Here is a 113,985-nt window from a genome sequence, read left to right on the forward strand (position 1 = left end):
CGGCTGTTTTTATCGTTGGTGGGGCGGGGCGTGGGGGGGACGGCCGGCGCCGGGGCGGGCGCCGGCGAAGGGCTTACCAGCCGAGTTGCTTGTTGAAACCGAGGGCGTCGTAGTAGTCGCCCTGGTAGGTGATCTTGCCGTTCTTCACGCGGATGAAACTCACGCCTTCGAACTTCAGCGGCTTGTTGGTGGCCGGGGTTTCGGCACTCCAGGCGCCGCTGTTGGTGCCGGCGAATTCCCATTGGAAGGCAATGCCGTCAGCACTGACGATGGGCTCGCTGGTCATCTTCCAGGTGAGGTTCGGCACGGCGGTGATGAACACCTTGATCACGTTGTCGCGGGCGGCGGCACGGCCTTGTTGCGGCGTACCGACGGTGGCGTCGAAGTACGCCGCGTCTTCGGCCAGGAAGCTGGCGGCCTTGTCGGCGTCGTGAGCGTTCCAGGCAGCCATGTAGCCGGCGACTATGGCCTTGGCATCGTCGGCCGCCTGGGCCATCCCGGCCATGGCGCAAAGCAGGATGAAGCTGAAATTACGCAAGGTATTACGCATTGCTCGTTCTCCTGGTGGTTATCGCGGGTACTACCTGTGGAGCATTTTTCTGTAGGGGCGATTGCCATCGCCAGGCAGGCCGAAGGCCTGCCCTCGGGTCTCCATGGGGGCAGCGGCGCTGCCCTTGGCGAATGAATTCGCTCCTACAACAGCTGGCGCGAATCTGGGCGTGCGGCGGCCAGATCAGTGCTTGAACATCACATGGCGAATGGCGGTGTAGTCCTCCAGCCCATACATGGACATGTCCTTGCCGTAGCCGGAGTGCTTGACGCCGCCGTGCGGCATTTCGCTGACCAGCATGAAATGAGTGTTGACCCAGGTGCAGCCGTACTGCAGGCGCGCGGACAGGCGGTGGGCGCGGCCGACGTCGGACGTCCAGAGGGAGGAGGCCAGGCCGTAGTCGGAATCGTTGGCCCAGGCCAGCACCTGTTCTTCGCTGTCGAATGCGGTGACCGAAACCACCGGGCCGAACACTTCGCGGCGGACGATTTCGTCGTCCTGGCGAGCGCCGGCGAGCACGGTGGGCTGGAAGAAGAAGCCCGGGCCTTCGACGCGCGCACCGCCGGTGACCACCTGGATGTGCGGCAGGGCGCTGGCGCGCTGGACGAAACCTTCGACGCGTTCCAGGTGCTGCTCGGTGATCAGCGGGCCGAGCTCGGTGGCCGGGTCGTCCTGCAGGCCGGTCTGGATGCTGCCCACCGCTTCGCCCAGTTTGGCCACGAAGCGCTCGTAGATGCCCTTCTGCGCGTAGATGCGGCAGGCGGCAGTGCAGTCTTGCCCGGCGTTGTAGAAGCCGAAGGTGCGGATGCCTTCCACGGCGGCGTCGATGTCGGCGTCGTCGAAGATAATCACCGGCGCCTTGCCACCCAACTCCATGTGCATGCGTTTCACGCTGTCGGCGGTGCCGGCGATGATGCGGCTACCGGTGGCGACCGAGCCGGTCAGCGAGACCATGCGGACTTTCGGATGGGTCACCAGCGGCTCACCGACACTCGGGCCACGGCCGAAGACCAGGTTCACCACGCCAGCGGGGAAGATCTCATTGATGAATTCGGCGAGCTTCAGTGCGGTCAGCGGGGTCTGCTCGGAGGGCTTCAGCACCACGGTGTTGCCGGCGGCGAGCGCCGGACCGAGCTTCCAGGCGGCCATCATCAGCGGGTAGTTCCACGGCGCGATGGAGGCCACTACGCCGACCGGGTCGCGGCGGATCATCGAGGTGTGGCCGGGCAAGTATTCGCCCGCGGCGGAGCCGCTCATGCAGCGGCTGGCGCCAGCGAAGAAGCGGAATACATCGGCGACGGCCGGCAGTTCGTCGTTCAGCGCGGCGGCGTAGGGTTTGCCGCAGTTCTGTGATTCCAGGCGGGCCAGTTCCTCGGCGTGAGCGTCGATGGTGTCGGCGAGTTTCAGCAGCAGGGTGGCGCGGTCCTTCGGCGGGGTTTGCGACCAGGCCGGGAAAGCGGCGTCGGCGGCCCGCACGGCGGCGTCCACCTGGGCCGGGGTGGACTCGGCGATTTCCACCAGGGCGGTGCCCAGGGACGGGTTGAGCACGGCGAGGCTGGGGCCTTCGCCGGCGACGAGCTGGCCATTGATCAGGAGCTTGGTTTGCATGGGTTAGGTCCTCGTTCGGTCTAGCCCCTCTCCCCCTGGGAGAGGGGTTGGGGTGAGGGAAATTCGGTGTGGCTCGGACTGCCCTCTCCCCCGGCCCCTCTCCCGCAAGCGGGCGAGGGGAGACAAGAAGGGGAGAGGGTGCATACAGGGCTTTACTTCCCGCTACCCGCCACGCCCTCGCCGCCCTTGGTCAGGTAGTAGGCACCGAGGATGGGCAGCATGGTCACCAGCATCACCAGCATCGCCACCACGTTGGTCACGGGGACGTCGCGCGGGCGGCTGAGCTGGTTGAGCAGCCAGATCGGCAGCGTGCGTTCGTGGCCGGCGGTGAAGGTGGTGACGATGATCTCGTCGAACGACAGCGCGAAGGCCAGCATGCCGCCTGCCAGCAGGGCCGAGCCCAGGTTCGGCAGGATGATGTGGCGGAAGGTCTGCCAGCCGTCGGCACCCAGGTCCATCGAGGCTTCGATGAGGCTGTGGGAGGTGCGGCGGAACCGCGCGATCACGTTGTTGTGGACGATCACCACGCAGAAGGTGGCGTGGCCGATGACGATGGTCAGAAGGCCTGGCTCGATGCCCAGTCCCTTGAAGGCCGAGAGCAGCGCGATGCCGGTGATGATGCCGGGCAGGGCGATTGGCAGGATCAGCATCAGTGAGATGCCTTCCTTGCCGAAGAAGCTGCGGCGGTAGAGCGCAGCCGCTGCCAGGGTACCGAGCACCACGGCGATCAGAGTGGCAATGGCAGCCACCTGCGCCGACAGCTTGATCGCTTCCAGCACGTCGGCACGGCCGAAGGCAACGCTGAACCAGTGCAGGGTGAAGCCCTGCGGCGGGAAGCTGAACGCGGCGTCTTCGGTATTGAAGGCGTACAGGAAGATAATCAGGATCGGGATGTGCAGGAATGCCAGCCCGCCCCAGGCGGCCGCTTTCAGGCCCATAGAGGCTTTGTCAGAGTGCATCGAAGGCCCCCAGGCGTTTGACGATGGACAGGTACACGGCGATCAGCACGATCGGCACCAGGGTGAAGGCAGCAGCCATGGGCATGTTGCCGATGGCGCCCTGCTGGGCGTAGACCATGCTGCCGATGAAGTAGCCCGGCGGGCCCACCAGCTGCGGCACGATGAAGTCGCCCAGGGTCAGGCTGAAGGTGAAGATCGAACCGGCGGCGATACCCGGCACCGACAGCGGCAGGATCACCTGCATGAAGGTCTGGCGCGGGTGTGCGCCGAGGTCGGCCGAAGCTTGCAGCAGCGAGGGCGGCAGGCGCTCCAGGGAAGCCTGGATCGGCAGGATCATGAACGGCAGCCAGATGTAGACGAACACCAGGAAGCGCCCCAGGTGCGAGGTCGACAGGGTGCTGCCACCCACGCCGGGCACGCCCAGCAGCAGTTCCAGCAGCGGCTGCAGGTGCAGCGCCTGGACGAACCACATCACCACGCCGCCCTTGGCCAGCAGCAGGGTCCAGGCGTAGGCCTTGACGATGTAGCTGGCCCACATGGGCATCATCACCGCGATGTAGAAGAACGCCTTGGTCTTGCCCGTGGTGTAGCGCGCCATGTAGTAGGCGATGGGGAAGGCCAGGGCGGCGCTGGCGATGGACACCGCCATGGCCATGCTCAGCGTGCGCACGATGATGTCGAAGTTGGCGGCCTGGAACAGTGCGCCAAAGTTGACCAGAGTCAGGTCCGTCGACACCGTCATGGTGAAGTCGTCGAAGGTGTAGAAACCCTGCCAGAGCAGCGTCAGCAGCGAACCCAGGTAGATGGCGCCAAACCACAGCAGCGGCGGCACCAGCAGCAGCGAGAGATACAAGGTCGGACGGCGGTAGAGCAGGCTCGACAACCTGCGCATCAGGCCATTGGCGGCGCTCGGCCGCTCGGCGTTGAGGGTCAGTTCCATGTCACGCGCCCTCGGTCAGCTGGACCATGGCATCGCGCGCCCAGCGGGCGGTAACCACCTGGCCCTGCTGGTGCAGCGGCGCGGCGTCCTGCCACTGGCTGTTGGCCAGGCTGACGCAGAGGTTCTGGCCGTTATCCAGACGGATCTCATAGCGGGTGGCAGCGCCCTGGTACTGGATGTCGTGAAGCAGGCCGCTGATCTCCACATCGCTGCCGTTGTGCTCGCCGCTGGCGAAGCGGATGTGCTCGGGGCGGATGGAGAAGGGCTGGTCGGTGCCGGTGAGCTGGCGGGCCAGGTCGCCACGCAGGACGTTGGAGGTGCCCACGAATTCCGCAACGAAGGGTGTGGCCGGCTTCATGTACAGGTTGCGTGGGGTGTCCACCTGTTCGATGCGGCCCTTGTTGAATACGGCCACGCGATCGGACATGGACAGTGCCTCGCCCTGGTCGTGGGTGACGAAGATGAAGGTGATGCCGAGCTGGCGCTGCAGCTTTTTCAGCTCGCTCTGCATCTGTTCGCGCAGCTTGAGGTCCAGCGCGCCCAGCGGCTCGTCCAGCAGCAGCACGCGCGGACGGTTGACCAGGGCGCGAGCCAGGGCCACGCGCTGGCGCTGGCCACCAGACAGCTGCGCGGGCTTGCGGTCGCCGTAACCGGCCAGGGCGACCATCCCCAGGGCTTCCTCAGCGCGGGCCAGGCGCTCGGCGCGGGCCACGCCTTTTACCTTCAGACCATAGGCGACGTTGTCGCGCACGTTCATGTGCGGGAACAGGGCGTAGTCCTGGAACACGGTGTTCACATCGCGCTCGTACGGTGGCAGGCCGGCGGCCTCTTCACCGTGGATGCGGATGGAGCCCGAGGTGGGTTGCTCGAAGCCGGCGATCAGGCGCAGGCAGGTGGTCTTGCCCGAGCCCGAGGGGCCGAGCATGGAGAAGAACTCGCCGTCCTTGATATCGATGGATACCCGGTCGACGGCCTTGACCTCGCCGAACTGGCGGGAAACCTGGGTGAACTGGACAGCAAGAGTCATGGTGCGGTGCTCCAGTGACGCGAAAAAAGACAAGACTTGGGCGGGGCTTCGCGGTGGAAGCCCTGCGGGAATTTCAGATGGTGTGGACAAACGCCCTCTCCCAGAGGGAGAGGGGAGGTTTCATCGTGCTAGGGGCTGGACTGAGCGAGCGGCCTGAGGGCAAGGCGCCCCGCAGCGAGGCGCGAGACATACCTTCTGGTAGGCGAAGCGCCGAGTGAGGACGCAACGCCGCCATCAGGTCGCGCAGCCAGTTCAGCGACCGCCCATGATCGCGATGTAGTCCTGCGTCCAACGGCTATAGGGCACGAACTTGCCGCCCTCGGCCTGCGGGGTCTTCCAGAAGGCGATCTTGTCGAACTGGTCATAGCCGTTGGTGGCACAACCCTCGGCACCGAGCAGGGCGCTGGCCTTGCAGCCGGCGGGCACGGCCGGCAGGGCGCCGAACCAGGCGGAGACGTCGCCCTGGACTTTGGGTTCGAGCGACCAGTTCATCCACTTGTAGGCGCAGCTCGGGTGCTTGGCCTCGGCGTGCAGCATGGTGGTGTCGGCCCAACCGGTGACGCCTTCCTTCGGGAACACGGTGGCGACTGGCTGGCCTTCGGCTTTCAGGGTGTTGGCCATGTAGCCCCAGGTGCTGGAGGCGGCCACGCCTTCGTTCTTGAAGTCGCTCATCTGCACGGTCGCGTCGTGCCAATAACGGTGCACCAGGCCGTGTTGCTTGCGCAGCAGGTCGAGCACGGCGGCGTACTGCGCTTCGGTCAGTTGGTAAGGGTCCTGGATGCCCAGTTCCGGTTTGGCGGATTTCAGGTAGAGGGCGGCGTCGGCAATGTAGATCGGGCCGTCGTAGGCCTGCACGCGGCCCTTGTTGGCTTTGCCGTCGGCCAGTTGCTGGGGCTCGAACACCGCGCTCCAGCTGTCCGGCGCCTGCTTGAAGGCCTTGGTGCTGTACATGAGCAGGTTCGGGCCCCACTGGTAGGGCGTACCGTAGGATTTACCCTCGACGGTGAACCAGGGCGCGTCCTTCAGGCGTGGGTCGAGGTTCTTCAGATTGGGAATCAGGTCCGGATTGATCGGCTGTACGCGCTTGCCGTAGATCAGGCGCAGCGAGGCGTCGCCGGAGGCGGTGACCAGGTCATAGCCGCCCTTGGTCATCAGGCTGACCATCTCGTCGGAGGTGGCGGCGGTCTTCACGTTGACCTTGCAGCCGGTGTCTTTCTCGAACTGGGTGACCCAGTCGTAGTTCTTGTCCGACTCGCCGCGCTCGATGTAGCCGGGCCAGGCGATGATGTCGAGCTGGCCTTCGCCGGCGCCGACTTGTTTCAGGGCTTCGGCGGCCTGCAGGCTGCCGCTGGCGAGGATGGCGGTGGCCACTGCGCTGAGCAGGGCGGTTTTGCGCACGGACATGTTGTTCCCTCTTTTTCGTTATTGGTCGGGGCAGATGAAGCAGGCTGGTGCGTTCTTGTTCTCTTAAAAATCAGTGCCGTGACGGGCCATGATGTGTCGCACCACGCTGTAGTCCTGCAACGAATCGCTGGACAGGTCCTTGCCGTAGCCGGAGCGCTTGAGCCCGCCGTGGGGCATTTCGCTCGCCAGCATGAAATGGGTGTTGATCCAGGTGCAGCCGTACTGCAGGCGTGCGGCGACCTGCATGGCCTTGTCCAGGTTCTGGGTCCAGACGGAGGAGGCCAGGCCGTACTCGGAGTCGTTGGCCCAGTCCACGGCCTGGGCAAGGTCGTCGAACCGGGTGACGGTGACCACCGGGCCGAAGACTTCGCGCTGGACGATCTCGTCCTGCTGCTTGCAGCCGGCCAGGAGGGTTGGCTGGTAGTAGAAACCCGCGCCTGAATGCACGGCGGCGCCGGTGACCCGTTCGATGTGCGGTTGGCCCAGGGCGCGCTCGACGAAGCTGGCCACGCGGTCGCGCTGGCGCGCGCTGATCAGTGGGCCGATTTCATTGTCCTGATCGCGCTTGCGGGCGAAGCGCAGGCTGGCCACGGCCTCGCCCAGTTCGCTCACCAGACGGTCGTGGATGCCGGCCTGGGCGTAGAGGCGGCAGGCGGCGGTGCAGTCCTGGCCGGCGTTGTAGTAGCCGTGGGTACGCACACCCTGGACCACGGCATCGATGTCGGCGTCGTTGCAGACGATCACCGGCGCCTTGCCGCCCAGTTCCAGATGGGTGCGCTTCAGGGTGCGGGCGGCGCTCTGCAGGATCTTCTGGCCGGTGACGATATCGCCGGTGAGCGACACCATGCGCACGCGCGGGTGGCTCACCAACTGGCTGCCAACACTGTCGCCACCGCCGCAGAGGATATTGATCACCCCCGGCGGGAGGATTTCCGCGAGGGCCGGTGCCAGCGCCAGAATGGACAGCGGAGTGTGTTCGGAAGGCTTGAAGATCAGGGTATTACCGGCGGCCAGCGCCGGCGCGATCTTCCAGGCCGCCATCATCAGTGGGTAGTTCCAGGGCGCGATGGAGGCGACCACGCCCACGGGATCGCGGCGCACTAGACTGGTGTGGCCAGGCACGTACTCGCCAGCGAGCTGGCCCTGCTGGCAGCGCACCGCGCCGGCGAAGAAGCGGAACACGTCGGCGGTGGCGGGGATGTCGTCCTGGCGCGCCAGGTGCAGCGGCTTGCCACAGTTCAGGGCTTCCAGGTGGGACAGTTGGTCGGCGCGTTTTTCGATGGCATCGGCGATGGCCAGCAGGGCGGCGGCACGTTGCGCGGGGGTGGTGCGCGACCAACGGGGGAAGGCGCGGTTAGCGGCGGCGACGGCGGCTTCCACCTGCTCGATGGACGCTTCGGCAATGGCTACCAGGGTTTCGCCGCTGGCGGGGTTGATGATCGGCTCGGCCAGCCCTTCGCCGGTGACGAGCTGGCCGTCGATCAGCAGTTCGGTGTGCAGGGTCGGTGTGCTGGCGGCGCCGGTCATCTTGCTGGCTCGTTTCTTCTCGGGTTTTTGTTCTTCAGTCATCCCGGTGCTCCCTGGGTGGGCCCGGCATGCCTCTGCTTATGGGGAGCAGAGACTAGAGGTCGGGCCTGGGGTCGACAAATTCTAAATATTGAAAGTTGCATTCGATTAAATCGAAGGCCTGCGGTTGTTCGGCTGTTCCCGCGCCACGGTGAGGAAAGGGTCTACCAGGGGCGGGCGGGCGGTACCGCGCCGCCAGGCCAGGCCCACGTCCAGCGGCGCACCCAGGTCCACCAGCGGGCGGGCCTCGATGATGTCGCCCTCCAGCGACCACGGGCGGTAGGTCATGTCCGGCTGGATCGATAGGCCGAGGCCCGCTGCCACCAGGCTTCGCACCGCTTCCACCGAAGCGGTGCGCAAGGTCACCTGGGGCGTGAGCCCGGCGCGGGACCAGATGCGCTGGGTGTGCAGCCCCATCTCGTCGGCGTTGAGCTGGATCAGCGGCTCGCCGGACACGTCCGCCAGGCTGATGCTGTCGCGCTCCAGCAGCGGGTGCTGGGCAGGCAGCCAGAGGCGGTGCGGCGAATGGGTCAGTACCTCGGTCTGCAGGGCGTGGCGGTCTTCCAGGTTGGAGAGAATCAGCACGCCTACATCGATCTCGCCGCTGACCAGCAAATGCTCGATGTAGGGACGCTCGTCTTCGACCACCCGGGTTTTCACGTTGGGATAGGCGCGCTGGAAACGGGTGATGAGGTCGGCCAGGTAGTAACCGGCCACCAGGCTGGTCACACCGATGGTGAGGCTGCCCGCCACCTGGTCGGTGCTTTGCTGCAGGCTGCGCTTGGCGTTTTCCACCGTCGCCAGGATCAGGTGCGCCTGACGCAGGAACTGATGCCCCTGATGGGTCAGGGACATGCCCTTGGCGTGGCGATTGAACAGGCTGACGCCGATCTCTTCCTCCAGTTGCTGGATGGCCAGGGTCAGGGTTGATTGGGAAATGAACACCGCCTGGGCCGCGGCGGAGATGGACCCGGTCTCGGCAACGGCGATGAAGTGGCGGATCTGGCGAAGGGTCATCATGGGCGGGGTTCGCGTCTGGATGGCGGCTGATGGATAGGGAATATCGAAATCTTAACGAGCGTTTCGCTTTTTTAGATGGAATCCGTCAATCCCGCCACCTTTCGGACCCGCAGCAATATCTCGAAGCACACTGCGAACTGCCGCGGGGAATCCCAACGGCTAGAGTCGGTCGATCTTTGGGTTCGGACTTATTTGGAGGCTTCGATGAATACCCGCGGACTGCTCGACCAACTGCTCAAATCCGGCCAGGACCTGCTGCAACAGAAAGCCGGCGGCAAATCGGGAGGCTTCTCGGGCGGTAAGTCCGGCAACGGAGACCTCGGAAGTCTGCTCAAGGGGGCGGGCGGTGGCGCCCTGGCGGCAGGCGCCCTGGGCCTTCTGCTGGGCAACAAAAGTGCGCGCAAACTGGGCGGCAAGGCGCTGACCTATGGTGGCCTGGCTGCGCTTGGCGTGCTGGCGTACAAGGCTTATGGCAACTGGCAGGCCCAGCAGGCGAACGCGCCAACAACCGAACCGCAGACCCTCGATCGCCTGCCTGCGCCTCAGGCCGAGCAGCACAGCCAGGCCATCCTCAAGGCGCTGGTGGCGGCGGCCAAGGCCGATGGCCATGTGGATGCCCGTGAACGCCAGCTAATAGAAGAAGAACTGGGCAAGCTGACCCAGGACGCGGAACTCCACCGCTGGCTGGACGCCGAACTGAACAAGCCACTGGACCCGGCCGACGTGGCTCGTGCGGCCACCACCCCGGAAATGGCCGCCGAGATGTACCTGGCCAGCGTGCTGATGGTGGACGAAGAGCACTTCATGGAGCGTGCCTACCTGGAAGAACTGGCTCGTCAGCTGCGGCTCGAACCGGGGCTCAAGATCGAGCTGGAGCGGCAGGTTCGACAAGAGCTGGCCTGACGGGTACTCGGTAGTGGGGGCGAACCGATCCGTGATCGAAATCGCTCCCATGGCGACTGTCCATCAACGCATACCCTGCAAACCGGAAACTTTCTGCCAAACTCCCCAAAGCTGCGCGCCGCCGGCTTTCTGGCGACGTAAATCTACGTCCTTTTGGAGCTTGCGGGCGCCCTGGCTTGTTCACTAGAGTCGCGGCCAATGGCCCGGCGACACTGAGAATTCGGGCACTGGTAACGGGGAAGATTTGTGAAGAACTGGACTGTTCGCTTGCGTATCCAGGCAAGTTTCGCGGTGATCATCGCCATCATGTTGCTGATGGCCGGCATGTCCTACCTGCAGCTGAGGAACATCGAGCTCGAAGGCGAGCGGGTGCTGAAGGACTCCGTGCCGGGCATGTACTACATCAGCAAGATCCGCAGCGGCTGGACCGACAATCTTCTGCGTACCCAGGCGCTGCTTCAAAGCGATGGCGTTTCGGGCGGCACCATCTATCACACCGACCGCAAGGACCTGGACGAGAGTAATACCGCGCTGGATGAGCTGATCAAGGGCTACGAGAGCACCATCAGCGACGAGGGCGATCGCGAGGACTTCGAGGCCTTCGAGGCAATCCGCAAGGCGTACGCGACGCACCAGGCCACGGTGCTGGAAGCGTTGAAGGAAAGCCGGCCGGATGAGGCCCGCGTCACGTTCGAAACTGCACTTGTGGAGCAGTGGAGCGAAGGACGCACGCAGCTCAATGACCTGATCGAAGGCAACCGCAACAGGAGCGAGCAATCGATCACCGAGATCGTCGCCTCGGTGCGCAATGCCGAGCGCAGCATGCTCCTGGCCATGATGCTGGCGGTTGCGGCCGCCGTCGTCTGCGGCTTGCTGCTGCTGCGGGCTATCACCCGCCCGGTCAGCGGGATCGTCGAAACGCTCCGGGTCATGGGCGGCGGCGACTTGTCGACGCGCCTCGACCTCAAGCGCAAGGACGAATTCAATGCCATCGAGACCGGCTTCAACAGCATGGCCGACGAGCTCAAGGCCCTGGTAGCCCAGGCTCAGCGTTCCGCTGTGCAGGTCACCACTTCGGTGACCGAGATCGCTGCCACGTCCAAGCAGCAGCAGGCGACCGCCACCGAAACCGCCGCCACCACCACCGAGATCGGCGCCACGTCGCGGGAAATCGCCGCGACCTCCCGCGATCTGGTCCGTACCATGACCGAGGTATCCGGTACCGCCGAGCAGACGTCCATCCTCGCCGGCTCCGGCCAACTGGGCCTGGCGCGCATGGAGGACACCATGCACCAGGTGATGGGCGCCGCCGAGCTGGTGAACGCCAAGCTGGCGATCCTCAATGAGAAGGCCGGCAACATCAACCAGGTGGTTACCACCATCGTCAAGGTGGCTGACCAGACCAACCTGCTGTCCCTCAATGCCGCCATCGAGGCGGAGAAGGCCGGCGAATATGGCCGTGGATTCGCCGTGGTGGCCACCGAGGTGCGCCGCCTGGCTGACCAGACTGCCGTGGCGACCTACGACATCGAACAGATGGTGCGCGAAATCCAGTCGGCGGTGTCCGCCGGGGTCATGGGCATGGACAAGTTCTCCGAGGAAGTGCGCCGCGGCATTGCCGAAGTGGGGCAGGTGGGTGAGCAGCTGTCGCAGATCATCCAGCAGGTGCAGGCCCTGGCGCCGCGGGTGCAGATGGTCAACGAGGGCATGCAGGCCCAGGCCACTGGCGCCGAGCAGATCAACCAGGCCCTGGTGCAATTGGGCGAGGCTACGGGGCAGACGGTGGAATCGCTGCGCCAGGCCAGTTCTGCCATTGACGAACTGAATCTCGTGGCCAACGGCCTGCGAACCGGCGTCAGCCGCTTCAAGGTCTGAGTCGGCGCCATGTGTCCAAGCCTAACCCGCGCCCCGGTTCGTACGGCCAGGGGCAGGCTCTACCTGCAGTTCCGCATGGGCGGCGACCGCTATGCACTGGATGTTCATGAGGTGGTCGAGGTGCTACCCCTGCGGCAGTTGAAGCAACTGCCTGAGGCGCCGGCCTGGGTTGCCGGGGTGTTTTCTCACCGCGGTGTGCTGGTTCCCGTGCTCGACCTCGGTGTACTCGCCTTCGGCCAGCCGGCGCAGTTGCGAACCAGCACTCGCCTGGTGCTGGTGCAGTACCCCCTGGCGGGCCAACCGCGATGGCTCGGGCTGATCCTCGAACAGGCCACCGATACCCTGCGCTGCCGTCCTGACGAGTTCTGCGATTACGGTTTGGAGCCGCGCGATGCACGCTACCTGGGGCCGGTCTACCAAGGCCCTGATGGCCTGGTGCAGCACATCCGCGTGGCCGATCTGCTGTCGGACGAAGTCCGCGCGCTGCTCTTCCCAGCGGCGGAGGGGGCGGCATGATCGAGCGCTTCGAAACCCTGTTGAAGGTCCGCATCGGCCTGGAGGCGGAGTCCGTCGGCCGGGTGGTCATCGAGCGTGCGGTACGCCAGCGCATGGGCGCCTGCGGCAGCCGCGACGAAGATGCCTACTGGACCACCCTAAACGCTTCGCCAGGTGAGCAGCAGGCGCTGGTCGAGGCCGTGGTGGTGCCGGAAACCTGGTTTTTCCGCTATCCCGAATCCTTCGCCGCCCTCGGCCGCCTGGCCTTCGAGCGGCTGCCGGAGCTGGCGGGGGGGCGTCCCTTGCGCATCCTCAGCCTGCCCTGTTCCACGGGGGAGGAGCCGTTTTCCATCGTCATGGCGCTGCTGGATGCCGGGCTCGCGCCGGGGTTGTTCCAGGTGGACGCGGTGGACGTCAGCGAGCGGGTGCTGGAACGGGCGCGCCAGGGTATCTATGGACGCAACTCGTTCCGTGGCGACGACCTGGGCTTTCGCGAGCGCTATTTCCTGCCCACCGGGGAGGGCTACGCCCTGACCCGGCAGGTGGGGGCCAAGGTTCGCTTCATGCGTGGCAACCTGCTGGACCCCGGCCTGCTCGCCGGGGAGGCACCCTACGATTTCGTCTTCTGCCGCAACCTGCTGATCTACTTCGACCGCCCGACCCAGAGTGCTGTGCTGGAGGTGCTCAAGCGACTGATGCAGCGTGACGGCGCCATGTTCATCGGCCCGGCCGAGGCTAGCCTGCTGAGCCAGCAGGGTATGCAACCGCTGGCTTATCCACAGGCCTTCGTGTTTCGTCATGCGCCGCCCCAGGCGATTGCCAGGCCGGCCAAGGCCCGTGTCCCGGTAGCTGCACCGACGGTGGTGGCGCCGTTACCCAGCCGTGCTCCGGCCCGACCGCGCCCGCCACTGCCGAAACCCGAGCAGCTCAAGGACGCGTCCGAAGGGGCTGGGCGCGACGCGGACCTGGCGAACATCGCCAGCCTGGCCAACAGCGGTCGCAGCGAAGACGCGCGCGCCGCCTGCGAGGCCTTTCTGAACGCCCACGGCCCCTCTGCCGACGCCTTCTACTGGCTCGGCCTGCTCAGCGATGTAGCCGGCAAGGTCGATGAAGCCCAGGACAATTACCGCAAGGCGCTTTACTTGCAGCCGCAGCATGCCGAGGCGCTGGCCCACCTGGCGGCGCTGCTCGCTGCCCGCGGCGACCGGGCCGGCGCACAACGCCTGCAGCAGCGCGCCAATCGGGGACTGAACAACCATGGCTGATAACCGACTGCCTCTGATCGCCAGCGACCAGTTGCCGGCGGTGGACGACTGCTGGAATCGCATCGGAGTGCATGGCGACAAGTCTTGCGAACGTCTGGCCATCCATGTGCATTGCCGTAATTGCGAGGTGCATGCGGTGGCCGCCACCTTGCTGCTCGACCGCTACGCACTGATCCGTGAGGACGCTGCTGCGGTTCCCGCTGACCAGCCCGAGGAGGATGCACGCGAGCGTCGCTCAACGCTGGTATTCCGTCTGGGAGAGGAGTGGCTGGGCCTGGCGACCCGCTGCCTGGTGGAGGTGGCGGCCATCAATCCTATCCACTCGCTGCCGCACCAGCGCTCCCTGGCCTTGCTGGGCGTGACCAATGTGCGCGGTGCCCTGGTGGCGTGCCTGTCCTTGAGCGAACTGCTGGGGCTGGAGAAGGGCAGTGAAGTGAGCGGTGAGCGCCGCGTGGTACCCCGGTTGCTGATCTTCGCCAGCCAGGGCGGTCCGCTGGTGGCGCCGGTGGATGAAGTGGATGGTATCCACGGCATTCCCCTGGACGCGATGGTTGATCCCGGACGTACCCCGGATCTGGCCGCACGCCAGTTCGCCTCGGGTGTGGTGCAGTGGCGAGGCCGCAGCATCACGCTGCTGGATGAAGGTCTGCTGCTGCAGGCCATGGCAAGGAGCCTGGCATGACCCCGGACCAGATGCGCGACGCATCCCTGCTGGAGCTGTTCCGCCTGGAGGCGGAGGCCCAGACCCAGGTACTCAATATCGGATTGCTGGTACTGGAGCGCAATCCGACGCAAGCCGACCAACTGGAAGCCTGCATGCGCGCGGCCCATTCCCTGAAGGGGGCAGCACGCATCGTCGGGCTCGATGCCGGGGTGCGGGTCGCCCATGTGATGGAAGACCTGCTGGAAGCCGCGCGCCAGGGCCACGTGCGGCTTCAACCGGACAGTATCGACGCGCTGCTGCAGGGCTCCGACCTTCTGCTGCGCATCGGCAGTGAGGCGGACTGGGCGGAGAATGCCGGCCGCGAGAGCATCGAGGCGCTGATCGCCCGATTGCAAGGCGGCCCCGGTGAGACACCGTCGCCACCGCCCCAGGCGCTTATCGAGCCGGTCCTGCTCGAGTCAGTCGCCCCTGAGGCGCCGATGCCGGAGCCCGCGCGTCGCGAGGTCGAAACGCCCGGCCCCGTGGACAATGGCACCGAGGCCCGCGACCGGGTGCTGCGGGTTAGCGCCGAGCGCCTCGATCACTTGCTGGATATCTCCAGCAAGTCGCTGGTGGAGTTCCAGCGCATCAAGCCGCTGAATGACGCGCTGCACCGCCTCAAACGCCTCCAGGCCAGCGCCAGTCGTGCCCTGGATGTGGCCCGGGAGTCGGTACTGGACGGCACCCTCGACCCGCAGGCCCAGGTGATGCTCGGTGAGGCTCGGCAACTGCTCGGTGAGTGCCAACAGGTGCTCGCCAGCCATATGGCTGATTTCGACGAATTCGGTTGGCAAGGTGGCCAGCGCGCCCAGTTGCTCTACGACGCCGCCCTGGCCTCGCGCATGCGGCCCTTTGCCGACGTGCTGTCCGGCCAGGCGAGGATGGTCCGTGACCTGGGGCGCTCGCTGGGCAAGCCGGTACGGCTTGAGGTGAGCGGTGAAACCACCCAGGTCGACCGCGATGTGCTGGAGCGCCTGGAGGCGCCGCTCACCCACCTGCTGCGCAACGCGGTGGATCACGGTATCGAGAGCCCGCAGGTTCGCCAGCGGCTGGGCAAGCCGGAAGAGGGCGTGATCCGTCTGCATGCCCGTCACCATGCCGGCATGCTGCTGCTGGAGCTGGCCGACGATGGCGCCGGCGTGGATCTGGAGCGCCTGCGTGATGCGGTGGTTGCCCGCCAGTTCGCCAGCCTCGAGACCGCCACGCGGATGACCGAGGAGGAGTTGCTCGCCTTCCTCTTCCTGCCCGGCTTCAGCATGCGTGAACAGGTGACCGAGGTGTCCGGACGCGGTGTCGGCCTGGATGCGGTGCAGCACATGGTGCGCCAGTTGCGCGGCGGCGTACGCATGGAGCAGCGCAGCGGGCAGGGCGCGACCTTCCACATCGAAGTGCCACTGACCCTGTCCGTGGTGCGCAGCCTGGTGGTGGAGGTGGGCGGCGAGGCCTATGCCTTCCCGTTGGCCCATATCGAACGCATGACCCGGCTGCAGCACGAAGACATCGTCCAGCTCGAAGGCCGCCAGCATTTCTGGCACGAGGGCCGGCACGTGGGGCTGATCTCGGCCAGCCAGATTCTCCAGTGCGCCGAGGGCAAGCGTGACGAGGCCGGCATCCCGGTGGTGCTGATCAGCGAGCGCGATACCCGCTACGGCGTGGCCGTGGAACGTTTCATCGGCGAGCGCACGCTGGTGGTGATGCCGCTGGACCCGCGCCTGGGCAAGGTCCAGGACCTGTCCGCCGGGGCGTTGCTGGACGATGGCCGGCCGGTGCTGATTCTCGATGTCGAGGACCTGCTGAAATCCGTCGGCAAACTGCTCGGCAGTGGCCGCCTGGAAAAGGTCGATCGCACCGGCCGCCAGGGAGCCGGTGCCCAGCGCAAGCGCGTGCTGGTGGTGGACGATTCCCTCACTGTGCGCGAACTGGAGCGCAAGCTGCTGGCCGGCCGCGGATACGACGTGGCGGTGGCCGTAGACGGCATGGATGGATGGAACGCCCTGCGTTCCGAGCATTTCGACCTGTTGATCACCGATATCGACATGCCGCGCATGGACGGTATCGAGTTGGTCACCCTGGTGCGCCGTGATAATCGTCTGCAGTCCCTGCCGGTGATGGTGGTGTCCTACAAGGACCGTGAAGAGGACCGACGTCGCGGCCTGGATGCCGGCGCCGACTATTATCTGGCGAAGGCCAGCTTCCATGACGAAGCGTTGCTGGATGCGGTCGTCATGCTGATTGGGGAGGCGCAAGGGTGAGGATAGGGATAGTCAACGACATGCCCCTGGCCGTGGAAGCGCTGCGCCGGGCCCTGGCCCTGGAGCCGGCGCACCAGATTGCCTGGGTGGCGGGCAATGGTGCGGAAGCGGTGGAGTGCTGCCGTCGGGATGTGCCGGATGTGGTGCTGATGGACCTGTTGATGCCGGTGATGGATGGGGTCGAGGCGACGCGGCAGATCATGGCCCGCAGCCCATGCGCCATCCTCATCGTGACGGTGGATATCGAACAGAACGTGCACCGGGTGTTCGAGGCCATGGGCCATGGCGCTGTGGATGCGGTGAACACGCCCGGGCTCGGCAGCGGCCAGGCCCGGGAAGCGGCCCAGTTGCTGCGCAAGATCCAGAATATCGGCTGGCTCATGGGCCAGCGTGACAACCGCGGCCGTGGCGCCACCGAACCACGGGCCCAACGCAGCGGCAGCCAGCGCCTGGTGGCTATCGGCGCATCCGCGGGTGGCCCGGCCTCCCTGGCGCAGTTGCTCAAGCAGTTGCCGGAAAACTTCTCGGCGTCGGTGGTGCTGGTGCAGCATGTGGATGAAGTCTTCGCCGCTGGCATGGCCGACTGGCTGGCCAGCGAATCCCGCCTGCCGGTGCGCCTGGCGCGGGAAGGTGAGCCACCGCAGCCGGGAACCATCCTCCTGGCCGGCACCAACAATCACTTACGGCTGATGCGCAATGGCGAGTTGGCCTACACCGCCGAACCCACCAGCCATGTATACCGGCCGTCCATTGACGTGTTCTTTGACAGCCTGGTGGAGCACTGGAAGGCCGACGCCATCGGTGTGCTGCTCACTGGCATGGGGCGGGACGGTGCCGAGGGACTCAAGCGCATGCGCGGCCGGGGGTTCCTGACCATCGCCCAGGACCAGGCCAGCTGCGCCGTCTATGGCATGCCCAAGGCCGCCGCCGCGATTGGTGCGGCGGTGGAAATACTAGCCCTGGAGCGCATCGCGCCCCGGTTGGTCGAAGCGTTCGGATGAAATTCACCTCAGGCCCGTGTGCCCGGAGAGCGTTATGCAATACCCCTATCGCAGCCATATGGACATGACCCCGGTGGAGCCTTCGGCAATGGTGCTGCTGGTCGATGACCAGGCCATGGTCGGTGAAACGGTGCGTCGGGCACTGATGGCCGAGGCAGGCATCGATTTTCATTTTTGCGCCGACCCGCTTCAGGCGGTTGCCGTCGCCTTGCAGATCAAGCCCACGGTCATCCTCCAGGACCTCGTGATGCCCGGCGTCGACGGCCTGAGCCTGCTTTCCGAGTACCGCGCCGTGCCGGCCCTGCGCGACGTACCGATCATCGTCCTGTCGACCAAGGAAGAACCCACGGTGAAGAGTGCTGCCTTCGCCGCCGGTGCCAACGACTATCTGGTCAAGCTGCCCGATGCCATCGAACTGGTGGCGCGTATCCGTTACCACTCCCGCTCCTACATCGCCTTGCAGCAACGCGACGAGGCCTACCGTGCCCTGCGGGAAAGCCAGCAGCAGCTACTGGAAGCCAACCTGGTGCTGCAGCGCCTGATGAACTCCGATGGCCTGACCGGCCTGTCCAACCGTCGCCACTTCGACGAGTACCTGGACATGGAATGGCGCCGTGCCCTGCGCGAGCAGAGCGAGCTGTCGCTGCTGATGATCGATGTCGACCACTTCAAGAGCTACAACGACAACTTTGGTCATGTGGCCGGTGACGAGGCCCTGCGCCGGGTAGCCGATGCGATTCGCGCGTGCTGCAGTCGCGCCACCGACCTTGCCGCACGCTACGGCGGAGAGGAGTTCACCATGGTCCTGCCAGGCACGGCCGCTGGCGGTGCGCGCCTGCTGGCCGAGAAGGTGCGACGCACGGTGGAGGCACTGGGCATCCGCCACGAATTGCCGACGCCGGGTTCGGTGCTGAGCATCAGCATCGGTGTAGCCACCCTCATCCCCAAGGCCGGCCAGCCTTCCCTGGTGCTGGTGGACATGGCTGACCAGGGGCTCTACCAGGCGAAGCACAATGGCCGCAATCAGGTAGCGATGGTGGTGGCGGAGGCGAAACCCTGACCGCTAACGATAGCGTGAGCAGGTTCTGGCGAGGGGAGGGTGGCGTATGGGCTCCGCGCGTCGCCAGATCGGGGCAAATCGCGGCTGGCATGCTGCCGGCCTCCAGTGACTCGGGTATACTCGCCGGCTTTTCCGAAAGTTTTGCCAGCGAGAGCTTCCGCCATGGAAATCAACCCGATTCTGAACAGCATCAAGGACCTCTCCGATCGCACCCTGTCTATTCGGGGGTATCTTTGACTACGATCAGAAGCATGATCGTCTCGTCGAAGTAAACCGCGAACTCGAAGATTCCAACGTCTGGAACAACCCCGAATACGCCCAGAATCTCGGCCGCGAACGCGCCCAGCTGGCGCAGATCGTCGAAACCCTGGACGACCTGACCGGCGGCCTCGCCGATTCCCGCGACCTGCTGGACATGGCGGTCGAGGAGAACGACGAAAGTGCAGTGAACGACGTTGCTGCCGAAGTCGAGCGCCTGCGCGAGATCCTCGAGAAGCTGGAATTCCGCCGCATGTTCAGCGGCGAGATGGACATGAACAACGCCTACCTGGACATCCAGGCCGGCTCCGGCGGCACCGAAGCCCAGGACTGGGCCAACATGCTGCTGCGCATGTACCTGCGCTGGGCCGACAAGCGCGGCTTCGACGCCACCATCATCGAACTGTCCGAAGGCGAAGTCGCCGGCATCAAGGGCGCCACCGTCCATGTGAAGGGCGAGTATGCCTTTGGCTGGCTGCGCACCGAGATCGGCGTGCATCGCCTGGTGCGCAAGAGCCCCTTCGACTCCGGCAACCGCCGCCACACCTCGTTCACCGCGGTGTTCGTCTCGCCGGAAATCGATGACAACATCGAAATCGAGATCAACCCGTCCGACCTGCGCATCGACACCTACCGCTCCTCCGGCGCGGGCGGTCAGCACGTGAACACCACCGACTCTGCGGTGCGTATCACCCACGTACCGACCAACACCGTGGTGGCGTGCCAGAACGAGCGCTCCCAGCACGCCAACAAGGACACCGCCATGAAGATGCTGCGGGCCAAGTTGTACGAGCAGGAGATGCAGAAGCGCACCGCCGCCTCGCAGGCGCTGGAAGACACCAAGTCCGATATCGGCTGGGGCCACCAGATCCGTTCCTATGTACTCGACCAGTCGCGGATCAAGGATCTGCGTACCGGCGTCGAGCGCAGCGACTGCGACAAGGTGCTGGACGGCGATATCGACGAATACCTCGAGGCCAGCCTTAAACAAGGCCTGTAAACAGCATCCTGTAGGAGCGAGCTTGCTCGTGACCCCGTCGAAGAGCTTCGCGAGCAAGCTCGCTCCTACCAGTAACTCATTTAAATTTGACGCCAGGCAGATAGAACGACCATGAGCGACCAACAACTCGACCAGCACGAACTGCAACAGGAAGAAAACAAGCTGATCGCCCAACGCAAGGAAAAACTTGCTGCCGTGCGTGAAGCCAAGGCCATCGCCTTCCCCAATGACTTCCGCCGCGACAACTACTTCGCGGACCTGCAGAAAGAGTACGCCGACAAGACCAAGGAAGAGCTGGAAGCAGCCGCTATCCCGGTCAAGGTCGCCGGTCGCATCATGCTCAACCGTGGTTCCTTCATCGTCCTGCAGGACAGCAGCGGCCGTCTGCAGGTCTACGTCAACCGCAAGACCCTGCCCGAAGAGACCCTGGCCGAGATCAAGACTTGGGACCTGGGCGACATCATCGGCGCCGAAGGCACCCTGGCCCGTTCCGGCAAGGGCGACCTGTACGTCGAGATGACCAGCGTGCGCCTGCTGACCAAGTCGCTGCGCCCGCTGCCGGACAAGCACCACGGCCTGACCGACACCGAGCAGCGCTATCGCCAGCGTTACGTCGACCTGATCGTCAACGAGGAAACCCGCAACACCTTCCGCGTGCGTTCCCAGGTGATCGCCCACATCCGCCGCTTCCTCAGTGACCGCGGTTTCCTCGAAGTGGAAACCCCGATGCTGCAGACCATCCCCGGTGGCGCGGCGGCCAAGCCGTTTGCGACCCATCACAATGCGCTGGACATGGCCATGTTCCTGCGTATCGCGCCGGAGCTGTACCTCAAGCGTCTGGTGGTCGGTGGTTTCGAGAAGGTCTTCGAGATCAACCGCAACTTCCGTAACGAAGGCGTTTCGACCCGGCACAACCCCGAGTTCACCATGCTCGAGTTCTACCAGGCTTACGCTGACTACGAAGACAACATGGACCTGACCGAGGAGCTGTTCCGCGAGCTGGCCCAGGCGGTGCTCGGCAGCACCGACGTGCCCTACGGCGACAAGGTCTTCCACTTCGGCGAGCCGTTTGTCCGTCTGTCCGTGTTCGACGCCATCCTCAAGTACAACCCGGAAATCACCGCCGCCGACCTCAACGATGTCGAGAAGGCCCGCGAGATCGCCAGGAAGGCCGGTGCCAAGGTCCTCGGCCACGAAGGCCTGGGCAAGCTGCAGGTGATGATTTTCGAGGAACTGGTCGAGCACAAGCTGGAGCAGCCGCACTTCATCACCCAGTACCCCTTCGAAGTGTCGCCGCTGGCGCGCCGCAACGACCAGGACCCGAGCGTCACCGACCGCTTTGAGCTGTTCATCGGTGGCCGCGAGATCGCCAACGCCTACTCCGAGCTGAACGACGCCGAAGACCAGGCCGAGCGCTTCATGCTGCAGGTCAAGGAGAAAGATGCTGGTGACGACGAGGCCATGCACTACGACGCTGACTTCGTCAACGCCCTGGAGTACGGCATGCCGCCCACCGCAGGTGAAGGCATCGGTATCGACCGACTTGTGATGTTGCTCACCAATTCGCCGTCTATTCGAGACGTCATCCTGTTCCCGCACATGCGGCCGCAGGCTTGATGCAGGAGCAAGAAAATAACCGCCTTCGGGCGGTTTTTTCTTGGCTGCCGTGCGGCGCGCGAACCTTTTGCCCCGGCGCCGCTCCTAGTTGGCGCTCGTCAGGGTCGACAGAGCCTTAATCTTGCCCATCCCAGCATTGAATAGCCGGATAAATGGTCAACACTTTCACCTTGAGTGAGATCGGAGGGTTTCCTGTCTTGAACCAGTCGTCCCGCAGTGACAGTGCTGCCCGCGTGGCCAGCGCGGTAGCCGAAAGCGTGAAGTACCAGGGCCGCAAGGCCAGCCGCCAGGGCAGCGAACAGCGCCGCCAGGCGATCCTCGATGCCGCCATGCGCATCATCGTCCGCGACGGCGTGCGTGCCGTACGCCATCGCGCCGTGGCCGCCGAGGCCCAGGTGCCGCTATCGGCCACCACCTATTACTTCAAGGACATCAACGACCTTATCACCGACACCTTCGCCCAGTTCGTGGAGCGCAGTTCGGCGGTGATGGCGGCCTTCTGGGCCAGCGTGGAGGATGACCTCCAGGCCATGGCTGCGGTGCTCAGCCGCGACGGTGACTCGCGCCGGGCGATGACCGACCAGATCGTCGAGCTGGCCATCCAGTACGTGCGCAGCCAGTTGGAGGAAAACCGCGACCAGTTGCTCGCCGAACACGCCTTCCGCCAGGAAGCGCTGCTCAACGCCGGTCTGCGTAATCTTGCTGACGCACATCGCAGGATACTCTCGCAGGGCGCGGAGCATTTCTTCCAGGTGCTGGGCTCGGCCGAGCCAACTCAAGACGCCAAGGTGTTGACGGCCGTCATTCTGCGGATGGAATATCAGGGCCTCCTCGACGGGGTGGAAAACCTCGACATCGACGAGATGCGAGCCGTCCTGAAACGCTACCTTTACCTGGTGATGGGACTGTAAGCGCATAGATCGAACCCCGCCGAGGCGGGGTTTTTCGTTATCACAAGGAGAGCGAAATGAAAGTCTGGCGTGCCGTGGTTGCCCTGTCCTTCCTGCTGTTGGGCGGCTGCCTGGTCACCTTCAAGGATCCGATCCCGGCCAACGAGCCGGCACCCATGCCACTTCTCGGGGACTGGACCCGCAAGGACGAGTGGGGCGAGCGACAGTACCTTGAGGTCAGCCGCGCCGGCTCCAACCTGTACAAGGCACGCAGCTTCGAGGGCAGCAAGGACAACCTGGAGGGCATGGAAGAGTTCGGCTTCACCGTCGCCCACCATGGACGCCGCTGGTACCTTTCGGCCGGTCTGCCGAAGAAGCTCGGTGCCAACTTCGCCATCGCCGGATTCGAGCTGACCACCGACAACGAGTTGGTGGTCTACAACCTGGATGTCGAACGTTTCGAGCAGGAAATGCAGGACGGCAAATTCCAGGGGCAGGTCGTGGAAATGCCGGAAGGCGACGGCGTGCTCATCACCAGCCCGCTGGATGTGGTCTTCGGCTGGCTGGACGACCCCGCCAACTCCGACGTTTTCGTCGAAGTGGCGCGGTACCAGCGCGCGACCGAGGAGTGAGCCACCGATGACCCGCCGCAAGCTGCCAGACGATTACCAGAAGACCATTCGCGCGCTATCGGACCGTATCGTCCAGGCGCAGACGCCGATCCGCGTGCTGGACGCCGTAAAGTGGGACGACAGCGTCCGCCAGGGCTTCCTCAAGCACAAGGGCAAGGCCATGCCCCCAGTGGACCGTGCCTACTACGACAGCCGTCCGCTGGCCTTCGACTCGGTCGAGAAGAAGCTGGAATTCCAGAACATCGAGCGCGATATCACCCGTCACCTGGGCCAGTTCAACCCGGTGGGGCAGATCATGCGGCGCATGTGCAAGGAGTACCGCATGGTGATCCGCATGCTCGAAGCACGCGGCACCGCGGATTTCGGCCTGATCTCCCAGGAGCTCTATGGTGCCGCTTCCGACGCCTTCCACGCCGGCGACCCGACCCTGGCCGACCTCGGCCTGATGCTCTCGGACTACCTGAACAACATCGCCCATCGCGGCGACCTCAAGGACGAGGCCAAGACACTCACCGCCAAGGATGCCGTGGGCCTGCTGCAGAGCCGGCTGGCGGCAGTGTTCGGCGACGACACCATCCGCGTGTTCGAGTCTGACGGCATAGTCGCGGATGCTGCGGCCGGGGCGGACTACATCAAGGTCCGTGCCGACGCCATGTTCAACGAGCGCGACGTGCGTGCCCTGGAAGTCCACGAAGGGCTGGTACACGTGGGCACTACCCTGAACGGCCAGAATCAGCCGATCTGCACCTTCCTCTCCAAAGGCCCGCCGTCGTCGACCGTGACCCAGGAAGGCCTGGCGATCCTGATGGAGGTCATCGCCTTCGCCTCCTACCCGACTCGCTTGCGCCGGCTGACCAACCGCACCCGCGCCATCCACATGGCGGAGGAAGGCGCGGATTTCCTCGAGATCTACCATTTCTACCGCGAGCAGGGTTACAGCATGGAAGAGAGCTACGGCAGCGCCAGCCGCGCTTTCCGTGGTTCGCTGCCGGGCGGTCTGCCTTTCACCAAGGACCTGTCCTACCTGAAGGGCTTCATCCTGATCTACAACTACATCCAGCTCGCCGTGCGCAAAGGCAAGCTGGAGCAGATCCCTCTTCTGTTCTGCGGCAAGACCACCCTGGAAGACACTCGCACCCTGCGCCAACTGGTGGACGAGGGGCTGGTGGTGCCACCGAAGTACCTGCCGCCGCAGTTCCGCGACCTCAACGCGCTGTCGGCCTGGATGTGCTTCTCCAACTTCCTCAACCACCTGAGCCTGGACCGTATCGAGGCGGACTACGCCAACATCCTCTGACCTGCCTGCCGGGGCGAAGGCACTCCCCCAGCAAGGCGGCACGAACCCTGTGGGGGAGAATTCATTCGCCAACCAGCCCGCAGGGCTGGCCTGTGATGTTTCAGGAAGGAATTGCACATGCCCGCTTCCCGCCCCTTGCTGATCCTCTTCATCCTGCTCCTGCAAGGCTGCAGTGCGCTGCTGTTCTACCCGGACCAGCACCTGCCCTTCACCCCGGAGAAGGCCAAGCTGGAGTACCGCGACATTAGCCTGACCGCCGCTGACGGTACGCGCCTGCATGCCTGGTGGCTTCCAGCCAAGCCCGGTGTGGAAGTGAAGGGCACGGTGCTGCACCTGCATGGCAACGGCGGCAATGTTGCCAGCCACCTGGGTGGCAGTTGGTGGTTACCGGCCCAGGGCTACCAGGTGTTGCTGCTGGATTACCGTGGCTACGGCCGCTCCGAGGGTTCTCCGAGCCTGCCGGCGATCTACCAGGACATCGAGGCCGCCTTCGCCTGGCTCGATCGGGCGCCCGAGGTTCAGGGCAAGCCGGTCGTGCTGCTGGGGCAGAGCATCGGCGGCGCGCTGGCGGTGCATTATCTTGCCGAACACCCTGCGCGGCGCGAGCAACTCAGGGCGCTGGTGCTGGACGGCGTGCCCGCTAGCTACCGCGAAGTGGCTCAATACAGCCTCTCCAACGCCTTGATCACCTGGCCGCTGCAGATCCCGCTGTCCTTCCTGATTCCGGATAGTGACAGCGCCATCCGCGCAATCGGCGAGCTGAAAGGCTTGCCCATGCTGATCTACCACAGCATCGACGATCCGGTGGTGCCTCTTTCCAACGGCGTGCGCTTGTATCAAGCTGCGCCCCCGCCGCGGGTGTTCCAGCCGGTCCGCGGCGGCCATGTGCAGACCTTCGCCGATCCCACCTGGCGGCAGGTCATGCTGCTTTACCTCGAAGACCCGAAAGGCTTCGTCGGACTGCGCCGGCTGGCTGAAGTCCCGAATACAGAGAGTCCCCAATGAGCGAACGCAACCCCATTCCGCTGATCCTCACCGGCATCGGCAGCATTGTCGGCACCGTGATGGTGCTCTGGTACTACGGCTACCTTCACTTCGCCAAGCCGGAGGACGCCCTGTTGCTGTCCGACTTCACCATGCTCAAGACCATCCCGGGCGAGGATTACAAGGTTTCCCTGGAAGCTGCCCCGCAGGTCGCCCAGTGCATCGACGGCGTGCTGGTGCTGTTCGATACCCAGCAGAAGGGCCTGACCGGCGTGCTGGTGGACAACAAGCGCAAGGCCGTGCGCTGCATGGGGCAGGAGACCCCGCAAGAGGTCAAATAAGGGGCTAGCCTCCGTTTGGAGGTACCCGTCATGGACATTCGAATCTGGCAGGGCGATATCACCCCCCTGAGCGTCGACGCCATCGTCAATGCTGCCAACAGTTCACTGCTTGGCGGCGCTGGCGTCGACGGCGCCATCCACCGGGCCGCCGGCCCCGAGCTCCTCGCCCACTGCCGCACGCTAGGTGGCTGCCCCACCGGCGAGGCACGTATTACCCCGGGCTTCCGCCTGCCGGCGCGCTTCGTGATCCACACTGTCGGACCGTTCTGGCACGGCGGCACTCGCCGCGAACCCGAACTCCTCGCCAATTGCTACCGCAACAGCCTGGCCCTGGCCGAAGCCGAAGGGCTGGCCAGCATCGCCTTTCCGGCGATCAGTTGCGGGGTGTACGGCTATCCGCTGGAGGAGGCGGCGCGAATTGCTGTGGCCGAGCTGCAGCGGCCGAGGCCGGTGGGCAGCAGCCTGAAGGAAGCGCTGCTGGTGGCCTTCGGGGCGGACATGGTGCGGATTTATCGTGAGGTGCTGGGAGAAGGGTAGGACCAGTCAGGCCGACCTCCCCTCACCCCGGCCCTCTCCCAGAGGGAGAGGGGGCTGTCCGTGCGTTCGTTGGAATTTGGCATTTCGTTGCCGGCGCGAGTCACCCCTCTACCTCCGAGAGAGGGGCTGGGGGTGAGGGGAGCATCCACCGCTCGGTCGCACTATCACGTCAACGACTTCGCCGACAACAACCGCAACCCGTTGAACACCACCAGCAGGCTGGCGCCCATGTCGGCGAACACCGCCATCCACAGGGTGCCTTGGCCCATCAGAGTCAGCGCGAGGAACACTGCCTTGATGCCCAGGGCCAGGGTGATGTTCTGCATCAGCACCGCGTGGGTCCGGCGCGACAGGCGTATGAACTGTGGCAGCTTGCGCAGGTCATCGTCCATCAAGGCAACGCCGGCGGTTTCGATGGCGGTATCGGTACCGGCGGCGCCCATGGCGAAGCCGATGTCGGCTCGCGCCAGGGCCGGGGCGTCGTTGATGCCGTCACCCACCATGCCCACCGGCACCCCTGCGGATTGGCGCAGGCCGATTTCCGCTAGCTTGTCTTCCGGCAGCAGGTTGCCACGGGCATCGTCCACACCTACCTGGCTGGCGATGGCCTGCACGGTGTGCGGGTTGTCGCCTGAAAGCATCAGGGTCTTCACCCCCAGTTCATGAAGCTGGCCGATGGCTTCGCGGCTGCTGTCACGCACCGTATCGGCGACGGCGAACAGGGCCAGCACGGTGTCCTCGCCGCACAGCGCCACCACCGTTTTGCCTTGGGTTTCCAGGGCGTCCAGGCGCGCTTCCAGCGCCGATGAACAGAGCCCGAGCTCCTCCACCAGGCGGTGATTGCCCAGGTGATAGACGCGGCCCTCGATCTGGCCGGTGACGCCGCGGCCGGGCAGGGCGGCCAGGTTATCCACAGCGTAGAGCGCTATACCGTCGTCTTCGGCGGCACGGGCTACGGCCTGGGACACGGGGTGGTCCGAGCGCGCCGCCAGGCTGGCGGCCACGGCTCGGGGATCGCGTTCATCAGCCTGCAGCAATTGCATGTCGGTCTGGCGAGGGCGGCCTTCGGTCAGCGTGCCGGTCTTGTCCAGGGCGATCCAGGCCAGCTTGCGGCCAAGCTCCAGGAATACGCCACCCTTGATCAGGATGCCGACACGGGCCGCTGCCGCCAGGCCGCTGACGATGGTCACCGGGGTGGAGATCACCAAGGCGCAGGGACAGGCGATTACCAGCAGCACCAGGGCGCGGTACAGCCAGTCCAGCCAGGCGCCTTCGAACAGCAGGGGCGGCAGCAGGGCGGTGAGTATGGCGATGAGGATCACCACCGGCGTATAGATGCGCGAAAACTGGTCGACGAAGCGCTGGGTCGGCGCCCGCGAGCCCTGGGCGGCTTCCACGGCGTGGATAATGCGCGCCAGGGTGCTGTCGTCGGCGTCACGGGTCGCGCGGTATTCCAGTTCGCCCTCGCCGTTGATGGTGCCGGCGAACAGCGGGTCGCCCAGGTCTTTTTCCACCGGCAGGCTCTCGCCGGTAATCGGGGCCTGGTTGACGCTGGAACGGCCGCTCAGTACTTCGCCGTCGAGGGCGATGCGTTCACCAGGACGTACCCGCACGCGGGCGCCGGGCTTTACGTCGCGCACCGGGCGTTCACACCACTGGCCGGCCTCGAATACCGTGGCCTGCTCGGGGGCCAGTTGCAGCAGGCCGCGAATCGCGTCCCTCGCTCGCTCCAGAGAGCGTGCCTCGATCAGTTCGGCGATGGCGAACAGCACGCTGACCATGGCCGCTTCCGGCCACTGACCGATCAGCAACGCACCGGTGACGGCGATGCTCATCAGGGCATTGATGTTCAGGTTGCGGTTCTTCAAGGCGATCCAGCCTTTGCGGTAGGTGGGCAGGCCGGCGCCGAGGATGGCGAGGATGGCCAGGGCCGCCACCACCCACTCGGGAGTGAGTGTGAACCACTCGCAGACTTCCGCCGCCAGTGCGGCCAGACCGGCCAGGGCCAGCGGCCACCAGGGCTTCTTCGCTTCTTTAGGGGCGCTGGAGGGAGCGCCTTCGCGCAGCGGCACGGCCTGCATGCCGAGGCTCTCGATCAGGCGCTGCAGCGGTTCCACATCGTCGAAGCGGTGACGTACGCGCAGCAGGCGCTGCATCAGGTTGAACTCCAGTTCTTCGATGGCCGGGACCTTGCCCAGGGCATCGCGGATCAGGCGCTCTTCGGTGGGGCAGTCCATGGCATCGATGCGCAGGCTGCTCCAGCGCGGCTCGGCGGTAGCGGCGACGGCGGCCAGTTCCGGTGCGGCGGAGCGGGGCGCATGCTCATGGTCGTGGCAGCAATGGTGGCTCATGGGTCAATTCCTGTTTGACGCTTCGGTGGCCATTGCACACCCTGTAGCAACTACAGAGTCAAGCGGAGTCCGGCAATGAAGATCGGCGAACTGGCCACCCTCACCGGCTGCCCGGTGGAAACCATCCGTTACTACGAGCGCGAAGGCCTGTTACCGGCGCCCTCGCGCAGCGCGGGCAACTACCGGCAGTACGACACCGTCCACGTGGAGCGGCTGTCGTTCATCCGCCACTGTCGCTCGCTGGACATGACCCAGGAGGAAATCCGCGCGCTGCTGGCCTTACGTGATCGTCCCGAGGCCGATTGCGGGACTGCCAACCGGCTCATCGAGGAGCACCTGCACCATGTGGAGGTCCGCATCGCTGAGCTGCAGTCACTGCGCGACCAGCTCCATGACCTGCGCGCGCGCTGCAGTGGGGAGGGCGCAAGCGAGGCCTGCGGCATTCTCCGCGAACTGGAGCAACCGGGGCCGCCGCCGGTGACCAGCGAGGAATGCGCGCACGCCGGCCACCTGCACGTACCGGGCGTGCATCGACGGGGGTGACGGACCCCAGTGCTCGATCAGTGGTTGGTGCTGTCGCGCTGATCGCTGAGTTGCTGCAGGTAACGGCGTGAAAGGGCCAGGAAGCGGGGCGTCGGCCCGATGTCCTCATAGAGCGGGTCGCCCTGTTCATCGGTAGCGACCACCTGGCTGCCCCTGACGTAGGGGAAGCTGGCTTCCAACTCTTCCAGGGCGGCGCCTACCAGTTCGCCGATCAGTTCCTCGACGCTGCGCTTGGGATACATCTCGGACAGCGCGGCAAGGCGTGCGGCGGACTCCAGGTCCAGGTGAATGCTGTACTCGCTGCGGGTCAGGCGACCCTTGGCGTTCTGCTCCCAATGGCGGGCCAGTTCTCGGATCTTCATAGACACCTCATCCTTTACCCACGTGGTGGTGGGTGACTGCGAAGCACCAGGCGATCTCTGCCGCCCGGGAGTCGTCATTCGTGATGACGGCTAATCTTCAGACTAGCTTGCGGAGGCGTCTGGATACGCCGTTCGTCGCGCCCTTGTATCTGTATGGCGCGCTCGGCAATCTGGAGGCCGCATACAGAACGGAGAGACGGTAATGGCCGAAATCGACGCGCGCCTGCGTGAGGATGTCCACCTGCTCGGTGAATTGCTCGGAGATACCATCCGCACTCAGCTGGGTAAGGCCTTTTTCGACAAGATCGAGCGTATCCGCAAGGGTGCCAAGGCTGCGCGCAAAGGCTCGGCCCAAGGTGAGCGCCAGCTCATCGAGACCCTCGACGGGCTTACAGACGATGAACTGCTTCCGGTGGCTCGTGCCTTCAACCAGTTCCTCAATCTGGCCAATATTGCCGAGCAGTACCACCGCATCCGCCGGCGCGGCCCGGATGAACCGCAACCTTTCGAAGATCGTGTGCTGGGCGATCTGCTGCAGCGCCTGCTCGCTGCCGGTCATGGCCCGGAACAGTTGGCCCGGCAACTGGGGCGCCTGGATATCGAACTGGTGCTGACTGCCCATCCCACCGAGGTCGCCCGCCGCACGCTGATCCAGAAATACGACGCCATGGCTGCGCAACTGGCCGCCCAGGACCATGCCGACTTGAGCGACGCCGAGCACGAGCGGGCGCGCCTGCGCCTCCTGCGCCTGATTGCCGAGGCCTGGCACACCGAGGAGATCCGCCGCATCCGGCCGACACCGGTGGACGAGGCGAAATGGGGCTTCGCGGTGATCGAACATTCCTTGTGGCATGCATTGCCCAATGTGCTTCGGCATGTCGACCGGGTGCTGCATGAGGCCACCGGGTTGCGTCTGCCACTGACGGCGGCGCCTCTGCGCTTCGCTTCCTGGATGGGCGGCGACCGCGACGGCAACCCCAATGTCACGGCCGCCATCAGCCGCCAGGTGCTGCTGCTGGCCCGCTGGATGGCAGCCGACCTCTATCTGCGTGACATCGACCATCTGGCCGCCGAGCTGTCCATGCAGCAGGCCAGCGATGAGCTGCGGGTGCGGGTGGGCGTTCATCCAGAACCCTATCGCGCGGTGCTCAAGCAATTGCGTGATCGCCTTCGCGCCACCCGCGCCTGGGCCGAAGCGGCGCTGGACAGGGATGTACCACCGAGCGCTGACGTGCTTCATGAGAACAGCCAACTGCTGGAGCCCCTGGAGCTTTGCTACCACTCGTTGCATACCTGTGGCATGGGCGTTATTGCTGACGGCGCGCTGCTCGATTGCTTGCGTCGGGCGGCCACCTTCGGCCTGTTCCTGGTGCGCCTCGACATCCGTCAGGACGCCGGGCGTCACGCCGCCGCGCTGGATGAAATCACCGATTACCTGGGGCTGGGCAATTACGCGCAGTGGGATGAAGAGGACCGCCTGACTTTCCTCCAGCGCGAACTGGACAACCGACGTCCGCTGCTGCCATCGCACTACCGTCCTTCGGCCGACACCGCCGAAGTGCTCGCCACATGCAGGGTGGTGGCTAATGCGCCGGCCGCGTCCCTCGGCTCCTACGTGATCTCCATGGCCGGGGCGCCTTCGGACGTGCTGGCGGTGCAATTGTTACTCAAGGAAGCCGGGTTGCAACGGCCGATCCGTGTGGTGCCACTCTTTGAAACCCTGGCTGACCTGGACAACGCCGGCCCGGCCATCGATCGCCTGCTGGGCCTGCCTGGCTACCGCGCCCGGTTGCATGGCCCACAGGAGGTGATGATCGGCTACTCCGACTCGGCCAAGGATGCCGGGACCGTGGCCGCCGCCTGGGCTCAATACCGTGCCCAGGAACGGTTGGTGGAGATATGCCGCGAACATCAGGTGGAGTTGCTGCTGTTTCACGGTCGTGGTGGCACCGTGGGGCGCGGCGGTGGCCCTGCCCACGCAGCCATCCTGTCGCAACCGCCGGGTTCGGTCGCAGGGCGATTCCGTACCACCGAGCAGGGCGAGATGATCCGTTTCAAGTTCGGCCTGCCCGGTATCGCCGAGCAGAACTTGAACACCTACCTGGCCGCTGTGCTGGAGGCGACCCTGATGCCGCCGCCGGAGCCCGAGCCGGCCTGGCGCGCCGCCATGGACCGCCTGGCCGCCGATGGCGTGGCCGCCTACCGCGCGGTCGTGCGTGAGCATCCGCAGTTCGTCGAGTATTTCCGTCAGGCCACGCCTGAGCAGGAGCTGGGCCGACTCCCCCTGGGAAGCCGCCCGGCCAAGCGTCGCGCGGGTGGCGTGGAGAGCCTGCGGGCGATTCCGTGGATCTTCGCCTGGACCCAGACACGCCTGATGCTGCCGGCCTGGCTGGGCTGGGAGGCCGCCTTGGCCAACGCCCAGCAACGCGGCGAAACCGCACTGTTGGCGCGAATGCGTGAGCGCTGGCCGTTCTTCGCCACCCGAATCGACATGCTGGAAATGGTCCTGGCCAAGGCCGACGCCAATATCGCCGCCCTTTACGACGAGCGGCTGGTGCCTGGGGAGCTGAAATCCCTGGGTGCGCAGTTGCGCGACCTATTGTCGCAGGCGTGCGCTTCAGTACTGGCTCTGACCGGTCAGTCCGAGCTTCTGGCACAGAGCCCGGAGACCCGCGAAGCCATCAGTGTGCGCAATACCTACCTTGACCCTCTACACCTGCTCCAGACCGAGCTCCTGGCCCGTTCCAGGCGCTGTGAGCAACATGTCGAAGGCCCTCTGGAACAGGCCCTTCTGGTGAGTGTGGCGGGTATCGCAGCCGGGTTGCGCAACACCGGTTGAGGCGGTTCCAGCCCCTACTTCCGGCGTCTTGTGCGCTATAGGGGCGCTGTGTATCTTGAACGTCCTTTTGGCCCGACAGCGACGCCGAAATCCTATTCTGAGATTGGCCCCATGAGGCGAATCCGACCGATCTGAAAATAAAATCTTTGAGGAGCACATCGATGCGCGTGATTCTGCTGGGGGCCCCTGGTGCCGGCAAAGGTACTCAAGCCGGTTTCATCACCAAGAAGTTCGGCATTCCGCAAATTTCCACCGGCGACATGCTGCGCGCAGCGGTCAAGGCTGGTACCGAGCTCGGCCTGAAGGCCAAGAGCGTAATGGATTCCGGTGGCCTGGTTTCTGATGACCTGATCATCAACCTGGTCAAGGAACGCATCGCCCAGCCCGACTGCGCCAACGGCTTCCTCTTCGACGGTTTCCCGCGCACCATTCCCCAGGCTGAAGCCATGAAGGAAGCGGGCGTGAGCATTGACCACGTGGTCGAGATTGCCGTGGACGACGAGGAAATCGTCAGCCGCATCGCCGGCCGCCGTGTGCACCCGGCCTCCGGTCGCGTCTACCACACCGAGCACAACCCGCCGAAGGTTGCCGGTAAAGACGACGAAACCGGTGAAGACCTGATCCAGCGCGACGACGACAAGGAAGAAACCGTGCGTCATCGCCTGTCCGTCTACCACTCCCAGACCAAACCGCTGGTGAATTTCTACCAGAAGCTCTCTGCCGCTGAAGGCACCCCGAAGTACAGCGCCATCGCTGGCGTTGGTTCGGTGGAAGAGATCACTGGCAAGGTACTGGCCGCGCTCAGCTGAGACGTAGATCGTATCTGACCAACGGCCCGCTTGCGGGCCGTTGGCGATTATAATGCCCGCCTTTTTTTCTGCGTCTGGACTGATCGATGACCACTCTGCTGGCCCTGGATACCGCCACCGAAGCCTGCTCCGTTGCCCTGCTGCATGACGGCAAGGTGCTCAGCCACTACGAGGTGATCCCGCGCCTGCACGCCCAGCGTCTGCTGCCGATGATCCAGACCCTGCTGGCCGAAGCCGGATTGCCACTGGCGGCGCTGGATGCCATCGCTTTCGGTCGCGGGCCGGGGGCCTTCACCGGTGTGCGTATCGCCATCGGCGTCGTCCAGGGGCTGGCCTTCGCCCTGGATCGTCCGGTGTTGCCGGTCTCTGACCTGGCCGTGCTGGCTCAGCGTTCCCACCGTGAGCAGGGCGTCGACCAGGTGGCTGCGGCCATCGACGCGCGCATGGACGAGGTCTACTGGGGCTGCTATCGCCTGGAGGCCGGCGAAATGCGCCTGACTGGTGCGGAAGCCGTGTTGCCGCCGGAGCAGGCCCAGCTGCCGCGCGATGCCAGCGGTGACTGGTACGGCGCGGGCACCGGCTGGGGCACCTTTGCCGCGCGGATTCCGGTTCAGGTCAGCGGTCAGTCACCGGCCTTGTTGCCCCATGCCGAAGACCTGCTGACCTTGGCCCGCTTCGCTTGGGCGCGGGGTGAAGGCCTGCCCGCCGATCAGGCGCAGCCGGTCTATCTGCGCGACAACGTCGCCACGCCCAAGGCGCCGCGCTAGAATTGCGTCTGTCGGTCCTCCGTCCCGGATTGCCAACGTCGGGGCGGGTGGCTAGAGTCCACCGACACTCATTTCGAAACGCCAGCACTGCCGAGCAGTAACCGATGCGCATCGATGGCTTCACCTCTTCCTATCCGCTGGAGCGCAGCCCCCGTCAGGGCAGTGCGGTCACGCCTTTCCGCGAGATCCAGCGTGAAGCGGAGGCCCGCCGCGAGCAGCCGAGCACACCATCTTCTACCCAGGGCTACGAGCAGACCGCCCAGCCCCGTCGTGTCCAGGCCAGCAATAGCTCCGGCGACAGCTTGCCGCTGCGCCCGCAGGACCTGATCCAACAGCAGCGCACTATCAGTAACCGTGCTGCGCAGGCCATCGCCAGCTACAGCGCCACCGCCAGTTTCTCCGCCGAATACGACGCCCCCGAGGTGCTCGGGCTCGACCTCTACGCCTGATGTTGCCCTATCACCTGGGCTGCCCGTCGTGGAACGAGCCAGCCTGGCGCGGCAGCTTCTATCCCACCGACCTGCGTCCCGCCGACACCCTGGGGCACTACTGCCAGGTGTTCAACGCCGTGGAGGGCAACACGACCTTCTATGCGCGGCCTTCCGCCGACACCTTGCAGCGCTGGGCGCAGACCATGCCGGAGCAGTTCCGCTTCTGCGCCAAGATGCCTCGTGACATCAGTCATGAAGGCGATCTGCGCGACCAGTTCGCTGCCACTGATACTTTCCTCCAGCTCCTTTCGCCACTGGGCCCGCGCCTCATGCCGCTCTGGCTTCAGCTGCCAGCGGCTTTCGGACCCACACGCCTGGGGGAGCTGGCGGCCTGGCTGGACGAATTCAGTCACCAGCCCATTGCCGTGGAGGTACGCAACCCGGCGTTCTTCGACAAGGGCGACGCCGAGCGAATGCTCAATCGCCTGCTGCAAGAACGCGGTGTTGAGCGTATTTGCCTGGACTCACGGGCCTTGTTCAGCGTCCGTTCCCAGGACCCGGCGGTGCTTCATGCGCAGGCGAAGAAGCCCCGGGTACCCGTGCGGCCCACGGCCTTCAGTACCCGTCCTCAAGTGCGCTTCATCGGCGGGCCGGACCTGGACGCCAACCAGCCGTTCCTCGAACCCTGGCTGGACAAGGTCGCCGGCTGGATCGAACAGGGGCTCACGCCCAACATCTTCCTGCACACGCCGGACAACCACCTGGCTGCAGCCCAGGCCCTGCGCTTCCATGCCGCCCTGTGCAAGCGCCTGCCCGGACTGCCGGCCCTGGTGCTGCCGCAACCGCCGGCCGAACAACTCGGCCTCCTCTGAACCTTGGGCTAGGCTATCGGCCTCTGCCCCTGATTCCGGAGCCTGCCATGACCACCCAAACGCAACGCGGTGAAGCCTTCGCCGCTCTGCACCGCGCTCCCGGCCTGTTCGTCCTGCCCAATCCCTGGGATGCCGGTTCGGCGAAGATGCTCGCCCATCTGGGGTTCGCCGCCCTGGCCACCACCAGCGCCGGACTGGCATTCGCCCTCGGCCGGCGTGATGCAGAGGGCAATGTCAGTCGGGAGGAAGCCCTGGCGAATGCCCGCGCCATAGTCGAGGCCACGCCCCTGCCGGTGGCGGCGGACCTGGAGAATGGCTATGGCGATCGTCCCGAAGACTGCGCCGCGACCATTCGTGCGGCTGCTTCAGTCGGATTGGTGGGCGGCTCGATCGAAGATGCCAGCGGTCACAGTGACGATCCCATCTACCCGCTGGAGTTGGCGGTCGAGCGCATTCGCGCCGCAGTGGAGTCCGCCCGCATCCTTGGATTCCCCTTCACCCTGGCGGCCAGGGCGGAGAACTACCTGCACGGACGTCCAGACCTGGACGACACCCTGCGTCGCCTGGTGGCTTATGCCGAGGCGGGGGCTGACGTGCTTTATGCACCGGGCTTGACCACTCGCCAACAGATCCATGAAGTGGTGCATGCCGTGGCGCCACGGCCGGTGAATGTGCTGTTGGGGTCACCTGGCCTGAAGCTGAGCCTGGAGGAACTGGCCGAACTTGGGGTCAAGCGGGTGAGCGTAGGTTCCAATCTGGTGCGGGTGGCGTACGGGGCGTTTTTTCGTGCTGCCGAAGAACTGCACCAGGGCAACCTGGCGGCAATGGGGCAGGCCATTCCATTCGATCGCATCAACGACCTGTTTGGGCCCTGAGCCGAGGCTCCTCTCCCGCTTGGGCTGATGGGGACGCTGGCTGCCGGCTCTGGCAGAATGCGCGGGTTTTCCGGTCAGGCGTGTAGGTCCATGAGTGAAGATTCCGTCAGGGTAAGGGCAGAAGCCCTTGAACCAACCTATGCCGAAGCGCTGGAAACCTGGGCTGCGCGCCTGGGGCTGGCGCAGGAAGGCGAGGCAGATTTTGCCCTTCAGCTCGGTGGTGACGGTCTGCAACTGCTGCAGCTGGGGCCTGATTCGCCAGGCCCGGTGCGGGTGGATTTCGTCGAAGGGGCGGCAGCGCACCGGCGCAAGTTCGGGGGTGGCAGTGGGCAGATGATCGCCAAGGCCGTCGGCGTGCAGCCGGGGGTTCGGCCGAAGGTGCTGGACGCCACCGCGGGCCTGGGCCGCGATGCTTTCGTCCTGGCCACCCTGGGTTGCGAGATGACCCTGATCGAGCGCCAGCCGTTGATCGGCGCACTGCTGGAAGACGGTCTGGCTCGCGCCGGACGGGACCTGGAGACAGCCTCTATCGTCGCGCGCATGCGCCTGCTGCAGGGCAACGCCATTGAGTTGATGCGGGGGTGGCAGGGGGAGGCGCCCCAGGTGATCTACCTGGACCCGATGTTCCCCCACCGCGACAAGAGCGCCCTGGTGAAAAAGGAAATGCGCCTGTTCCGTCCACTGGTGGGCGATGACCAGGATGCGCCGGCGCTGCTGGAGGCTGCCCTGGCCCTGGCCAGCCACCGGGTGGTGGTGAAGCGCCCGCGCAAGGCGCCAATCATCGATGGCGCCAAGCCGAGCTATGCGCTGGAGGGCAAATCCAGCCGTTACGACATCTATCCGAAGAAAAAGCTCGAAGCCTGAGGCCAGCTAAGGGCCTCGCAATCCCGTGCTATTTCAGTCAGGGCCGGTAGGCCCTGATGAACAGCTCGACCACTTCCCGTACGTGCAACTCGGCCTCTTCCCCCTCCAGTGCTGCCCCGCAGCCGATCAGCAGGCGGAAGTTGTGCCCGCCCTTGATCAGGCAGAAGAAATGCTCCGCGGCGTTCAGTGGACGGTCGATGTGCAGCTTGCCGGCCTCGTTGGCGTGGGCCAGCAGCCCGGTCATCTCTTGCAGGATTTGCAGCGGTCCCGCCTCGTAGAACATCCGTGACAGCTTCGGGTCCTGGTTAGCCATGGCCACCATCACCCGGTGCAGTTCGAGGGATTCGCGGCTGTTGATCAACTGATGGAAGCTACGGCCGATGTTCAGCAGCACGCTCTCGATGCTGGCGTCGGCCGGTAGCTCGAACAGCAGCTCTGGCAACTGCTCCTCGCATTTGGCCTTCACCGCGGCAGAGAACAGCCTCTCCTTGTCCGTGAAGTGGCTATACACGGTCAGCTTGGACACGCCGGCTTCGGCGGCGATGGCGTCCATGCTGCTGCCGTCGTAGCCGTTTCTTAGGAAAAGATTCTTCGCGGCTTCGAGAATTGCCTTTCTCTTTGCCGGATCTTTCGGACGGCCTGGGCCGCTGGTTGGAAATGAATTGTCTGACATTTCTTTATAAATACTGGACTGGTGAGTTTGCTATTTTTACTATACCCAGCAGTATAAATATTCCAGATGCTCTTCGCGAAAGGTCATTCATCATGTTTCGCCATGCCTTGCCCCTCGCTCTGCCCCTGTCCCTCTCCCTTCTGATCACGGCCTGCGGCAATGGGGAGCCTGTTGAACAGGTGGTTCGTCCGGCCATGGTGGTGCAGCCCGAACCGGCGGCAGATGCGGTGGATACCTTCCCGGGGGAAGTGCGCTCGCGCTATGAGCCGGAATTGGCCTTCCGCATCGGTGGAAAGATCGCCAAGCGCCTGGTGGAAGTGGGTCAACGGGTGAAGAAGGATCAGGCCCTGGCCGAGCTGGACCCACAGGACGTGCGCCTGCAACTGGAGGCGAGCCGGGCCCAGGTGGCTGCGGCTGAGGCCAACCTCAAGCTGGTTCGCGCCGAGCGTGATCGCTACCGCACCCTGCTGGATCGCCAGATGATCAGCCGCTCCCAGTACGACAACGTGGAAAACACCTTCCGCGCCGGCGAGGCGCGGGTGAAGCAGATCAAGGCCGAGCACAACGTGGCCAGCAACCAAGCGGCTTACACCGTGCTGCGTGCCTCCCGGGATGGTGTGATCGCCGCCCGCCGCGCGGAAGTCGGGCAGGTGGTGGCCGCCGGTCAGACCGTCTTCACCCTGGCCGTCGATGGTGAGCGCGAAGTGCTGATCAGTCTGCCGGAACACGCGATCGACCGTTTCAAGGTTGGCCAGGATGTGGCAGTTGAGCTTTGGTCGCTGCCTGGTCAGCGTTTCCCGGCACGCATCCGTGAACTGGCGCCGGCCGCTGATTCGCAGTCCCGCACTTTCGCTGCACGGGTCGCCTTCGCCGACAACAAGGTCCCGGCGGAGTTGGGCCAGAGCGCCCGCGTATTCATCCGTAGCAACGGCGCAGTGCCGCTTTCCGTACCGCTGTCGGCACTGACTGCCGAAGCGGGCCAGCCCTATGTCTGGGTTGTCGATCCCAAGGACTCCACGCTGAAACGTCGCCTGGTGCGCGTCGGTCCCTATGGCGAAGACCGCGTACCCGTGCTCGAAGGCTTGCAACCCGATGACTGGGTGGTGGCTGCCGGCGTGCAGGTGCTGCGCGAAGGCCAGCAGGTGCGGCCGGTGGACCGCGCCAACCGTTCGGTGAAGCTGTTGGCCAAGGAGTAAGGCGCCGTGAACTTCAACCTATCCGCCTGGGCGCTGCAGAATCGCCAGATCGTCCTCTACATCATGCTGCTGCTGGGCATTGTCGGGGCCATTTCCTACACCAAGCTGGGGCAGAGCGAAGACCCGCCCTTTACCTTCAAGGCTATGGTCGTGCGCACCAACTGGCCGGGCGCCAGTGCCGAGGAAGTCTCCCGCCAAGTCACCGAACGCATCGAGAAGAAGCTGATGGAGACCGGCGAGTACGACAAGATCATCTCCTTCTCCCGTCCCGGTGAGTCGCAGGTGACCTTCATTGCGCGCGACTCCATGCATTCCAACGAGATTCCCGAGCTCTGGTACCAGGTCCGCAAGAAGATCAGCGATATTCGCCATACCTTGCCGCCGGGCATCCAGGGACCGTTCTTCAACGACGAATTCGGTACCACCTTCGGCAATATCTATGCACTGACCGGTGAAGGTTTCGACTACGCCGTGCTCAAGGACTATGCCGACCGCATCCAGCTGCAGCTGCAGCGCGTCAAGGATGTGGGCAAGGTGGAGCTGCTCGGCCTGCAGGACGAGAAGATCTGGATCGAGCTGTCCAACGTGAAGCTGGCCACTCTGGGGCTACCGCTCGCCGCAGTACAGCAAGCCCTGGAAGAGCAGAACGCGGTCGCTACCGCTGGTTTCTTCGAGACGCCCAGCGATCGTGTACAGCTGCGCGTTTCTGGCCGTTTCGATTCGGTGAAGGAAATCCGCGACTTCCCCATTCGCGTGGGTGACCGAACCTTCCGTATCGGCGATGTGGCAGAGGTTCGTCGCGGCTTCAATGACCCGCCGGCACCGCGCATGCGCTTCATGGGCGAGGACGCCATCGGCCTTGCGGTGTCTATGAAGTCCGGCGGCGACATCCTGGTGCTTGGCCAGGCGCTGGAGGGCGAGTTCGCGCGCCTGCAGGAGAACCTGCCGGCCGGCATGCAGTTGCGTAAGGTGTCGGACCAGCCGGCAGCGGTGAAGACTGGGGTCGGGGAGTTCGTTCGCGTGCTCACCGAGGCGCTGGTCATCGTGCTGCTGGTGAGTTTCTTCTCCCTGGGCCTGCGCACGGGTCTGGTGGTGGCGCTGTCGATCCCGTTGGTACTGGCGATGACCTTTGCCGCGATGTACTACCTCGGCATCGGCCTGCACAAGATTTCGCTCGGCGCCCTGGTGCTGGCACTGGGCTTGTTGGTGGACGACGCGATCATCGCGGTGGAGATGATGGCCATCAAGATGGAGCAGGGCTATGACCGTCTAAAGGCGGCGAGCTTCGCCTGGAGCAGCACGGCCTTCCCCATGCTCACCGGTACCCTGATCACCGCCGCCGGCTTCCTGCCCATCGCCACCGCGCAATCCGGCACCGGCGAGTACACCCGCTCGATCTTCCAGGTGGTGACCATTGCGCTGGTTGTGTCCTGGATCGCTGCGGTGGTGTTTGTGCCTTATCTGGGTGACCGTCTGCTGCCCGACCTGGCCAAGCTGCACGCGAAGAAGCACGGCGGCAGCGACAAGGGCCACGATCCCTACGGCACACCCTTCTACCAGCGCGTCCGTCGCGTGGTGGAATGGTGTGTGCGGCGACGCAAGACTGTGATCCTGCTGACCCTGGCTGCTTTCGTGGCCTCCATCGCCCTGTTCCGTTTCGTTCCCCAGCAGTTCTTCCCATCCTCGGGTCGCCTGGAGCTGATGGTCGATCTCAAACTGGGCGAGGGTTCGTCCCTGGCCAACACCGAGGCTGAGGTCAAGCGTCTGGAACAACTGCTGCGCGAGCATCCGGGTGTGGATAACTACGTGGCCTATGTCGGTACGGGTTCGCCACGCTTCTACCTGCCGCTGGATCAGCAACTGCCGGCGGCCAGCTTTGCCCAGTTCGTGGTGCTGGCCAAATCCATCGAGTCCCGCGAGGAAATCCGCAGCTGGCTGATCCAGGTGCTGAACGACGAGTTCCCCGCCCTGCGCAGCCGCATTTCGCGCCTGGAGAACGGTCCGCCGGTGGGCTACCCAGTGCAGTTCCGCGTGTCTGGCGAACACATCGACGAAGTCCGCGCACTGGCCCGCCAGGTGGCCGACAAGGTGCGTGAGAACCCCCATGTGGTGAATGTGCACCTGGATTGGGAGGAACCGAGCAAGGTGGTGCGGCTGAATATCGACCAGGACCGCGCCCGCGCCATGGGGGTGACTACCGCCGATCTGTCGCGCTTCCTGCAGAGCTCGCTGACCGGCGCGCCGGTGAGCCAGTACCGCGAGGACAACGAGCTGATCGAGATCCTGCTGCGCGGGACCGTGCGTGAACGCCAGGAACTGGCCCTGCTGCCGAGCCTGGCCGTGCCCACCGACAATGGCCAAAGCGTGCCGCTGTCGCAGATCGCCACCCTGGAGTACGGCTTCGAGGAAGGCATCATCTGGCACCGCAATCGCTTGCCGACCGTTACCGTGCGTGCCGATATCTACGACAAGTCCCTGCCGGCCGGTCTGGTCAAGGATATTTCGCCGACGCTGGACCCCATCCGCGCCGAACTGCCGGACGGCTACCTGCTGGAAGTCGGCGGTACGGTGGAAGACTCCGCTCGTGGGCAGAAGTCGGTGAACGCCGGCATGCCGCTGTTCATTGTGGTCGTGCTGACGCTGCTGATGTTGCAACTGAAGAGCTTCTCGCGCTCGGCCATGGTCTTCCTGACGGCGCCGCTGGGGCTCATCGGCGTGACCTTGTTCCTGTTGGTGTTCCGTCAGCCTTTTGGCTTCGTCGCCATGCTCGGCACCATTGCCCTGGCGGGGATGATCATGCGCAACTCGGTCATCCTGGTGGACCAGATCGAGCAGGACATCGCCCAGGGTCTGGATCGTTGGCACGCGATCATCGAAGCCACGGTGCGACGCTTCCGGCCTATCGTCCTTACCGCCCTGGCTGCCGTGTTGGCGATGATCCCGCTGTCGCGCAGCGTGTTCTTCGGTCCCATGGCCGTGGCCATCATGGGCGGCCTGATCGTCGCCACCGCCCTGACCCTGCTGTTCCTGCCCGCGCTCTATGCGGCCTGGTTCCGGGTCAAACCGGCGGAAGCTGAACAGGCAAGGCCGGTGCTGGCACCGGACGTCCAGCCCAGCCATTGACGACAAAGGCCCCTTCGGGGGCCTTTGTCATATGTATTTGGGCTGTTTCTGCCAATCCTGCGGCCACTTCCTCTCCGGCGCTTGGCGTCGTCGCCAGCCAGGCAGAGACTGGCCGGGCTCGCCACCGCCAATAGCCACAAGAAGAGGTGCCCATGCAGCATGCGACCCAGGTGGAATTGCTCAAGCGAACCTTGGCCCTGGTGGAACGGGGCATATCCGAATGCCTCGACGCGCCTTCATCGTTGCCGGTGGATGCCTATCTCGATGAACAGCGATACCGCCGCGAGCGCGACGAGGTTCTGCGCCGCGAACCGCTGTTGGTGGCTCGTTCCAGCGAGGTTCCAGCCGGTCATTTCATCACCCGCGACCTCTTGGCGCCGCTGCTGCTGACCCGCGATGAGCACGGCCAACTGCGCGCGTTTCTCAATGTCTGCAAGCACCGGGGCACTCAGTTGGTGGGTGATGCCAGTGGACGTAACCGGGTATTCGTCTGCCCCTATCACGCCTGGTCCTACAACCCGGACGGCCAACTCCGCGGCATCCCCCATGGCTATGGCTTCGAGGGCATAGACCGGGCTTGCCTGAACCTCACTGAGGTACCGGTCGCCGAGCGCTTCGGCGCTATCTGGGCGCGCCACTCACCCGGGCCGGCACTGGACATGGACGCCTTCTTCGGCGAGCAGATCCTGGCCGACTTCGACAGCTTCGCCCTGGATGAGCATGTGCTCTTCGATCCCCGGGACATTCGCCGGCCGGTGAACTGGAAGCTGACCATCGACACTTTCCTGGAGAATTACCACGTCTCCAGGGCTCACCAGGCCACCATCGATCACCTGTTCTGGCCCAATCTGGGGCTGTTCGAGCGCTTCGGCCGGCATATCCGCAACTACTACGTGAAGCGCAATCTGCGTGAGGTTCTCGATCAGCCTGAACGTGACTGGAACCTGCGGCGCCACGGTAACCTGCTGTATTTCCTCTGGCCCAACACCCTGGTACTGGTGGAGCCGGACCATATCGATTTTTCCACCGTGTTCCCAGACGGCCCCCTCGCCACCCGCGTGCTAGGCCACACTCTGCTGCCGGTAGCTCCGGCGACGGAGAAGGCGCAGCGTTATTTCGAGAAGAACAATGCCATTCTCTACTCGGCGCTGGAGGAGGACTTCGCCATGGCGGCACGGGTGCAGGCCGGGATTCAGGCCGGCGCCAGCGAGCGGCTCTGGCATGGGCGTTTCGAGCAGGCCCTGCGCTGGTTTCACCAGGGGCTGGATGAAGCGTTGGGGGATGAGCGGGTGGCGGTGTTGGCAAAGTGAATTCACATCCGATATGCCGCTCATTCACTGGCGCTTGTTGGTCGTTCAAAGAAAAAGCCCGGCATCACGCCGGGCTCATCAGTACCTGGTTGAGGCTCAAATCGCTCCAAACACCTTCTTCGCCAGACCAGTGGCGGCACCTGCCGGGTTCTGGCGGATGCTGGCCTCCTGCTCGGCAATCATCTTGAACAGGCCGTCCAGGGCTTCCTCGGTCACGTAGCTCTCGATATTGGCGCTCTTGGCATCCACCACGCCAAAGCTCGCAGCCTGGCCTGCAAAGCTGTTGTATTGCTGAGCCAGACCGACCTTGTCGGTGGCCTGCTTGACGATGGGCAGGAACTTGGCGCGAAGCTGGTCGCGGCTGGACTTGTTCAGGTACTGAGTGGCGGCGTCATCCGGGCCGCTGAGGATGCCCTTGGCGTCCTGCACGGTCATCTTCTTCACGGCGTCCACCAGCATTGCCTGGGCCTGGGGTACTGCGGCTTCGGCGGCCTTGTTCATGGTGGCTTCGAGCTGTTCCACCTGGGCGCCCATGCCCATCATCTTCATGGTCTTGGCGGCCTTACCGAGGTTGCCCGGAAGTTCGATGCGGACATCCGGGTTATCGGCGAAGCCTCCCGGTTTGCCCAATTGCTGGACGGCGACCTTGGCGCCCTGGGTCAGCGCGTCCTTCAGGCCGCCAGTGGCATCCGACTGACTGAGATCGGCGATGGAAAGGGCGAAGGCGCTGGCAGACAGGGCGAGGCCGGCGCAGAGGGTGGCAAAGCGGATCATTGCGGCATCCTTGTGGCTAGGGGAGAGGACGGTCTATTTGTACTCAGCGGACCGGGTCGACCTTGATGCGAAGTGGCTGCGGGTCGGAGCCGTCGAGTTTAACCGAGTGCTGCTCGGTACTGATGAACATCAGCCAGCCGTCCAGTTCGATGCGCGCACTCACCGCGTAGCGGTGGTTGGACTGTCCCTTGGCGGGGTCGTATTCGAGCCGGAAGGCCAGCGGCACCTAGCCCTCTATCGGTCCCTGCTGGTGGGCCAATTCCAAGGCCGGGGCAGGCAACCAGCAGACTACCGGCAAGGATCACGGGCAGTGCTTTCATCAGGACCTCGGGGTCATGTGGGATCAACAGATGCCACTATGGAAGGCCAAGCACGATGAGCCATGGTGCCAGGTCAAGACGCCCGAAAATGACATCGCCCCCGAGTGGGGGGCGATGTGGCCGTGGGGTCAGTGCGGATTGTCGTCCAGTGCCGTGCTGGATATGGCGTTGAGGGTGTCGTTGAACTGCACCGTTTCGTTGAAGGATTTGACCAAGGCGCGGAAACGATCCTTGGCGGCGATCAGTTGCTTGAGTTTCTCGGCCAGTTCGTCGTCCTTGCGATTGAGCGCGGCCTCGCGCTCCTCCAGGGCTTCGGCACGGCGCCCCAGGGATTCGGCCAGCTCATCGTTGCGTTGCTTCTCCAGGCGCAGGCTTTCGGCAAGCTTGGCGGTACCGCGGTCGCGCGCTTCGACGCTTTCGGCCAGGGCCTTGAGGGCAGCGCTGCGCTCGGCGAGGGCGCGCGCGTTGTCCTCGGCGCTCCGTTCCAGATTGGAGACTTCGCGCGTAAGGCGTGCTTCCAGCAGCCGCAGTTGTTCGTCCTTGTCCGCGAGGAGGCGCTCCTTCTCCTGCAGCTGCGCCTTGCGTTGCTCCAGGTTCTCCTGATGCTTCAGCGCGTCCAGTTTCTGCTGGGTCAGGCCCTTGGCCATGTCTGCGAGGGAGTCGAGGGTGCTCTGCACGTCGTACAGGACGCTGTCGGTATCGCTGCCGAGGAACGCCGCTGCGGAGCGCTCGATCGCTACTTCGGTCTCGGTGCTGGTCATCGGTGAGGGCGTCCCAGACTGAGGGATGCAATGTCGTATGTCCTCGATTTCGAGGGGGCGTTCAGTCTCGATCCTGGCCTGTGGCTGTGGCTGTGGCTGTGGCTGTGGCTGTGGATCAGGCTGAGGTTCAGGTTCAGGCTGGGACTCAGGTTCAGTCTCGAAAGGAGCTGCCGAGGAAGGCGCGTCATCATCAGCGTCCTCATCACTGGTATGTACGTCAGTTTGCTCGTGCGAGATCACTTCCGGGGCTTCCTCGGCGATCTGGGTGGGCTCCGCAACGGGAGTGTCGGCGATGGCGGGGACGGTCAGGCTGAAGTCCACGCCAAGGGAGCGGCTGTCGATGGGGAAGGGCGGGGTTGCCGTGATGTCGGCTTCGTCCACCAGCGGTGGGCGGGTGGACGGCAGTGGCTCACCGGTGTTGGCACTTTCGCGGGTGGCGATCAGCCTGTTCAACGCTGATCGGTTGATGGCCAGGTTGTGGTGCGAGCCTGTCGTGGCCGGCCTCTGGTCCGCGCCTGTGAGATCACCCTTGAGCTGAACGAAGTGGAATTCCAGCTTTTCAGTCGTGCTCATGATTCATCCCCCTTGGTGATCTGCTTGAGCACCTGCACGGCGTACTGCCATTCCTGTTCGGACTCCAGGCCGGCCAGGCTATAGCCGCTTTCCTGCGGTACGGCGCTCGCCACATAGACCTTGGAGGTGCCTTGGCGACCTTCTTCGTTGAGGGTGTAGACGAGGATGTTGCGGTCAATCAGGGGGATGGCGAAGCTGCACAGGACGGCAGCGTTGACCACCTCTCCGGTCTCTTTCTCGACAGTGATGGTTCTCAGCAGCATGGGGGGCTTCCGTATTCGGGACTGGTGATGCGCTCGGATAGCCGAGGCGGCGCAGAGCCGAATGGTACGGAGGGGATCCCGGCACGCCTGCCGGGAGCGGTCTTATTGTGACGTGGGAACGGTCTTAGTCGGGCAGCGTAACGAAGGCGCCAGGCCCGGAGGCCTGGTATTGCAAGGGTCAGCCAGCTTCTGCCGGGGCTTCCGGCTCGGCCTCGGTCTGGCGATCGAGGGCTACCTGGCGGATGGACAGACGGATCTCCGCCGGCAGCACGCGCTTGGCGGCGCCTTCAGCCAACTCGCCGAGCAACTCGTGGTAGCTCAGCTTGCCGGCTTCGTCGCGACGCAGGACGCGCTGGTCCAGCAGGGTCTGGATGAAGTGCCGGAACAAGCTCTTGTCGAAGAACTCCGGGGCGTTCAATCCATGGAGAATCGACAGGCGCTGCGCCATGACGGTGCAGAGGTCTTCCAGTTCCTCGGCACTCAACTGGTTCTGCCCAGCGTTCAGCAGCAGCGCGATGGCCATGTAGAAGCGTTGAAGAGTCTGGACGATGGCGCGGGCCAGTAGCGTCAGCAGGACGAACTGTCGCGAGCTCGGTGCCGGGCGCACATATACGTCGCCTTCGACTTTGAGCAGGCCTTGTTCGACGAAGGCGGCCAGCCATTGGTCGACCACGCCTTCCACCTCGCTGGCGTCCCAGCGGATGAACAGCTCGGCCTGCAGGTAGGGATAGAGCGCGCGCGTATAACGCAGGATCTGCTCACGGCTCATTCGCGCGCTGCTCTGGAAGAAACACGCCAGCAGTGCCGGCAGCGCGAACACGTGGAGCACGTTGTTGCGGTAGTAGGTCATGAGGACGGCGTTCTGCTCGTCCAGATAGAGGATCTTGCCCAGCGCATCTTTCTGCTCGGCCAGCAGGTTCATGCTCTGCACGTACTGGATCAGCGCCTGGCCATCGCCTTCCGGCAGGGTGGCGTGAGGCGAATAGGGGACGGCGCGGAGCAGCGCCAGGTAGAGATCGAGCACACGGGTCAGGGCGCGTTCGTCCAGGGCCAGGCGACTGGTGGAGAGCAGTGCCAGGGCCACCAGGTTGACCGGGTTGATGGCCGCCGCGTCGTTGAGGTGGCGTGCAATGCGCACGGCCAACTGATTGGTGGTGTCGTTGAGCCAGGCCGGGCGGAACTGCGGGCCCAACTCCTGGGTACGCCAGTCCGGTTGCTGCTGGTCGAGGAACTCGGCCAGCTTGATCGGTTCGCCGAAGTTCACCGCCACGGAGCCGAAGCGCAGCTTCAGGGCACCGATGACTTTGAACAGGTCGAAGATGGATTCCTTCTTCTTGCTCGCACCGCGCAACTCACCCAGGTAAGTGCGACCTTCCAGCACGCGCTCGTAACCGATGTATACCGGCACGAAGACGATGGGCAGACGCGAGGAGCGGAGGAAGCTGCGCAGGGTGATGGCGAGCATGCCGGTCTTCGGATGCAGCATGCGCCCCGTGCGCGAGCGCCCACCTTCGACGAAGTACTCCACCGGGAAGCCGCGGCTGAACAGGGTGTGCAGGTATTCGTTGAAGACAGCCGTGTACAGCGGATTGCCCTTGAAGGTGCGGCGCATGAAGAACGCGCCGCCACGGCGCAACAAGCCGCCGATCACCGGCATGTTGAGGTTGATGCCGGCGGCGATGTGCGGCGGGGTCAGGCCGTTGCGGAACAGCAGGTAGGACAGCAGCAGGTAATCGATATGGCTGCGGTGGCAGGGCACGTAGATGACTTCATGGCCCTGGGCGATGTCTTGCACGCCTTCGATATGGCTGACCTTGATGCCTTCGTACAGCTTGTTCCAGAACCAGGACAGCACGACCTCGAGGAAGCGGATGGCGGTGTAGGCGAAATCGGAGGCGATTTCGTTGCCGTACTTCAGCGCCTGGGCCTCGGCTGTGGGCAGGCTGATCTTCTCGCGCTCGGCTTCCTCGGCCATGGCCTGGCGTACCTGGGGCGCGCGCACCAATCCCTTGACCAGGTTTCGGCGATGGGAAAGGTCGGGGCCGATGACTGCGGTCTTCTGATTGCGGAAGTGCACCCGCAGGATGCGGTTGACCATACGCAGGGTGCGCTCCGGGCCCTTGTCCTGCGCCACCAGTTCGCGCAGGTGGATCGGGGCGGAGAACTGCACGCGGGTCTTGCGGCCGAGGATGAGGATGCTGACCAGCTTGCGCAGGCGTCCGGTTACCGCCCAGCTGTCGGCGAACAGCAGCTTCCATGGGCTCGTTTCGCGATCAGGCGACTGCCCCCAGAACACCGTTACCGGGATGATCTGCGCATCTTCCACCGCATTCTGCTCAATGGCGCCCAACACCCGTACCAGCGTGGGAGAGGCACCGCGCTTGTCCTGGCCGCCAAGCCAGCCCGGCTCCGGCGACAGGTAGAAGAACGCGGCTGGCTCCAGCAGGTCGCCCACCGCCACCGGCAGCACCGGACGAGGTAAGCCGGCCTTGGTGCATTCCCGGTCCACCACCGCCAGGTCGCTGGCCGACGGTTGCTGCAGCACGTAGAGCACCGGCTTGCTGCGGTCGAGCTTCAAGGTAAAGGCGGATTGGTTGATGGTCTCCGAGCGCACCCAGAGGTAGAGCAGGCGGCGCAGGGCACCAAAGGCAAGGCGGCGGAAGGGGGAGCGGGTCATGACGGGGGTAATGCTGTGAAACGAGCGATTGCTCGGGGCGGCTAGTTTGCCGTATTCGCCGCCGGGTCGCAAAAAGCCACTGGCTGTCGCTTCTACCCGAATATTCCTGCAACTTTTCGCACAGGTGGCTGTCTTGCAATGCCTGCGGGGGACTCCTTATAGTCCGCCAGCGTTTTGCAAGGCCCCGGTGGCCAGCATGGCCAGGGGCTGCTCCCTTCGGGACTAGAGGCCATGATCGAGATAACAAATCTGACCAAGCGCTTTGCGCATCATACTGCCGTTGACAATCTGTCCTTCAGCGTCGCACCTGGGGAGGTGCTGGGGTTTCTGGGCCCCAACGGCGCAGGCAAATCCACCACGATGAAGATGCTTACCGGTTTCCTTGCCCCTACCTCCGGTACCGCGAGCATCTTCGGCTTCGATATCCAGACCCAGACACTCAGGGCCCAGCGGGAAATCGGCTATTTGCCAGAAGGTGCCCCGTGCTACGGCGATATGACGGTACGTGGATTCCTCGAGTTCATTGCCGAGGTCCGTGGCTATCGCGGTGCCGAGAAAAGGGAGCGGGTAAGCCGGGCGGTGGGCCAGGTCGAGCTCGAGAATGTCTGTGGCCAGTCCATCGAGACGCTCTCCAAGGGCTTCAAGCGTCGTGTCGGCCTGGCTCAGGCCATACTCCATGACCCGCGCGCGCTGATTCTCGACGAGCCTACCGACGGCCTCGACCCGAACCAGAAGCATCAGGTTCGCCAGCTCATCCAGAGCCTGGCCCGCGACAAGATCGTGATCATCTCCACCCATATCCTCGAAGAGGTCGCGGCGGTCTGCACCCGCGCCCTGGTGATCGCTTCCGGCAAGGTAGTGGCAGACGGCACGCCGTTCGAACTGGAAAGCCGTTCGCGCTATCACCAGGCTGTCACCCTGGTCGCCGAGGAGCCGCTGGACATGCTCGCCCTGGCCGTACTGCCGGGCGTTGCCGGTATCGAGGAGAACGCCATCGAAGGTGGCCTGACCATCCTGGCCAAGCCGGGTGAGGTGATCTTCCCGCAGGTGAATCAGTTGATCCACCAGCGTGGCTGGAAAGTGAAGGAGCTGGACGTGGAGCGCGGCCGTCTCGACGAAGTATTCCGTCGACTGACCCGGGGAGAAGCGGCATGAGGCAGTTGCTGGTGATCTTCAAACGCGAGCTGGCGAGCTACTTCGCCACCCCGCTGGCTTATGTGTTCATCGTGATCTTCCTGGTGCTCTCCGGGGTCTTCACGTTCTATCTGGGCGGCTTCTACGAAAGCGGCCAGGCGAGCCTCGCGCCGTTCTTCAATTTTCACCCCTGGCTCTACCTGTTCCTGGTGCCGGCCATCGCGATGCGCCTTTGGGCCGAGGAGCGCAAGTCCGGCTCCATCGAGTTGCTGATGACCCTTCCCATCACCCGTTTCGAAGCGGTCACCGGCAAGTTCTTCGCTGCTTGGGCCTTCTCCGGGCTGGCGCTGCTGCTGACGTTCCCGATGGTGCTCACGGTCAACTACCTGGGCGAGCCGGACAATGGCGCCATCATTACCGGCTATATCGGCAGCTGGCTGCTGGCTGGGGCCTTCCTTGCCATTGGATCGTGCATGTCGGCGCTGGCCAAGAACCAGGTGATCGCCTTCATCCTCGCCGTCAGCGTGTGCTTCCTGTTCATCGTCAGCGGCTTCCCGCTGGTGCTCGATGCGTTCAGCACCTGGGCGCCTCAGTGGCTGCTGGACGCTGTGGCCTCGCTGAGTTTCCTGACCCGTTTCGATGCCATCAGCAAGGGCGTGATCGACCTGCGTGACCTGCTCTACTTCGTCACCCTGATCGCCGCCTGGCTAGCCGCCACCGCCGTGGTGGTCGATCTGAAGAAGGCCGACTGAACATGAAGAAACTGATGTATTCCAGTGCCGGGCTGCTGCTGATTGCCCTGGCTTTCCTGGCGTTCAACATGCTCGCCGGGCTGACCCTGACCAATGCGCGGGTCGACCTGACCGAACAGAAGCTCTACACCATCTCCGACGGGACGAAGAAGATCCTTGGCGAGATCGACGAGCCCATCAATCTCTACTTCTTCTATTCCGACAAGACAGCCAAGGATCTGGTGGTACTGCGCAACTACGCGCGGCGGGTGGAAGAGATGCTGAAGGCCTATGAGCGGGCCGCCGACGGGAAGATCAAGCTGCACATCGTCGACCCGGAACCCTTCTCCGAGGATGAGGACAAGGCCGCCGAGTTCGGTCTGCAGGCTGTGCCGCTGCAGCAGGGGGGCGACCAGGTCTACTTTGGCCTGGCCGGTACCAACGGCGTCGACGACACCCAGATCATCCCGTTCTTCCCGCTGGACCAGGAGGAGTTTCTCGAGTACGAGATCAGTCGCCTGGTGCAGAGCCTGGCCAAGCCGGAGCGACCGGTGGTGGGTGTGCTCTCCGGGCTGCAGCTCAATGGCGGTTTCGACATGATGAGCCGCCAGCCGACTCCGGCCTGGATGGTGATGGAGGAGATCCGTCAGTTGTTCCAGATCGAGAGCCTGAAGAACGACATCGACCAGATTCCCGAGAAGGTTTCGGTGCTGCTGTTGGTGCATCCGAAGAACCTGCCAGAGCAAACCCAGTACGCCATCGACCAGTTCGTCCTGCGCGGTGGCAAGCTGCTGGCCTTCGTCGACCCCTGGAGTGAGGCCGACACCGGTATGGAGATGCCGGGCGAGCCAGGCGGCGACAAGTCCTCCGATCTGGATTCCCTGTTCAAGGCCTGGGGCCTGCAGATGGTGCCTGGCAAGGTGCTGGGCGACGGCGCCAATGCCATGTCGGTCAGCATGGGCCAGGACAAACCGCCCGCGCGTCATGCTGCGTGGCTCAACCTGCCCAGGCACAGCCTCGACCAGAGCGATGTCAGCACGGCTGGTCTGGAGAGCATCACCGTAGCCACCGCCGGGATTCTGAAACCGCTGGATGGCGCCAAGACCCACTTCGTACCGTTGATTCAGAGCTCCGAGTACTCGATGCCGTTCGACGTGCAGCGCTTCGGCATGCTTGCTGATCCCGAGGAGCTGATCCGCGAACTCAAACCCACGGGTGATCGCTACACGGTGGCCGCACGCATCAGTGGTCCGGCGGAGTCGGCTTTCCCCAACGGTATCGAAGGGCGCAAGGATGGCCTGAAGTCGGCAGCGAACATCAATGTGATCGCCGTCGCCGACACCGATATCCTCAGTGACCGCATGTGGGTGCAGGTGCAGGACTTCTTCGGCCAGCGTGTACCGCAACCCTGGGCCGATAACTCCGGCTTCGCCATCAACGCGCTGGATAACCTGGCCGGTTCCGATGCGTTGATCAGCGTGCGCTCCCGCGGCCGCTTCAGCCGTCCGTTCGACGTCGTGGAGAATCTCCAGCGCGACGCCGAGGTGAAGTTCCGCGAACAGGAGCAGGAACTCCAGCAGCGGCTGGCCGACACTGAGCAGAAGCTGGCATCGCTGCAGCAGAGCCAGGACCCCGCCAAGGCTCTGGAACTGACTCCGGAACAACAGACTGCGTTGCAGCAATTCATCCAGGAGAAGCTGCGCATTCGCAAGGAACTGCGCGATGTGCGCTTCCAGCTCAATGCCAACATCGAAGACCTGGGACGCACCCTGAAATTCATCAATATCGCCCTGGTGCCGCTGGTGTTGACCCTGGGTGTGCTGGTGCTGTGGTTCTGGCGCCGTCGGCGCAAGGCATAAGGGGAGTAGCATGGGACGCAAAGGTCTGATCTTTCTTGCCCTGCTGGCCGCCGGCCTGACGGCAGCCTACGTCATCCAGCAGGACGGCTCGCGGCCTCAACCGCAGCCACCCAGCGCCAGCCGCGAGTTATGGCTGCCCGAGCTGCAAGGCCAGTCGGCAGCGGTGACCGCGCTGGACGTGCGACTGCCCGGGCAGCCCGATCTCCAGTTGGTTCGTAAGGACGGCGTCTGGGTACTACCGGCCAAGGCCGACTACCCGGCAGCGGGACAACCCGTAGCGGCCTTGCTACGGGCGCTGACGGAAGCGCGCAAGGTGGAGGCCAAGACCGCCAATCCCGAATTGCATGGCCGTGTCGGCCTTGCCGACAAGGGCAGCGTCGAGGAGCAGGGTGCGCGGATCACGCTGGAACGCGGCAGCGAAGCCCCTCTGGAGTTGCTGGTCGGCAAGCCCGCACAGCAGGGCAAGGGGCAACTGGTTCGTCGCTACGGTGACAACCAGGTGTGGCTGGTCGACCAGGCCATGCCGATGCCGCAGACTGAACTCAACTGGCTGGATCGCCGAGTGATCGATATTCCGTTCGCCAGTGTCCGGCAGGTGGAGGTTGTCTATCCGAACGGCAGCCGCCTGACTGTCTACCGCGATTCGGTTAAGGAGCCCAATCTCAAGCTCAAGCAACTGCCGAAAGGTCGCCGTCTGGCCTACGAGGCTGCAGCCAATGGTATGGCCACCCTCTTCGCTGGCCTGGAATTCGCCGACAACGCCCCTCTGGCGCAGGTGCAGTTCAAAGGCAAGCCGATGCTGGCGTTCAGCCTTTCCACCTTCGATGGTGGCGAGTTGCGTGGCGAGGTCTACGGACAGGGCGAGCAACCCTGGCTGGTACTCAAGGACAGACAGAAGCTGAGCAACGACCAAGTGCCGGGCAAGCTGGATTGGGCTTATCGACTGGAGCCATTCCAATATCAGGCACTGGCCAAGAGGCTCGAGGATGTACTTGCTGCCAAGTAGTGCAAGTTATTGAGGGACGGCGGTAAATCGGACAATGGACCGTTCATTTCCGCCTCTCCTTATGCCCCATTTTGTACTTCCAAAGAACCAAAAAAGGGCGTCCAGCCCGCGTGGCACGGCCATTCTGCACTGTCATAAAAAAGTGCTTTTCAGCGCGAACTCTTGTCGTATACTCCGGTCGCGGTCATAAAAAGAACGCCATTCGAATACCCGCTCCAAGCTTGATTCCGCCGGGGTTGGATATAACAAGAAGAACGTCTTTACCGCACCGTCGAAACCCCCAATAAAGGGGGAAAACAACAAAATTGCGAGTTGGAGAGAGCAGTAATGGCTGATCGTGAGGTCGGAACCGTCAAGTGGTTCAATGACGCCAAGGGCTATGGTTTCATTCAGCGCGAAAGCGGTCCTGATGTGTTCGTTCACTACCGCGCTATCCGCGGCGAGGGTCACCGCTCTCTGCTGGAAGGCCAGAAAGTGGAGTTTTCCGTGATCCAGGGTCAGAAAGGCCTGCAGGCGGAAGACGTCGCCAAGGTCTGAGACTCAAAAACAAAAGGCCCGTCAGTGACGGGCCTTTTGCTTTCTGTGATTCCTGTATCCGGGCAGCCGGTTTTTCAATCGGTGCGCCAGATGAATTCCTGCTCGCCTTCTGCATTCACCTTGATCCAGCGGTCGGCATCCTCTTCGCCCTGAGTTTCCTGCCAGCCACCTGGCGCGCAGCGGATTTCGATCCCAAGGGCCGCAAAGGCTGCACGGGCGCAACCCAGATCATCGTCCCAAGGCGTGGCTTCGCTCTCCAAGTAGAGGCTGTTCCATTTTCCGACGGCTTTCGGTAGCCAGGTGACCGGGATGCTTCCCGCCAGGCATTTGAAGGTTTGTCCCTTTTGCTGCCAGGGCGTACAGGCACCCAGCGCCTCGTTGAGCCAGGCAGTTACGGCTTCCTGGTCGGTGTCCTTGAGGTAAATCTCGATATCGGGTTGGCGCATGGGGGACTCCCTAAACTTTCTCGATCCAATCGTAGCGAATGGACACCGTCACATCGAAGGCTTCTGCCACCACAGCTGCACGGCGCTCGGCATTGGCGCGCCAGCCGTGCGGGGTCATGGCCAAGAGGTCGGCGCGAGCCTCGGCGTCGGCCAGGTGGAGGCTATAGGTCAACGTCTCGCTGTGGGCCAGGCGCATGCCCGTCGGGATCTGCGCCAGGTGCTTCTGATCGTCGTAGTCGCGGACCTCGTCGTAGAGCTTCTCGCGCAACTCCAGCAGGTGGCCACGGGTTGGCCCCATGCGCAGCAAACCACCGCCGGGCGCCAGCAGGCGCAACGCCTCCTGCCAATCCAGTGGACTGAAGACGCTGGCCAGCAATTGGCAGCTGCCATCAGCCAGGGGCACTCGCGCCATGCTCGCCACCAGCCAGTGCAGCTGCGAGGTGCGGCGGCAGGCGCGTTTCACCGCTTCACGAGAGATATCCAGGGCGTAGCCGTCGGTCGCGGGCAGGGCCATGGCCAACTGGCTGGTGTAATAGCCCTCGCCGCAGCCGATATCCAGCCAGCGTTCGGGATCGTACTTGGCCGCGAGCGCAGCCAGGCGATTGGCCAGCGGTGCGTAGTGGCCGCCATCGAGGAACCGCCTGCGGGCTTCGACCATGGTGGCGTTGTCGCCCGGGTCACGGCTTTTCTTGTGCTGTACCGGCAGCAGGTTGTAGTAGCCCTGGCGCGCGCGGTCGAAGCTGTGGTTGGCCGGGCATACCAGTCCCCGGTCGTGGGCGCTCAGAACGCCCTGGCAGAGGGGGCAGATGAGCATCATTGGGCAAGCAGGCGGACCAAGGTCTGCTGGTAGATGTCGGCCAGCAGGTCCAGGTCGCTGGCCAGCACTCGTTCGTTGACCTGGTGGATTGTCGCGTTCACCGGGCCGAGTTCGACCACCTGGGTACCCATGGTTGCGATGAAACGGCCATCGGAGGTGCCGCCGCTGGTGGACGGGGTGGTATCGCGGCCGGTGATGGCTTTGATGCTGGCGGACACGGCGTCCAGCAACTCACCGGGCTGGGTGAGGAAGGGCAGGCCGGACAGGGCCCATTCCAGGTGGTAGTCCAGGCCGTGCTTGCTGAGGATGGCCTCGACGCGGCGCTGCAGGCCTTCCACGGTGGACTCGGTGGAGAAGCGGAAGTTGAATACCGCCACCAACTCGCCAGGGATCACGTTGGTGGCGCCGGTGCCGGAGTTGAGGTTGGAGACCTGGAAACTGGTCGGCGGGAAGAAGGCGTTACCGTCGTCCCAGTGCTCGGCAGCTAGTTCGGCCAGAGCCGGGGCGACCAGGTGAATGGGGTTCTTCGCCAGGTGCGGGTAAGCCACGTGGCCTTGCACACCGCGTACGGTCAGCTTGCCGCCCAGGGAGCCGCGACGGCCGTTCTTCACCACATCACCTACCAGCGAGGTACTCGACGGTTCACCGACGATGCACCAGTCCAGGCGCTCGCCACGGGCGGCCAGGCGCTCGACCACGGCCTTGGTGCCGTGGTGGGCGGGGCCTTCTTCGTCACTGGTGATGAGGAAGGCGATGGCGCCCTTGTGTTGCGGGTATTCGGCGACGAAACGCTCAACCGCCACCACCATGGCCGCCAGGCTGCCCTTCATGTCCGCCGCGCCACGGCCGCAGAGCATGCCCTGTTCGTCGATCAGGGCCGCGAATGGCTGATGCTGCCAGGCTTGCACCGGGCCAGTCGGCACTACGTCGGTATGACCCGCGAAGCAGAGCACCGGGCCCTCACCGCCACGGATGGCCCAGAAGTTCTCCACGTCCTCGATACGCATGCGCTCGATGCGAAAGCCCGCGGCTTCCAGCCGGCGCATCATCAGGTCCTGGCAGCCTTCGTCGACCGGGGTGACCGAGGGGCGACGGATAAGCTCGCAGGCGAGTTCGAGGGTGGGGGACAGGGCAGGCATGGAAGGCTCCGGAAAGCAGCGCGGAAACTGACAGGGTGAAAAGGCGGTTATCTTAAAGCAAGAACGGCGGCCAATGGCCGCCGTTTAAGGGTTTCGCTTGCTATCAGGCAGTAGCGACTTCTTCTTCCTGCTCCTCCTGGCCCTTTGGCAGGGAGGAGAGCAGGGCCATGATCAGCGCCGCCAGGTAGGGCAGTGACTGTACCAGCAGCATGGCCACCCAGAATTTCACATCCGGACTGGGCATGCCCTGGACGATGGCGATGCCAATGGCCGCGCCCCAGAGCAGCAGCATCACGAAGACCTCCTCGCGGGCTTCGGCCAGGGCCATCAGCAGCCCGTGGTTGGTCCGCATCTTCGGCGTGCGGAAGAACGGAATGCTCTTGGTGAAGAAACCATAGAGCACGGCCTTGGCGATGGTGTGCGAAAGCGCGAGCCCCGCCACCGCGGCGCAGAAGGCGTCCTTCAGGTTGACTCCCACCGCGCGCTGGTAGAGGAACACGATCTTGCCCACCTTGAAGAAGAACAGCGCCAGCGGCGGGATGGCGAAGATCAGCAGTGGCGGGTCGACCCGTTGCGGCACGATGATCATCGCCGCGGACCAGAGCAAGGCACCGATGGTGAAGAAGATGTTCAGGCCATCGGCGACCCAGGGCAGCCAGCCTGCAATGAAGTGGTAGCGCTGTCCTTGCTTGAGCTTGGAGTCCTGGCCCAGGAACAGGCTGCGGGCGTGGCCCTTCATGATCTGGATGGCGCCGTAGGCCCAACGGAAACGCTGCTTCTTGTAGTCGATGAAGGTGTCCGGCATCAGTCCACGGCCAAAGCTCTCGTGCGCGTAGGCCGCGGCATATCCGCTCTTGAACACACGCAGACCCAGTTCGGCGTCTTCGCAAATGGTCCAGTCGGCCCATTTCAGCTCGTCCATCACGCTGCGACGGATCATGGTCATGGTGCCGTGCTGGATGATGGCATTGCGGTCGTTGCGGGTGACCATGCCGATGTGGAAGAAGCCCTTGTACTCCGCGTAGCAGAGCTTCTTGAAGGTGTTCTCGTTACCGTCGCGATAGTCTTGCGGTGACTGCACCACGGCGATATCCGGGTCGGCGAAGTGCGGAACCATGTACTTCAGCCAGTTGCGGTCGACACAGTAGTCGGAGTCGATCACCGCGACGACTTCGGCGTCCGGTGCGGTGTACGGCAGGATGTAGTTCAGCGCACCACCCTTGAAGCCTTCCAGCGGGGCAACGTGGAAGAACTTGAAGCGCGGGCCCAGCTGTTCGCAATAGTCGCGCACCGGCTCCCAGACGGCAGGGTCCTTGGTGTTGTTGTCGATGATCAGGACTTCGTAGTCCGGATAGTCGAGATTGGCCAGGGCGTCGAGGGTCTGTTTGACCATCTCCGGCGGTTCGTTGTAGCAGGGCACATGCACCGAGACTTTCGGGCGGTATGCGCTGTCGGCCAGTACCGGCAGGAACGGACGCCGGCGCTTGCGTACCCAGACGGCTTCGGCCAGCTCGTGGGCCTCGGTCAGCAGCACGATGAACACGCCGAGCGCGCCGACACCGAGTAACAGGCCGACAGTCAGGCTGAACCAGGTGCTGTATTGCTGGCTGTAGTCGTAGGCGATCCAGACCAGTACCGAGCCGCCGGCGAAGGCGACGAAGGTCAGGAAGGTACGGCCGCGCTGGCGCAGGGCACTTCCGTCGATCAGCATCAGGGCCAGGGCCAGTAGTGCCATGACTACCGAGGCCACCGCGAGCATGCGCCATTGGGGGATCGCAATCACCGGGCCTTCGAAGGCGAATTTCGGCTGGCGCTCCAGATTGTAGACGCCCCAATAGGCACCCACCGCCCCCTCGTCACTGGCCTTCCACGGCTGGTCGAAGGCTTCGATCACGAAGTAGTTGTAGCCCTTGGCGTTCAGGGCGTTGACCAGGGTGCGCAAGTAGATGGCCTGGTCGGCCTGGGAGGCATCGGCACCGCCGCGCATGCGGCCGTTGCTCGGCCAACCCACTTCCGAGAGGAGCAGGGGCTTTTTCGGGAAGGCCTTCTTCAGGTCCTTGGCGCGTTCCAGGACGAACTCGGTGGAGTCCTCCATCGGCACGAATTCCCAGTACGGCAGCACGTGGGCCGCAACCAGGTCCACGTGTTTGGCCAGTTCCGGGTATTTCAGCCAGATATGCCACTGTTCGGACGTGGTTACCGGCACTTTAACGGCTGCGCGCACGCGGTCCAGGTAGACCATCAGGTCCTTGCGGCTGATCTCGCGGCGGAACAGGGCTTCGTTGCCTACGACCACGCGAACGACGCTGCGGGAGGAGTTGGCGATTTCGATGGCCTTGGCGATCTCGCGCTCGTTGCGCTCTTCATCCGGGCTGATCCAGACGCCCAGGGTCACCCGCAGGCCGAATTCCTCGGCCAGGCGAGGGATGTCCGCCAGGGTGCCGTCGACCGAGTAGGTCCGGATGTTGTCGGTCTGCTTGCTCAGCAGCTCGAGGTCCTGACGGATTTGCTCGTCGTTGGGGTAACGGTTTTGCTGAGGGTTCTGATCCGCGCGGAAGGGCGAGAAAGAGTAGCCGGAGATCTGTTCCGGCCAATCCGGCGCGGTGACCGGGCGGTTGTAAAGTGCCCAGATACCGGTGAACAACGCGGCAACTGCCACGAAGACCACCAGGTTGAGTCCAAATTTACGCGATGGCATAGAGGTCAAGGGTTCCGAAGCTTGGAACTAGGGTAGGGCCAGCGGGTTGCTGGTCGGCGCGAATCCTACCCCGGCGCCCAACAGCTGTATAGATTGCAACCAGCCGGAGAGCCAGATGGCTGTCTCCGACCGTTCGTTTGTTTGCCAGAGGCCCCAGAAGTTCGGGCGATGTGGCAAAAAGCCGCTTCGGATCGTTCCAGGTCAGCCTCACAGCGCCCTGAGCAGAATGCGTTCGCTGACCTCCAGATCGAGGTCGCGGCGCTCGCTCAGGGCGGTCATGCCGTGGCGCTCCAGTTGTGCCAGCACCTGGGGGATCACATCGGCGTCCAGGCCGTGTTCAGACAGGCGGGTGGGCACGCCCATGCGTTTGAAGAAGTCGCGGGTGGCCTGGATCGCGGCATCGATGCGTTGCTCTTCGTCCCCTTCCTTAAGGCCCCAGACGCGGGTCGCGTATTGCAGCAGCTTTTCGCGCTTGACCTGGCGGCGCTCTGCCAGCAGTGCGGGCAACACCACGGCCAGGGTCTGGGCGTGGTCGATGTGGTAGAGGGCGGTCAGTTCGTGGCCGATCATGTGGGTCGACCAATCCTGCGGCACGCCGCAGCCGAGCAGGCCATTCAGGGCCTGGGTGGCGCACCACATCAGGTTGGCGCGCACGGCATAGTCCTCGGGGTTGGCCAGTGCCTTCGGGCCTTCTTCTATCAGGGTCAGCAGCAGGCCTTCGGCGTAACGGTCCTGCAGGGGGGCGTCGGCGGGGTAGGTCAGGTACTGCTCGATGGTGTGGACGAAGGCATCCACCACGCCATTGCCGATCTGCCGTGCAGGCAAGCTGAAGGTGGTGCGCGGGTCGAGGATGGCGAAGCGCGGGTAGAGCAGGGCACTGGAGAAGGGCAGCTTCTCCTGGCGGGCGACATGGGTGACCACGCCGTGAGGGTTGCTTTCGGAACCCGTGGCGGCCAGCGTCAGGACGCAACCCATGGGCAGGGCGGCGGTGATGCGCTTACCGCTGAGCAGTTCCAGCGGGTCGCCGTCATGGCAGGCAGCGGCGGCGATGAACTTGCTGCCATCGATCACCGAGCCGCCCCCCACGGCGACGATGAAGTCGCACTGCTCGGTCCTGGCCAACTGGGCGGCCTTGACCAGCGTGTCGAACTGCGGATTGGCCTCGATGCCGCCGAATCGGGTCAGTTGATGGCCTGCCAGTGCTTCTTCCACCTGCTGCCAGACGCCGTTCTGGAAGATGCTGCCGCCACCGTGAGTGACCAGCACCCGGCTGCCGGCCGGAACATCGCGCGTCAGTTTGGATATCTGGCCTTCTCCGAAGTGGATGCGGGTGGGGTTGTAGAAGGTGAAATTGCGCATGACCGGCTCCCTTGTCGTTATCGGGCGACTATAGCCCTGGCGGACCGTGACCGAATCTATGGGCCACCATTCAGCGGCGATGGACTTGGGCCGAGGGATCGCGCTTCCTATAATGCGCGCCCGCCCGAAGGTTGGCGATGGGAGTGATTGGCATGAGTACAGACGAGCGTTTCGGCGGTATTGCCCGGCTTTATGGCCTGGAAGGGCTTGCCCGGTTGCAGGCGGCCCATGTGGCCGTGGTCGGCATCGGCGGTGTGGGTTCCTGGGCGGCCGAGGCCCTGGCGCGCTCCGGGGTGGGGGAAATATCCCTGTTCGACCTGGACGACGTCTGCATCACCAATACCAACCGCCAGGTGCATGCCATCGAAGGTGCCGTGGGCAAGGCCAAGGTGGATGTAATGGCCGAGCGCATTCGTGCCATCAACCCGGCTTGCGTGGTTCATGCCGTAGCCGACTTCGTCACCCGCGAGACCATGGCCGAGTCCATCACCTCGGAGATGGACGCGGTGATCGACTGCATTGATAGCGTGGCGGCCAAGGCGGCGCTGATTGCCTGGTGCAAGCGGCGCAAGATCCAGATTGTCACCACCGGCGGTGCCGGCGGCCAGGTCGACCCGACCCAGATCCAGGTCGCTGATCTGAACAAGACCTTCAACGACCCCCTCGCGGCCAAGGTGCGCTCCACACTGCGCCGCGACTACAACTTCTCCCGCACGCCAGGACGCACCTACAGCGTGCCCTGCGTGTTCTCCACCGAGCAGCTGCGTTACCCCAAGCCGGACGGTTCGGTGTGCCAGCAGAAGAGTTTCGTCGGCGAAGGCGTGAAGCTGGACTGCGCCGGAGGGTTTGGCGCGGTGATGATGGTGACCGCCACTTTCGGCATGGTGGCGGCGGCAAGGGCTGTGGATAAGTTGGTGGCCGGAGCGCGTAGGCCGTCGGAACGAAACGCATCCTGATTCTTAGGACGGATCGTGAGTTCCGCGAGCGAAGCGATACCCATCGGCGGGACGGTGTCCCGCTAGGCGAATGAATTCGCCCTTACAGGGCCATCTCGCGCATTTTCTTGAGCACGGCATTCAGGCCGTTGCTACGGGAGGGCGATAGCTGGCGCCCCAGCCCCAGTTGGTTGAACCAGTCCGTCAGGTCGACAGTCGCCAGTTTTTCGGCCGCAAGGCCCTCGACCCGCGCCAGGAGCACCGCCAGCAGGCCTCGGATCAGCCGAGCATCACTGGCAGCGCGGAAGTGCCAATGGCCATCGCGCATCTCTCCCACCAGCCAGACCTGGCTTTCGCAGCCATGCACCCGGTTGGCGTCGCTGCGCTCGGCGTCGGTCAGGGCCTCCAGTCGCTCGCCCCATTGCATGAGCAGGCGCGCGCGCTGTTCCCAGCCACCCGCAGCGGTGAAGGTGTCCAGAGCTTCCTGTGCTTTGGCCGGCAGGCTCATCGCAGCAGTTCCAGGGCTTTGTCCAGGGCGCTGAAGAAGCGCTCCAGATCTTCGCCGTCGTTATAGAGGCCCAGAGAGGCGCGTATGGCGCCCTGCAGGCCGAGGTTCTGCATCAGCGGCATCGCGCAGTGATGGCCAGCACGCACGGCAATGCCCTGCTCGGTCAGCAGGTGGGCCAGGTCGGCGTTATGCACACCCTCGAGGGTGAAACTGGCCAGGGCCAGCTGAGGTTCACCCAGCAGGCGTACGCCGTCTCGGGCGGCCAGTCCGGCCAGCAGTTTGGCGTGCAGGGCAGCCTCGTGGCCGGCGATGGCGGCGGCGTCCAGGCTGTTCAGGTACTCCAGCGCGGCACCCAGGCCGATTACCGAGGCGATGGCCGGGGTGCCGGCCTCGAAGCCCAGGGGGGCGCCGTGAAAGTCGGCCGTCTGGTAGGTGGCGGTATGCACCATTTCGCCACCGAACTGCCAGTGTTTCAGGCGTGCCAGCGCGTCACTTCGGCCGTAGAGCACACCGACGCCGTCCGGGCCATAGAGTTTGTGGCTGGAGAGCGCGTAGAAATCGCACCCGAGCGCCTGGACGTCGTGGCGGCCATGGACTGCGCCCTGGGCACCGTCCACTACGGTCAGGGCACCCTGGCTGCGCGCCAAGGGCAGCAGCTCGGTCAGCGGTTGCCAGCGGCCGAGGACGTTGGAGAGCTGGCTCACCGCCACAAGACGGGTGCGCGGACCGATCAGCGCGCGCGCCTGCTCCAGGTCGATTCGGCCTCGGTCGTCCAGCGGCAGTACAACCAGTTTGAGCTGTTTGCGCAGTGCCAGTTGCTGCCAGGGCAGCAGGTTGGCGTGGTGTTCCAGGGCGCTGACAACGATCTCGTCGCCGGGGTGGAAAAGATGTTCCAGGCCATAGGCCAGAAGATTGATGGCTTCCGTGGTGCCACGGGTGAAGATAATTTCCGCCGGGCTCGCCGCATTCAACCAGTGCGCCACATGGGTGCGGGTGCCTTCGAAGGCTCGGGTGGCGCGCTCGCCTGGCAGATGCTGGGCTCGATGCACATTGGCGGCGCCGCTGGCGTAATAGCCGAGCAGGGCGTCCAGTACAGCCTGGGGCTTTTGTGCGGTCGCGGCGCTGTCGAGGTAGGTCTGTCCCTCGGTCGCGAGGGCCGAAAGGGCAGGGAAGTCGGAACGCCAGGGAGAGGTCAGGGACATGGCACGCTTGGACGCTGGAGGCGGGAAGGGAAGCTGGAAGCCAATCTGCTTCGGGCCTCCAGCTTCAAGCTTAGTTTCAGTTATGAGCGTGGAGGGCTTCGTTCAGCTCGATCGCGGTCTTGTTGGTCTTGCACTCGACCGCGCCGTTCTGCGAGTTGCGGCGGAACAGCAGGTCCGGTTGGCCAGCGAGGTCGCGAGCCTTGACCACCTTCACCAGTTGATTCTGGTCGTCCAGCAGGGCCACTTTGGTGCCGGCTGTGATGTACAGGCCAGCTTCGACGATGTTGCGGTCGCCCAGCGGGATGCCGATGCCGGCGTTGGCGCCGATCAAGCAGCCTTCACCTACGGAGATGACGATGTTGCCGCCGCCGGACAGGGTGCCCATGGTGGAGCAACCGCCGCCAAGGTCCGAGCCCTTGCCGACGAAGACGCCCGCGGAAACGCGGCCTTCGATCATGCCAGGGCCTTCGGTGCCGGCGTTGAAGTTGATGAAGCCTTCGTGCATCACAGTGGTGCCTTCACCCACGTAGGCGCCCAGGCGCACACGGGCGGTATCGGCGATGCGGACGCCGGCCGGAACCACGTAGTCGGTCATTTTCGGGAACTTGTCCACGGAGAAAACTTCCAGCAGTTCGCCCTTCAGGCGGGATTCCAGCTGGCGCCCGGCCAGTTCGGCCAGGTCGACGGCGCCCTGGCTGGTCCAGGCCACGTTTGGCAGCAGCGGGAAGATGCCGGTCAGGTTCAGGCCATGGGGCTTGGCCAGGCGGTGGGACAGCAGGTGCAGCTTGAGGTAGGCCTCAGGCGTGGAAGTCAGTGCGGCGTCTTCGGCCAGCAGGGTGACGACCAGCGGCTTCTGGCTCTCGGCCAGGCGGGTCAGCAGCGCGGCCTGGGTGGCGTCGATGTCCTTCAGGGCGGTGGCCAGCTGGGTGGCCTGGGCATTGCTGATGGCGATGGCCTGGTTACCGGCGTTGTAGCCGATCACTGGGGCGACGGCAGCTACCAATTGCTCCGAGGGCTTGAGCAGGGGCTGGGCATAAAAGACTTCGAGCCAGTTGCCCTGGCGGTTCTGGGTGCCGACGCCGAAGGCGATGCTGAAGAGTGCGTTGGACATGAGGATTCCTCTTGCTGAAGGGGGGTGATCAGGCGTTGCGCATAGCCGTGTACGCAGGTTCCGGCGCACGGCTGGCAAGTGGGATGAACGCCTGGGCGGTAGTCATGGTTACTTGAAGGCGGCGGTGTAGAGGTCCGGCTTGAAGCCGACCAAGGTACGGGTACCCAGGTCGAGCACTGGGCGCTTGATCATCGACGGCTGGGCCAGCATCAGGGCGATGGCCTTGTCCTGGTCCAGGTCGGCCTTCTGGGCGTCATCCAGTTTGCGGAAGGTGGTGCCGGCGCGGTTCAGGACGGTTTCCCAACCGTGCTCGGCGCACCATTTCTCCAGGTTGGCGCGGTCGATGGCCGAGGCCTTGTAGTCATGGAAGCTGTAGCTCACGCCCTGCTCTTCGAGCCAGGTTCGGGCTTTCTTCATGGTGTCGCAAGCCTTGATGCCGTAGAGGGTGATGCTCATGGTGTCTTTCCCTTGAGTCTCACAAGCCCTTGATGAAGTTGCGGATGCGTTCGCCAGCTTCGACGCACTCGGCCAGCGGGGCCACCAGGGCCATGCGCACCCGGCCGGCGCCAGGGTTGAAGCCGTCGACGGCGCGCGACAGGTAGGAACCGGGTACCACGGTGACGTGCTCGCGGGCGAACAGTTCACGGGTAAAGGTTTCGTCGTCGACCGGGGTCTTCGGCCAGAGGTAGAAGCCGCCGTCCGGGCGCTGCACGTCGAGGACCGGACCAAGGATATCCAGCATTGCGTCGAATTTCTCGCGGTACAGGGCACGGTTGGCGCGTACATGAACTTCGTCGTTCCAGGCGGCGACGCTGGCCAACTGGGTCTGCACCGGCATGGCACAGCCGTGGTAGGTGCGGTACAGCAGGAAGGACTTGAGGATGTCGGCGTCGCCGGCGACGAAGCCGGAGCGCAGACCGGGCAGGTTGGAACGCTTGGACAGGCTGTGGAAGACCACGCAGCGCGCAAAATCCGAGCGGCCCAGTTCGGCGCAGGCGGTGAGCAGGCCGGCCGGCGGGTTCTGTTCGTCGAAGTAAAGCTCGCTGTAGCACTCGTCGGCGGCGATCACGAAGTCATGTTCGTCGGCCAGGGCGATCAGCTTCTTCAGGGTATCCAACGGGATCAGCGCGCCAGTGGGGTTGCCCGGAGAGCAGAGGAAGAGGATCTGGCAGCGTTGCCAGATGTCCGCTGGGACGGCATCGAAGTCCGGGTTGAAGCCGTTTTCCGCCAGGCACGGCAGGTAGTGGGGCTCGGCGCCGGCCAGCAGGGCTGCGCCTTCGTAGATTTGATAGAAGGGGTTCGGGCTGACCACCAGGCCGTTGTCGGCGCGGTTCACCACTGCCTGAGTGAAGGCGAACAGCGCTTCGCGGGTACCGTTCACCGGCAGTACGTGGCGGGCGGCGTCGAGCCAGCCGGCCGGGACCTTGAAGCGTCGCTCGCACCAGTGGGCGATGGCCTCGCGCAGGGCCGGGATACCCAGGGTGGTGGGGTAGACCGCCAACTGCTCCAGATTGGCCGACAAGGCCTCGGCGACGAACGCCGGGGAACGGTGCTTGGGCTCGCCGATGGACAGGGCGATGGCCTTCTTCTGGGCCGGTGGCTGGGCGCCGGCCAGCAGGGCGCGGAGTTTCTCGAAGGGGTAGGGCTGCAGGTGGTTCAGGGCTTCGTTCATGGTTGTAGGGCGTCAACAGGGAGGTCGTGGGTGAAACGGTGCAATCCGGCCTACGGCCTTATTGCACCCTACGGGTTCAGATGCTTATCCGCGTCGGGTCCAGGCTCTGTCCGTTGGCTTGGGACAACTGGGAGACGATGGCCTCTTGGAGCCGCAGGCAGAACTCGGGGTCGGAAAGCGGCTGGTTGTTGGCGTCTGTGATGAAGAAGACGTCTTCGACCCGCTCGCCCAGCGTGGCGATCTTGGCGTTCTGCAGCGAAAGGTCGAACTCCAGGAAGATGCGCCCGATACGCGCCAGCAGGCCGGGGCGGTCGGGGGCAGTCAATTCGAGGATGGTTACCGGGCGCTGGGCGTCATTGGAGATGGTCACCTGCGGCGGGAAGGCGAAATGCTTGAGCTGGCGCGGGACGCGGCGCTGGATGATGGCTGGGTACTCGTCCGGATTCTTCAGGGCGTCGATCAGGCCTTCGCGGATTTCGCGGATGCGCGCCGGGTTCTCGCCGATCCGCCCGCCATCGGCATCTAGCACGATGTAGGTGTCGAGGGTGAACTGGCTGGTGGAGGTGATGATCCGCGCGTCGTGAATGTTCAGGTTCAACTGCGACATGGCGGCCACGGTCACAGCGAAGAAGTCGTGCTGGTCCGGTGCGTAGATGAATATCTGAGTGGCGCCCTCGAACTCGCGCTGGGCGGTTTCCTTGATCAATACCAGAGGATCGTTGCCGGCCGGGTGCTGGAGGATGGCCTCGGTGTGCCAGGCCACGTCATTGGCGGTGTGGCGCAGGAAATAGTCATCGCCCAGTTGCGACCAGAGCTGCTCGGCCTCGTCCTGGTCGATACCGTTGCGTACCAGGATGTCGATGGCGGCGGACTGGGTCTGGCGGATCTGCTCTTCGCGCTCCAGCGGATTCTCCAGGCCGCGGCGCAATGCACGCTTGGTCTCGGTGTAGAGCTGACGCAGCAGGCTGGCGCGCCAGGAGTTCCACAGGCTCGGGTTGGTGGCGTTGATGTCGGCCACGGTAAGTACGTAGAGGTAGTCCAGACGGGTCTGGTCGCCCACCAGGCGGGCGAAGTCGTAGATCACCTGCGGGTCGGAGAGATCCTTGCGCTGGGCCGTGGTGGACATCACCAGATGGTGCTGCACCAGCCAGGCCACCAGGCGCGAATCCCATACCGGGAGATGGTGGCGGGCGCAAAAGATCTCGGCATCCACTGCGCCCAGCTCGGAGTGGTCACCGCCGCGGCCCTTGCCGATGTCATGGTAGAGCCCGGCGAGGTAGATCAGCTCAGGCTTGGGGAGCTTGTCGATGAGCTTGCTGGCCAGGGGGAATTTCTCCGCCAGCTCCGGCCACTTCAGCTTGCGCAAGTGCTTGATCAGATTGAGGGTGTGGGCGTCCACCGTATAAATGTGGAAAAGGTCGTGCTGCATCTGCCCGATTATCTGGCCGAACTCCGGCAGGTACAGGCCAAGAATGCCGTAGCGGTTCATCCGCCGCAGGTTGCGGTGGATGCCTTGGACAGACTTGAACAGCTCGATGAACAGGCTGGTGTTGCGGATATCCTTGCGGAAATCGTCGTCGATCAGGTGACGGCTATCCCGCAGCAGGCGGATGGTATCCGCGCGCACGCCCTTTATCTCCGGGTGCTGGGCCATCAGCACGAAGATTTCCAGCATGGCGAAGGGGGTGCGCTTGAAGACGTTGGGATGGGTCACCTCGATGTAGCCGTCGCGCAGTTGGAAGCGGCTGTTCAGCGGCTGCGCCTGGCCGGTTTCGCCAGCGCGGAGTATGACTTCCTCGAAATGCTGGTTGATCAGGTCGCTGAGTTCGGAAACCCCCATCACCACCCGGTAGTACTTCTGCATGAAACGCTCGATGCCGAGCTTGTCGTCACCGTCTTCAAAGCCGAGCAGGGCAGCGATCTTGCGCTGGTGGTCGAACAGCAGACGGTCTTCGGCGCGGCCGGCCAGCATGTGCAGCGCGTAGCGCACCTTCCAGAGGAACTCTTGGCTGGAGGCGAGCATGCTGCATTCGCTTTCCACCAGAAAACCCTGTTGCACCAGGCCGTGCAGGTTGAGGCTACCGAACTGGCGGCGGGCGACCCAGAGAATCGTCTGGATATCGCGCAGGCCGCCTGGGGAGCCCTTCACATTGGGTTCCAGGTTGTATTCGGTGTCGTTGTACTTGGCGTGACGTGCCTTTTGCTCGTTGCGCTTGGCGAGGAAGAAGTGCTTGCTCGGCCACATCTGCTCGGGGCTGGTGACCGCCAGCATGCGCTGGCGAAGATGCTCCGGGCCAGCGATGGTGCGGCTTTCCATCAGGTTGGTGACCACCGTCAGGTCGGCGCGGGCCTCTTCGGCGCACTCGGCTACCGAGCGTACGCTCTGGCCGACTTCCAGGCCGATGTCCCAGAGCAGGGTAAGGAAGCCTTCGATGGGCTCGCGGAAAACTTCGTGGTCAGCGCTGTCCAGCAGGATCAGCAAGTCGATGTCGGAAAAGGGGTGCAGCTCGCCGCGCCCGTAGCCGCCGACCGCCAGCAAGGCGATGTCGGCGTCCTCGCTCCAATCGAAGCGCTCCCATGCCGCCCGCAGGATCTGGTCGACGAACCAGGCACGGTCCTCCACCAGGCGACGGATGTCGCGACCGTGGGTGAAACGGTTGTCGAGCACTTCACGGGCCTGGCGTATGGCTTTCTTGAAGGCAGCGATGGGGCTGGACTTCAAGGCCAGTTCCGCCTGGAACTGCCCGCGGTCGAACAACTCGGGATCCACCTGCGGCATGGGGCGGCTTTCCTTATATAAGTCGGTGATCAGGGCGATGTGCGCGCCAGCGTATCGTCGCTGCGCAGCGTGAGGATCTCGTAGCCATCGGCAGTCACCAGGACGGTGTGCTCCCACTGGGCGGAAAGCTTGCGGTCCTTGGTGATGGCGGTCCAGCCGTCACCCAGCAGGCGGGTTTCCGGGCGGCCCTGGTTGATCATCGGCTCGATGGTGAAGGTCATGCCTTCCTTGAGCTCCATGCCGGTGCCGGCGCGGCCGTAGTGCAGGACCTGAGGCTCTTCGTGGAACACCGCGCCGATGCCATGGCCGCAATATTCACGGACCACCGAGTAACCGAGCTTCTCGGCATGCTTCTGGATCACTTCGCCGATATCCCCCAGACGCGCACCGGGCTTCACCAACTGGATGCCCTTGTACATACATTCCTGGGTTACGCGGCAGAGCTTGTCGGCCCACTCCGGCGCCTTGCCCACCAGGAACATCTTGCTGGTGTCGCCGTGGTAGCCATCCTTGATGACGGTGATGTCGATATTGAGGATGTCGCCATCCTTCAGCGGCTTCTCGTTGGGGATGCCATGGCACACTACATGGTTGACCGAGGTGCAGATCGACTTGGGGAAGCCCTTGTAGTTGAGGGGGGCGGGGATGGCCTGCTGCACATTGACGATGTAGTCGTGGCAGATACGATCCAGTTCCTCGGTGGTCACGCCGGGTTTGACATGCTCGCCGATCATCTCCAGCACTTCGGCGGCCAGGCGGCCGGCAACGCGCATTTTCTCGATTTCTGCGGACGTCTTGATGGTGACGGTCATATTGGGTCTCGGGCGCAAACGGAAAAGGCTTGATATTAACAGCTTCAAGCCGCAAGCCATAAGCGGCTAGCAGGAAGCAGCCTGTTTTGCGGCGTATCGTTCCAGTAGCCTGGGTCTGCTTTTTGTGCTATAAAACGCGCCGCTTTACGGGCGTACTGTCCGAAAGCACAAACCCACACACGTATCGACACGATCTCCTGGGTGCCCGAAAGGGTTGGATATTGGGATACGTGGAGGCCTAACCCGACTTATCGAGGAATAGAAATGTCCCAAGTCAATATGCGCGATATGCTGAAGGCCGGTGTGCACTTCGGCCACCAGACCCGTTACTGGAACCCGAAAATGGGCAAGTACATTTTCGGCGCGCGTAACAAGATCCACATCATCAACCTTGAAAAAACCCTGCCGATGTTCAACGAGGCCCTGTCCTTCGTTGAGAAACTGGCTGCAGGCAAGAACAAGGTTCTGTTCGTCGGCACCAAGCGTTCCGCTGGCAAGATCGTTCGCGAAGAAGCTGCTCGTTGCGGCTCCCCGTACGTCGATCACCGTTGGCTGGGCGGCATGCTGACCAACTACAAGACCATCCGTCAGTCCATCAAGCGCCTGCGCGAGCTGGAAACCCAGTCCCAGGACGGCACCTTCGCCAAGCTGACCAAGAAAGAAGCCCTGATGCGCACCCGCGACCTCGAGAAGCTCGAGCGCAGCCTGGGTGGTATCAAGGAGATGGGTGGCCTGCCGGACGCTCTGTTCGTGATCGACGTTGACCACGAGCGCATCGCCATCAGCGAAGCTAACAAACTGGGCATCCCGGTTATCGGCATTGTCGATACCAACAGCAGCCCGGAAGGCGTTGACTACGTCATCCCGGGTAACGACGACGCCATCCGCGCCGTTCAGCTGTACCTGGCCAGCGTTGCTGATGCTGTAATCCGCGGCCGTCAGAATGCCGTTGGTGGCCCTGACGAGTTCGTCGAAGAAGCTGCTTCCGAGGCCGCAGAAGGCTGAGTTGACAGCCGTCTAGCGTTACCCGGTGCGCAAGAAGGGGGCTAGGCCCCCTTTTTGCCACCTCCGAATTGTGAATGCCCGGATCTCTGGGCTGAATGGTTGAAAACCTATTCAAGAGGATTGCGACATGGCAGAGATTACTGCAGCCCTGGTTAAAGAACTGCGCGAGCGTACCGGCCTGGGCATGATGGATTGCAAGAAGGCCCTGACCGCCGCTGAAGGCGACATCGAGAAGGCCATCGACGACATGCGCGCCGCTGGCGCCATCAAGGCTGCCAAGAAGGCTGGCAACATCGCCGCCGAAGGCGCCATCGCTGTCAAAGTGGCTGACGACAACAAGGTTGCCGTCATCATTGAAGTCAACTCCCAGACCGACTTCCTGGCCCTGCAGGACGACTTCAAGTCCTTCGTCGCCGCTTCCCTGGATCAGGCTTTCAACGAGAAGCTGACCGACGCTGCTCCGCTGGTCGAATCCCGCGAAGAAGCCCGTCTGGCCCTGGTTGCTAAGACCGGTGAGAACGTCAACATCCGTCGCCTGACCCGCGTTGAAGGCGATGTAGTAGGTGCTTACCTGCACGGTCACCGCATCGGTGTAGTCGTGAACCTGAAAGGCGGCAACCCGGAACTGGCCAAGGACATCGCCATGCACGTGGCTGCCAGCAACCCGCAGTTCCTGAACTCGACCCAGGTTTCCGAAGAAGCTGTTGCCAAGGAAAAGGAAATCTTCCTGGCCCTGAACGCCGACAAGATCGCCGGCAAGCCGGAAAACATTGTCGAGAACATGGTCAAGGGTCGTATCGCCAAGTTCCTGGCCGAAGCCAGTCTGGTCGAGCAGCCTTTCGTCAAGGATCCGGAAATCAAGGTCGGCGACCTGGCCAAGAAAGCCGGTGCTGAGATCGTTTCCTTCGTTCGCTACGAAGTGGGCGAAGGCATCGAGAAAGTCGAAGTAGACTTCGCTGCCGAAGTAGCTGCCCAAGTCGCTGCTACCAAGCAGTAAGACGGCCTCGGCTGTCGCCCCGCAAGAGGCTGCCCGCTAACGCGTGCGGCCTCTTCGTCAAACTGGGGAATCATTTCGGGGCGGTTTCCGCGGCGGGCTTCGGTCATCAGGCACCAACCGCCGATTGCGCAGTCTCAGGACTCGCCAGTACACAGGGCCTTTCGAGGTCCGCGAATTCAAATAGCGCCGCAGGAGAGATACGCAATGGCTCAGCAGGTGAGTGGTCGCCAACCTCGCTATAAACGCATTCTGCTCAAACTCAGCGGTGAGGCCCTTATGGGCTCCGAGGAGTTCGGTATCGATCCGAAAGTCCTCGATCGCATGGCGCTGGAAATCGGCCAGTTGGTCGGTATCGGCGTCCAGGTCGGCCTAGTGATCGGCGGCGGCAACCTGTTCCGTGGTGCGGCCCTGAGCGCCGCCGGCATGGATCGGGTAACTGGCGACCACATGGGTATGCTGGCCACCGTGATGAACGCCCTGGCCATGCGCGACGCGCTTGAGCGTTCCAACATCCCCGCCATCGTGATGTCGGCCATTTCCATGGTTGGCGTGACCGATCACTACGATCGCCGCAAGGCCATGCGCCACCTGGCTTCTGGCGAAGTGGTGATTTTCTCCGCCGGTACCGGCAACCCGTTCTTCACCACCGACTCGGCCGCCTGCCTGCGCGCCATCGAAGTGGATGCGGACGTGGTGCTGAAAGCCACCAAGGTCGATGGCGTGTACACTGCCGACCCGTTCAAGGACCCCAATGCCGAGAAATTCGAGCACCTGACCTATGACGAGGTGCTGGATCGCAAGCTGGGTGTCATGGACCTCACGGCCATCTGTCTGTGTCGTGATCAGAAGATGCCGCTGCGGGTCTTCAATATGAATAAACCGGGTGCCCTGCTGAACATCGTGGTTGGCGGCGCCGAAGGAACCCTGATCGAGGAGGGCGAAAAGTGATCAACGAGATCAAGCAAGAAGCGCAGGAGCGCATGAAGAAAACCCTGGAATCGCTGGATCATGCTTTCGCCAAGATCCGCACCGGGCGTGCGCACCCGAGCATTCTGGATAGCGTGATGGTGTCTTACTACGGTACTGACACTCCCCTGCGCCAGGTTGCCAACGTGATCGCGGAGGACTCCCGCACCCTGGCCCTGACCGTGTTCGACAAGAGCATGATCCAGGCTGTGGAAAAGGCCATCATGACCTCTGACCTGGGTCTGAACCCGGCCACCGCAGGTACCACCATTCGCGTGCCGATGCCCGCCCTGACCGAGGAAACTCGCAAGGGCTACACCAAGCAGGCGCGTGCTGAAGCTGAAAACGCCCGTGTTGCCGTGCGCAACATCCGCCGTGATGCGCTTGCGCAGCTGAAGGACCTGGTCAAGGAAAAGGAAATCAGTGAAGACGACGAGCGTCGTGCCGCCGATGACGTCCAGAAGCTGACCGACAAGTTCGTTGGTGATGTCGACAAGGCTCTGGAAAACAAAGAAAAAGACCTGATGGCCGTCTGACGCCCGGAATCGTCATGGACAAATTCCAGCAAGGCGCGCACCCCGCGGTGCCACGGCATGTGGCGATCATCATGGACGGTAACAACCGTTGGGCGAAGAAGCGCCTGCTGCCCGGCGTCGCCGGCCATAAGGCTGGCGTGGATGCAGTCCGGGCGGTGATCGAGGTGTGCGCTGAGGCTGGCGTCGAAGTGCTCACCCTGTTCGCCTTCTCCAGTGAGAACTGGCAGCGCCCGGCTGACGAGGTCGGCGCCTTGATGGAGTTGTTCCTGGGGGCGTTGCGCCGTGAGGCTCGGCGCCTGGACCAGAACGATATTCGTTTGCGCATCATCGGCGATCGTTCGCGCTTCCACCCGGAGCTGCAGGCCGCCATGCGCGAGGTTGAGCAGTTGACCTCCAGCCATCAGAAGTTCGTCCTTCAGGTCGCCGCCAACTACGGCGGACAGTGGGACATCACCCAGGCCGCACAGCGCCTGGCTCGTGAGGTCCAGGCTGGCCACCTGCAGGTCGACGATATTTCCCCTCAGTTGCTGCAAAGTTGCCTGGTTACCGGCGACCTGCCGCTGCCCGATCTGTGCATTCGTACCGGTGGCGAGCATCGCATCAGCAACTTCCTGCTGTGGCAGCTCGCCTATGCCGAGCTGTATTTCTCCGATCTCTTCTGGCCTGACTTCAAGCACGAAGCCATGCGCAAGGCGCTGGCAGACTTTGCCAAGCGACAGCGTCGCTTCGGCAAGACCAGCGAGCAGCTAGAAGCCGAGGCCCGAGCCAAATGCTGAAACAACGCGTCATCACCGCCCTGGTGTTGTTGCCGATCGCCCTTGCAGGCTTCTTCTGGCTGGATGGCGGCGCCTTCGCCCTGTTCATCGGCGCCGTGGTAAGCCTCGGCGGTTGGGAGTGGGCACGCCTGGCGGGCTTTTCGCCTCAACTCCTGCGCATCGCCTACGGCATGCTCGTGGCGGCGCTGCTGTATGGGCTCTATCTCGTGCCGGACCTGGCCCCCCTGGTCCTGGTGTTGGGTGTGCTCTGGTGGGGAGCGGCGACTGTCTTTGTGCTGGGCTATCCCGAAACCAGTCGCTACTGGGGCGGTACGCCTGGAAAGCTGGTGATTGGCCTGCTGATCCTGTTGCCAGCCTGGCAAGGCCTGGTGCTGTTCAAGCAGTGGCCGCTGGCCAATTGGCTGATCCTGGCCGTGATGGTGCTGGTCTGGGCGGCCGATATCGGTGCTTATTTTTCCGGCAAGGCCTTCGGCAAGCGCAAGCTGGCCCCTCAGGTAAGTCCTGGCAAGAGCTGGGAAGGCCTGATAGGAGGGCTGCTGGCCAGCCTGCTGATTACTGCTGGTGTCGGTTTCTACCGCGGCTGGGCGGGTTCAGAGCTGCTGCTCGCCCTGGCGGGGGCGGCCCTGGTGGTACTGATTTCAGTGGTGGGTGACTTGACCGAGAGCATGTTCAAGCGCCAGTCCGGCATCAAGGACAGCAGCAATCTGTTGCCGGGCCACGGCGGTGTGCTGGACCGAATCGATAGTCTGACGGCGGCCATTCCGCTTTTCGCTGCGCTGCTATGGGCCGCCGGCTGGGGTGCGCTGTGAGTCAGCCGCAACGCATTACCGTGCTGGGGGCCACCGGCTCCATCGGTCTCAGCACCCTGGATGTCATCGGTCGTCACCCCGGCCGATACCGGGCTTTCGCCCTCAGTGGCTTCAGCCGTCTGGGTGAGTTGGAAACCTTGTGTCTGCGTCATCGTCCCGAGTTCGCCGTAGTGCCGGATGCTGATGCAGCCCGGCACCTTCAGGGCGGCCTGTTGGCGGCCGGTTTGCAAACTCGCGTTCTAGTGGGCGAAAAAGGGCTTTGCGAAGTTGCCGCGCACCCGCAGGCGGATGCTGTGATGGCCGCCATTGTTGGTGCTGCAGGTCTCAAGCCGACTCTCGCGGCGGTCGAGGCAGGCAAGCGGGTGTTGCTGGCCAACAAGGAGGCGCTGGTGATGTCCGGCGCCTTGTTCATGCAAGCGGTGCGCAAGAGTGGTGCCGTGCTCCTTCCGATCGACAGCGAGCACAACGCGATCTTCCAGTGCCTGCCGCAGGATTATGCGCGTGGGCTCGCACCTGTCGGCGTGCGTCGTATTCTGCTGACTGCATCTGGTGGTCCCTTCCGTGAAATGCCGCTGGAGCGGCTGTCGGACGTTTCGCCGGAGCAGGCCTGTGCTCATCCCAATTGGTCCATGGGGCGCAAGATTTCCGTGGACTCGGCCAGCATGATGAACAAGGGGCTGGAACTGATCGAGGCCTGCTGGCTGTTCGATGCCAGCCCGGCCCAAGTGGAGGTCGTGATTCATCCGCAGAGCGTGATCCACTCCCTGGTGGATTATGTGGACGGCTCGGTGTTGGCGCAGCTCGGTAATCCGGATATGCGCACCCCCATCGCCCACGCCTTGGCTTGGCCGGAGCGCATTGATTCCGGTGTATCGCCGCTCGATCTGTTCTCCGTGGCTCGCCTGGACTTCCAGACCCCGGACGAAGAGCGCTTTCCTTGCTTGCGGCTGGCTCGCCAGGCGGCGGAGGAGGGCGGAAGCGCCCCGGCCATGCTTAACGCTGCGAACGAGGTGGCTGTGGCGGCATTCCTCGATCGTCGCATCCGCTTCACCGAGATCGCGAGTATCATCGACGAAGTGCTGAACCGCGAAGCGGCGACTGCTGTCGAAACGCTGGATTCCGTGCTGCAGGCAGATGCCCGTGCTCGGGCAGTCGCGCAGCACTGGTTGGTCCGTCAAGATCGCTAGCAGGTAGCCCTCAAGCGACCACCTGCTCCAGAGGAAACCGATGAGCGCTCTATATATGATTCTTGGCACCCTGGTCGCTCTGGGGGTGCTGGTCACTTTCCACGAGTTCGGTCACTTCTGGGTGGCGCGGCGCTGCGGGGTCAAGGTCCTGCGCTTCTCCGTAGGGTTCGGCACGGCGCTGTTCCGCTGGCATGATCGCCACGGTACCGAGTTCGTTATCGCCGCCATTCCTCTTGGCGGTTACGTGAAGATGCTGGACGAGCGCGAGGCGGAAGTGCCAGCAGAGTTGCTCGACCAATCCTTCAACCGAAAGCCGGTGGGACAACGCATCGCCATCGTGGCTGCCGGGCCCGTCGCCAACTTCCTCCTGGCACTGTTGTTCTTCTGGGTGCTGGCCATGCTCGGCAGTCAGCAGGTACGGCCTGTCATCGGTAGTGTTGAGTCGGACAGCATTGCCGCCCGGGCTGGCCTGGAAGCCGGCGAGGAAATCGTTTCGGTGGACGGCAAGGCCGTCAGCGGCTGGTCCCAGGTGAATCTGCAACTGGTTCGCCGCCTGGGAGAAAGCGGCACGCTCCAGGTCGGCGTGCGTGAGGCCGGCGCCACAACCGAACAGTTCCGAGAGCTGCAGTTGAACGCCTGGCTCAAGGGCGCCGATGAGCCTGACCCGATTGGCGCACTGGGTATCACGCCCTGGCGTCCCGCGATCCCGCCGGTGCTTGCTGAGCTTGACCCGAAGGGGCCGGCCCAGGCGGCAGGACTCAAAGTCGGTGACCGCCTGCTGGCCCTTGACGGTCAGCCGCTTGATGACTGGCAGCAGTTGGTGGAACGGGTGCGCAAGCGTCCCGCCGAGCGAGTCACTCTTAGCGTCGAGAGCGACAGCCAGGTTCGCGAAGTTCAACTGACCCTGGCAAGTCGTGGCGAAGGCGAAGCCCGCAGTGGTTACCTTGGTGCGGGGGTGAAAGGCATTGAATGGCCGCCGGAAATGCTTCGGGAGGTCAGTTTCGGTCCGCTCGATGCGGTGACTGAGGCAGCGGCCAGGACCTGGTCCATGAGCCTGCTAACTCTGGATTCCCTAAAGAAAATGTTGCTCGGCGAGCTCTCGGTAAAAAACTTGAGCGGGCCGATAACCATTGCTAAAGTGGCGGGCGCTTCGGCCCAGTCCGGGGTGGGGGATTTCCTGAACTTCCTCGCCTATCTGAGCATAAGCCTGGGGGTTCTCAATCTGTTGCCAATCCCTGTCCTGGATGGGGGGCACCTGCTGTTCTATCTGATCGAATTGGCGCGAGGTCGTCCATTGTCAGAACGGGTGCAGGCTTGGGGGGTGCAGATCGGTATCAGTTTAGTCGTGGGGGTGATGTTGCTCGCCCTGGTAAACGATCTGAGCCGTCTGTAACAAGTCACTGAATGCCGAGTCTGCCGCCTTGTGCGGCAGATTCTTTATTACCGGTTGGAATTAAAAAGGACTTCATGAAACGCCTGCTGCTACCTGCGGTGCTTGCCGCACTCATGATCGCCGAGGTTCACGCCGAGTCCTTCAACATCTCCGACATTCGCGTCAATGGCCTGCAGCGGGTATCCGCTGGCAGCGTATTCGGCGCACTGCCACTCAACGTCGGCGACACGGCTGATGACCGCCGCCTGGTCGAGGCCACCCGCGCCCTGTTCAAGACGGGTTTCTTCCAAGATATCCAACTGGGCCGCGAAGGCGACGTGCTGGTTATCACCGTAGTCGAGCGTCCGTCGATCTCCAGCATTGAGATCGAGGGCAACAAGGCCATCAGCACCGAAGACCTGCTCAAGGGCCTGAAACAGTCCGGCCTGGCTGACGGGGAAATCTTCCAGCGCGCGACGCTCGAAGGTGTGCGTAACGAACTGCAGCGCCAGTATGTGGCCCAGGGCCGTTACTCCGCCGAGATCGAGGCTGACGTGATCCCGCAGCCGCGCAACCGCGTAGCGCTTAAGATCAAGATCAACGAAGGCTCGGTCGCAGCTATCCAGCACATCAACATCGTCGGCAACACGGTCTTCTCCGATGAGGATCTGATCGACCTGTTCGAACTGAAGACCACCAACTGGCTGTCCTTCTTCAAAAACGACGACAAGTACGCCCGCGAAAAGCTTTCCGGCGACTTGGAGCGTCTGCGTTCCTACTACCTGGACCGCGGCTACATCAACATGGATATCTCTTCCACGCAGGTATCTATCACCCCGGACAAGAAGCACGTCTACGTCACCGTCAACGTTGACGAGGGCGAGAAGTATACCGTTCGCGACGTGAAGCTCTCCGGCGACCTGAAGGTGCCCGAGGACGAAGTGAAGAAGCTGCTGCTGGTACAGCAGGGGCAAGTTTTCTCGCGCAAGGTGATGACGACTACGTCTGAGTTGATTACCCGCCGCCTGGGTAACGAGGGCTATACCTTCGCCAACGTGAACGGCGTGCCGGAAGCCCATGACGAGGACAACACCGTTTCCATCACCTTCGTGGTGGACCCGGGCAAGCGCGCCTATGTCAATCGCATCAATTTCCGTGGCAACACCAAGACAGAAGACGAAGTGCTGCGTCGCGAAATGCGCCAGATGGAAGGTGGCTGGGCGTCGACCTACCTGATCGACCAGTCCAAGACTCGTCTGGAGCGCCTCGGCTTCTTCAAGGAAGTCAACGTCGAGACCCCGCAGGTGCCGGGTACCGATGACCAGGTCGATGTGAACTACACCGTGGAAGAGCAGCCGTCCGGCTCCATCACCGCCAGCGTGGGCTTCGCCCAGAGCGCCGGTCTGATTCTCGGCGGTTCCATCAGCCAAAACAACTTCCTGGGTACTGGTAACAAGGTCAGCATCGGTCTGACCCGTTCCGAGTACCAGACCCGCTACAACTTCGGCTTTGTCGACCCCTACTGGACTCCGGACGGCGTGAGTCTGGGCTACAACGCCTTCTACCGCAGTACCGACTACGATGACCTCGACACCGACGTATCCAGCTATGCGGTGGACAGCTACGGTGCCGGTGTCAGCATCGGTTACCCAATCAGCGAAACTGCGCGCCTGACCTATGGCCTGACCGTGCAGCAGGACAAGATCAATACCGGCATCTACACGGTCGACGAGATCTTCGATTTCCTTGAGGAAGAAGGCGATAGCTACACCAACTTCAAGGGGTCCATTGGTTGGTCCGAATCGACCCTGAACAAGGGCGTAATGGCTACGCGCGGCCACTCCCAGAGCCTGGTGCTGGAAAGCACCATTCCGGGGAGCGACCTGTCGTTCTACAAACTCGACTACCGTGGCCAGCTGTTCACTCCGCTGACCCAGAACACGGCACTGCGTTGGCACACCGAACTGGGCTATGGCGACAGCTATGGTTCCACCTCTGAGCTGCCGTTCTACGAACATTACTTCGCGGGTGGCTTCAACTCGGTACGCGGCTTCGAAGACAGCAGTCTGGGGCCGCGTAGCACACCTAGTCGTGGACAGGCTGTAACGGGCAACGAAGGCACTGCGGCCGACCCGGACCAAGATCCGCTGCCTTTCGGTGGCAACGTTTTGATCCAGGGTGGTGTGGAATTGCTCTTCCCGCTGCCATTCGTCAAGGATCAGCGCCAGCTTCGTACCGTGCTGTTCTGGGATGTGGGTAACGTGTTCGACACCAGTTGCTCGTCCACTGCGACCAACTGCAGCAGTATCAACGCAGGTGATTTGGCGAGTTCGGTGGGTGTAGGTCTGACTTGGATTACTGCGCTGGGCCCGTTGAGCTTCAGTCTGGGCATGCCGGTCAAGAAGCCGGACAATGCCGATACCCAGGTGTTCCAGTTCTCCCTGGGCCAGACTTTCTAAGTGTTTCATCAAGACAACAGTATGTGTTGCAGGAGTTGCATCGTGCGTAAGTTGACTCAATTCGTTCTGGTTGCCGCTGCCTTGATGGCGACTCCGGCTTTCGCGGAAATGAAGATTGCGGTTCTGAACTATCAAATGGCCCTGCTGGAATCCGACGCCGCCAAGAAGTACGCCGTCGATGCAGAGAAGAAGTTCGGCCCCCAACTGAACAAGCTGAAAACCCTGGAAAGCGACGCCAAGCGCATTCAGGACCGTCTGGTGAAAGACGGCGAGAAGATGCAGCAGGCCGAGCGTGAGCGCCTGGAGCTCGAATTCAAGCAAAAAGCTCGTGACTTCCAGTTCCAGTCCAAGGAGCTGAACGAAGCGAAAGCTGTTGCCGATCGCGACATGCTCAAGCAACTCAAGCCGAAGCTGGACAAGGCTGTTGAAGAAGTCCTGAAGAAGGGCAGCTTTGACCTGGTGCTGGAGCGTGGTGCCGTGGTTGACGTCAAGCCGCAGTACGACATCACCCGCCAAGTCATCGAGCGCATGAACCAGCAGCGTTGATGATGACTGCCCCGGTCTTCACTCTCGGCCAACTGGCCGAACGCCTCGGTGCCACCCTGTGTGGTGCCGAAGGTACAGCGATCAGTGGCCTGGCTACCCTGCAGGAGGCTGGTCCGGGCCAACTCACTTTCCTGGCCAATCCGCAGTATCGCAAGTTCCTCGCCGACACCCGTGCCGCAGCCGTATTGCTGACCCCGGCCGATGCGGAGGGTTACAGCGGCAGCGCTCTGGTGGTAGCCAACCCCTACCTGGCTTACGCCGAGCTTTCCCATCTGTTCGACCCCAAGCCCAAGGCTCAACCTGGCATTCATCCGACTGCTGTGGTTGCCGAAGACGCCAAGGTCGATCCGAGCGCTAGCGTCGGTGCCTATGTGGTGATCGAGTCCGGCGTACAAATTGGCGCCGGGGTGACGTTGGGCGCTCATTGCGTGGTCGGTGCCCGCACCGTGATCGGTGAAGGTGGCTGGCTGGCTCCGCGTGTGACCCTCTATCACGATGTGATCATCGGCAAACGCGTAGTTATTCAGTCTGGCGCCGTGATCGGCGGAGAAGGTTTTGGCTTTGCCAACGAGAAAGGCGTCTGGCAGAAGATTGCGCAGATCGGCGGTGTCGTCTTGGGTGATGACGTCGAGGTGGGTGCCAACACCACCATCGACCGCGGTGCCCTGTCCAATACCCAGATCGGCAATGGCGTGAAGCTGGATAACCAGATCATGATCGCGCACAACGTGCAGATTGGTGACAACACCGCCATGGCCGGCTGTGTTGGCATTTCCGGTAGTACCAAGATTGGCCGCAATTGCATGATTGCCGGTGGTGTGGGGATGGTTGGCCACATCGAGGTTTGCGACAACGTGTTCGTCACCGGTATGACCATGGTGACTCGCAATATCACCGAGCCGGGTGCCTACTCTTCCGGTACCGCGATGCAGCCTGCTGCGGAGTGGAAGAAGAGCGCTGCCCGTATTCGCCAGTTGGACGACATGGCGCGTCGTCTGCAGCAACTGGAAAAACGCCTGGCGGCAGTGACCCCGGGCGGGGATGCTTCATCAGAAGCCTGATTTGCGTAGCGCCGTGCATCCCCAATACTTTGAAAAGGCTCCAGGAACATGATGGACATCAACGAGATTCGCGAATATCTGCCGCACCGCTACCCCTTCCTCCTGGTGGATCGAGTGGTGGAGCTGGATGTTGAAGGCAAGCGCATTCGCGCCTACAAGAATGTCAGCATCAACGAGCCCTTCTTCAACGGCCATTTCCCGCAGCACCCGATCATGCCTGGTGTGCTGATCATCGAAGCCATGGCCCAGGCGGCCGGCATCCTCGGTTTCAAGATGCTCGACGTCAAACCTGCTGACGGCACTCTTTACTACTTCGTGGGTTCTGACAAGCTGCGCTTCCGCCAGCCGGTGCTGCCGGGCGACCAACTGATCCTCAGCGCGCAGTTCCTCAGCGTCAAACGCGGCATCTGGAAGTTTGACTGCCACGCTAGTGTCGATGGCAAGGACGTCTGCTCGGCCGAGATCATCTGTGCGGAACGCAAACTATGAGTTTGATTGACCCTCGCGCCATTATCGATCCGTCGGCAAAGCTGGCGGATGGTGTTCAGGTCGGCCCCTGGTCGATCATTGGACCCGATGTGGAAATTGGCGAGGGGACCGTGGTCGGACCCCATGTGGTCATCAAGGGGCCGACCCGTATCGGCAAGCACAACCGCATCTATCAGTTCTCTTCGGTGGGCGAGGACACGCCCGACCTGAAGTACAAGGGTGAGCCCACCCGCCTGGTGATCGGCGACCACAATGTGATCCGCGAAGGCGTGACCATCCACCGTGGCACCGTGCAGGACCGCTCCGAGACAACCATTGGTGACCACAATCTGCTGATGGCTTATGTTCACATCGGTCACGACAGCGTGATCGCGAATCATTGCATTCTGGTGAACAACACTGCGCTGGCCGGCCATGTACATGTGGACGACTGGGCAATTCTCTCCGGTTACACTCTGGTGCATCAGTTCTGCCGCATCGGCGCCCACAGCTTCTCGGGCATGGGCACGGCCATCGGCAAAGACGTGCCGGCCTACGTCACCGTCTTTGGTAACCCGGCCGAGGCCCGCAGCATGAACTTCGAGGGTATGCGCCGTCGCGGTTTCAGCGCCGAAGCCATTGCTGCCCTGCGTCGTGCCTACAAGGTGGTCTACCGCCAGGGGCTGACCGTCGAGCAGGCACTTGCCGAACTCGCCGAGACCTCTGACCAGTTCCCGGAGGTTGCCGTTTTCCGCGACTCCATCCAGTCCTCGACCCGCGGCATTACCCGCTGAGCCCATGAATCGTCCTTTGCGCATCGCGCTGGTTGCCGGCGAGGCGTCCGGCGACATCCTTGGTTCCACCCTCATGCAGGCGCTCAAGGTGCGCCATCCCGACGCGCAGTTCATCGGCGTTGGCGGCCCGCGCATGCAGGCTGAGGGGCTGAAATCCTATTTCCCCATGGAACGCTTGGCAGTCATGGGCCTGGTGGAGGTGCTTGGGCGTCTTCCCGAGTTGCTGGCGCGCCGTAAGCGTCTGATCCAGACCCTGATCGATGAGCGTCCCGACGTCTTCATCGGCATCGACGCACCGGACTTCAACCTGGGCGTCGAGCTCAAGCTTCGACGCGCCGGTATCAAGACCGTGCACTACGTCAGCCCCTCGGTCTGGGCCTGGCGGCAGAAGCGTGTGTTGAAAATTCGCGAAGGGTGCGACCTGATGCTCACGCTCTTCCCCTTCGAAGCGCGGTTCTATGACGAGCATGGGGTGCCGGTGCGCTTTGTCGGCCACCCACTGGCCGATGCCATTCCGTTGCAGGCCGATCGCGCGACTGCGCGGCTCGCGCTGGACCTGCCCGAGGACTCGCCCGTGGTGGCGTTGTTGCCGGGTAGCCGGGGCGGTGAAGTTGGCAAGTTGGGGGCCTTGTTCCTGGACGCCGCCGAACGCCTGCGTTCCATTCGCCCCGGCATTCGTTTTGTGCTGCCCTGCGCGAGTCCAGAGCGGCGCGCACAGGTCGAGGCGATGGTCGCCGGTCGCGACCTGCCGTTGAAACTGCTCGATGGTCGTTCCCACGAGGCCCTGGCTGCATGCGATGCGGTACTGATCGCCTCCGGCACCGCCACGCTGGAAGCCCTGCTGTACAAGCGTCCGATGGTAGTGGCCTACAAGGTTGCACCGCTGACTTACCGGATTCTCAAGCGCCTGGTGAGGAGCCCCTACGTGTCCCTGCCTAACCTGCTGGCTCAACGTCTGCTGGTACCTGAGCTGCTGCAGGATGCCGCGACGCCCGAGGCCTTGGCCCAGGCTGTTTCGCCCTTGCTGGAAGACGGAGAGGTGCAGACCCATGGCTTCGATGTCATTCACCGTTCCCTGCGTCAGGACGCATCGCGCCAGGCGGCCGATGCCGTCCTGCAACTGATTGGAGTGCCCTGATGCAGCTCGGTCTGGATTTCAGCCTGGTTGAAGAGCTGGTGGCCGGCGTCGACGAAGTCGGTCGTGGCCCTCTCTGCGGTCCGGTGGTTACCGCGGCGGTCATTCTTGATCCGGCGCGGCCGATTATCGGTCTCAATGATTCGAAGAAGCTCTCCGAAGCCCGCCGGGATGCGTTGTTCGACGAGATCCGAGAAAAGGCCCTTGCTTGGTGCATCGCCCGTGCCGAGGTGGAGGAGATCGATCAGCTGAACATCCTCCATGCCACCATGCTGGCGATGCAGCGCGCCGTGGAGGGCCTCAGCGTTACGCCGAAATTGGCCCTGATCGATGGCAATCGTTGCCCCAAGCTCAAGGTTCCCAGCGCGCCTGTGGTCAAGGGCGATAGCCAGGTGCCGGCCATTGCTGCTGCGTCTATCCTGGCCAAGGTCAGTCGCGACCGTGAGATGGCCGAACTGGACGCGTTCTACCCCGGCTACGGCATCGCCGGGCACAAGGGCTATCCCACGCCGGTCCACCTTGAGGCCCTGCGTCGCCTGGGACCGACGCCGATCCATCGACGCTCTTTCGGCCCGGTTCGGGAGCTGATCGAGGGGGGCCGCTGAGGCCTGTTGTCGCTCCAGTCCGCGACCTTGCCCCAAGCCTGTAGCTTTATCCGATGGCCCGGTACAATCCGGGCCTTGTCGTTTTCGCGTTATGCATAGGACTTCCATGACCGCTTCCTTCGTCCATCTGCGTCTGCATTCCGAATACTCCCTGGTAGACGGCCTGGTACGGGTCAAGCCGCTGGTCAAGGCCGTGGCGGGAGCGGGTATGCCGGCGGTGGCGATCACCGACCAGAGCAACATGTGCTCGCTGGTGAAGTTCTACAAAGCCGCCATGGGTGGCGGCATCAAACCCATCTGCGGGGCCGATATCTGGCTGGCCAGCCCCTTCGAGGATGGGCCCTTGAGCCGCATGACACTGCTGGCGATGAGCGCCAAGGGTTACCGCAACCTGACCGAACTCATCTCCCGTGGCTGGTCCGAAGGCCAGAGCAATGGTCTGGTGATCATCCAGCGGGAATGGGTGAAGGAAGCTGCCGAAGGCCTGATTGCCCTGTCCGGCGCCAAGGAAGGGGAGATCGGGATGGCCCTGCTCAATGGCGACCAAGCCGGCGCCGAGGCCTTTCTGGCCGAGTGGCAGATCGTCTTCCCGGATCGCTTCTATCTGGAACTGCAGCGTACCTCCCGCGTCCTCGACGAAGAACATGTGCATGCCGCGGTTGCGCTGGCCGAGCGCTGCGGCGCTCCATTGGTGGCGACCAACGATGTGCGCTTCATCAAGCCCGGCGATTTCGAGGCTCACGAGACTCGCGTCTGCATCGGCGAAGGCCGGGTTCTGGACGATCCGCGTCGGCCGCGTAACTACTCCGATCAGCAGTACCTCAAGTCTCCTGAGGAGATGGCCGAACTGTTCGCCGACATCCCCGAAGCGCTGGAAAACACGGTCGAGATCGCCAAGCGCTGCAATATAGAGGTCCAGCTGGGCAAGCACTTCCTGCCCGACTTCCCCACGCCCAATGGCATGAGCATTGACGACTACCTCCGTCATGCTTCCTTCGAGGGCCTGGAAGAGCGGCTGGCCGTGCTCTTGCCGAAGGACACCACGCCTGACTACGAAGAGAAGCGACAGCTCTACATCGACCGACTGGAGTTCGAACTCGGCACCATCATCCAGATGGGCTTCCCCGGTTACTTCCTGATCGTTGCGGACTTCATCCAGTGGGCCAAGAACAACGGCGTGCCGGTGGGGCCTGGCCGGGGCTCGGGCGCGGGTTCGCTGGTGGCCTACGTACTGAAAATCACCGACCTTGATCCGCTGGCCTACGACCTGCTGTTCGAGCGATTCCTCAATCCCGAGCGGGTCTCCATGCCCGACTTCGACGTCGATTTCTGCATGGACGGCCGCGACCGTGTGATTGACTACGTTGCCGACAAGTACGGGCGCAACGCGGTAAGCCAGATCATCACCTTCGGCTCCATGGCGGCCAAGGCGGTGGTGCGCGACGTGGCGCGGGTACAGGGCAAGTCTTACGGCCTGGCCGATCGCCTGTCGAAGATGATCCCCTTCGAAGTGGGCATGACCCTGGAGGCGGCGTTCAACCAGGAAGAAGCGCTGCGGGACTTCCTCAAGGTGGACGAAGAAGCCCAGGAAATATGGGACATGGCCTTGAAGCTGGAGGGCATTACCCGGGGTACTGGCAAGCACGCCGGTGGCGTAGTGATCGCGCCGACCAAGCTCACCGACTTCTCGCCGATCGCCTGCGACGAAGAGGGCGCTGGCCTGGTGACCCAGTTCGACAAGGACGATGTGGAGGCCGCCGGCCTGGTGAAGTTCGACTTCCTCGGCCTGCGCACCCTGACGATCATCAAGTGGGCCATGGAGATGATCAACCGCGAGCAGGAGAAGCATGGCCTGCCGCTGGTGGACATCGACCGTATCCCGCTCGACGACAAGAAAACCTACGACATGTTGCAGAAGGCGGAGACCACGGCGGTCTTCCAGCTTGAATCGCGCGGCATGAAGGAGCTGATCAAGAAGCTCAAGCCCGACTGCCTGGAAGACATGATCGCACTGGTGGCGTTGTTCCGTCCGGGCCCCCTGCAGTCAGGCATGGTGGACGACTTCATCAACCGTAAGCACGGCCGCGCCGAGCTCTCCTACCCGCACCCTGACTACCAATATGCGGGGTTGGAGCCGGTACTCAAGCCGACCTACGGCATCATCCTGTACCAGGAACAGGTGATGCAGATCGCCCAGGTGATGGCCGGCTATACCCTTGGCGGCGCGGACATGCTGCGACGTGCCATGGGTAAGAAGAAACCCGAGGAAATGGCCAAGCAGCGCGGCGGCTTCATTGAAGGCTGCTCGAACAACGGCATCGACCCGAACCTCTCGGGCAACATCTTCGACCTGGTTGAAAAGTTCGCCGGCTACGGCTTCAACAAGTCCCACTCCGCTGCCTACGGCTGGGTCTCCTACCAGACCGCGTGGCTCAAGGCGCACTTCCCGGCACCCTTCATGGCCGCGGTACTCACTGCGGATATGCACAACACCGACAAGGTGGTGACGCTGATCGAAGAATGCCGGCACATGAAGCTACGCATCGTCGCCCCCGACGTGAACAACTCCGAGTACCGTTTCACCGTCGATGAAGATGGCCAGATCGTCTACGGCCTCGGCGCCATCAAGGGCGTGGGTGAAGGCCCGGTGGAGGCCATCACGGAGTGTCGAGCCGAGGGTGGACCTTTCAAGGACCTGTTCGATTTCTGCAACCGCGTCGACCTCAAGCGCATCAACAAGCGGACCCTCGAGGCGCTGATTCGCGGCGGTGCCCTCGATCGCCTGGGGCCGTTCTTCAGCAACGAGGCCAAGGCCTATCAGGCCGGCATCGACCGCAACCGTGCGGTGTTGCTGGCCGCCATGGAAGAAGCTATCCAGGCCGCCGAGCAGACTGCGCGCAGCCACGACAGCGGCCACATGGACCTCTTCGGGGGGCTGTTCGCCGAGCCCGAGGCGGACGTCTACGCCAACCATCGCAAGGCTAAGGAGCTTTCCCTCAAGGAACGCCTGAAGGGTGAGAAGGACACCCTGGGCCTCTACCTGACCGGTCACCCGATCGACGAGTACGAAGGTGAGGTCCGCCGCTTCGCCCGCCAGCGCATCGTCGAGCTGAAGCCGGCACGGGACACCCAGATCATCGCCGGTCTGATCGTCAACCTGCGGGTGATGAAGAACAAGAAAGGCGACAAGATGGGATTCATCACCCTCGACGATCGTTCCGGCCGCATCGAGGCGTCGCTCTTTGCCGAAGCCTTCAACGCCGCCCATGGCCTGCTGCAGACGGACGCCCTGGTCGTAGTGGAAGGGGAGGTCAGTCACGATGACTTCTCCGGCGGTCTGCGCCTGCGTGCCAAGCGTGTGCTCAGCCTGGAGGAGGCGCGCACCGGCCTGGCCGAAAGCTTGCGCATGAAGGTGGACTTCAGTGCCCTTCAAGGCGATCGCCTGCGCTGGCTGGCGGAACTCTGCGGTCGTCATCGTGGCTCTTGCCCGCTGACCCTGGACTACAGCGGGAACGACGCGAAGGCCCTGCTGCAGTTCGGCGACGACTGGCGAGTAGCGCCGGCCGACGCTTTGATTCAGGCATTGCGTGACCAGTTTGGGCGCGACAACGTCTTCCTGCACTACCGCTGATGCGAACGTGACAGCACGCTCGCAGCGGCCCGATTTCGATTTGATCTCGACCCGAACGCGCCCGATCCCTTAAGGTAGGGCGCCAAATGGAACCAGCCGCCTGGCCCCAAGCGCACGACGGAAGCCTATGAACCCGAACTTTCTGGATTTCGAACAGCCCATCGCCGATCTGCAAGCCAAGATCGAGGAGCTGCGTCTGGTCGGTAACGACAACGCCCTGAACATCACCGACGAGATCTCCCGCCTGCAGGAGAAGAGCAGCGCGCTCACCGAGAGCATCTTCGGCAACCTTTCCAGCTGGCAGATCGCCCAGCTGGCGCGCCACCCGCGTCGGCCCTATACCCTTGACTATATCGAGCACATCTTCACTGAGTTCGACGAACTGCACGGCGACCGTCACTTCTCCGACGACGCAGCCATCGTTGGCGGCGTTGCCCGCCTGAACGACGAACCGGTCATGATCATCGGCCACCAGAAGGGCCGTGAGGTGCGCGAGAAGGTCCGTCGCAACTTCGGCATGCCGCGCCCCGAGGGCTACCGCAAGGCCTGCCGTCTCATGGAAATGGCCGAACGTTTCAAGATGCCGATCCTCACTTTCATTGACACCCCCGGCGCTTACCCGGGCATCGATGCCGAGGAGCGTGGCCAGAGCGAAGCCATTGCCTGGAACCTGCGCGTCATGGCTCGCCTGAAAACCCCGATCATCGCCACCGTGATCGGTGAAGGTGGTTCCGGTGGCGCGCTGGCCATAGGCGTCTGTGATCGCCTGAACATGCTGCAGTACTCCACCTACTCGGTGATTTCGCCGGAAGGTTGCGCTTCCATCCTGTGGAAAACCGCCGAGAAGGCGCCGGATGCGGCGGAGGCCATGGGCATCACCGCCGAGCGCCTGAAAGGCCTGGGCATTGTCGACAAGGTGATCGCCGAGCCCTTGGGCGGTGCCCACCGCGATCCAGTAGCCACTGCAGAGTCCATCCGCGCGGAGCTCTCCGAGCAGTTGAAAATGCTGCAGAAACTCAGCAACGAGGATCTGCTGAAGCGTCGTTATGATCGCCTGATGAGCTACGGCGTAGCCTGACTCCTCGCTTCAGGCTGCGCGTCTCGGGCCCCGGCTTTATGCTTGGGGCCCGAGTCGGTTACCCGAGCCTCCCATGTCCCTCGAATCCTGCCTGTTGTCCGCCCTGGCCCCGTGGCGCCATGCACCGGCTTGGCGCGTCGCCTTCTCCGGCGGGCTCGACTCCACTGTCCTTCTTCATCTGCTGGTGCGCCTCGCCCGCCGCGAAGCCCTGCCGCCGCTTTCTGCCATCCATGTCCATCACGGCCTGCAGGTCGCGGCCGATGCCTGGCCGAGCCATTGCCGGCGGGTTTGCGATGAACTGGGCGTTCCACTCCAGGTGCTGCGGGTAACGGTAGATTCCGGGCCGAGCCTGGAAAGGGCCGCGCGGGATGCGCGTTATGCCGCCTTCATCGATGGGTTGGGTGCCGGGGAAGTGCTGTTCAGCGCCCAGCACCGTGACGACCAGGCCGAGACGCTGCTCTTCCGCCTGCTGCGTGGTGCCGGTGTGCGTGGGTTGGCGGGCATGCCGGAAAGCCGCTCGCTGGGGCAGGGCACCCTGGTCAGGCCATTGCTGCGCGCAGCTCGTGCCGAGCTGGAAACCTACGCTCGCGCCGAAGGGCTCCAGTGGGTGGAAGACCCGAGCAACGCCGACACGTCGCTATCCCGCAATTTCCTCCGCCACAGCATCTTCCCGGTGCTGCAGGCCCGATGGCCAAAGGTAGCGGAAAGCCTGGCGCGTAGCGCCGAACATCTGGCCGAGGCAGAAACCCTGCTGGGCGAGTTGGCACAGGTGGACCTCGAAAGCGCACGAGACTGCGGTGACTTCCCTTGGCTGCTCCTGCCGTCTCTGGAGCTGCAGATGCTGGTCGTCCTGTCGCCAGCCCGGCAACGCAATGCACTACGTTTCTGGCTGACGAAGTTGACGCCACTTCCCGACAGCGGCCATTGGGCGGGATGGGAAAACCTGCGTAATGCCGCCGTCGATTCGGCGCCGGTCTGGCGTCTCGCGCGGGGCGAACTTCAACGTGCCGACGGACGGTTGTGGTGGTTATCCGGGGACTGGCTCGCCGCACCGGTTTCGAATCTTGCCTGGCACGATCCCGCTCAACCGCTCGAGTTGCCCGGTAACGGCCGGCTGGAGTTGCAGGGCGAGGCGCCGACTGGTCGGCTCGAGGTTCGCTATCGGCAAGGAGGTGAAGTGCTGGAAATAGCAGGGCGAGGGCGTCGCGACCTCAAGCGACTGCTCAATGAGTCGCGGCTGCCCGCTTTTGCCCGTGGCCGATTGCCGCTGCTCTTCGTCGACGGAGAACTGCTGGCCGTGGCCAATCTGCCGGGGCTGGACGGTCCGCAAGCGGGCAACTGGCGTCTGCGCTGGACCCCACCGACGAATGACCAAGGTTTGAGCTGATAGGGTCTTTCCGGTAGACTACGCTCCCGTCTTACATAGCATCCGCTGATTCCTTCGGAATCGGCGGTTGTTGCTTTTGAAGCAGCGCCCCAGTGGCGCTCCATGGTTGAAGGCCATAGCCCTTCATCGCTTTCCCCGGCGGCTTTCCGCCTAAACGCAGACTTCTAGGGTTTTTCATGACGCGCTACATCTTCGTCACGGGCGGTGTTGTTTCTTCTTTGGGGAAAGGCATCGCCTCGGCATCCTTGGCCGCCATTCTGGAAGCGCGGGGGCTGAAGGTCACCATGCTCAAGCTCGACCCGTACATCAACGTGGACCCGGGTACCATGAGCCCCTTCCAGCACGGTGAAGTCTTCGTGACCGAGGACGGTGCCGAGACCGACCTCGACCTGGGCCATTACGAGCGCTTCGTAAGCACCACCATGACCCAGAACAACAACTTCACCACCGGCCGCGTCTATGCCGACGTGCTGCGCAAGGAGCGCCGTGGTGACTATCTGGGTGCCACCATCCAGGTAATTCCGCACATCACCGACGAGATCAAGCACCGCATCATCAAGGGCGCCGCTGGTGCGGACGTGGCCCTGGTGGAAATCGGCGGCACCGTCGGCGACATCGAGTCCCAGCCCTTCCTCGAAGCCATCCGCCAGCTGCGCGTGGAAGTGGGCGCCAAGCGCGCCATGCTGATGCACCTGACCTTGGTCCCCTACATCGCCACCGCCGGCGAGACCAAGACCAAGCCGACCCAGCATTCGGTGAAGGAGCTGCGTTCCATCGGCCTGCAGCCGGACGTGCTGATCTGCCGTTCCGACCATGACGTCGACCTGTCCTCTCGCCGCAAGATCGCCCTGTTCACCAACGTGGAAGAGCGCGCGGTGATCTCCCTGCAGGACGTCGACACCATCTACAAGATTCCGTCCGTGCTGCACGCCCAGGGCCTGGACGACATCGTCGTCGAGCGCTTCGGCCTGCAATGCGGCAGTGCCGACCTCTCCGAGTGGGACCGCGTGGTGGATGCCAAGCTGAACCCTGAGAACGAAGTCACCATCGCCATGGTCGGCAAGTACATGGAGCTGCTGGACGCCTACAAGTCGCTGATCGAAGCGATGAGCCACGCCGGTATCCAGAGTCGCACCAAGGTGAACCTGCGCTACATCGATTCCGAAGACATCGAAACCCAGGGCACTGCCTTGCTGGAGGGCGTTGACGCCATCCTGGTTCCGGGCGGATTCGGCCTACGTGGTGTGGAAGGCAAGATCTCCACCGTTCGCTTCGCCCGCGAGAACAAGATTCCCTATCTTGGCATCTGCCTCGGCATGCAGGTTGCGGTCATCGAATACGCCCGTAACGTGCTGGGCTGGACCGACGCCAACTCCACCGAATTCGACAAATCCAGCGGCCACCCGGTCGTGGGCCTGATCACCGAGTGGCAGGACGCTACCGGCGCTACCGAAATCCGTACCGAAGCGTCCGACCTTGGCGGCACCATGCGCCTCGGCGCCCAGGCCTGCCAGCTGGAAAACGGCTCCCTGGTCCATGACTGCTATGGCAAGGACGAGATCGTCGAGCGCCATCGCCACCGTTATGAAGTGAACAACAACCTGCTGCCGCAACTGCGGGAAGCCGGCCTGAAGGTCACTGGCCGCTCTGGCGACGGTGCCTTGGTGGAAGTCGTGGAGGCTCCGGACCACCCTTGGTTCGTGGCTTGCCAGTTCCACCCGGAGTTCACCTCCACCCCGCGTTACGGCCACCCGCTGTTCAGCGGGTTCGTCAACGCCGCCCTGGCGCAGAAAGCGAAGAAGGCCTGACCCATGGCGCAGAAGATTGTTCGCGTCGGCAATATCGATATCGCCAACGACAAGCCGTTCGTGCTCTTCGGTGGCATGAACGTGCTGGAGTCCCGCGACCTGGCCCTGAAGGTTTGCGAAGAATACGTGCGGGTGACCGAGAAGCTCGGTATCCCCTACGTGTTCAAAGCCAGCTTCGACAAGGCCAACCGCTCCTCGATCAACTCCTTCCGTGGCCCGGGCCTGGAAGAAGGCATGAAGATTTTCGAGGAAGTGAAGAAAACCTTCGGCGTACCGGTGATCACCGACGTCCACGAGCCCTACCAGGCAGCCCCAGTGGCCGAGGTATGCGACATCATCCAGCTTCCGGCCTTCCTGTCCCGGCAGACCGATCTGGTGGTGGCCATGGCCAAGACCGGCGCGGTGATCAACATCAAGAAAGCCCAGTTCCTTGCGCCTCAGGAGATGAAACACATCCTGACCAAGTGCGAGGAAGCCGGTAATGATCGCCTGATTCTCTGCGAGCGCGGTTCCTCCTTCGGTTACAACAACCTGGTCGTGGATATGCTCGGCTTCGGCATCATGAAGCAGTTCGAGTACCCGGTATTCTTCGACGTCACCCACGCCTTGCAGATGCCGGGCGGACGCGCCGACTCCGCCGGCGGCCGCCGTGCCCAGGTCACCGACCTGGCGAAGGCCGGCATGAGCCAGGGCCTGGCCGGTCTGTTCCTCGAGGCCCACCCGGACCCGGACAACGCCAAGTGCGATGGCCCTTGCGCGCTGCGCCTGAACAAACTCGAGCCCTTCCTGTCCCAGCTCAAGCAGCTGGACGACCTGGTCAAGAGTTTTCCGCCGATCGAGACTGCCTGAACCGGCCTTTCTCCGGTAAAGTGCCGCGTGGGCACAATCTGACCGATCGGTCAGGACATTCGCCGGGTCAGCCGACCCCGAGGCCCGGCGAATCGCCCCACTTTCTGCTGAGCGTTTTCGTCAACTTTTGGAGTGCTAACAACAATGGCAAAGATCGTCGACATCAAGGGCCGCGAGGTTCTGGACTCCCGTGGCAACCCCACTGTGGAAGCCGATGTGATCCTCGAGAACGGCATCATCGGTAGCGCTTGCGCGCCGTCCGGTGCTTCCACCGGTTCCCGCGAGGCACTGGAACTGCGTGATGGCGACAAGAGCCGTTACCTGGGCAAGGGCGTACTGAAGGCCGTAGCCAACATCAACGGCCCGATCCGCGATCTGTTGCTGGGCAAGGACGCTGTCGATCAGAAAGCCCTGGACCGCGCCATGATCGAACTGGACGGTACCGAGAACAAGGCCAAACTGGGCGCCAACGCCATCCTCGCCGTGTCCCTGGCCGCCGCCAAGGCCGCTGCCCAGGCCAAGGGCGTGCCGCTCTACGCTCATATTGCCGACCTGAATGGCACGCCGGGCCAGTACTCCATGCCCGTCCCGATGATGAACATCATCAACGGCGGCGAGCACGCCGATAACAACGTCGACATCCAGGAGTTCATGGTGCAGCCGGTTGGCGCCAAGAACTTCGCAGACGCCCTGCGCATGGGCACTGAAATCTTCCACCACCTGAAAGCCGTGCTGAAGGCCCGTGGCCTGAATACTGCGGTAGGCGATGAAGGTGGCTTCGCGCCGAACCTGGCTTCCAACGAGGACGCCTTGGCCGCTATCGCCGAAGCCGTCGCCAATGCCGGCTACAAGCTGGGCACTGACGTGACCCTGGCACTGGATTGCGCCTCGAGCGAATTCTTCAAGGACGGCAATTACGACCTGGCCGGCGAAGGCAAGGTGTTCGACGCTGCCGGTTTCGCTGACTACCTGGCCGGCCTGACCCAGCGCTACCCGATCATCTCCATCGAAGACGGCATGGACGAGTCCGACTGGGCCGGCTGGAAAGACCTGACCGACAAGATCGGCGCCAAGGTGCAACTGGTGGGTGACGACCTGTTCGTGACCAACACCAAGATCCTCAAGGAAGGCATCGAGAAGAGCATTGCCAACTCGATCCTGATCAAGTTCAACCAGATCGGCTCCCTGACCGAGACGCTGGAAGCCATCCAGATGGCCAAGGCTGCCGGCTACACCGCGGTGATCTCTCACCGTTCGGGCGAGACTGAAGACAGCACCATCGCCGACCTGGCCGTAGGCACCGCCGCCGGTCAGATCAAGACCGGCTCCCTGTGCCGTTCCGACCGCGTCTCCAAGTACAACCAGCTGCTGCGTATCGAAGAGCAGTTGGGCGGAAAGGCGCCTTACCGCGGCCGTGCCGAGTTCCGCGGCTAAGTCCGCAGCTGCAATCGGTCAGGCCGGGTTGAAATCAGCCGCTGAATGCCTCTTTACTTCATGTAAACTGCGCGTCATCACCTGATTTCAACCTGCCCGGCCGGCAGGGACTGGTAGAAGGGCAGCGCAAGCTGCCCTTTTCGCATGGATACTCCCTGGCAAAATGACTCGCCCTAACACTTACTGGTTGTTCGTTGTCCTGATCCTGATGCTGGCGGGCCTGCAGTATCGCCTTTGGGTGGGCGATGGCAGCCTGGCGCAGGTCCAGGATCTACAGCAGCAGATCGCCGAGCAGCAAGGTGAGAACGAACGCCTGCTGGAGCGCAACCGTATCCTGGAAGCCGAAGTGATGGAGCTGAAAAAGGGTATGGAAACTGTCGAAGAGCGTGCCCGTCATGAACTGGGCATGGTCAAGGAAGGCGAAACTCTCTACCAGATTTCCGAATGAACCAGGCCGATATCCCTTTCTTCTGGGCAGTGATTCCTGCCGCTGGCGTCGGTGCTCGCATGCGTGCCGACCGTCCCAAGCAATACCTTGAGCTTGCCGGGCGAACCATTATCGAGCACAGCCTCGACTGTTTCCTCGATCACCCTCAGCTCAAGGGACTGGTGATCAGCCTTTCGGCGGATGATCCGTATTGGCCTGCGCTGTCCTGCGCCAGCGACGAGCGCATCATCCGTGCCGACGGTGGCAAGGAGCGCGCGGATTCGGTGCTAAGCGCACTGTTGCGCCTGGCCGAGCGCGGCGCCCGTGCGAACGATTGGGTGCTGGTGCATGATGCGGCACGGCCTAACCTGTCACGTTTTGACCTCGATCTGCTGCTGGCCGAGTTGGCCGACGATCCGGTGGGTGGCTTGCTCGCCGTCCCGGCACGGGACACCTTGAAGCGCGCAAGTGCTGATGGCCGGGTAGCGGAAACCGTCGATCGCAGCCTGATCTGGCAGGCCTACACGCCGCAGATGTTTCGCTTCGGCGCCCTGCATCGGGCCCTGGCCGATGCCCTGGTCGCCGGTGTCGCCATCACTGACGAAGCTTCCGCCATGGAATGGGCGGGGAACGCACCCAGGCTGGTGGAGGGGCGCGCCGACAACCTCAAGATCACTCGCCCCGAAGACCTCGACTGGTTACGTCAGCGCTGGTCGACGCGCGGCTGATCCAGCGCGTACTCAGGCCGTTCGGCCAACCCTTCTTTCAGCAGATCCACCAGTTTCCGTACCTTGGGCGAGAGGTGACGTTGCTGTGGATAAAGTGCCCACACCGCCGTGTTTGGCGGTCGATGTTGTTCCAGCAGAGACACCAATGCGCCGCTGCGCAGGTGCTCCAGCACGTAGTAATCAGGTAGTTGGCACAGGCCGAAACCGCGCAAGGCTGCATCCAGCACTGCTTGGCCGCTGTTGCAGCGCCAATTGCCCTGGACACGGATGGCGTGTTCGCGCCCCTGCTGCAGAAAGTCCCAATGGTCGGCACTGCCAATCAGACAATTGTGCCGGGCCAGTTCCGAGAGGCTGTGGGGGCGACCATAGCGTTCAAGGTAGGAAGGCGCCGCGCACAGGTACATGACCCGTGGTGCCAGGCGTGCGGCCACCAGCCGCGAATCCTGCAAGCGGCCCAGTCGTATCGCCAGGTCGAGGCCTTCATGCACCAGGTCCAGGGTACGGTTGCTGAGCTCGATATCCACCCGCAGTTGTGGGTGGCGCGCCATGAATTCGTTGACCAGCGGCACAATGAAGCGCTCGCCGTAGGCCACCGCGCAGGTCAGGCGCAGCAAGCCCTTGGGTTCGCTGGTCAGATCGCTCACCGCGCGCAGGGCTTCCTCGCGCGCATCCATCAGACGTTGGCAATGTTGCAGGAAGGTTTGTCCGGCCTCGGTGAGGGCGACCTTACGGGTGCTTCGATAGAACAACCGCGTCTGCAGGCGTTCTTCCAGGCCGGCGATCTGTCGGCTGACATGGGACGACGAGATGCCCAGGCGCTTGGCAGCAGCAGTGAACTGGCCTGACTCTGCGACCGCAACGAACTCGTCCAGGCCTTCCCACCGACTCATTGATTATCCCTCGGCTGCAATAATGTTTTGCTTTGTGGCTGATTATTTACCATAAGCGGCTCAACTAAACTCTTTGACCATTTCAATCAGCTGGAGAAAGACCATGATCAAGTCCCGTGCCGCTGTGGCGTTTGCGCCCAACCAGCCGTTGCAAATCGTCGAAGTCGACGTGGCACCTCCCAAGGCCGGCGAAGTTCTGGTGCGGATCGTGGCCACCGGCGTCTGCCACACCGATGCCTACACACTGTCCGGCGCTGACTCCGAAGGCGTGTTTCCCTGCATCCTTGGCCATGAGGGCGGCGGCATCGTCGAAGCCGTGGGCGAGGGCGTCACTTCGCTGGCCGTGGGTGACCATGTGATTCCGCTGTACACGGCCGAATGCCGTGAATGCAAATTCTGCAAATCCGGCAAGACCAACCTGTGCCAGAAGGTACGTGCCACCCAGGGCAAGGGCCTGATGCCGGATGGCACCAGTCGCTTCAGCTACAACGGCCAACCGATATACCACTACATGGGCTGCTCCACTTTCTCTGAGTACACCGTGCTACCGGAAATCTCCCTGGCGAAGATTCCGAAGGACGCGCCGCTGGAGAAGGTCTGCCTGCTGGGCTGCGGTGTGACCACGGGTATCGGCGCAGTGCTCAACACCGCCAAGGTGGAAGAGGGCGCCACCGTGGCAATTTTCGGTCTGGGCGGCATCGGTCTGGCCGCGATCATTGGCGCCAAGATGGCCAAGGCCTCGCGCATCATCGCCGTCGACATCAATCCGGAGAAGTTCGACGTGGCCCGTGAACTGGGAGCCACCGACTTCGTCAATCCGAAGGACCACGCCAAGCCGATCCAGGACGTCATCGTCGAAATGACCGATGGCGGTGTGGATTACAGCTTCGAGTGCGTCGGCAACGTCAATCTGATGCGCGCGGCGCTCGAGTGCTGTCACAAGGGGTGGGGCGAGTCCGTCATCATCGGCGTGGCGCCGGCCGGTGCGGAAATCAGTACCCGTCCGTTCCAGTTGGTGACCGGTCGCGTGTGGCGCGGTTCGGCCTTTGGTGGCGTGAAGGGCCGTACCGAACTGCCGAGCTATGTGGACAAGGCGCAGAAGGGCGAAATCCCGCTGGATACCTTCATCACCCACACCATGGGGCTGGACGACATCAATAAGGCCTTCGACCTGATGCACGAAGGCAAGAGCATCCGTTCGGTCGTTCACTACTAATCAGGTTGGCAGCCCGAGGCAGGCAAGGCATCCAGCTTCGGGCCCCGGCTTTGACGGAGATCGCTCCATGACCCTTGAAATCGTTTCCAGCAACAAGAGCTTCGGCGGGTGGCACAAGCGCTACCGTCACCGCTCTACCAGCCTGAACTGCGACATGGTGTTCGCCGTCTACCTGCCGCCCCAGGCGGAGCAGGGTGGAAAGTTGCCGGTGCTCTACTGGCTGTCGGGGCTGACCTGCACCGATGAGAACTTCATGCAGAAGGCCGGCGCGCAGCGCCTGGCCTCGGAGCTGGGACTGATCATCGTTGCGCCGGACACCAGCCCGCGTGGCGCGGATGTACCCGGTGACCCGGACAACGCCTGGGATTTCGGCCTGGGCGCTGGCTTCTATCTAAATGCCACCCAGGAGCCCTATGCGCGCCACTACCGCATGCATGACTACGTGGTGCACGAATTGCCGGCGCTGATCGAGGCCAACTTCCCGGTCTCCGAGAGGCGCGGGATCAGCGGCCATTCCATGGGCGGTCACGGCGCGCTGGTCTGCGCCCTGCGTAATCCGGGGCGCTATCAGTCGTTGTCGGCATTCGCGCCGATCAGCAATCCCATGGCCTGCCCCTGGGGTGAGAAGGCCTTCGGCCGCTATCTGGGCGAGGACCGTGCCCGTTGGCGTGAATGGGATGCCAGTGTGCTGTTGACCGAGGCTTCTGAACGTTTGCCGATTCTGGTGGATCAGGGCGATCGCGATGACTTTCTCGCCAATCAGCTCAAGCCTGAGGCCCTGCAAGCGGCGGCGAAGGCGGCGGGACACCCACTGACCCTGCGCCTGCAGCCGGGTTACGACCACAGCTACTACTTCATCGCCAGCTTCGTCGGCGATCACCTGCGGCACCATGCCGAGGCGTTGAAAGCCTAAGCACAACCAAAGCAGGTAGAATCACGCCCTGACTTTTCAGGGCGTTCTTCCTTATGCGAATTGGCCACGGCTACGACGTACACCGCTTCGGTGAAGGCGACTTCATCACCCTGGGCGGCGTGCGCATCCCCCACAAGTTCGGGCTCGTTGCCCATTCCGACGGCGATGTGCTGCTTCACGCGCTTTGCGATGCCTTGCTTGGCGCAGCGGCGCTGGGGGACATCGGCAAGCATTTCCCGGACACCGATCCACAGTTCAAAGGTGCCGACAGCCGCGCGCTGTTGCGTCACGTGCTGTCGCTGGTGAAAACCAAGGGCTGGAAGGTTGGGAACGTCGACGGAACCATTGTTGCTCAGGCACCTAAGATGGCCCCCCATATCGAGGTCATGCGCGCCAACATCGCCGCCGATCTGGGGGTCGAACTGGATCAGGTCAACGTCAAGGCCACCACTACCGAGAAGCTGGGTTTCACTGGTCGCGAGGAGGGCATTGCCGTGCATGCGGTGGCCCTGTTGCTGCCAGCATGACCGAACTCGAACTATTGGGCCCGCGCGCCCATGGCGAACCTTTGGGGCAGGCACAGCTGAAGGCCGTGGCTGAGGATTTTCAGGTCGATGAAGTGCTGGACATCCCGCTGGAGGGTGCAGGTGAGCATCTCTGGCTCTGGGTGGAAAAGCGCGAGCTGAACACCGAGGAAGCAGCCCGGCGCATTGCCCGTGCTGCTGGCGTACCGCTGAAAGTGGTCAGCTACGCCGGACTAAAGGATCGGCAGGCATTGACCCGACAGTGGTTCAGCCTGCACCTGCCAGGCAAGGCCGATCCTGACCTGTCTGCTGCCGAGAATGCCAACCTGCGAATCCTCAAGATTGCGCGCCACAAGCGCAAGCTGCAGCGCGGCGCCCATTCGGCGAACGGTTTCACCCTTCGTTTGACTCGTCTGGTGGCGGATCGTGAGGCGATCGACGCGCGACTGAAGTGCCTGGCGGAAGTTGGTGTGCCCAACTATTTCGGCCTGCAGCGCTTCGGGCATGGTGGCGGCAATGTGGTCGACGCTCGCGCCTTCGCCGAGCGCAAGGAGCTGCCGGTACAGCGCAACCTGCGTTCGCGGCTGCTCTCGGCCGGACGTAGCTACCTGTTCAACCGGGTGCTGGCCGAGCGTGTCGCCGCGGGCACCTGGGACCAGGCCCAGGTAGGTGACCTGTTGGCCTTCACCGACAGTCGCAGTTTCTTCCCGGCAGGCGAGGCTGAATGCAGCGACCCGCGCTTGGCGCAACTGGATCTGCACCCGACCGGTCCGCAATGGGGAGAAGGACCATCGCCCGCCCAGGGACGGCCGCAATCGCTTGAGGCGGCAGTGGCCGCGGCCGAGCCGGCACTTTGCCACTGGTTGGCGGAAGCGCGAATGGCGCACGAACGGCGCATCCTCCGCCTCCCCATTGGCGGCCTGACGTGGCATTATCCCGAGCCTGACGTTCTGCAACTGGAATTCGTCCTGCCGGCTGGATGCTTCGCCACCGCAGTGGTGCGTGAGCTCGTCGATCTGCTGCCGGCGGGGCAGACGGAAAACCCATGCGCATTCTGATTTCCAACGACGACGGGGTGAATGCCCCGGGTCTCGCCGCTCTACATGGCACGCTCAAGGATTACGCCGACTGCGTGGTCGTTGCGCCAGACCAGGATAAGAGTGGTGCCAGCAGCTCCCTGACGCTGGACCGCCCGCTTCACCCCAGCACGCTGGATAACGGTTTCATCAGTCTCAATGGTACGCCGACCGACTGCGTCCACCTGGGGCTCAACGGTATGCTTGAGCATTTGCCAGACATGGTGGTGTCGGGTATCAACCTCGGAGCCAATCTTGGGGATGACGTGCTCTATTCCGGTACCGTGGCCGCCGCTCTGGAAGGGCGCTTCCTCGGGCTGCCGGCGTTCGCCTTCTCACTGCTGTCGCGTCAGGCGGACAATCTGCCTGCTGCCGCGCATATTGCCCGTCGACTGGTGGCCGCCCATGACCGGCTCGACCTACCGCCGCGCACCGTGCTCAATGTAAATATCCCCAATCTGCCGCTGGAGCGAATCCGCGGTATCCAGCTGACCCGGCTGGGCCATCGCGCGCGGGCAGCAGCCCCCGTGAAGGTGGTCAATCCCCGGGGTAAGGAGGGATACTGGATCTCCGCAGCCGGCGACGCCGAAGATGGTGGGCCGGGGACGGATTTCCATGCGGTGATGCAAGGTTATGTGTCCATCACGCCCCTGCAACTCGATCGGACATTCAACGAGGCTTTCCAGAGCCTCGATAGCTGGTTGGAGGGCCTGCTCTAATGCCCCGGGAACAGGACGACCTGATGCGGCGCGGGATCGGCATGACTTCCCAGCGCACCCGTGAGCGCCTTATCCAGCGTCTGTACGAGGAAGGGCTGTCCAACGCCCGCGTCCTCGAAACTATTCGCCGGACACCGCGTCACCTGTTCGTCGATGAGGCCTTGGCCCATCGCGCCTACGAAGACACCGCGCTGCCGATTGGGCACAACCAGACCATCTCGCAGCCCTACATGGTTGCGCGAATGACCGAACTTTTGCTGGCCGCTGGCCCGCTGGACAAGGTGCTGGAGATCGGTACTGGTTCGGGTTATCAGACTGCGATTCTTGCGCAGTTGGTTGAGCGGGTGTTTTCTGTCGAGCGAATCCAAGTACTGCAGGATAAAGCCAAGGAACGCCTCGCGGTGCTCAACCTGCGCAACGTGGTGTTCCGCTGGGGCGACGGTTGGGAAGGCTGGCCAGCGCTGGCACCCTACAATGGCATCATCGTGACTGCTGCCGCGGCGGACGTCCCGCAGGCGTTGTTCGATCAACTGGCACCGGGCGGACGCCTGGTGATCCCGGTGGGCGCTGGCGACGTCCAGCAACTGATGCTGATCATTCGTGAAGAGCAGGGTTTCACCCGTCATGTGCTCGATGCGGTGCGCTTCGTACCGCTGCTCAGCGGACCCCTGGCCTGAGCCCGCCGTCGGGGGAACCTGCGTCGCAGGTAACTTTCTGATGCATCGCCAAGCTGCCCTCCTGCTGTACTTTGTGCGGCAGGCGGCTGGCTCGTCCGGATATTTCCGGCACAATAATCAAGACCTAGGAACGTTGGGAAAGGGGACAAGAGTGAGCCTGATGGCCATTCGGCAGTGGATTCGCATGGGGAATGGGCTCATCTGGTTGCCCGCTATTGCCGTTGGCGTCTTGCTCGCCGGCTGTACCAGCACCCAGAAGAGCAGCGTCGGCGTGGTCGACCGCAACCACTCGGGGGCGAACTCTGCCGTGCAGCGGCAACCCGTTACCAGTGGCCAGTACCGCGTCCAGCGCGGCGACACCCTCTATTCCATCGCTTTTCGCTTCGGTTGGGATTGGAAAGCCCTTGCCGCGCGCAATGGGATCCCCGCTCCGTACGTGATTCGTCCTGGGCAGATCATCCGTTTCGATGGCCAGCCTGGTCAGACCCGTCCAACTGCAGTTGCCACGGCACCTGTGGTGACCAATCCAAGGACGGGTAGCAGCGTTTCCAGCCGCCCGCCCGCACCGCCCCAGCAACCGCCTGTCCGTCCGCAGTCGCAGCCTCAAAAAACCGTTGCGACTGCGCCAGTATCTGCGCCGAACACCTCTATTCCGCGCTCTGCAGCCGGGTGGGTATGGCCGGCGAACGGCCCTCTGATCGGCCGTTTTTCCTCAAACGGCAGTTTGAATAAAGGGATTGATATCGCTGGGGAATTAGGACAGCCTGTCTTGGCTGCGTCAGATGGTTCAGTTGTTTATGCCGGAAGTGGATTACGGGGCTACGGCGAACTGGTCATCATCAAACACAGCGATACCTACGTAAGCGCTTATGGTCATAACCGTAGGCTGCTGGTGCGGGAGGGACAGCAGGTCAAGGTCGGGCAGACAATTGCCGAGATGGGCTCAACGGGGACTGACCGGGTGAAGCTTCATTTTGAGATTCGCCGTCAAGGTAAACCTGTAGACCCGCTGCAATACCTGCCTCGTCGTTGACCCGTTTTTCAGCCCGTTCCACCACATGGTAAGGACGGGCTCGGGCGGCGCCAGGGATATAAGGCATCGTCAGGGCTTGTTGTCGAACTCAGCAAGGGACAACAACAATGGCACTCAATAAAGAAGCGCCGGAGTTTGACGTCGATGACGAGCTGCTCCTCCTGGAGCCGGGCGTTATTTTGGATGATGCGTTGAGCGAGGAGAACGACGCGCCTCTGCCCACCGCGAAATCCCGGCATTCAACCTCACCCAAGCAACACAAGTACATCGACTACACCCGCGCGCTAGACGCGACTCAGCTGTACCTCAACGAAATCGGTTTTTCCCCTCTGCTAACCCCGGAAGAAGAAGTTCACTTTGCGCGCCTGGCGCAGCGCGGAGATCCTGCCGGGCGCAAGCGCATGATTGAAAGCAACCTCCGCCTTGTGGTGAAGATCGCGCGACGCTACGTCAATCGCGGGCTCTCGCTGCTCGACCTGATCGAAGAGGGCAACCTTGGTCTGATCCGGGCGGTGGAAAAGTTCGATCCCGAACGGGGATTCCGCTTCTCTACCTATGCGACCTGGTGGATCCGTCAGACCATTGAGCGGGCCATCATGAACCAGACCCGAACGATCCGCCTGCCGATCCACGTGGTCAAGGAACTCAACGTCTACCTGCGTGCAGCTCGCGAGCTGACCCACAAGCTGGATCACGAGCCGTCGCCGGAAGAAATCGCCAACCTGCTGGAAAAACCGGTCGATGAGGTCAAGCGTATGCTCGGTCTCAACGAGCGGGTGACTTCGGTGGATGTGTCCCTCGGGCCTGACTCGGACAAGACCCTGCTGGATACACTGACCGACGACCGACCGACCGATCCCTGTGAACTGCTGCAGGATGACGATCTCTCGCAGAGCATCGACCAGTGGCTTTCCGAGCTGACCGACAAGCAACGTGAAGTGGTCGTGCGGCGCTTTGGTCTGCGCGGCCATGAAAGCTGCACCCTCGAGGAGGTGGGCCAGGAGATCGGCCTGACTCGTGAGCGGGTGCGGCAGATCCAGGTTGAAGCGCTGAAACGTCTTCGCGAAATCCTGGAGAAGAATGGGCTGTCCAGCGATGCGCTATTCCAGTAACGCGCGGGCGGCCTGAAAGAACCCGGCTCCGGCCGGGTTTTTTTATGCGCCGCAATGTAAGTGATTGCTTACACGCGCTGTACGTGATCGCTGGAAATTGCTGCTCGTGAACGGTGAGGTTTCGTCGGCGTAAATATGTAACGCACTGATATTAATGAATTTTATTTTAAGGTTAGGACGCGTTTTGCTCTTTGAACGGCCAATTCCCCCGCTTGCCCGCCGCTCCTGGATCGCTAATATCACACCTGCGTACAGGATGTGTGCGGGCTGATAGGGATGTTGGCCAGGACATCGCCGGAGGCGATTCATCAGGATGATGAGCAAGGACTACAGGGAATAGGGACAAAAGAGTGGGCGGGTAATCCCGCCCCTTTTTTTGCCCGCAGAAAAGCAAAAGGCCCGCAGATGTGCGGGCCTTTTTGCGTCGGGTCGCGAAAACTCAGCGCTCCAGATGCTCCAGCTTGCCTTTGACGCCATCCCACTCTTCGGCGTCGGGCAGCGAGTCCTTCTTCTCGGTGATGTTCGGCCAGACTTCGGCCAGATCACGGTTCAGCTCGATGAACTCCTGCATATCCTCAGGCACTTCATCCTCGGAGAAGATGGCTTGCGCCGGGCATTCAGGCTCGCAAAGTGCGCAGTCGATACACTCGTCCGGGTGAATGACCAGGAAGTTCGGGCCTTCGTAGAAGCAGTCCACCGGACAGACTTCCACACAGTCGGTGTATTTGCATTTGATGCAGTTGTCGGTGACGACGAAGGTCATTTCTATTCTTCTCCTCAAGCGGCGGCTGGGAAGCCTTCTGTATCAGGCTTCTCGGCTCGGGAACTCACGGCACCGGGCAGGCTGATTTCCGGGTGCATTCCAGAGCGCGCGGGATTCTAGCAGCTTGTGCGGTTCAGGGGTTAGATGCGTGACTTCAATGTATATAACAGCTCCAGCGCCTGGCGGGGTGTCAGATCATCCGGCTTGATCTTTGCCAATTCGTCCAGCACCGGGTGAGGCAGACTGGCGAAGAGGTCACTCTGCATGGGGGCACCCGGTTGGCCGGGGCTCTGGCGTGGGGGTTCATGGGGCAGGCTGGTAGTTTCCAGTCGCGCCAGATGTTCGCGAGCACGCTGGATCACGTCGCCAGGTACTCCTGCCAGTTGTGCCACCGCCAAGCCATAGCTCTGGCTCGCCGGACCGGGCAGCACGTGGTGCAGGAAAACGATGCGCTCGTTGTGCTCGGTGGCGTTCAGGTGGACGTTGGCCACTACCGACTCGCTGTCCGGCAGTACGGTCAGTTCGAAGTAGTGGGTGGCAAACAGCGTGAAGGCGCGCAGGCGGGCCAGGTGTTCAGCCGCCGCCCAGGCCAACGACAGGCCGTCGAAGGTGCTGGTGCCGCGGCCCACTTCGTCCATTAGCACCAGGCTGCTGGCGCTGGCGTTGTGCAGAATGTTAGCGGTCTCGCTCATTTCCACCATGAAGGTGGATCGGCCGCCAGCCAAGTCGTCGCTGGAACCGATACGGGTGAAGATACGGTCCACCAGCGATAGTTCGCAGCTGGCCGCTGGCACGAAGCAGCCGATATGGGCGAGCAGGACGATCAGGGCCGTCTGGCGCATGTAGGTTGACTTACCGCCCATATTCGGGCCGGTGATGATCAGCATGCGGGTGGCGTCGTCCAAGTCCAGGTCGTTGGCTACGAAGGGCGTATCCAGAACCTGTTCCACCACTGGGTGACGGCCCTCGCTGATGCGCATGCAGGGTTCTTCGACGAAGCGTGGGCGGTTCAGGTTGAGGTTCAGAGCGCGCTCGGCGAAGTTGCTCAGCACGTCCAGCTCGGCGAGGGCGCCGGCCGTATCCTGCAGCGGTGCCAGTTGCTCGATCAGCAGTTCCAGCAGTTCGTCGTAGAGCATCTTTTCCCGTGCGAGGGCTCGGCTCTTGGCTGACAGCGCCTTGTCTTCGAAGGCCTTCAGCTCCGGGGTGATGAAGCGTTCGGCTCCCTTCAGCGTCTGGCGGCGGATATAGTCCGCCGGGGCCTGCTCGGCCTGCACGCGTGGCAACTCGATGTAGTAGCCGTGGATGCGGTTGTAGCCGACCTTCAGGTTGGGCAGGCCGGTGCGGGCCTTTTCCCGAGCTTCCAGATCCATCAGGTACTGGCCGGCGTTTTCGCTCAGTGCCTGCAGTTCGTCCAGCTCGGCGTCGTAGCCGGTCTTGATCACTCCACCGTCGCGAATGACCGCCGGCGGATTGTCGATGATGGCGCGGGCCAGCAGGTCGGCCAGTTCGGGATAGGTACGGATGCTGCCGGCCAGGTCCTGCAGGTGTGGCGCTTCCAGTTCGGTCATGGCCCCTTGCAGTTCTGGCAGGGCGGCCAGGGCATCGCGCAGGCGCGCGAGGTCACGGGGACGGGCATTGCGCAGGCCGATGCGAGCGAGGATGCGCTCGACGTCGCCAATTTCCTTCAGCTGCGGTTGCAGGTTTTCGAAGCGATAGCGATCCAGCAGACAGTCGATGGCGTCCTGACGGGCCTCCAACACGCCGCGGTCGCGCAACGGGCGGTTCAGCCAGCGGCTCAGGAGGCGGCTGCCCATGGCGGTCTGGCAACGGTCGATCACCGATTGCAGGGTATTGTCGCGGCCACCGGAGAGGTTGACGTCCAACTCCAGGTTTCGGCGGCTGGCAGCATCGAGGATTACGGTATCGTCGATGCGCTCATGGCGCAGGCTGCGCAAGTGGGGCAGGGCGGTGCGCTGGGTTTCTTTGGCATAGGCCAGCAGGCAGCCGGCGGAGCCGATGGCCAGTGTCAGGGTTTCGCAGCCGAAGCCTTTGAGGTCTTGAACGCCGAACTGCTGGCAGAGGCTCTTTTTCGCTGAGTCGCGGTCGAAATCCCAGGGCGCGCGACGGCGGACCCCACGACGTTTTTCGGCCGGGAGCCCTTGGGGCCAGTCGTCCGGGATCAGCAGTTCAGCGGGATTGAGGCGTTCCAGTTCAGCCAGGAGGTTCTCCCAGCCCTTGATTTCCTGAACGCTGAAACGGCCGCTGGTGATATCCAGCACCGCCACGCCGAAAAGGCGTTCATCGCCCACTACGGCAGTCAGCAGGTTGTCGCGGCGTTCGTCCAGCAGCGCTTCGTCACTGATGGTGCCAGGGGTGATGATGCGGACAACCTGGCGCTCCACCGGTCCTTTACTGGTGGCCGGATCGCCGATCTGCTCGCAAATCACCACGGATTCGCCAAGCTTGACCAGCTTGGCCAGGTAGCCCTCTACCGAGTGGAAGGGAATGCCCGCCATGGGGATGGACTTGCCGGCCGATTGGCCGCGCGCGGTCAGGGTGATGTCGAGAAGCTTGGCGGCCTTCTTGGCGTCCTCGTAGAAGATCTCGTAGAAGTCGCCCATGCGATAGAACATCAGCTGGTTCGGATGCTGGTTTTTCAGCTTCCAGTACTGCTGCATCATCGGGGTGTGTTCGCTGAGATCGCTCTGACTCATGGGCTGGCCTTGCGTGCAAAAGGCGCTAGTGTACGGTATCCCGCTGGCCCGCTTTAACCCTGGAGTGCACATGTCCGTTACCGAAGATGAGCTGACTGAGCTGGCAGCCCGATTGGGCCAGGAATTGAAGGTGCGCAACGAACGGGTGAGCACTGCGGAATCCTGTACTGGCGGTGGTATCGCCGAAGCGATTACCCGCATTCCCGGCAGTTCGGCCTGGTTCGAGGCAGGCTTTGTCACTTACTCGAATGACCAGAAGAGCGCGCAATTGGCAGTCCCGGCCGAGTTGTTCCCGCAGGTGGGGGCGGTCAGTCGTGAAGTGGTCGAGGCTATGGTGCGTGGAGCCCAGCAGCGTAGCGGCGCGCGTTTCGCTGTCGCCGTCAGTGGGATTGCAGGGCCTGATGGCGGCTCGCCGGAGAAGCCGGTGGGTACTGTTTGGCTCGCTTGGGGAAATGGAAGTGCAGTGGAGGCCGTACGATGCCAGTTCCCGGGGGATCGTCTGGCGGTACGCCGGCAGACCGTCGTGGAGGCTCTCCAGGGATTGATCCGACTAGCTGCAGGAGAAAAAGCCACCCAGGGGTAGGCGAGCGACTTGCCCTATGGAATAATACTGTCTACTTATACAGTTGTTGGTGGCCGCCAGGCCCTCTTGATTTTAGTGAGGACTTCAATGGACGAGAACAAGAAGCGCGCCTTGGCTGCTGCCCTGGGCCAGATCGAGAAGCAGTTCGGCAAGGGCGCGGTGATGCGCATGGGCGACCACGATCGCCAGGCCATTCCGGCCATTTCCACCGGCTCCCTGGGCCTGGACATCGCGCTTGGCATCGGCGGTCTGCCGAAAGGCCGTATCGTCGAAATCTACGGTCCTGAATCCTCCGGTAAGACCACACTGACTCTCTCTGTCATCGCCGAAGCCCAGAAAATGGGAGCTACCTGCGCCTTCGTCGACGCCGAACACGCCCTGGACCCGGACTACGCCGGCAAACTCGGTGTGAATGTAGACGACCTGCTGGTTTCCCAGCCGGATACCGGCGAACAGGCCCTGGAAATTACCGACATGCTGGTGCGCTCCAACGCGGTTGACGTAATTATCGTCGACTCCGTGGCGGCCCTGGTTCCGAAGGCTGAGATCGAAGGTGAGATGGGAGATTCCCACGTCGGCCTGCAAGCTCGCCTGATGTCCCAGGCCCTGCGCAAGATCACCGGCAACATCAAGAACGCCAACTGCCTGGTCATCTTCATCAACCAGATTCGTATGAAGATCGGCGTAATGTTCGGCAACCCCGAAACCACTACCGGCGGTAACGCCCTGAAGTTCTACGCCTCCGTGCGCCTCGATATCCGCCGTACCGGCGCGGTGAAAGAGGGCGAGGAAGTGGTGGGCAGCGAAACCCGCGTTAAGGTCGTGAAGAACAAGGTGGCCCCGCCTTTCCGTCAGGCCGAGTTCCAGATCATGTACGGCAAGGGCATCTACCGTACTGGCGAAATCATTGATCTGGGCGTGCAGCAGGGCCTGGTAGAAAAGTCCGGTGCTTGGTACAGCTACCAGGGCAACAAGATTGGTCAGGGCAAGGCCAATGCCGCCAAGTATCTGGAAGACAATCCGGAAGTCAGCAATGCCATCGAGAAGATCATTCGCGAGAAGCTTCTGGTCAACTCTACGGCCAGTAACAAAGCGAACGCTTCGGTCGATGACCTGGCTGATGTAGACCTCTGATCCTCCCATGCCCGTTGTTCTCGACAGCCCTGCCGCGGTGCGGCGGACCGCCATGGACCTGTTGGCGCAGCGCGAACACGGGCGAGTCGAGCTGACGCGAAAGTTGCGTCAGCGTGGCGCCCCTCCCGAGTTGATCGAAAGCGCCCTCGACCGTTTGACGGAAGAGGGTCTGCTCTCCGAATCCCGCTACCTCGAAAGCTTCATCGCCAGCCGCGCCCGTGGCGGCTATGGGCCGCAGCGTATTCGCGAAGAACTGGCCCAGCGCGGCCTCCCCCGTGGTGATATTGACCAGGCCCTGCGCGAGGCCGATATCGACTGGAGCGAACAGCTTCGTGATGTCTGGTGTCGCAAGTTCAATCGGTTGCCTGTGGACGCCCGCGAGCGAGCTCAGCAGGGGCGTTTTCTCGCCTATCGCGGCTATTCAATGGAGATGATCAGCCGTCTCCTGCGCGGCAACTCCGACGACTGAGTTCCCACACTCACAGCCTTGAGCCATGCGCGGATGCGCATGGCTGATTGCAGGATGACTGTGCGTCCGTGTAACGGTTCAGGCCTTGCTTGTCCAGTGTTGCGGAAGGTTGATGAAGTCGATGAGCTCCCGCAGGCGGCCATGGTCACGGCCGTTGAAGCGGAATGCCAGGCGGATCAATTCGTTGAGCTCTGGCTCGTCCGTCTCTGACTCCGAATTGGCTTGCTGGTTAAAGTCGCCCTCCAGGCAGAGGTCGGTGAACTGCTCCTGAATCTGACCCAGGGCTTTTTCGTTGAGGGCGTGATTCATGCGAATTACGAAGCAGTTCTTCAGCCAGCGGCTGGAGTGGTAGTTGCTGTAGAACTGTGCGATTTCCGCCGCTGCCTCATCGGCGCTGCGCACCAGGCGCATCAGATTCATGTCGCTGGGCAGAATGTAGCGGTTACGTTCGAGTTGTTCGTGGAGGAAACCAACGGCGTCTTCCCAGTAGCTGCCCTCCGGCTCGTCCAGCAGAACAACCGGTACCACCGGACTCTTGCCGGTCTGGATCAGGGTCAGCACCTCCAGTGCTTCATCCAGGGTGCCGAAGCCACCCGGGCACAGTACCAGCGCATCGGCTTCCTTGACGAAGAAGAGCTTCCGCACGAAGAAGAAGTGGAACGACAGTAGATGCTCGGTGCCGCCCACAGTGGTGTTGGCATGTTGCTCGAAGGGCAGGGTGATGTTCAGACCGAGGCTATTTTCCAGGCCTGCACCGTCATGGGCCGCGGCCATGATGCCGCCGCCGGCGCCAGTGATCACCATCAGGTCGCGCTTGGCCAGTTCTGCGCCCAACTGTCGGGCCAGGGTGTAGATCGGATGGCCCTTGGGGGTGCGCGCCGAGCCGAATACGGTGACTTTGCGACGCCGCTTGAATTGTTCCAGGGCGCTGAAGGCGTGCTCCATCTCGCGCAGGGTTTGCAGCATGATCTTGGCGTCCCAGCGATTGCGGTCGGCTTGGGCCATGCGCACCACGGTAATCAGCATCTCGCGGTAGAGCGCGAGGTTGGGGCTGCCGCAGGGGACGGTGAGGTTGATCAGCTCATCGACCTTCTGCGTCAGGTCGATCCCGCTGGTTTGGAAGTGCCGGGAGAGGTAATCGTCCGGATCATAGGGCATAGCAATCTCCTTGCTCATCAACTTCTCGGAGCTGCTCTGCTGGATGGGCCGGAAACCGGGCGACCTAGTCGAGCCGCTCAACTACAGCTTGCGGCAGGCGCTAGATCTTTTCCAGTTCGTCGCTACCGGAATGCGCAACGCAGCGTGTCCGGCGCAACTCGAAGTGAGTGCGGTCCCCGGCTCGGCGGGTGGAAGGGTGCGGCACTCCCTGGAGAATCTCGCCGCAGTCGCGATCAGTTGCTCTTGGCCTTGAGGCCACAGTCCCGGGCAGTGAAGCGTTCGGTGGTTACCGGACGATTGGTCTTGTACTCGCTGAACTCGTAGCGCAGGCCGGCACCGCGCGCCAGCAGTTGGCGGTAGCCGGTGTTTCGACAGACGCTGGCACCCAACTGGGCACGCACGGCATCGGGGTTGGAGCGCATCTGGGCAGCATGGGCTTCGCGTACGCTGAGGTGATTCACCAGCTCGTTTCCTTCCACCGTGTAGCCCTGGTCGAGGATGTCCTCGTTGATTGCGCGGGGCGTGCCGGCGCTGCTCTCCTTGGCGACTTTCTCGAGCATGTTGCTCAGCTCGTAGTCCTTGAGCGATGTGGCTTGGGCGAAGAAAGGCAAGGTCGCGCAGAGGGCGATGGCGGTAAGGCGCAGCATGTGGATCTCCTAACAAACGGTAGCTGTTTGACCAGCGCGGCAATTGTGCGTTCGCAGTCAGCGCTTGTCGCGTGAAAAATCAGCTTCAGGTGACTCTGATAGAATCGCGCAATCTTTACTTGCCATCCCGATCCCGTCCGCCGCCTTCCGGCTTGCGCAGGGCGGCCAGCCGCTGTACTGGAACCTGCTTCGATGAGTCACGCCGTTTACCGCCTGCGCGCCGAATGCCTCGCGCGCAGCACCCGTCCCTTCGTCGCCCGCGGATCGCGCTCGCCGCGTTGCCCGGAATGTCGGGTAGCCTTCGACTACTGCTTTTGCGCCTGGCGCCCCGAGGTCCCGGTGCGCTCCGGTGTGTGCCTGATGATGTACTACTCCGAGCCTATGAAACCGAGTAACACCGGCTGGCTGATCGCGGATCTCGTGCCCGACACCTGGGCGTTCGGCTGGTCACGCACCGAGGTGGACGGGGCGCTGCTCGCCTTGCTGGAAAGCCCGCAGTGGCAGCCCTACCTGGTGTTTCCAGGCGAGTATGCGGAGCCCGAGCGGGTGGTCGAGCGGGTGGATGTGGCTGCGGGCAAGCGGCCGCTGTTCATCCTGCTGGACGCCACGTGGACCGAAGCGCGCAAGATGTTCCGCAAGAGCCCCTATCTGGATCGCTTTCCGGTGCTCAGCCTGACGCCGGAACAGATTTCCCGTTATCGCCTGCGTCGATCGAAGCGTGACGAGCATCTCTGCACGGCCGAAGTAGGGGCTCTTTGCCTTGAGCTGGCGGGAGACGAACGAGCCGGTGGTGCGTTGAATGCCTATCTGGACGTGTTCACCGAACGCTACCTGGGGGCCAAACGAGCCCTGCCCCTGGACGAGGCGAGCCCGGCACACCAAGCGCTCAGTAGCTATCTCTGATCAGGCTTCGGCTTTGACAGGGGCTGCCTGCGCCTCGTGCTTTTGCGGCCAGAGCTGGGCCAACAGCATGCCGGCGAACATCAGGGCGCAGCCGATGTAGCCGCGTGCATGCAGGGATTCATCCAGCATCAGCGCGCCTGCGATTGCTGCGAACACCGCTTCCAGTGAAAGAATGATGGCGGCGTGCGAGGCGATGGCATGGCGCTGCGCCACCACCTGCAGGGTGTAGCCGATGGCGACGGCGATCACGCCACCATAGAGAATGGCGGGGCCGGCCTGGAGAATGGCGTCGATCTTGATCTCTTCGAACACGACCGCCAGGACCAGGCTGACCGCTGCGCAGACCGCGAACTGCAGGATGGACAGGCGGATCGGGTCGTAGCGGCTGGCGAAGAACCCGACCAACAGTACATGCACACCCCAGACGCAGGCACCGGCCAGTTGTAGCCAGTCGCCGGACGCAACGTGGAATCCTTCGCCGACGCTGAGCAGGAACATTCCCACCACTGCCAGGCACGCACCCAGCCAAGTTCCCAGGCCGGTGCGATGGCCGAGGAACAGACCCAGCAGCGGCACTATGATGACGTACAGGCCGGTGATGAAGCCGGAGTTTGTGACGGAGGTGAAGAGCAGGCCCACCTGCTGCAGGTTGATCCCCAACGACAGGGCCAGGCCCATCAACAGACCGCCCAGCAGCATGCCGCGGTTGAGCGGTTGCTTTACCGCGGGCTTGGGCAGAATCAGCAGCAGGGGGAGAAGGATAAGGGCGCCGAGGGTGAAGCGCAGGCCGGTATAGAGGAAAGGGCCGATCGCATCCATACCCAGGCGCTGGGCGACGAAGGCTGCGCCCCAGATGGCCGCGGTGATCAGCATCAGGATATCGGCGCGCAGTGCTTGGCTTCGCATGGTGGTTCTCGACGGGAAAAGCCGAGAACTTTGCCGCAAAGCGTTCGACTTGACCACCCCGTTCCGGCTCGGCATGCTGGGCGCCGCTTTACGGCCCGCCCGTATCAAGCTTCGGGCCTGGCCAGCGTATCCCGTCGTGCCGAAATGCCTCTCCACACCCCGGAGAGGTGTGTCTGGGCCCATTACAAAAAGGACATGCCCATGGCCTCATACGAAATCCTCATCGCCGATGACCACCCGCTGTTCCGCAGCGCCCTGCAGCAAGCCCTGACGCTGGGCCTCGGGCCTGACGCGCGGCTGGTGGAAGCGGCGAGTATCGCCGAGCTCGAGGCTCGCCTGGCCGAGCGCGCTGACTGGGACCTGGTCCTTCTCGACCTGAACATGCCGGGTGCCTATGGCTTCTCCGGTTTGGTGCTGCTGCGCGGTCAGTACCCGCAGATTCCGGTGGTGATGATCTCCGCCCAGGAGGAAGCATCTGTAGTCGCTCGCTCCCGTGAATTCGGTGCCAGTGGTTTCATCCCCAAGTCCAGCCCGCTGGAGGTCATCCAGAGCGCCGTCCGTTCGGTGCTCGATGGCGACACCTGGTGGCCGCCGCAGGTGGAGGAAGCCCAGGCCTTGTCGGACGAAGCCAAGGCCGCTAGCGAAGGTCTCGCCAGCCTGACACCCCAACAGTTCCGCGTGCTGACCATGGTCTGTGAAGGCTTGCTGAACAAGCAGATCGCCTATGAGTTACACGTGTCAGAAGCCACGGTGAAGGCCCACGTAACCGCCATCTTCCGCAAGCTCAACGTGCGCACCCGCACCCAGGCAGCCCTGCTGTTGCAACAGATGGAATCTATTCCCACGGCCTGAATCCAGGCTTTTCATGCAAATTTGAAGCGCGTTGCGTTAGGCTGCGCGCTCCTTTCAACGACCCTTTCTTTTATGTCGCCATTCAAAGGCCAGACCGGCCTCAAACGCATCCTCAACGCCGCTGGCTATTCCCTCGACGGCCTGCGTGCTGCCTTCACCGGCGAAGCCGCCTTTCGCCAACTGGTGCTGCTTAATGCGGTGCTGATTCCTTTGTCGTTCTTCCTCGATGTCAGCCGTGGCGAACGCGCGCTGATGATTGGCGCCTGCCTGCTCGCGCTCATCGTCGAGCTGCTGAACTCAGCGGTGGAGGCGGCCATCGACCGTAT

The 113,985-nt window shown here is 63.3% G+C and carries 103 protein-coding genes and 1 pseudogene (1 of these 104 only partly in view); 70 read left to right on the top strand and 34 right to left on the bottom strand.

Annotated features, from left to right (window positions below; all coding sequences use genetic code 11):
• Window positions 1–73: 73 nt before the first annotated feature.
• The 8 genes from AAHM40_RS01250 to AAHM40_RS01285 all read right to left on the bottom strand — a co-directional run bounded on the left by AAHM40_RS01250 (window position 74) and on the right by AAHM40_RS01285 (window position 9,074).
• On the bottom strand, window positions 74–550 hold the full coding sequence (locus AAHM40_RS01250; RefSeq protein WP_342243077.1) for an ester cyclase: 477 nt from the start codon (window positions 548–550) through the stop codon (window positions 74–76).
• 183 nt (window positions 551–733) lie between these two features.
• Entirely contained in the window at window positions 734–2,158 is a 1,425-nt protein-coding gene (locus AAHM40_RS01255) for a gamma-aminobutyraldehyde dehydrogenase (protein WP_342243078.1), read from the bottom strand.
• Between the two features lie 152 nt (window positions 2,159–2,310).
• Window positions 2,311–3,117, bottom strand: a complete 807-nt coding sequence (locus tag AAHM40_RS01260; RefSeq protein WP_342243079.1) for an ABC transporter permease — start codon at window positions 3,115–3,117, stop codon at window positions 2,311–2,313.
• Window positions 3,107–4,057: an ABC transporter permease gene (locus AAHM40_RS01265; RefSeq protein WP_342243080.1), complete on the bottom strand. Its 951-nt coding sequence runs from the start codon at window positions 4,055–4,057 to the stop codon at window positions 3,107–3,109. The genes AAHM40_RS01260 and AAHM40_RS01265 overlap by 11 nt, the downstream gene beginning before the upstream one ends.
• Before the next feature lies 1 nt (window position 4,058).
• The gene (locus tag AAHM40_RS01270; protein ID WP_342243081.1) at window positions 4,059–5,084 is read right to left on the bottom strand and encodes an ABC transporter ATP-binding protein; all 1,026 of its coding nucleotides are present in this window, start codon (window positions 5,082–5,084) and stop codon (window positions 4,059–4,061) included.
• 252 nt (window positions 5,085–5,336) lie between these two features.
• Window positions 5,337–6,488 (bottom strand): putative ABC transporter substrate-binding protein YdcS, encoded by a 1,152-nt coding sequence (gene ydcS, locus AAHM40_RS01275; protein WP_342243082.1) that lies wholly within the window; start codon window positions 6,486–6,488, stop codon window positions 5,337–5,339.
• Window positions 6,489–6,551: 63 nt separating this feature from the next.
• A complete protein-coding gene (locus tag AAHM40_RS01280) occupies window positions 6,552–8,057 on the bottom strand; it encodes a gamma-aminobutyraldehyde dehydrogenase (protein ID WP_342243083.1) in 1,506 nt (501 codons plus the stop codon).
• 105 nt (window positions 8,058–8,162) lie between these two features.
• A complete protein-coding gene (locus AAHM40_RS01285) occupies window positions 8,163–9,074 on the bottom strand; it encodes a LysR family transcriptional regulator (protein ID WP_137822187.1) in 912 nt (303 codons plus the stop codon).
• 204 nt (window positions 9,075–9,278) lie between these two features.
• Here AAHM40_RS01285 and AAHM40_RS01290 point away from each other — a divergent pair, with 204 nt between their 5' ends.
• The 16 genes from AAHM40_RS01290 (at window position 9,279) to AAHM40_RS01365 (ending at window position 26,184) form a co-directional block, all read left to right on the top strand.
• Complete coding sequence (locus AAHM40_RS01290; protein WP_342243084.1) at window positions 9,279–9,977, top strand: tellurite resistance TerB family protein; 699 nt, start codon at window positions 9,279–9,281, stop codon at window positions 9,975–9,977.
• A gap of 246 nt (window positions 9,978–10,223) precedes the next feature.
• Complete coding sequence (locus AAHM40_RS01295) at window positions 10,224–11,852, top strand: methyl-accepting chemotaxis protein (protein ID WP_342243085.1); 1,629 nt, start codon at window positions 10,224–10,226, stop codon at window positions 11,850–11,852.
• A 9-nt stretch (window positions 11,853–11,861) separates the two neighbouring features.
• Window positions 11,862–12,368, top strand: coding sequence for a chemotaxis protein CheW (locus tag AAHM40_RS01300; RefSeq protein ID WP_342243086.1), 507 nt, complete (start codon window positions 11,862–11,864; stop codon window positions 12,366–12,368).
• Complete coding sequence (locus tag AAHM40_RS01305; protein ID WP_342243087.1) at window positions 12,365–13,612, top strand: CheR family methyltransferase; 1,248 nt, start codon at window positions 12,365–12,367, stop codon at window positions 13,610–13,612. The genes AAHM40_RS01300 and AAHM40_RS01305 overlap by 4 nt, the downstream gene beginning before the upstream one ends.
• Window positions 13,605–14,294, top strand: coding sequence for a chemotaxis protein CheW (locus tag AAHM40_RS01310; protein ID WP_342243088.1), 690 nt, complete (start codon window positions 13,605–13,607; stop codon window positions 14,292–14,294). Before AAHM40_RS01305 ends, AAHM40_RS01310 begins: the two co-directional genes overlap by 8 nt.
• Complete coding sequence (locus AAHM40_RS01315; protein WP_342243089.1) at window positions 14,291–16,567, top strand: hybrid sensor histidine kinase/response regulator; 2,277 nt, start codon at window positions 14,291–14,293, stop codon at window positions 16,565–16,567. Before AAHM40_RS01310 ends, AAHM40_RS01315 begins: the two co-directional genes overlap by 4 nt.
• Window positions 16,564–17,568, top strand: a complete 1,005-nt coding sequence (gene cheB / locus AAHM40_RS01320) for a chemotaxis response regulator protein-glutamate methylesterase (RefSeq protein WP_342243090.1) — start codon at window positions 16,564–16,566, stop codon at window positions 17,566–17,568. Before AAHM40_RS01315 ends, cheB begins: the two co-directional genes overlap by 4 nt.
• Window positions 17,569–17,602: 34 nt before the next feature.
• Window positions 17,603–18,628 carry a PleD family two-component system response regulator gene (locus tag AAHM40_RS01325; RefSeq protein ID WP_342243091.1) on the top strand — a complete coding sequence of 342 codons (1,026 nt, stop codon included), beginning with the start codon at window positions 17,603–17,605 and terminating at the stop codon, window positions 18,626–18,628.
• Window positions 18,629–18,790: 162 nt separating this feature from the next.
• A protein-coding gene (gene prfB / locus AAHM40_RS01330) for a peptide chain release factor 2 (RefSeq protein WP_342243092.1) occupies window positions 18,791–19,886 on the top strand; the annotation gives its coding sequence in 2 pieces (ribosomal slippage) (window positions 18,791–18,862 and window positions 18,864–19,886; 1,095 coding nt in all).
• Between the two features lie 111 nt (window positions 19,887–19,997).
• Window positions 19,998–21,503: a lysine--tRNA ligase gene (lysS, locus tag AAHM40_RS01335; protein WP_342243093.1), complete on the top strand. Its 1,506-nt coding sequence runs from the start codon at window positions 19,998–20,000 to the stop codon at window positions 21,501–21,503.
• Window positions 21,504–21,700: 197 nt separating this feature from the next.
• Entirely contained in the window at window positions 21,701–22,414 is a 714-nt protein-coding gene (locus AAHM40_RS01340; protein WP_342243094.1) for a TetR/AcrR family transcriptional regulator, read from the top strand.
• A gap of 56 nt (window positions 22,415–22,470) precedes the next feature.
• The gene (locus AAHM40_RS01345) at window positions 22,471–23,025 is read left to right on the top strand and encodes a hypothetical protein (protein ID WP_342243095.1); all 555 of its coding nucleotides are present in this window, start codon (window positions 22,471–22,473) and stop codon (window positions 23,023–23,025) included.
• A gap of 7 nt (window positions 23,026–23,032) precedes the next feature.
• Complete coding sequence (locus AAHM40_RS01350) at window positions 23,033–24,322, top strand: flavohemoglobin expression-modulating QEGLA motif protein (protein WP_342243096.1); 1,290 nt, start codon at window positions 23,033–23,035, stop codon at window positions 24,320–24,322.
• A gap of 117 nt (window positions 24,323–24,439) precedes the next feature.
• Window positions 24,440–25,327, top strand: coding sequence for an alpha/beta hydrolase (locus tag AAHM40_RS01355; RefSeq protein WP_342243097.1), 888 nt, complete (start codon window positions 24,440–24,442; stop codon window positions 25,325–25,327).
• Entirely contained in the window at window positions 25,324–25,647 is a 324-nt protein-coding gene (locus tag AAHM40_RS01360; RefSeq protein WP_028627403.1) for a hypothetical protein, read from the top strand. Before AAHM40_RS01355 ends, AAHM40_RS01360 begins: the two co-directional genes overlap by 4 nt.
• A gap of 30 nt (window positions 25,648–25,677) precedes the next feature.
• On the top strand, window positions 25,678–26,184 hold the full coding sequence (locus AAHM40_RS01365) for an O-acetyl-ADP-ribose deacetylase (RefSeq protein ID WP_342243098.1): 507 nt from the start codon (window positions 25,678–25,680) through the stop codon (window positions 26,182–26,184).
• 164 nt (window positions 26,185–26,348) lie between these two features.
• On the opposite strand, the gene AAHM40_RS01370 is transcribed toward AAHM40_RS01365, so the two are convergent.
• Window positions 26,349–28,535 carry a heavy metal translocating P-type ATPase gene (locus tag AAHM40_RS01370; protein ID WP_342243099.1) on the bottom strand — a complete coding sequence of 729 codons (2,187 nt, stop codon included), beginning with the start codon at window positions 28,533–28,535 and terminating at the stop codon, window positions 26,349–26,351.
• A 75-nt stretch (window positions 28,536–28,610) separates the two neighbouring features.
• Here AAHM40_RS01370 and cadR point away from each other — a divergent pair, with 75 nt between their 5' ends.
• A complete protein-coding gene (cadR, locus tag AAHM40_RS01375; protein ID WP_028627406.1) occupies window positions 28,611–29,078 on the top strand; it encodes a Cd(II)/Pb(II)-responsive transcriptional regulator in 468 nt (155 codons plus the stop codon).
• Window positions 29,079–29,095: 17 nt separating this feature from the next.
• On the opposite strand, the gene AAHM40_RS01380 is transcribed toward cadR, so the two are convergent.
• Window positions 29,096–29,440, bottom strand: coding sequence for a pilin assembly protein (locus AAHM40_RS01380; RefSeq protein WP_028627407.1), 345 nt, complete (start codon window positions 29,438–29,440; stop codon window positions 29,096–29,098).
• Window positions 29,441–29,642: 202 nt separating this feature from the next.
• On the opposite strand from AAHM40_RS01380, the gene ppc reads away from it, so the two are divergent.
• The 7 genes from ppc (at window position 29,643) to AAHM40_RS01415 (ending at window position 36,897) form a co-directional block, all read left to right on the top strand.
• Window positions 29,643–32,279, top strand: coding sequence for a phosphoenolpyruvate carboxylase (gene ppc / locus AAHM40_RS01385; protein WP_342243100.1), 2,637 nt, complete (start codon window positions 29,643–29,645; stop codon window positions 32,277–32,279).
• Between the two features lie 161 nt (window positions 32,280–32,440).
• A complete protein-coding gene (adk, locus tag AAHM40_RS01390) occupies window positions 32,441–33,088 on the top strand; it encodes an adenylate kinase (protein ID WP_342243101.1) in 648 nt (215 codons plus the stop codon).
• A gap of 86 nt (window positions 33,089–33,174) precedes the next feature.
• Window positions 33,175–33,855: a tRNA (adenosine(37)-N6)-threonylcarbamoyltransferase complex dimerization subunit type 1 TsaB gene (tsaB, locus tag AAHM40_RS01395; RefSeq protein ID WP_342243102.1), complete on the top strand. Its 681-nt coding sequence runs from the start codon at window positions 33,175–33,177 to the stop codon at window positions 33,853–33,855.
• A gap of 104 nt (window positions 33,856–33,959) precedes the next feature.
• A complete protein-coding gene (locus tag AAHM40_RS01400; RefSeq protein ID WP_342243103.1) occupies window positions 33,960–34,304 on the top strand; it encodes a hypothetical protein in 345 nt (114 codons plus the stop codon).
• Complete coding sequence (locus AAHM40_RS01405) at window positions 34,304–35,158, top strand: DUF72 domain-containing protein (RefSeq protein ID WP_342243104.1); 855 nt, start codon at window positions 34,304–34,306, stop codon at window positions 35,156–35,158. The genes AAHM40_RS01400 and AAHM40_RS01405 overlap by 1 nt, the downstream gene beginning before the upstream one ends.
• Window positions 35,159–35,205: 47 nt before the next feature.
• The gene (locus AAHM40_RS01410; protein ID WP_342243105.1) at window positions 35,206–36,033 is read left to right on the top strand and encodes an isocitrate lyase/PEP mutase family protein; all 828 of its coding nucleotides are present in this window, start codon (window positions 35,206–35,208) and stop codon (window positions 36,031–36,033) included.
• A gap of 90 nt (window positions 36,034–36,123) precedes the next feature.
• The gene (locus AAHM40_RS01415) at window positions 36,124–36,897 is read left to right on the top strand and encodes a class I SAM-dependent methyltransferase (RefSeq protein WP_342243106.1); all 774 of its coding nucleotides are present in this window, start codon (window positions 36,124–36,126) and stop codon (window positions 36,895–36,897) included.
• Between the two features lie 37 nt (window positions 36,898–36,934).
• Here the strand turns inward: AAHM40_RS01415 and AAHM40_RS01420 are convergent, their stop codons facing one another.
• A complete protein-coding gene (locus tag AAHM40_RS01420; RefSeq protein ID WP_342243107.1) occupies window positions 36,935–37,570 on the bottom strand; it encodes a TetR/AcrR family transcriptional regulator in 636 nt (211 codons plus the stop codon).
• 92 nt (window positions 37,571–37,662) lie between these two features.
• On the opposite strand from AAHM40_RS01420, the gene AAHM40_RS01425 reads away from it, so the two are divergent.
• The 3 genes from AAHM40_RS01425 (at window position 37,663) to AAHM40_RS01435 (ending at window position 43,199) form a co-directional block, all read left to right on the top strand.
• Entirely contained in the window at window positions 37,663–38,766 is a 1,104-nt protein-coding gene (locus AAHM40_RS01425) for an efflux RND transporter periplasmic adaptor subunit (protein WP_342243108.1), read from the top strand.
• 6 nt (window positions 38,767–38,772) lie between these two features.
• Window positions 38,773–41,889, top strand: a complete 3,117-nt coding sequence (locus AAHM40_RS01430; RefSeq protein WP_342243109.1) for an efflux RND transporter permease subunit — start codon at window positions 38,773–38,775, stop codon at window positions 41,887–41,889.
• A 152-nt stretch (window positions 41,890–42,041) separates the two neighbouring features.
• Window positions 42,042–43,199: an aromatic ring-hydroxylating oxygenase subunit alpha gene (locus AAHM40_RS01435; RefSeq protein WP_342243110.1), complete on the top strand. Its 1,158-nt coding sequence runs from the start codon at window positions 42,042–42,044 to the stop codon at window positions 43,197–43,199.
• A 96-nt stretch (window positions 43,200–43,295) separates the two neighbouring features.
• Here AAHM40_RS01435 and AAHM40_RS01440 read toward each other — a convergent pair whose 3' ends face one another.
• From AAHM40_RS01440 to plsB, 5 genes and pseudogenes are all read right to left on the bottom strand, one after another.
• The gene (locus AAHM40_RS01440) at window positions 43,296–43,973 is read right to left on the bottom strand and encodes a DUF4197 domain-containing protein (protein WP_342243111.1); all 678 of its coding nucleotides are present in this window, start codon (window positions 43,971–43,973) and stop codon (window positions 43,296–43,298) included.
• A gap of 43 nt (window positions 43,974–44,016) precedes the next feature.
• Window positions 44,017–44,262: pseudogene (locus tag AAHM40_RS01445) on the bottom strand (YbaY family lipoprotein); the annotation flags it as partial.
• Window positions 44,263–44,421: 159 nt separating this feature from the next.
• Window positions 44,422–45,627 (bottom strand): hypothetical protein, encoded by a 1,206-nt coding sequence (locus AAHM40_RS01450; protein ID WP_342243112.1) that lies wholly within the window; start codon window positions 45,625–45,627, stop codon window positions 44,422–44,424.
• Window positions 45,624–45,890, bottom strand: a complete 267-nt coding sequence (locus AAHM40_RS01455; protein ID WP_342243113.1) for a hypothetical protein — start codon at window positions 45,888–45,890, stop codon at window positions 45,624–45,626. Before AAHM40_RS01455 ends, AAHM40_RS01450 begins: the two co-directional genes overlap by 4 nt.
• Window positions 45,891–46,068: 178 nt before the next feature.
• Complete coding sequence (gene plsB / locus AAHM40_RS01460) at window positions 46,069–48,567, bottom strand: glycerol-3-phosphate 1-O-acyltransferase PlsB (protein ID WP_342243114.1); 2,499 nt, start codon at window positions 48,565–48,567, stop codon at window positions 46,069–46,071.
• A 231-nt stretch (window positions 48,568–48,798) separates the two neighbouring features.
• Here plsB and AAHM40_RS01465 point away from each other — a divergent pair, with 231 nt between their 5' ends.
• The 5 genes from AAHM40_RS01465 (at window position 48,799) to AAHM40_RS01485 (ending at window position 53,834) form a co-directional block, all read left to right on the top strand.
• Window positions 48,799–49,722 carry an ABC transporter ATP-binding protein gene (locus AAHM40_RS01465; protein ID WP_342243115.1) on the top strand — a complete coding sequence of 308 codons (924 nt, stop codon included), beginning with the start codon at window positions 48,799–48,801 and terminating at the stop codon, window positions 49,720–49,722.
• Entirely contained in the window at window positions 49,719–50,453 is a 735-nt protein-coding gene (locus AAHM40_RS01470; RefSeq protein ID WP_342243116.1) for an ABC transporter permease subunit, read from the top strand. Before AAHM40_RS01465 ends, AAHM40_RS01470 begins: the two co-directional genes overlap by 4 nt.
• A gap of 2 nt (window positions 50,454–50,455) precedes the next feature.
• Window positions 50,456–52,291 carry a GldG family protein gene (locus tag AAHM40_RS01475; RefSeq protein WP_342243117.1) on the top strand — a complete coding sequence of 612 codons (1,836 nt, stop codon included), beginning with the start codon at window positions 50,456–50,458 and terminating at the stop codon, window positions 52,289–52,291.
• A gap of 10 nt (window positions 52,292–52,301) precedes the next feature.
• Window positions 52,302–53,297 (top strand): DUF4340 domain-containing protein, encoded by a 996-nt coding sequence (locus AAHM40_RS01480; RefSeq protein WP_342243118.1) that lies wholly within the window; start codon window positions 52,302–52,304, stop codon window positions 53,295–53,297.
• A gap of 327 nt (window positions 53,298–53,624) precedes the next feature.
• Window positions 53,625–53,834 (top strand): cold-shock protein, encoded by a 210-nt coding sequence (locus AAHM40_RS01485; RefSeq protein ID WP_016494409.1) that lies wholly within the window; start codon window positions 53,625–53,627, stop codon window positions 53,832–53,834.
• A 74-nt stretch (window positions 53,835–53,908) separates the two neighbouring features.
• Here AAHM40_RS01485 and AAHM40_RS01490 read toward each other — a convergent pair whose 3' ends face one another.
• The 5 genes from AAHM40_RS01490 to AAHM40_RS01510 form a co-directional block, all read right to left on the bottom strand.
• Window positions 53,909–54,280 (bottom strand): hypothetical protein, encoded by a 372-nt coding sequence (locus AAHM40_RS01490; protein WP_342243119.1) that lies wholly within the window; start codon window positions 54,278–54,280, stop codon window positions 53,909–53,911.
• Between the two features lie 10 nt (window positions 54,281–54,290).
• Complete coding sequence (locus AAHM40_RS01495; protein WP_342243120.1) at window positions 54,291–55,094, bottom strand: putative RNA methyltransferase; 804 nt, start codon at window positions 55,092–55,094, stop codon at window positions 54,291–54,293.
• Window positions 55,094–56,236: a succinyl-diaminopimelate desuccinylase gene (dapE, locus tag AAHM40_RS01500; RefSeq protein ID WP_342243121.1), complete on the bottom strand. Its 1,143-nt coding sequence runs from the start codon at window positions 56,234–56,236 to the stop codon at window positions 55,094–55,096. Before dapE ends, AAHM40_RS01495 begins: the two co-directional genes overlap by 1 nt.
• A gap of 103 nt (window positions 56,237–56,339) precedes the next feature.
• Window positions 56,340–58,934, bottom strand: coding sequence for a glycosyltransferase (locus tag AAHM40_RS01505; protein WP_342243122.1), 2,595 nt, complete (start codon window positions 58,932–58,934; stop codon window positions 56,340–56,342).
• A gap of 207 nt (window positions 58,935–59,141) precedes the next feature.
• Entirely contained in the window at window positions 59,142–60,293 is a 1,152-nt protein-coding gene (locus AAHM40_RS01510) for an iron-containing alcohol dehydrogenase (RefSeq protein WP_342243123.1), read from the bottom strand.
• Window positions 60,294–60,445: 152 nt separating this feature from the next.
• Between AAHM40_RS01510 and tcdA the strand changes: the two genes are divergently transcribed.
• On the top strand, window positions 60,446–61,249 hold the full coding sequence (tcdA, locus tag AAHM40_RS01515; protein WP_342243124.1) for a tRNA cyclic N6-threonylcarbamoyladenosine(37) synthase TcdA: 804 nt from the start codon (window positions 60,446–60,448) through the stop codon (window positions 61,247–61,249).
• A gap of 82 nt (window positions 61,250–61,331) precedes the next feature.
• Here the strand turns inward: tcdA and AAHM40_RS01520 are convergent, their stop codons facing one another.
• The 7 genes from AAHM40_RS01520 to map all read right to left on the bottom strand — a co-directional run bounded on the left by AAHM40_RS01520 (window position 61,332) and on the right by map (window position 69,312).
• Window positions 61,332–61,736 (bottom strand): SufE family protein, encoded by a 405-nt coding sequence (locus AAHM40_RS01520; RefSeq protein WP_342243125.1) that lies wholly within the window; start codon window positions 61,734–61,736, stop codon window positions 61,332–61,334.
• A complete protein-coding gene (locus AAHM40_RS01525; RefSeq protein WP_342243126.1) occupies window positions 61,733–62,938 on the bottom strand; it encodes an aminotransferase class V-fold PLP-dependent enzyme in 1,206 nt (401 codons plus the stop codon). Before AAHM40_RS01525 ends, AAHM40_RS01520 begins: the two co-directional genes overlap by 4 nt.
• Before the next feature lie 76 nt (window positions 62,939–63,014).
• Window positions 63,015–64,049: a 2,3,4,5-tetrahydropyridine-2,6-dicarboxylate N-succinyltransferase gene (dapD, locus tag AAHM40_RS01530; RefSeq protein WP_342243127.1), complete on the bottom strand. Its 1,035-nt coding sequence runs from the start codon at window positions 64,047–64,049 to the stop codon at window positions 63,015–63,017.
• Window positions 64,050–64,157: 108 nt separating this feature from the next.
• Complete coding sequence (locus tag AAHM40_RS01535) at window positions 64,158–64,505, bottom strand: ArsC family reductase (protein WP_342243128.1); 348 nt, start codon at window positions 64,503–64,505, stop codon at window positions 64,158–64,160.
• A 19-nt stretch (window positions 64,506–64,524) separates the two neighbouring features.
• The gene (gene dapC, locus AAHM40_RS01540; protein ID WP_342243129.1) at window positions 64,525–65,721 is read right to left on the bottom strand and encodes a succinyldiaminopimelate transaminase; all 1,197 of its coding nucleotides are present in this window, start codon (window positions 65,719–65,721) and stop codon (window positions 64,525–64,527) included.
• Between the two features lie 76 nt (window positions 65,722–65,797).
• Window positions 65,798–68,500, bottom strand: coding sequence for a [protein-PII] uridylyltransferase (locus AAHM40_RS01545; RefSeq protein WP_342243130.1), 2,703 nt, complete (start codon window positions 68,498–68,500; stop codon window positions 65,798–65,800).
• A gap of 29 nt (window positions 68,501–68,529) precedes the next feature.
• The gene (gene map, locus AAHM40_RS01550; RefSeq protein WP_342243131.1) at window positions 68,530–69,312 is read right to left on the bottom strand and encodes a type I methionyl aminopeptidase; all 783 of its coding nucleotides are present in this window, start codon (window positions 69,310–69,312) and stop codon (window positions 68,530–68,532) included.
• Window positions 69,313–69,576: 264 nt separating this feature from the next.
• On the opposite strand from map, the gene rpsB reads away from it, so the two are divergent.
• The 23 genes from rpsB to ispD all read left to right on the top strand — a co-directional run bounded on the left by rpsB (window position 69,577) and on the right by ispD (window position 95,370).
• The gene (gene rpsB, locus AAHM40_RS01555; protein WP_280286057.1) at window positions 69,577–70,317 is read left to right on the top strand and encodes a 30S ribosomal protein S2; all 741 of its coding nucleotides are present in this window, start codon (window positions 69,577–69,579) and stop codon (window positions 70,315–70,317) included.
• A gap of 127 nt (window positions 70,318–70,444) precedes the next feature.
• The gene (gene tsf / locus AAHM40_RS01560) at window positions 70,445–71,314 is read left to right on the top strand and encodes a translation elongation factor Ts (protein WP_028627443.1); all 870 of its coding nucleotides are present in this window, start codon (window positions 70,445–70,447) and stop codon (window positions 71,312–71,314) included.
• 204 nt (window positions 71,315–71,518) lie between these two features.
• Complete coding sequence (gene pyrH, locus AAHM40_RS01565) at window positions 71,519–72,262, top strand: UMP kinase (RefSeq protein ID WP_028627444.1); 744 nt, start codon at window positions 71,519–71,521, stop codon at window positions 72,260–72,262.
• Window positions 72,259–72,816, top strand: a complete 558-nt coding sequence (gene frr / locus AAHM40_RS01570; protein ID WP_028627445.1) for a ribosome recycling factor — start codon at window positions 72,259–72,261, stop codon at window positions 72,814–72,816. The genes pyrH and frr overlap by 4 nt, the downstream gene beginning before the upstream one ends.
• Window positions 72,817–72,830: 14 nt before the next feature.
• Complete coding sequence (uppS, locus tag AAHM40_RS01575; protein ID WP_342243132.1) at window positions 72,831–73,592, top strand: polyprenyl diphosphate synthase; 762 nt, start codon at window positions 72,831–72,833, stop codon at window positions 73,590–73,592.
• Window positions 73,586–74,401: a phosphatidate cytidylyltransferase gene (locus AAHM40_RS01580; RefSeq protein WP_342243133.1), complete on the top strand. Its 816-nt coding sequence runs from the start codon at window positions 73,586–73,588 to the stop codon at window positions 74,399–74,401. Before uppS ends, AAHM40_RS01580 begins: the two co-directional genes overlap by 7 nt.
• The gene (gene ispC, locus AAHM40_RS01585) at window positions 74,398–75,588 is read left to right on the top strand and encodes a 1-deoxy-D-xylulose-5-phosphate reductoisomerase (RefSeq protein ID WP_342243134.1); all 1,191 of its coding nucleotides are present in this window, start codon (window positions 74,398–74,400) and stop codon (window positions 75,586–75,588) included. Before AAHM40_RS01580 ends, ispC begins: the two co-directional genes overlap by 4 nt.
• A 40-nt stretch (window positions 75,589–75,628) precedes the next feature.
• Entirely contained in the window at window positions 75,629–76,981 is a 1,353-nt protein-coding gene (rseP, locus tag AAHM40_RS01590; protein WP_342243135.1) for a sigma E protease regulator RseP, read from the top strand.
• A 74-nt stretch (window positions 76,982–77,055) separates the two neighbouring features.
• Entirely contained in the window at window positions 77,056–79,419 is a 2,364-nt protein-coding gene (gene bamA, locus AAHM40_RS01595; protein WP_028627450.1) for an outer membrane protein assembly factor BamA, read from the top strand.
• A 42-nt stretch (window positions 79,420–79,461) separates the two neighbouring features.
• The gene (locus tag AAHM40_RS01600) at window positions 79,462–79,965 is read left to right on the top strand and encodes an OmpH family outer membrane protein (RefSeq protein ID WP_028627451.1); all 504 of its coding nucleotides are present in this window, start codon (window positions 79,462–79,464) and stop codon (window positions 79,963–79,965) included.
• Between the two features lie 2 nt (window positions 79,966–79,967).
• On the top strand, window positions 79,968–81,026 hold the full coding sequence (gene lpxD, locus AAHM40_RS01605; protein WP_446731527.1) for a UDP-3-O-(3-hydroxymyristoyl)glucosamine N-acyltransferase: 1,059 nt from the start codon (window positions 79,968–79,970) through the stop codon (window positions 81,024–81,026).
• 48 nt (window positions 81,027–81,074) lie between these two features.
• A complete protein-coding gene (fabZ, locus tag AAHM40_RS01610; RefSeq protein WP_342243137.1) occupies window positions 81,075–81,515 on the top strand; it encodes a 3-hydroxyacyl-ACP dehydratase FabZ in 441 nt (146 codons plus the stop codon).
• Window positions 81,512–82,288: an acyl-ACP--UDP-N-acetylglucosamine O-acyltransferase gene (lpxA, locus tag AAHM40_RS01615; RefSeq protein ID WP_342243138.1), complete on the top strand. Its 777-nt coding sequence runs from the start codon at window positions 81,512–81,514 to the stop codon at window positions 82,286–82,288. Before fabZ ends, lpxA begins: the two co-directional genes overlap by 4 nt.
• A gap of 4 nt (window positions 82,289–82,292) precedes the next feature.
• Entirely contained in the window at window positions 82,293–83,426 is a 1,134-nt protein-coding gene (lpxB, locus tag AAHM40_RS01620; protein WP_342243139.1) for a lipid-A-disaccharide synthase, read from the top strand.
• A complete protein-coding gene (rnhB, locus tag AAHM40_RS01625; RefSeq protein ID WP_342243140.1) occupies window positions 83,426–84,028 on the top strand; it encodes a ribonuclease HII in 603 nt (200 codons plus the stop codon). The genes lpxB and rnhB overlap by 1 nt, the downstream gene beginning before the upstream one ends.
• Window positions 84,029–84,134: 106 nt before the next feature.
• Entirely contained in the window at window positions 84,135–87,659 is a 3,525-nt protein-coding gene (gene dnaE / locus AAHM40_RS01630; RefSeq protein WP_342243141.1) for a DNA polymerase III subunit alpha, read from the top strand.
• 127 nt (window positions 87,660–87,786) lie between these two features.
• The gene (gene accA / locus AAHM40_RS01635) at window positions 87,787–88,737 is read left to right on the top strand and encodes an acetyl-CoA carboxylase carboxyl transferase subunit alpha (RefSeq protein ID WP_342243142.1); all 951 of its coding nucleotides are present in this window, start codon (window positions 87,787–87,789) and stop codon (window positions 88,735–88,737) included.
• Between the two features lie 73 nt (window positions 88,738–88,810).
• A complete protein-coding gene (gene tilS / locus AAHM40_RS01640; protein ID WP_342243143.1) occupies window positions 88,811–90,124 on the top strand; it encodes a tRNA lysidine(34) synthetase TilS in 1,314 nt (437 codons plus the stop codon).
• A 176-nt stretch (window positions 90,125–90,300) separates the two neighbouring features.
• Entirely contained in the window at window positions 90,301–91,932 is a 1,632-nt protein-coding gene (locus AAHM40_RS01645; RefSeq protein WP_342243144.1) for a CTP synthase, read from the top strand.
• A gap of 3 nt (window positions 91,933–91,935) precedes the next feature.
• Window positions 91,936–92,781 (top strand): 3-deoxy-8-phosphooctulonate synthase, encoded by an 846-nt coding sequence (gene kdsA / locus AAHM40_RS01650; protein WP_028627461.1) that lies wholly within the window; start codon window positions 91,936–91,938, stop codon window positions 92,779–92,781.
• Between the two features lie 144 nt (window positions 92,782–92,925).
• On the top strand, window positions 92,926–94,215 hold the full coding sequence (gene eno / locus AAHM40_RS01655) for a phosphopyruvate hydratase (protein WP_342243145.1): 1,290 nt from the start codon (window positions 92,926–92,928) through the stop codon (window positions 94,213–94,215).
• A 163-nt stretch (window positions 94,216–94,378) separates the two neighbouring features.
• Complete coding sequence (gene ftsB / locus AAHM40_RS01660) at window positions 94,379–94,663, top strand: cell division protein FtsB (protein WP_028627463.1); 285 nt, start codon at window positions 94,379–94,381, stop codon at window positions 94,661–94,663.
• Entirely contained in the window at window positions 94,660–95,370 is a 711-nt protein-coding gene (gene ispD, locus AAHM40_RS01665) for a 2-C-methyl-D-erythritol 4-phosphate cytidylyltransferase (RefSeq protein ID WP_342243146.1), read from the top strand. Before ftsB ends, ispD begins: the two co-directional genes overlap by 4 nt.
• Here the strand turns inward: ispD and AAHM40_RS01670 are convergent.
• Window positions 95,346–96,260: a LysR substrate-binding domain-containing protein gene (locus AAHM40_RS01670; protein WP_342243147.1), complete on the bottom strand. Its 915-nt coding sequence runs from the start codon at window positions 96,258–96,260 to the stop codon at window positions 95,346–95,348. The genes ispD and AAHM40_RS01670 overlap by 25 nt on opposite strands.
• 103 nt (window positions 96,261–96,363) lie before the next feature.
• Here AAHM40_RS01670 and AAHM40_RS01675 point away from each other — a divergent pair, with 103 nt between their 5' ends.
• The 8 genes from AAHM40_RS01675 to rpoS all read left to right on the top strand — a co-directional run bounded on the left by AAHM40_RS01675 (window position 96,364) and on the right by rpoS (window position 103,530).
• Entirely contained in the window at window positions 96,364–97,476 is a 1,113-nt protein-coding gene (locus tag AAHM40_RS01675; RefSeq protein WP_342243148.1) for an S-(hydroxymethyl)glutathione dehydrogenase/class III alcohol dehydrogenase, read from the top strand.
• Between the two features lie 67 nt (window positions 97,477–97,543).
• Window positions 97,544–98,389 (top strand): S-formylglutathione hydrolase, encoded by an 846-nt coding sequence (fghA, locus tag AAHM40_RS01680; protein WP_342243149.1) that lies wholly within the window; start codon window positions 97,544–97,546, stop codon window positions 98,387–98,389.
• A gap of 53 nt (window positions 98,390–98,442) precedes the next feature.
• Complete coding sequence (ispF, locus tag AAHM40_RS01685; protein ID WP_342243150.1) at window positions 98,443–98,916, top strand: 2-C-methyl-D-erythritol 2,4-cyclodiphosphate synthase; 474 nt, start codon at window positions 98,443–98,445, stop codon at window positions 98,914–98,916.
• Window positions 98,913–99,971: a tRNA pseudouridine(13) synthase TruD gene (gene truD, locus AAHM40_RS01690; RefSeq protein ID WP_342243151.1), complete on the top strand. Its 1,059-nt coding sequence runs from the start codon at window positions 98,913–98,915 to the stop codon at window positions 99,969–99,971. The genes ispF and truD overlap by 4 nt, the downstream gene beginning before the upstream one ends.
• On the top strand, window positions 99,959–100,708 hold the full coding sequence (gene surE / locus AAHM40_RS01695; RefSeq protein WP_342243152.1) for a 5'/3'-nucleotidase SurE: 750 nt from the start codon (window positions 99,959–99,961) through the stop codon (window positions 100,706–100,708). Before truD ends, surE begins: the two co-directional genes overlap by 13 nt.
• 41 nt (window positions 100,709–100,749) lie before the next feature.
• Entirely contained in the window at window positions 100,750–101,385 is a 636-nt protein-coding gene (locus tag AAHM40_RS01700) for a protein-L-isoaspartate(D-aspartate) O-methyltransferase (protein ID WP_342243263.1), read from the top strand.
• A 160-nt stretch (window positions 101,386–101,545) separates the two neighbouring features.
• On the top strand, window positions 101,546–102,418 hold the full coding sequence (locus AAHM40_RS01705; RefSeq protein ID WP_342243264.1) for a peptidoglycan DD-metalloendopeptidase family protein: 873 nt from the start codon (window positions 101,546–101,548) through the stop codon (window positions 102,416–102,418).
• Window positions 102,419–102,525: 107 nt separating this feature from the next.
• The gene (gene rpoS, locus AAHM40_RS01710; RefSeq protein WP_120654884.1) at window positions 102,526–103,530 is read left to right on the top strand and encodes an RNA polymerase sigma factor RpoS; all 1,005 of its coding nucleotides are present in this window, start codon (window positions 102,526–102,528) and stop codon (window positions 103,528–103,530) included.
• A 439-nt stretch (window positions 103,531–103,969) separates the two neighbouring features.
• Here rpoS and fdxA read toward each other — a convergent pair whose 3' ends face one another.
• Window positions 103,970–104,293, bottom strand: a complete 324-nt coding sequence (gene fdxA, locus AAHM40_RS01715; protein WP_342243153.1) for a ferredoxin FdxA — start codon at window positions 104,291–104,293, stop codon at window positions 103,970–103,972.
• A 140-nt stretch (window positions 104,294–104,433) separates the two neighbouring features.
• Window positions 104,434–107,007 (bottom strand): DNA mismatch repair protein MutS, encoded by a 2,574-nt coding sequence (gene mutS, locus AAHM40_RS01720; protein ID WP_342243154.1) that lies wholly within the window; start codon window positions 107,005–107,007, stop codon window positions 104,434–104,436.
• 70 nt (window positions 107,008–107,077) lie between these two features.
• Between mutS and AAHM40_RS01725 the strand changes: the two genes are divergently transcribed.
• The 3 genes from AAHM40_RS01725 (at window position 107,078) to recX (ending at window position 109,193) form a co-directional block, all read left to right on the top strand.
• Window positions 107,078–107,590: a CinA family protein gene (locus AAHM40_RS01725; RefSeq protein ID WP_342243155.1), complete on the top strand. Its 513-nt coding sequence runs from the start codon at window positions 107,078–107,080 to the stop codon at window positions 107,588–107,590.
• 87 nt (window positions 107,591–107,677) lie between these two features.
• Window positions 107,678–108,724, top strand: coding sequence for a recombinase RecA (gene recA, locus AAHM40_RS01730; RefSeq protein ID WP_028627524.1), 1,047 nt, complete (start codon window positions 107,678–107,680; stop codon window positions 108,722–108,724).
• Window positions 108,725–108,731: 7 nt separating this feature from the next.
• Entirely contained in the window at window positions 108,732–109,193 is a 462-nt protein-coding gene (recX, locus tag AAHM40_RS01735) for a recombination regulator RecX (RefSeq protein ID WP_342243156.1), read from the top strand.
• A 78-nt stretch (window positions 109,194–109,271) separates the two neighbouring features.
• On the opposite strand, the gene AAHM40_RS01740 is transcribed toward recX, so the two are convergent.
• Window positions 109,272–110,351, bottom strand: coding sequence for an LOG family protein (locus AAHM40_RS01740; RefSeq protein ID WP_342243157.1), 1,080 nt, complete (start codon window positions 110,349–110,351; stop codon window positions 109,272–109,274).
• Window positions 110,352–110,584: 233 nt separating this feature from the next.
• Window positions 110,585–110,998 carry a quorum-sensing-regulated virulence factor family protein gene (locus AAHM40_RS01745; protein ID WP_342243158.1) on the bottom strand — a complete coding sequence of 138 codons (414 nt, stop codon included), beginning with the start codon at window positions 110,996–110,998 and terminating at the stop codon, window positions 110,585–110,587.
• 192 nt (window positions 110,999–111,190) lie between these two features.
• Between AAHM40_RS01745 and AAHM40_RS01750 the strand changes: the two genes are divergently transcribed.
• On the top strand, window positions 111,191–111,901 hold the full coding sequence (locus AAHM40_RS01750; RefSeq protein WP_342243159.1) for a tRNA-uridine aminocarboxypropyltransferase: 711 nt from the start codon (window positions 111,191–111,193) through the stop codon (window positions 111,899–111,901).
• On the opposite strand, the gene AAHM40_RS01755 is transcribed toward AAHM40_RS01750, so the two are convergent.
• Window positions 111,902–112,882 carry a DMT family transporter gene (locus AAHM40_RS01755; RefSeq protein WP_446731523.1) on the bottom strand — a complete coding sequence of 327 codons (981 nt, stop codon included), beginning with the start codon at window positions 112,880–112,882 and terminating at the stop codon, window positions 111,902–111,904.
• A 126-nt stretch (window positions 112,883–113,008) separates the two neighbouring features.
• Between AAHM40_RS01755 and erdR the strand changes: the two genes are divergently transcribed.
• The gene (erdR, locus tag AAHM40_RS01760; protein ID WP_028627530.1) at window positions 113,009–113,659 is read left to right on the top strand and encodes a response regulator transcription factor ErdR; all 651 of its coding nucleotides are present in this window, start codon (window positions 113,009–113,011) and stop codon (window positions 113,657–113,659) included.
• A 72-nt stretch (window positions 113,660–113,731) separates the two neighbouring features.
• A protein-coding gene (locus AAHM40_RS01765) for a diacylglycerol kinase (protein WP_137823628.1) crosses the window boundary here: on the top strand, window positions 113,732–113,985 show its 5' portion. It continues 112 nt past the right edge of the window; only the first 254 of its 366 coding nucleotides appear in the window; it begins with the start codon at window positions 113,732–113,734; its stop codon lies beyond the right edge, outside the window.

Origin of the sequence: Pseudomonas sp. OTU5201 (assembly GCF_038440135.1) — a bacterium.
Classification (GTDB): domain Bacteria; phylum Pseudomonadota; class Gammaproteobacteria; order Pseudomonadales; family Pseudomonadaceae; genus Metapseudomonas; species Metapseudomonas resinovorans.

Coding starts and splice junctions, on each gene's coding strand:
- AAHM40_RS01510 (WP_342243123.1), bottom strand. CDS start 60,293: ATGCGCAATTTCACCTTCTACAACCCCACCCGCATCCACTTCGGAGAA.
- AAHM40_RS01475 (WP_342243117.1), top strand. CDS start 50,456: ATGAAGAAACTGATGTATTCCAGTGCCGGGCTGCTGCTGATTGCCCTG.
- AAHM40_RS01755 (WP_446731523.1), bottom strand. CDS start 112,882: ATGCCGAGCCGGAACGGGGTGGTCAAGTCGAACGCTTTGCGGCAAAGT.
- AAHM40_RS01675 (WP_342243148.1), top strand. CDS start 96,364: ATGATCAAGTCCCGTGCCGCTGTGGCGTTTGCGCCCAACCAGCCGTTG.
- AAHM40_RS01420 (WP_342243107.1), bottom strand. CDS start 37,570: ATGTCAGACAATTCATTTCCAACCAGCGGCCCAGGCCGTCCGAAAGAT.
- ispD (WP_342243146.1), top strand. CDS start 94,660: ATGAACCAGGCCGATATCCCTTTCTTCTGGGCAGTGATTCCTGCCGCT.
- AAHM40_RS01465 (WP_342243115.1), top strand. CDS start 48,799: ATGATCGAGATAACAAATCTGACCAAGCGCTTTGCGCATCATACTGCC.
- mutS (WP_342243154.1), bottom strand. CDS start 107,007: ATGAGTCAGAGCGATCTCAGCGAACACACCCCGATGATGCAGCAGTAC.
- dnaE (WP_342243141.1), top strand. CDS start 84,135: ATGACCGCTTCCTTCGTCCATCTGCGTCTGCATTCCGAATACTCCCTG.
- AAHM40_RS01740 (WP_342243157.1), bottom strand. CDS start 110,351: ATGCCCTATGATCCGGACGATTACCTCTCCCGGCACTTCCAAACCAGC.
- AAHM40_RS01325 (WP_342243091.1), top strand. CDS start 17,603: ATGCAATACCCCTATCGCAGCCATATGGACATGACCCCGGTGGAGCCT.
- AAHM40_RS01700 (WP_342243263.1), top strand. CDS start 100,750: ATGACTTCCCAGCGCACCCGTGAGCGCCTTATCCAGCGTCTGTACGAG.
- fabZ (WP_342243137.1), top strand. CDS start 81,075: ATGATGGACATCAACGAGATTCGCGAATATCTGCCGCACCGCTACCCC.
- AAHM40_RS01365 (WP_342243098.1), top strand. CDS start 25,678: ATGGACATTCGAATCTGGCAGGGCGATATCACCCCCCTGAGCGTCGAC.
- dapC (WP_342243129.1), bottom strand. CDS start 65,721: ATGAACGAAGCCCTGAACCACCTGCAGCCCTACCCCTTCGAGAAACTC.
- AAHM40_RS01435 (WP_342243110.1), top strand. CDS start 42,042: ATGCAGCATGCGACCCAGGTGGAATTGCTCAAGCGAACCTTGGCCCTG.
- AAHM40_RS01345 (WP_342243095.1), top strand. CDS start 22,471: ATGAAAGTCTGGCGTGCCGTGGTTGCCCTGTCCTTCCTGCTGTTGGGC.
- AAHM40_RS01415 (WP_342243106.1), top strand. CDS start 36,124: ATGAGTGAAGATTCCGTCAGGGTAAGGGCAGAAGCCCTTGAACCAACC.
- AAHM40_RS01490 (WP_342243119.1), bottom strand. CDS start 54,280: ATGCGCCAACCCGATATCGAGATTTACCTCAAGGACACCGACCAGGAA.
- ydcS (WP_342243082.1), bottom strand. CDS start 6,488: ATGTCCGTGCGCAAAACCGCCCTGCTCAGCGCAGTGGCCACCGCCATC.
- AAHM40_RS01380 (WP_028627407.1), bottom strand. CDS start 29,440: ATGAAGATCCGAGAACTGGCCCGCCATTGGGAGCAGAACGCCAAGGGT.
- plsB (WP_342243114.1), bottom strand. CDS start 48,567: ATGACCCGCTCCCCCTTCCGCCGCCTTGCCTTTGGTGCCCTGCGCCGC.
- AAHM40_RS01535 (WP_342243128.1), bottom strand. CDS start 64,505: ATGAGCATCACCCTCTACGGCATCAAGGCTTGCGACACCATGAAGAAA.
- AAHM40_RS01645 (WP_342243144.1), top strand. CDS start 90,301: ATGACGCGCTACATCTTCGTCACGGGCGGTGTTGTTTCTTCTTTGGGG.
- AAHM40_RS01260 (WP_342243079.1), bottom strand. CDS start 3,117: ATGCACTCTGACAAAGCCTCTATGGGCCTGAAAGCGGCCGCCTGGGGC.
- AAHM40_RS01300 (WP_342243086.1), top strand. CDS start 11,862: ATGTGTCCAAGCCTAACCCGCGCCCCGGTTCGTACGGCCAGGGGCAGG.
- fdxA (WP_342243153.1), bottom strand. CDS start 104,293: ATGACCTTCGTCGTCACCGACAACTGCATCAAATGCAAATACACCGAC.
- recX (WP_342243156.1), top strand. CDS start 108,732: ATGCCCGTTGTTCTCGACAGCCCTGCCGCGGTGCGGCGGACCGCCATG.
- rseP (WP_342243135.1), top strand. CDS start 75,629: ATGAGCGCTCTATATATGATTCTTGGCACCCTGGTCGCTCTGGGGGTG.
- AAHM40_RS01545 (WP_342243130.1), bottom strand. CDS start 68,500: ATGCCGCAGGTGGATCCCGAGTTGTTCGACCGCGGGCAGTTCCAGGCG.
- tsaB (WP_342243102.1), top strand. CDS start 33,175: ATGACCACTCTGCTGGCCCTGGATACCGCCACCGAAGCCTGCTCCGTT.
- AAHM40_RS01745 (WP_342243158.1), bottom strand. CDS start 110,998: ATGCTGCGCCTTACCGCCATCGCCCTCTGCGCGACCTTGCCTTTCTTC.
- AAHM40_RS01480 (WP_342243118.1), top strand. CDS start 52,302: ATGGGACGCAAAGGTCTGATCTTTCTTGCCCTGCTGGCCGCCGGCCTG.
- AAHM40_RS01250 (WP_342243077.1), bottom strand. CDS start 550: ATGCGTAATACCTTGCGTAATTTCAGCTTCATCCTGCTTTGCGCCATG.
- eno (WP_342243145.1), top strand. CDS start 92,926: ATGGCAAAGATCGTCGACATCAAGGGCCGCGAGGTTCTGGACTCCCGT.
- fghA (WP_342243149.1), top strand. CDS start 97,544: ATGACCCTTGAAATCGTTTCCAGCAACAAGAGCTTCGGCGGGTGGCAC.
- tcdA (WP_342243124.1), top strand. CDS start 60,446: ATGAGTACAGACGAGCGTTTCGGCGGTATTGCCCGGCTTTATGGCCTG.
- AAHM40_RS01405 (WP_342243104.1), top strand. CDS start 34,304: ATGTTGCCCTATCACCTGGGCTGCCCGTCGTGGAACGAGCCAGCCTGG.
- AAHM40_RS01670 (WP_342243147.1), bottom strand. CDS start 96,260: ATGAGTCGGTGGGAAGGCCTGGACGAGTTCGTTGCGGTCGCAGAGTCA.
- rpsB (WP_280286057.1), top strand. CDS start 69,577: ATGTCCCAAGTCAATATGCGCGATATGCTGAAGGCCGGTGTGCACTTC.
- AAHM40_RS01305 (WP_342243087.1), top strand. CDS start 12,365: ATGATCGAGCGCTTCGAAACCCTGTTGAAGGTCCGCATCGGCCTGGAG.
- tilS (WP_342243143.1), top strand. CDS start 88,811: ATGTCCCTCGAATCCTGCCTGTTGTCCGCCCTGGCCCCGTGGCGCCAT.
- AAHM40_RS01450 (WP_342243112.1), bottom strand. CDS start 45,627: ATGAGCACGACTGAAAAGCTGGAATTCCACTTCGTTCAGCTCAAGGGT.
- map (WP_342243131.1), bottom strand. CDS start 69,312: ATGACCGTCACCATCAAGACGTCCGCAGAAATCGAGAAAATGCGCGTT.
- kdsA (WP_028627461.1), top strand. CDS start 91,936: ATGGCGCAGAAGATTGTTCGCGTCGGCAATATCGATATCGCCAACGAC.
- recA (WP_028627524.1), top strand. CDS start 107,678: ATGGACGAGAACAAGAAGCGCGCCTTGGCTGCTGCCCTGGGCCAGATC.
- AAHM40_RS01495 (WP_342243120.1), bottom strand. CDS start 55,094: ATGCTCATCTGCCCCCTCTGCCAGGGCGTTCTGAGCGCCCACGACCGG.
- accA (WP_342243142.1), top strand. CDS start 87,787: ATGAACCCGAACTTTCTGGATTTCGAACAGCCCATCGCCGATCTGCAA.
- surE (WP_342243152.1), top strand. CDS start 99,959: ATGCGCATTCTGATTTCCAACGACGACGGGGTGAATGCCCCGGGTCTC.
- lpxD (WP_446731527.1), top strand. CDS start 79,968: ATGACTGCCCCGGTCTTCACTCTCGGCCAACTGGCCGAACGCCTCGGT.
- AAHM40_RS01750 (WP_342243159.1), top strand. CDS start 111,191: ATGAGTCACGCCGTTTACCGCCTGCGCGCCGAATGCCTCGCGCGCAGC.
- AAHM40_RS01485 (WP_016494409.1), top strand. CDS start 53,625: ATGGCTGATCGTGAGGTCGGAACCGTCAAGTGGTTCAATGACGCCAAG.
- AAHM40_RS01520 (WP_342243125.1), bottom strand. CDS start 61,736: ATGAGCCTGCCGGCCAAAGCACAGGAAGCTCTGGACACCTTCACCGCT.
- rnhB (WP_342243140.1), top strand. CDS start 83,426: ATGCAGCTCGGTCTGGATTTCAGCCTGGTTGAAGAGCTGGTGGCCGGC.
- dapE (WP_342243121.1), bottom strand. CDS start 56,236: ATGCCTGCCCTGTCCCCCACCCTCGAACTCGCCTGCGAGCTTATCCGT.
- AAHM40_RS01725 (WP_342243155.1), top strand. CDS start 107,078: ATGTCCGTTACCGAAGATGAGCTGACTGAGCTGGCAGCCCGATTGGGC.
- ispF (WP_342243150.1), top strand. CDS start 98,443: ATGCGAATTGGCCACGGCTACGACGTACACCGCTTCGGTGAAGGCGAC.
- AAHM40_RS01280 (WP_342243083.1), bottom strand. CDS start 8,057: ATGACTGAAGAACAAAAACCCGAGAAGAAACGAGCCAGCAAGATGACC.
- bamA (WP_028627450.1), top strand. CDS start 77,056: ATGAAACGCCTGCTGCTACCTGCGGTGCTTGCCGCACTCATGATCGCC.
- lysS (WP_342243093.1), top strand. CDS start 19,998: ATGAGCGACCAACAACTCGACCAGCACGAACTGCAACAGGAAGAAAAC.
- AAHM40_RS01315 (WP_342243089.1), top strand. CDS start 14,291: ATGACCCCGGACCAGATGCGCGACGCATCCCTGCTGGAGCTGTTCCGC.
- AAHM40_RS01580 (WP_342243133.1), top strand. CDS start 73,586: ATGCTGAAACAACGCGTCATCACCGCCCTGGTGTTGTTGCCGATCGCC.
- uppS (WP_342243132.1), top strand. CDS start 72,831: ATGGACAAATTCCAGCAAGGCGCGCACCCCGCGGTGCCACGGCATGTG.
- AAHM40_RS01360 (WP_028627403.1), top strand. CDS start 25,324: ATGAGCGAACGCAACCCCATTCCGCTGATCCTCACCGGCATCGGCAGC.
- AAHM40_RS01285 (WP_137822187.1), bottom strand. CDS start 9,074: ATGATGACCCTTCGCCAGATCCGCCACTTCATCGCCGTTGCCGAGACC.
- AAHM40_RS01290 (WP_342243084.1), top strand. CDS start 9,279: ATGAATACCCGCGGACTGCTCGACCAACTGCTCAAATCCGGCCAGGAC.
- dapD (WP_342243127.1), bottom strand. CDS start 64,049: ATGTCCAACGCACTCTTCAGCATCGCCTTCGGCGTCGGCACCCAGAAC.
- AAHM40_RS01350 (WP_342243096.1), top strand. CDS start 23,033: ATGACCCGCCGCAAGCTGCCAGACGATTACCAGAAGACCATTCGCGCG.
- AAHM40_RS01410 (WP_342243105.1), top strand. CDS start 35,206: ATGACCACCCAAACGCAACGCGGTGAAGCCTTCGCCGCTCTGCACCGC.
- AAHM40_RS01425 (WP_342243108.1), top strand. CDS start 37,663: ATGTTTCGCCATGCCTTGCCCCTCGCTCTGCCCCTGTCCCTCTCCCTT.
- lpxB (WP_342243139.1), top strand. CDS start 82,293: ATGAATCGTCCTTTGCGCATCGCGCTGGTTGCCGGCGAGGCGTCCGGC.
- AAHM40_RS01310 (WP_342243088.1), top strand. CDS start 13,605: ATGGCTGATAACCGACTGCCTCTGATCGCCAGCGACCAGTTGCCGGCG.
- AAHM40_RS01455 (WP_342243113.1), bottom strand. CDS start 45,890: ATGCTGCTGAGAACCATCACTGTCGAGAAAGAGACCGGAGAGGTGGTC.
- AAHM40_RS01270 (WP_342243081.1), bottom strand. CDS start 5,084: ATGACTCTTGCTGTCCAGTTCACCCAGGTTTCCCGCCAGTTCGGCGAG.
- AAHM40_RS01255 (WP_342243078.1), bottom strand. CDS start 2,158: ATGCAAACCAAGCTCCTGATCAATGGCCAGCTCGTCGCCGGCGAAGGC.
- adk (WP_342243101.1), top strand. CDS start 32,441: ATGCGCGTGATTCTGCTGGGGGCCCCTGGTGCCGGCAAAGGTACTCAA.
- AAHM40_RS01355 (WP_342243097.1), top strand. CDS start 24,440: ATGCCCGCTTCCCGCCCCTTGCTGATCCTCTTCATCCTGCTCCTGCAA.
- AAHM40_RS01470 (WP_342243116.1), top strand. CDS start 49,719: ATGAGGCAGTTGCTGGTGATCTTCAAACGCGAGCTGGCGAGCTACTTC.
- AAHM40_RS01705 (WP_342243264.1), top strand. CDS start 101,546: ATGGCCATTCGGCAGTGGATTCGCATGGGGAATGGGCTCATCTGGTTG.
- AAHM40_RS01440 (WP_342243111.1), bottom strand. CDS start 43,973: ATGATCCGCTTTGCCACCCTCTGCGCCGGCCTCGCCCTGTCTGCCAGC.
- AAHM40_RS01525 (WP_342243126.1), bottom strand. CDS start 62,938: ATGTCCCTGACCTCTCCCTGGCGTTCCGACTTCCCTGCCCTTTCGGCC.
- AAHM40_RS01400 (WP_342243103.1), top strand. CDS start 33,960: ATGCGCATCGATGGCTTCACCTCTTCCTATCCGCTGGAGCGCAGCCCC.
- rpoS (WP_120654884.1), top strand. CDS start 102,526: ATGGCACTCAATAAAGAAGCGCCGGAGTTTGACGTCGATGACGAGCTG.
- erdR (WP_028627530.1), top strand. CDS start 113,009: ATGGCCTCATACGAAATCCTCATCGCCGATGACCACCCGCTGTTCCGC.
- AAHM40_RS01265 (WP_342243080.1), bottom strand. CDS start 4,057: ATGGAACTGACCCTCAACGCCGAGCGGCCGAGCGCCGCCAATGGCCTG.
- lpxA (WP_342243138.1), top strand. CDS start 81,512: ATGAGTTTGATTGACCCTCGCGCCATTATCGATCCGTCGGCAAAGCTG.
- pyrH (WP_028627444.1), top strand. CDS start 71,519: ATGGCTCAGCAGGTGAGTGGTCGCCAACCTCGCTATAAACGCATTCTG.
- cadR (WP_028627406.1), top strand. CDS start 28,611: ATGAAGATCGGCGAACTGGCCACCCTCACCGGCTGCCCGGTGGAAACC.
- ftsB (WP_028627463.1), top strand. CDS start 94,379: ATGACTCGCCCTAACACTTACTGGTTGTTCGTTGTCCTGATCCTGATG.
- AAHM40_RS01505 (WP_342243122.1), bottom strand. CDS start 58,934: ATGCCATCGCGTAAATTTGGACTCAACCTGGTGGTCTTCGTGGCAGTT.
- tsf (WP_028627443.1), top strand. CDS start 70,445: ATGGCAGAGATTACTGCAGCCCTGGTTAAAGAACTGCGCGAGCGTACC.
- truD (WP_342243151.1), top strand. CDS start 98,913: ATGACCGAACTCGAACTATTGGGCCCGCGCGCCCATGGCGAACCTTTG.
- ppc (WP_342243100.1), top strand. CDS start 29,643: ATGGCCGAAATCGACGCGCGCCTGCGTGAGGATGTCCACCTGCTCGGT.
- AAHM40_RS01370 (WP_342243099.1), bottom strand. CDS start 28,535: ATGAGCCACCATTGCTGCCACGACCATGAGCATGCGCCCCGCTCCGCC.